The sequence below is a fragment of the Bradyrhizobium sp. PUT101 genome, from assembly GCF_052043945.1.
Taxonomy (GTDB): Bacteria; Pseudomonadota; Alphaproteobacteria; order Rhizobiales; family Xanthobacteraceae; genus Bradyrhizobium.
This window is the reverse complement of the sequence record NZ_CP197207.1, coordinates 725,301-835,141: the sequence shown is the minus strand read 5'-3', so window position 1 is coordinate 835,141 and position 109,841 is coordinate 725,301. Positions and strand designations below refer to the sequence as shown.

The 109,841-nt window shown below is 64.5% G+C and carries 107 protein-coding genes, 2 tRNA genes and 2 pseudogenes (2 of these 111 cut by a window edge); 56 read left to right on the top strand and 55 right to left on the bottom strand.

Features of this window, described 5'->3' with window-relative positions:
- From ACSHT2_RS04065 to ACSHT2_RS04045, 5 genes are all read left to right on the top strand, one after another.
- On the top strand, positions 1-523 hold the 3' portion of the coding sequence (locus tag ACSHT2_RS04065) for an acyl-CoA synthetase (protein WP_440640487.1). Its footprint begins 1,085 nt before the window's first position; 523 of the gene's 1,608 nt are visible here — the last part of the coding sequence; its start codon lies beyond the left edge, outside the window; the stop codon is at positions 521-523.
- Positions 524-532: 9 nt separating this feature from the next.
- The gene (locus tag ACSHT2_RS04060) at positions 533-1,393 is read left to right on the top strand and encodes a PCC domain-containing protein (protein WP_440640486.1); all 861 of its coding nucleotides are present in this window, start codon (positions 533-535) and stop codon (positions 1,391-1,393) included.
- Between the two features lie 87 nt (positions 1,394-1,480).
- Positions 1,481-2,248, top strand: a complete 768-nt coding sequence (locus ACSHT2_RS04055) for an AAA family ATPase (protein ID WP_440640485.1) — start codon at positions 1,481-1,483, stop codon at positions 2,246-2,248.
- A 789-nt stretch (positions 2,249-3,037) separates the two neighbouring features.
- Positions 3,038-3,601, top strand: coding sequence for an SRPBCC family protein (locus tag ACSHT2_RS04050; RefSeq protein WP_440640484.1), 564 nt, complete (start codon positions 3,038-3,040; stop codon positions 3,599-3,601).
- A 2-nt stretch (positions 3,602-3,603) separates the two neighbouring features.
- On the top strand, positions 3,604-4,557 hold the full coding sequence (locus ACSHT2_RS04045; RefSeq protein WP_440640483.1) for a YVTN family beta-propeller repeat protein: 954 nt from the start codon (positions 3,604-3,606) through the stop codon (positions 4,555-4,557).
- Positions 4,558-4,632: 75 nt separating this feature from the next.
- On the opposite strand, the gene ACSHT2_RS04040 is transcribed toward ACSHT2_RS04045, so the two are convergent.
- Together ACSHT2_RS04040 and ACSHT2_RS04035 are read right to left on the bottom strand one after the other, a co-directional pair.
- Entirely contained in the window at positions 4,633-5,478 is an 846-nt protein-coding gene (locus ACSHT2_RS04040; RefSeq protein ID WP_440643040.1) for a DUF3313 domain-containing protein, read from the bottom strand.
- A 29-nt stretch (positions 5,479-5,507) separates the two neighbouring features.
- Positions 5,508-6,629, bottom strand: coding sequence for an alpha/beta hydrolase family protein (locus ACSHT2_RS04035; RefSeq protein WP_440640482.1), 1,122 nt, complete (start codon positions 6,627-6,629; stop codon positions 5,508-5,510).
- A 93-nt stretch (positions 6,630-6,722) separates the two neighbouring features.
- Here ACSHT2_RS04035 and ACSHT2_RS04030 point away from each other — a divergent pair, with 93 nt between their 5' ends.
- Positions 6,723-7,349 (top strand): TetR/AcrR family transcriptional regulator, encoded by a 627-nt coding sequence (locus ACSHT2_RS04030; protein ID WP_440640481.1) that lies wholly within the window; start codon positions 6,723-6,725, stop codon positions 7,347-7,349.
- A gap of 117 nt (positions 7,350-7,466) precedes the next feature.
- On the opposite strand, the gene ACSHT2_RS04025 is transcribed toward ACSHT2_RS04030, so the two are convergent.
- The 5 genes from ACSHT2_RS04025 to ACSHT2_RS04005 form a co-directional block, all read right to left on the bottom strand.
- Positions 7,467-8,099, bottom strand: a complete 633-nt coding sequence (locus ACSHT2_RS04025) for an HAD family hydrolase (protein WP_440640480.1) — start codon at positions 8,097-8,099, stop codon at positions 7,467-7,469.
- A gap of 37 nt (positions 8,100-8,136) precedes the next feature.
- Positions 8,137-8,700: a DinB family protein gene (locus ACSHT2_RS04020; RefSeq protein WP_440643039.1), complete on the bottom strand. Its 564-nt coding sequence runs from the start codon at positions 8,698-8,700 to the stop codon at positions 8,137-8,139.
- Between the two features lie 49 nt (positions 8,701-8,749).
- Entirely contained in the window at positions 8,750-11,734 is a 2,985-nt protein-coding gene (uvrA, locus tag ACSHT2_RS04015; protein WP_440640479.1) for an excinuclease ABC subunit UvrA, read from the bottom strand.
- 285 nt (positions 11,735-12,019) lie between these two features.
- Positions 12,020-12,709 (bottom strand): outer membrane protein, encoded by a 690-nt coding sequence (locus ACSHT2_RS04010; RefSeq protein WP_319334376.1) that lies wholly within the window; start codon positions 12,707-12,709, stop codon positions 12,020-12,022.
- A 239-nt stretch (positions 12,710-12,948) separates the two neighbouring features.
- Positions 12,949-13,716, bottom strand: a complete 768-nt coding sequence (locus ACSHT2_RS04005) for an outer membrane protein (protein ID WP_440640478.1) — start codon at positions 13,714-13,716, stop codon at positions 12,949-12,951.
- A 442-nt stretch (positions 13,717-14,158) separates the two neighbouring features.
- On the opposite strand from ACSHT2_RS04005, the gene ACSHT2_RS04000 reads away from it, so the two are divergent.
- Complete coding sequence (locus ACSHT2_RS04000) at positions 14,159-14,653, top strand: single-stranded DNA-binding protein (RefSeq protein ID WP_061881761.1); 495 nt, start codon at positions 14,159-14,161, stop codon at positions 14,651-14,653.
- 389 nt (positions 14,654-15,042) lie between these two features.
- Complete coding sequence (gene gyrA, locus ACSHT2_RS03995) at positions 15,043-17,772, top strand: DNA gyrase subunit A (protein ID WP_440640477.1); 2,730 nt, start codon at positions 15,043-15,045, stop codon at positions 17,770-17,772.
- A gap of 71 nt (positions 17,773-17,843) precedes the next feature.
- On the opposite strand, the gene ACSHT2_RS03990 is transcribed toward gyrA, so the two are convergent.
- The gene (locus tag ACSHT2_RS03990; protein WP_440640476.1) at positions 17,844-18,101 is read right to left on the bottom strand and encodes a hypothetical protein; all 258 of its coding nucleotides are present in this window, start codon (positions 18,099-18,101) and stop codon (positions 17,844-17,846) included.
- A gap of 267 nt (positions 18,102-18,368) precedes the next feature.
- On the opposite strand from ACSHT2_RS03990, the gene coaD reads away from it, so the two are divergent.
- The 5 genes from coaD (at position 18,369) to queA (ending at position 21,549) form a co-directional block, all read left to right on the top strand.
- Positions 18,369-18,866 carry a pantetheine-phosphate adenylyltransferase gene (coaD, locus tag ACSHT2_RS03985; RefSeq protein ID WP_440640475.1) on the top strand — a complete coding sequence of 166 codons (498 nt, stop codon included), beginning with the start codon at positions 18,369-18,371 and terminating at the stop codon, positions 18,864-18,866.
- A 36-nt stretch (positions 18,867-18,902) separates the two neighbouring features.
- Positions 18,903-19,466: a peptidylprolyl isomerase gene (locus tag ACSHT2_RS03980; RefSeq protein ID WP_440640474.1), complete on the top strand. Its 564-nt coding sequence runs from the start codon at positions 18,903-18,905 to the stop codon at positions 19,464-19,466.
- 8 nt (positions 19,467-19,474) lie between these two features.
- Positions 19,475-19,885, top strand: coding sequence for a hypothetical protein (locus ACSHT2_RS03975; protein ID WP_440640473.1), 411 nt, complete (start codon positions 19,475-19,477; stop codon positions 19,883-19,885).
- The gene (locus ACSHT2_RS03970) at positions 19,882-20,349 is read left to right on the top strand and encodes a peptidylprolyl isomerase (RefSeq protein ID WP_440640472.1); all 468 of its coding nucleotides are present in this window, start codon (positions 19,882-19,884) and stop codon (positions 20,347-20,349) included. The genes ACSHT2_RS03975 and ACSHT2_RS03970 overlap by 4 nt, the downstream gene beginning before the upstream one ends.
- A gap of 132 nt (positions 20,350-20,481) precedes the next feature.
- Positions 20,482-21,549: a tRNA preQ1(34) S-adenosylmethionine ribosyltransferase-isomerase QueA gene (gene queA / locus ACSHT2_RS03965; protein WP_440640471.1), complete on the top strand. Its 1,068-nt coding sequence runs from the start codon at positions 20,482-20,484 to the stop codon at positions 21,547-21,549.
- Positions 21,550-21,708: 159 nt separating this feature from the next.
- Here the strand turns inward: queA and ACSHT2_RS03960 are convergent.
- From ACSHT2_RS03960 to ACSHT2_RS03945, 4 genes and pseudogenes are all read right to left on the bottom strand, one after another.
- A pseudogene (locus tag ACSHT2_RS03960) lies at positions 21,709-22,569 on the bottom strand (aspartate-semialdehyde dehydrogenase); the annotation flags it as partial.
- Positions 22,570-22,808: 239 nt separating this feature from the next.
- Positions 22,809-23,411, bottom strand: coding sequence for a PepSY domain-containing protein (locus ACSHT2_RS03955; RefSeq protein WP_440640470.1), 603 nt, complete (start codon positions 23,409-23,411; stop codon positions 22,809-22,811).
- A 250-nt stretch (positions 23,412-23,661) separates the two neighbouring features.
- The gene (locus ACSHT2_RS03950; RefSeq protein ID WP_440640469.1) at positions 23,662-24,408 is read right to left on the bottom strand and encodes a TetR/AcrR family transcriptional regulator; all 747 of its coding nucleotides are present in this window, start codon (positions 24,406-24,408) and stop codon (positions 23,662-23,664) included.
- Positions 24,409-24,543: 135 nt separating this feature from the next.
- Positions 24,544-25,728, bottom strand: coding sequence for a patatin-like phospholipase family protein (locus tag ACSHT2_RS03945; protein WP_440640468.1), 1,185 nt, complete (start codon positions 25,726-25,728; stop codon positions 24,544-24,546).
- A gap of 217 nt (positions 25,729-25,945) precedes the next feature.
- On the opposite strand from ACSHT2_RS03945, the gene tgt reads away from it, so the two are divergent.
- Positions 25,946-27,091, top strand: coding sequence for a tRNA guanosine(34) transglycosylase Tgt (gene tgt / locus ACSHT2_RS03940; RefSeq protein ID WP_440640467.1), 1,146 nt, complete (start codon positions 25,946-25,948; stop codon positions 27,089-27,091).
- A 1-nt stretch (position 27,092) separates the two neighbouring features.
- Here the strand turns inward: tgt and ACSHT2_RS03935 are convergent, their stop codons facing one another.
- Positions 27,093-27,311: a hypothetical protein gene (locus ACSHT2_RS03935; RefSeq protein WP_440640466.1), complete on the bottom strand. Its 219-nt coding sequence runs from the start codon at positions 27,309-27,311 to the stop codon at positions 27,093-27,095.
- Between the two features lie 222 nt (positions 27,312-27,533).
- Between ACSHT2_RS03935 and cysK the strand changes: the two genes are divergently transcribed.
- On the top strand, positions 27,534-28,511 hold the full coding sequence (cysK, locus tag ACSHT2_RS03930) for a cysteine synthase A (RefSeq protein ID WP_440640465.1): 978 nt from the start codon (positions 27,534-27,536) through the stop codon (positions 28,509-28,511).
- 3 nt (positions 28,512-28,514) lie between these two features.
- Positions 28,515-28,754: a BrnA antitoxin family protein gene (locus tag ACSHT2_RS03925; protein ID WP_440640464.1), complete on the top strand. Its 240-nt coding sequence runs from the start codon at positions 28,515-28,517 to the stop codon at positions 28,752-28,754.
- A gap of 98 nt (positions 28,755-28,852) precedes the next feature.
- Here the strand turns inward: ACSHT2_RS03925 and ACSHT2_RS03920 are convergent, their stop codons facing one another.
- Complete coding sequence (locus ACSHT2_RS03920) at positions 28,853-30,280, bottom strand: caspase family protein (RefSeq protein ID WP_440640463.1); 1,428 nt, start codon at positions 30,278-30,280, stop codon at positions 28,853-28,855.
- A gap of 200 nt (positions 30,281-30,480) precedes the next feature.
- On the bottom strand, positions 30,481-31,356 hold the full coding sequence (locus ACSHT2_RS03915) for a DMT family transporter (protein WP_319334429.1): 876 nt from the start codon (positions 31,354-31,356) through the stop codon (positions 30,481-30,483).
- Between the two features lie 150 nt (positions 31,357-31,506).
- Between ACSHT2_RS03915 and ACSHT2_RS03910 the strand changes: the two genes are divergently transcribed.
- Positions 31,507-31,905: a RidA family protein gene (locus tag ACSHT2_RS03910; protein ID WP_440640462.1), complete on the top strand. Its 399-nt coding sequence runs from the start codon at positions 31,507-31,509 to the stop codon at positions 31,903-31,905.
- A 49-nt stretch (positions 31,906-31,954) separates the two neighbouring features.
- Here the strand turns inward: ACSHT2_RS03910 and ACSHT2_RS03905 are convergent, their stop codons facing one another.
- The 4 genes from ACSHT2_RS03905 to ACSHT2_RS03890 form a co-directional block, all read right to left on the bottom strand.
- Positions 31,955-32,500, bottom strand: a complete 546-nt coding sequence (locus ACSHT2_RS03905) for a hypothetical protein (RefSeq protein ID WP_440640461.1) — start codon at positions 32,498-32,500, stop codon at positions 31,955-31,957.
- Entirely contained in the window at positions 32,445-32,795 is a 351-nt protein-coding gene (locus ACSHT2_RS03900) for a hypothetical protein (protein ID WP_124158238.1), read from the bottom strand. The genes ACSHT2_RS03905 and ACSHT2_RS03900 overlap by 56 nt, the downstream gene beginning before the upstream one ends.
- A 172-nt stretch (positions 32,796-32,967) precedes the next feature.
- Positions 32,968-33,555, bottom strand: coding sequence for a formyltransferase family protein (locus ACSHT2_RS03895; RefSeq protein ID WP_440640460.1), 588 nt, complete (start codon positions 33,553-33,555; stop codon positions 32,968-32,970).
- Between the two features lie 122 nt (positions 33,556-33,677).
- Complete coding sequence (locus ACSHT2_RS03890) at positions 33,678-33,890, bottom strand: hypothetical protein (RefSeq protein WP_440640459.1); 213 nt, start codon at positions 33,888-33,890, stop codon at positions 33,678-33,680.
- 143 nt (positions 33,891-34,033) lie between these two features.
- Here ACSHT2_RS03890 and ACSHT2_RS03885 point away from each other — a divergent pair, with 143 nt between their 5' ends.
- Positions 34,034-34,252, top strand: coding sequence for a hypothetical protein (locus tag ACSHT2_RS03885; protein WP_440640458.1), 219 nt, complete (start codon positions 34,034-34,036; stop codon positions 34,250-34,252).
- Between the two features lie 68 nt (positions 34,253-34,320).
- Here ACSHT2_RS03885 and ACSHT2_RS03880 read toward each other — a convergent pair whose 3' ends face one another.
- On the bottom strand, positions 34,321-34,623 hold the full coding sequence (locus ACSHT2_RS03880; RefSeq protein WP_440640457.1) for a hypothetical protein: 303 nt from the start codon (positions 34,621-34,623) through the stop codon (positions 34,321-34,323).
- Between the two features lie 106 nt (positions 34,624-34,729).
- Complete coding sequence (locus tag ACSHT2_RS03875; protein ID WP_124158240.1) at positions 34,730-34,957, bottom strand: hypothetical protein; 228 nt, start codon at positions 34,955-34,957, stop codon at positions 34,730-34,732.
- A gap of 284 nt (positions 34,958-35,241) precedes the next feature.
- On the opposite strand from ACSHT2_RS03875, the gene ACSHT2_RS03870 reads away from it, so the two are divergent.
- Both ACSHT2_RS03870 and ACSHT2_RS03865 read left to right on the top strand, forming a co-directional pair.
- Positions 35,242-36,321 (top strand): AI-2E family transporter, encoded by a 1,080-nt coding sequence (locus ACSHT2_RS03870; RefSeq protein WP_440640456.1) that lies wholly within the window; start codon positions 35,242-35,244, stop codon positions 36,319-36,321.
- A 126-nt stretch (positions 36,322-36,447) separates the two neighbouring features.
- Entirely contained in the window at positions 36,448-36,840 is a 393-nt protein-coding gene (locus tag ACSHT2_RS03865; protein WP_440640455.1) for an NUDIX hydrolase, read from the top strand.
- Positions 36,841-36,936: 96 nt separating this feature from the next.
- Here the strand turns inward: ACSHT2_RS03865 and ACSHT2_RS03860 are convergent, their stop codons facing one another.
- Positions 36,937-37,176, bottom strand: a complete 240-nt coding sequence (locus tag ACSHT2_RS03860) for a hypothetical protein (RefSeq protein ID WP_440640454.1) — start codon at positions 37,174-37,176, stop codon at positions 36,937-36,939.
- 734 nt (positions 37,177-37,910) lie between these two features.
- Here ACSHT2_RS03860 and ACSHT2_RS03855 point away from each other — a divergent pair.
- Positions 37,911-41,015, top strand: a complete 3,105-nt coding sequence (locus ACSHT2_RS03855) for a DEAD/DEAH box helicase (RefSeq protein WP_440643038.1) — start codon at positions 37,911-37,913, stop codon at positions 41,013-41,015.
- A 590-nt stretch (positions 41,016-41,605) separates the two neighbouring features.
- Positions 41,606-42,262 (top strand): hypothetical protein, encoded by a 657-nt coding sequence (locus ACSHT2_RS03850; RefSeq protein ID WP_440640453.1) that lies wholly within the window; start codon positions 41,606-41,608, stop codon positions 42,260-42,262.
- Between the two features lie 171 nt (positions 42,263-42,433).
- On the opposite strand, the gene ACSHT2_RS03845 is transcribed toward ACSHT2_RS03850, so the two are convergent.
- The 7 genes from ACSHT2_RS03845 to ACSHT2_RS03815 form a co-directional block, all read right to left on the bottom strand.
- Positions 42,434-42,676, bottom strand: a complete 243-nt coding sequence (locus ACSHT2_RS03845) for a hypothetical protein (RefSeq protein WP_440640452.1) — start codon at positions 42,674-42,676, stop codon at positions 42,434-42,436.
- Positions 42,677-43,237: 561 nt separating this feature from the next.
- A complete protein-coding gene (locus tag ACSHT2_RS03840; protein WP_440640451.1) occupies positions 43,238-43,408 on the bottom strand; it encodes a hypothetical protein in 171 nt (56 codons plus the stop codon).
- 938 nt (positions 43,409-44,346) lie between these two features.
- Positions 44,347-45,501 (bottom strand): acyltransferase family protein, encoded by a 1,155-nt coding sequence (locus ACSHT2_RS03835; RefSeq protein WP_440640450.1) that lies wholly within the window; start codon positions 45,499-45,501, stop codon positions 44,347-44,349.
- 777 nt (positions 45,502-46,278) lie between these two features.
- Positions 46,279-46,905 carry a hypothetical protein gene (locus ACSHT2_RS03830; protein WP_440640449.1) on the bottom strand — a complete coding sequence of 209 codons (627 nt, stop codon included), beginning with the start codon at positions 46,903-46,905 and terminating at the stop codon, positions 46,279-46,281.
- A gap of 192 nt (positions 46,906-47,097) precedes the next feature.
- Positions 47,098-47,173: transfer RNA gene (locus tag ACSHT2_RS03825), tRNA-Lys, on the bottom strand.
- Between the two features lie 462 nt (positions 47,174-47,635).
- On the bottom strand, positions 47,636-50,302 hold the full coding sequence (locus ACSHT2_RS03820; RefSeq protein WP_440640448.1) for a glycosyltransferase: 2,667 nt from the start codon (positions 50,300-50,302) through the stop codon (positions 47,636-47,638).
- A 217-nt stretch (positions 50,303-50,519) separates the two neighbouring features.
- Positions 50,520-51,113 (bottom strand): beta-1-3, beta-1-6-glucan biosynthesis protein, encoded by a 594-nt coding sequence (locus tag ACSHT2_RS03815; RefSeq protein WP_440640447.1) that lies wholly within the window; start codon positions 51,111-51,113, stop codon positions 50,520-50,522.
- Between the two features lie 330 nt (positions 51,114-51,443).
- Between ACSHT2_RS03815 and ACSHT2_RS03810 the strand changes: the two genes are divergently transcribed.
- Complete coding sequence (locus ACSHT2_RS03810; protein ID WP_440640446.1) at positions 51,444-53,003, top strand: glycoside hydrolase family 17 protein; 1,560 nt, start codon at positions 51,444-51,446, stop codon at positions 53,001-53,003.
- Here the strand turns inward: ACSHT2_RS03810 and ACSHT2_RS03805 are convergent.
- The 4 genes from ACSHT2_RS03805 to ACSHT2_RS03790 all read right to left on the bottom strand — a co-directional run bounded on the left by ACSHT2_RS03805 (position 52,963) and on the right by ACSHT2_RS03790 (position 55,956).
- Positions 52,963-53,343 (bottom strand): hypothetical protein, encoded by a 381-nt coding sequence (locus ACSHT2_RS03805; RefSeq protein ID WP_124158252.1) that lies wholly within the window; start codon positions 53,341-53,343, stop codon positions 52,963-52,965. The two genes, ACSHT2_RS03810 and ACSHT2_RS03805, sit on opposite strands and share 41 nt — an antisense overlap.
- 96 nt (positions 53,344-53,439) lie before the next feature.
- The gene (locus ACSHT2_RS03800; RefSeq protein WP_028178747.1) at positions 53,440-53,880 is read right to left on the bottom strand and encodes an MgtC/SapB family protein; all 441 of its coding nucleotides are present in this window, start codon (positions 53,878-53,880) and stop codon (positions 53,440-53,442) included.
- Between the two features lie 218 nt (positions 53,881-54,098).
- Positions 54,099-54,374, bottom strand: coding sequence for a hypothetical protein (locus ACSHT2_RS03795; RefSeq protein ID WP_440640445.1), 276 nt, complete (start codon positions 54,372-54,374; stop codon positions 54,099-54,101).
- 190 nt (positions 54,375-54,564) lie between these two features.
- On the bottom strand, positions 54,565-55,956 hold the full coding sequence (locus tag ACSHT2_RS03790) for a hypothetical protein (protein WP_440640444.1): 1,392 nt from the start codon (positions 55,954-55,956) through the stop codon (positions 54,565-54,567).
- Between the two features lie 173 nt (positions 55,957-56,129).
- Here ACSHT2_RS03790 and glmU point away from each other — a divergent pair, with 173 nt between their 5' ends.
- The gene (glmU, locus tag ACSHT2_RS03785) at positions 56,130-57,485 is read left to right on the top strand and encodes a bifunctional UDP-N-acetylglucosamine diphosphorylase/glucosamine-1-phosphate N-acetyltransferase GlmU (protein WP_440640443.1); all 1,356 of its coding nucleotides are present in this window, start codon (positions 56,130-56,132) and stop codon (positions 57,483-57,485) included.
- A gap of 6 nt (positions 57,486-57,491) precedes the next feature.
- On the opposite strand, the gene ACSHT2_RS03780 is transcribed toward glmU, so the two are convergent.
- Entirely contained in the window at positions 57,492-57,710 is a 219-nt protein-coding gene (locus ACSHT2_RS03780; RefSeq protein ID WP_440640442.1) for a hypothetical protein, read from the bottom strand.
- Positions 57,711-57,928: 218 nt separating this feature from the next.
- Here ACSHT2_RS03780 and glmS point away from each other — a divergent pair, with 218 nt between their 5' ends.
- The 4 genes from glmS (at position 57,929) to panE (ending at position 62,581) form a co-directional block, all read left to right on the top strand.
- The gene (gene glmS / locus ACSHT2_RS03775; protein WP_440640441.1) at positions 57,929-59,755 is read left to right on the top strand and encodes a glutamine--fructose-6-phosphate transaminase (isomerizing); all 1,827 of its coding nucleotides are present in this window, start codon (positions 57,929-57,931) and stop codon (positions 59,753-59,755) included.
- Positions 59,756-59,844: 89 nt separating this feature from the next.
- Positions 59,845-60,615, top strand: a complete 771-nt coding sequence (locus tag ACSHT2_RS03770; protein WP_028178752.1) for a DUF502 domain-containing protein — start codon at positions 59,845-59,847, stop codon at positions 60,613-60,615.
- 101 nt (positions 60,616-60,716) lie between these two features.
- Entirely contained in the window at positions 60,717-61,574 is an 858-nt protein-coding gene (locus ACSHT2_RS03765) for a DUF1932 domain-containing protein (RefSeq protein ID WP_440640440.1), read from the top strand.
- Positions 61,575-61,651: 77 nt separating this feature from the next.
- Positions 61,652-62,581, top strand: a complete 930-nt coding sequence (panE, locus tag ACSHT2_RS03760) for a 2-dehydropantoate 2-reductase (protein WP_440640439.1) — start codon at positions 61,652-61,654, stop codon at positions 62,579-62,581.
- Here the strand turns inward: panE and recG are convergent.
- Positions 62,578-64,686 carry an ATP-dependent DNA helicase RecG gene (recG, locus tag ACSHT2_RS03755; protein ID WP_440640438.1) on the bottom strand — a complete coding sequence of 703 codons (2,109 nt, stop codon included), beginning with the start codon at positions 64,684-64,686 and terminating at the stop codon, positions 62,578-62,580. The two genes, panE and recG, sit on opposite strands and share 4 nt — an antisense overlap.
- 199 nt (positions 64,687-64,885) lie before the next feature.
- On the opposite strand from recG, the gene ACSHT2_RS03750 reads away from it, so the two are divergent.
- From ACSHT2_RS03750 to ACSHT2_RS03730, 5 genes are all read left to right on the top strand, one after another.
- Positions 64,886-65,176: a succinate dehydrogenase assembly factor 2 gene (locus ACSHT2_RS03750; protein ID WP_440640437.1), complete on the top strand. Its 291-nt coding sequence runs from the start codon at positions 64,886-64,888 to the stop codon at positions 65,174-65,176.
- The gene (mfd, locus tag ACSHT2_RS03745; protein ID WP_440640436.1) at positions 65,173-68,691 is read left to right on the top strand and encodes a transcription-repair coupling factor; all 3,519 of its coding nucleotides are present in this window, start codon (positions 65,173-65,175) and stop codon (positions 68,689-68,691) included. The genes ACSHT2_RS03750 and mfd overlap by 4 nt, the downstream gene beginning before the upstream one ends.
- Before the next feature lie 251 nt (positions 68,692-68,942).
- Positions 68,943-69,152, top strand: coding sequence for a cold-shock protein (locus tag ACSHT2_RS03740; protein WP_028178759.1), 210 nt, complete (start codon positions 68,943-68,945; stop codon positions 69,150-69,152).
- A gap of 145 nt (positions 69,153-69,297) precedes the next feature.
- On the top strand, positions 69,298-70,470 hold the full coding sequence (locus tag ACSHT2_RS03735) for an acyl-CoA desaturase (protein WP_440640435.1): 1,173 nt from the start codon (positions 69,298-69,300) through the stop codon (positions 70,468-70,470).
- A 228-nt stretch (positions 70,471-70,698) separates the two neighbouring features.
- Positions 70,699-70,941, top strand: a complete 243-nt coding sequence (locus ACSHT2_RS03730) for a hypothetical protein (protein WP_271530663.1) — start codon at positions 70,699-70,701, stop codon at positions 70,939-70,941.
- 46 nt (positions 70,942-70,987) lie between these two features.
- On the opposite strand, the gene ACSHT2_RS03725 is transcribed toward ACSHT2_RS03730, so the two are convergent.
- The 3 genes from ACSHT2_RS03725 to ACSHT2_RS03715 all read right to left on the bottom strand — a co-directional run bounded on the left by ACSHT2_RS03725 (position 70,988) and on the right by ACSHT2_RS03715 (position 75,648).
- Positions 70,988-72,211, bottom strand: a complete 1,224-nt coding sequence (locus tag ACSHT2_RS03725) for a GGDEF domain-containing protein (RefSeq protein ID WP_440640434.1) — start codon at positions 72,209-72,211, stop codon at positions 70,988-70,990.
- Positions 72,212-72,296: 85 nt separating this feature from the next.
- Positions 72,297-73,799, bottom strand: a complete 1,503-nt coding sequence (locus tag ACSHT2_RS03720; RefSeq protein ID WP_440640433.1) for an AMP-binding protein — start codon at positions 73,797-73,799, stop codon at positions 72,297-72,299.
- A 4-nt stretch (positions 73,800-73,803) separates the two neighbouring features.
- A complete protein-coding gene (locus tag ACSHT2_RS03715; protein ID WP_440643037.1) occupies positions 73,804-75,648 on the bottom strand; it encodes an extracellular solute-binding protein in 1,845 nt (614 codons plus the stop codon).
- Between the two features lie 260 nt (positions 75,649-75,908).
- Here ACSHT2_RS03715 and ACSHT2_RS03710 point away from each other — a divergent pair, with 260 nt between their 5' ends.
- The gene (locus tag ACSHT2_RS03710) at positions 75,909-76,727 is read left to right on the top strand and encodes an invasion associated locus B family protein (protein ID WP_440640432.1); all 819 of its coding nucleotides are present in this window, start codon (positions 75,909-75,911) and stop codon (positions 76,725-76,727) included.
- Between the two features lie 77 nt (positions 76,728-76,804).
- Here the strand turns inward: ACSHT2_RS03710 and hspQ are convergent, their stop codons facing one another.
- Positions 76,805-77,137: a heat shock protein HspQ gene (hspQ, locus tag ACSHT2_RS03705; protein WP_440640431.1), complete on the bottom strand. Its 333-nt coding sequence runs from the start codon at positions 77,135-77,137 to the stop codon at positions 76,805-76,807.
- Between the two features lie 106 nt (positions 77,138-77,243).
- On the opposite strand from hspQ, the gene ACSHT2_RS03700 reads away from it, so the two are divergent.
- Positions 77,244-78,197, top strand: a complete 954-nt coding sequence (locus ACSHT2_RS03700; protein WP_440640430.1) for an AEC family transporter — start codon at positions 77,244-77,246, stop codon at positions 78,195-78,197.
- Positions 78,198-78,220: 23 nt separating this feature from the next.
- Here the strand turns inward: ACSHT2_RS03700 and ACSHT2_RS03695 are convergent, their stop codons facing one another.
- On the bottom strand, positions 78,221-79,405 hold the full coding sequence (locus ACSHT2_RS03695; RefSeq protein WP_440640429.1) for a UbiH/UbiF family hydroxylase: 1,185 nt from the start codon (positions 79,403-79,405) through the stop codon (positions 78,221-78,223).
- An 86-nt stretch (positions 79,406-79,491) separates the two neighbouring features.
- On the opposite strand from ACSHT2_RS03695, the gene pcsA reads away from it, so the two are divergent.
- The 8 genes from pcsA to ACSHT2_RS03655 all read left to right on the top strand — a co-directional run bounded on the left by pcsA (position 79,492) and on the right by ACSHT2_RS03655 (position 86,568).
- Entirely contained in the window at positions 79,492-80,259 is a 768-nt protein-coding gene (gene pcsA / locus ACSHT2_RS03690) for a phosphatidylcholine synthase (RefSeq protein ID WP_440640428.1), read from the top strand.
- The gene (locus ACSHT2_RS03685) at positions 80,256-80,990 is read left to right on the top strand and encodes a TerC family protein (protein ID WP_440640427.1); all 735 of its coding nucleotides are present in this window, start codon (positions 80,256-80,258) and stop codon (positions 80,988-80,990) included. Before pcsA ends, ACSHT2_RS03685 begins: the two co-directional genes overlap by 4 nt.
- 75 nt (positions 80,991-81,065) lie before the next feature.
- A complete protein-coding gene (locus tag ACSHT2_RS03680) occupies positions 81,066-82,040 on the top strand; it encodes a quinone oxidoreductase family protein (protein WP_440643036.1) in 975 nt (324 codons plus the stop codon).
- A 386-nt stretch (positions 82,041-82,426) separates the two neighbouring features.
- On the top strand, positions 82,427-82,831 hold the full coding sequence (locus tag ACSHT2_RS03675; RefSeq protein ID WP_440640426.1) for a hypothetical protein: 405 nt from the start codon (positions 82,427-82,429) through the stop codon (positions 82,829-82,831).
- A gap of 2 nt (positions 82,832-82,833) precedes the next feature.
- Complete coding sequence (locus tag ACSHT2_RS03670; RefSeq protein WP_440640425.1) at positions 82,834-83,091, top strand: DUF5985 family protein; 258 nt, start codon at positions 82,834-82,836, stop codon at positions 83,089-83,091.
- Positions 83,088-83,357 carry a DUF5985 family protein gene (locus ACSHT2_RS03665; RefSeq protein WP_440640424.1) on the top strand — a complete coding sequence of 90 codons (270 nt, stop codon included), beginning with the start codon at positions 83,088-83,090 and terminating at the stop codon, positions 83,355-83,357. Before ACSHT2_RS03670 ends, ACSHT2_RS03665 begins: the two co-directional genes overlap by 4 nt.
- 4 nt (positions 83,358-83,361) lie before the next feature.
- Positions 83,362-85,638 (top strand): alpha,alpha-trehalose-phosphate synthase (UDP-forming), encoded by a 2,277-nt coding sequence (locus ACSHT2_RS03660; protein WP_440643035.1) that lies wholly within the window; start codon positions 83,362-83,364, stop codon positions 85,636-85,638.
- A 390-nt stretch (positions 85,639-86,028) separates the two neighbouring features.
- Positions 86,029-86,568, top strand: coding sequence for a Crp/Fnr family transcriptional regulator (locus tag ACSHT2_RS03655; RefSeq protein ID WP_440640423.1), 540 nt, complete (start codon positions 86,029-86,031; stop codon positions 86,566-86,568).
- A 68-nt stretch (positions 86,569-86,636) separates the two neighbouring features.
- Here the strand turns inward: ACSHT2_RS03655 and ACSHT2_RS03650 are convergent.
- The 3 genes from ACSHT2_RS03650 to ACSHT2_RS03640 form a co-directional block, all read right to left on the bottom strand.
- A tRNA-Arg gene (locus ACSHT2_RS03650) sits at positions 86,637-86,708 on the bottom strand.
- Positions 86,709-86,721: 13 nt separating this feature from the next.
- On the bottom strand, positions 86,722-87,912 hold the full coding sequence (locus ACSHT2_RS03645) for an acetylornithine transaminase (RefSeq protein ID WP_440640422.1): 1,191 nt from the start codon (positions 87,910-87,912) through the stop codon (positions 86,722-86,724).
- A gap of 270 nt (positions 87,913-88,182) precedes the next feature.
- A complete protein-coding gene (locus ACSHT2_RS03640) occupies positions 88,183-88,821 on the bottom strand; it encodes a hypothetical protein (RefSeq protein WP_440640421.1) in 639 nt (212 codons plus the stop codon).
- A gap of 336 nt (positions 88,822-89,157) precedes the next feature.
- Between ACSHT2_RS03640 and ACSHT2_RS03635 the strand changes: the two genes are divergently transcribed.
- The 4 genes from ACSHT2_RS03635 (at position 89,158) to ACSHT2_RS03620 (ending at position 91,865) form a co-directional block, all read left to right on the top strand.
- Entirely contained in the window at positions 89,158-90,105 is a 948-nt protein-coding gene (locus ACSHT2_RS03635) for a hypothetical protein (RefSeq protein ID WP_440640420.1), read from the top strand.
- Between the two features lie 158 nt (positions 90,106-90,263).
- A complete protein-coding gene (locus ACSHT2_RS03630) occupies positions 90,264-90,695 on the top strand; it encodes a MerR family transcriptional regulator (protein ID WP_028179753.1) in 432 nt (143 codons plus the stop codon).
- A complete protein-coding gene (locus ACSHT2_RS03625; protein WP_440643034.1) occupies positions 90,628-91,047 on the top strand; it encodes a carboxymuconolactone decarboxylase family protein in 420 nt (139 codons plus the stop codon). The genes ACSHT2_RS03630 and ACSHT2_RS03625 overlap by 68 nt, the downstream gene beginning before the upstream one ends.
- Positions 91,044-91,865 carry a Vgb family protein gene (locus tag ACSHT2_RS03620; RefSeq protein ID WP_440640419.1) on the top strand — a complete coding sequence of 274 codons (822 nt, stop codon included), beginning with the start codon at positions 91,044-91,046 and terminating at the stop codon, positions 91,863-91,865. Before ACSHT2_RS03625 ends, ACSHT2_RS03620 begins: the two co-directional genes overlap by 4 nt.
- A gap of 239 nt (positions 91,866-92,104) precedes the next feature.
- On the opposite strand, the gene rimO is transcribed toward ACSHT2_RS03620, so the two are convergent.
- Entirely contained in the window at positions 92,105-93,430 is a 1,326-nt protein-coding gene (gene rimO / locus ACSHT2_RS03615) for a 30S ribosomal protein S12 methylthiotransferase RimO (protein WP_440640418.1), read from the bottom strand.
- Between the two features lie 110 nt (positions 93,431-93,540).
- Here rimO and ACSHT2_RS03610 point away from each other — a divergent pair, with 110 nt between their 5' ends.
- From ACSHT2_RS03610 to ACSHT2_RS03590, 5 genes are all read left to right on the top strand, one after another.
- Entirely contained in the window at positions 93,541-94,131 is a 591-nt protein-coding gene (locus ACSHT2_RS03610; protein ID WP_124158279.1) for an ANTAR domain-containing response regulator, read from the top strand.
- Positions 94,128-95,291, top strand: a complete 1,164-nt coding sequence (locus tag ACSHT2_RS03605; RefSeq protein WP_440640417.1) for a CmpA/NrtA family ABC transporter substrate-binding protein — start codon at positions 94,128-94,130, stop codon at positions 95,289-95,291. Before ACSHT2_RS03610 ends, ACSHT2_RS03605 begins: the two co-directional genes overlap by 4 nt.
- Positions 95,292-95,626: 335 nt before the next feature.
- Positions 95,627-97,408, top strand: coding sequence for a NirA family protein (locus ACSHT2_RS03600; protein WP_440640416.1), 1,782 nt, complete (start codon positions 95,627-95,629; stop codon positions 97,406-97,408).
- Positions 97,405-99,015, top strand: coding sequence for a sulfite reductase subunit alpha (locus ACSHT2_RS03595; protein WP_440640415.1), 1,611 nt, complete (start codon positions 97,405-97,407; stop codon positions 99,013-99,015). The genes ACSHT2_RS03600 and ACSHT2_RS03595 overlap by 4 nt, the downstream gene beginning before the upstream one ends.
- A gap of 202 nt (positions 99,016-99,217) precedes the next feature.
- Complete coding sequence (locus ACSHT2_RS03590; protein ID WP_035677849.1) at positions 99,218-99,370, top strand: hypothetical protein; 153 nt, start codon at positions 99,218-99,220, stop codon at positions 99,368-99,370.
- 113 nt (positions 99,371-99,483) lie between these two features.
- Here the strand turns inward: ACSHT2_RS03590 and ACSHT2_RS03585 are convergent, their stop codons facing one another.
- From ACSHT2_RS03585 to pxpB, 3 genes are read right to left on the bottom strand one after another with little or no spacing between them, the layout of a single operon-like run.
- Positions 99,484-100,254, bottom strand: a complete 771-nt coding sequence (locus ACSHT2_RS03585) for a LamB/YcsF family protein (RefSeq protein WP_440640414.1) — start codon at positions 100,252-100,254, stop codon at positions 99,484-99,486.
- Positions 100,255-100,285: 31 nt separating this feature from the next.
- Complete coding sequence (locus ACSHT2_RS03580) at positions 100,286-101,323, bottom strand: biotin-dependent carboxyltransferase family protein (RefSeq protein WP_440640413.1); 1,038 nt, start codon at positions 101,321-101,323, stop codon at positions 100,286-100,288.
- A complete protein-coding gene (gene pxpB / locus ACSHT2_RS03575) occupies positions 101,320-102,051 on the bottom strand; it encodes a 5-oxoprolinase subunit PxpB (protein WP_271530684.1) in 732 nt (243 codons plus the stop codon). The genes ACSHT2_RS03580 and pxpB overlap by 4 nt, the downstream gene beginning before the upstream one ends.
- 259 nt (positions 102,052-102,310) lie before the next feature.
- Here pxpB and ACSHT2_RS03570 point away from each other — a divergent pair, with 259 nt between their 5' ends.
- Together ACSHT2_RS03570 and ACSHT2_RS03565 are read left to right on the top strand one after the other, a co-directional pair.
- Positions 102,311-103,009, top strand: coding sequence for a ribonuclease activity regulator RraA (locus tag ACSHT2_RS03570; RefSeq protein WP_024341888.1), 699 nt, complete (start codon positions 102,311-102,313; stop codon positions 103,007-103,009).
- Positions 103,010-103,033: 24 nt separating this feature from the next.
- Complete coding sequence (locus ACSHT2_RS03565; RefSeq protein ID WP_440640412.1) at positions 103,034-103,438, top strand: (R)-mandelonitrile lyase; 405 nt, start codon at positions 103,034-103,036, stop codon at positions 103,436-103,438.
- 177 nt (positions 103,439-103,615) lie between these two features.
- Here the strand turns inward: ACSHT2_RS03565 and ACSHT2_RS03560 are convergent, their stop codons facing one another.
- From ACSHT2_RS03560 to ACSHT2_RS03550, 3 genes and pseudogenes are all read right to left on the bottom strand, one after another.
- On the bottom strand, positions 103,616-103,972 hold the full coding sequence (locus tag ACSHT2_RS03560; protein ID WP_440640411.1) for a hypothetical protein: 357 nt from the start codon (positions 103,970-103,972) through the stop codon (positions 103,616-103,618).
- A gap of 175 nt (positions 103,973-104,147) precedes the next feature.
- Complete coding sequence (locus ACSHT2_RS03555) at positions 104,148-105,020, bottom strand: DUF2147 domain-containing protein (protein ID WP_440640410.1); 873 nt, start codon at positions 105,018-105,020, stop codon at positions 104,148-104,150.
- Positions 105,021-105,198: 178 nt separating this feature from the next.
- Positions 105,199-105,311: pseudogene (locus tag ACSHT2_RS03550) on the bottom strand (transporter substrate-binding domain-containing protein); the annotation flags it as partial.
- Between ACSHT2_RS03550 and ACSHT2_RS03545 the strand changes: the two are divergent.
- Positions 105,261-105,383, top strand: a complete 123-nt coding sequence (locus ACSHT2_RS03545; RefSeq protein ID WP_440643048.1) for a hypothetical protein — start codon at positions 105,261-105,263, stop codon at positions 105,381-105,383. The pseudogene ACSHT2_RS03550 and the gene ACSHT2_RS03545 overlap by 51 nt on opposite strands.
- Positions 105,384-105,506: 123 nt before the next feature.
- Entirely contained in the window at positions 105,507-106,004 is a 498-nt protein-coding gene (locus ACSHT2_RS03540) for a DUF1993 domain-containing protein (RefSeq protein WP_440643033.1), read from the top strand.
- A 3-nt stretch (positions 106,005-106,007) separates the two neighbouring features.
- Here ACSHT2_RS03540 and ACSHT2_RS03535 read toward each other — a convergent pair whose 3' ends face one another.
- From ACSHT2_RS03535 to ACSHT2_RS03515, 5 genes are all read right to left on the bottom strand, one after another.
- On the bottom strand, positions 106,008-106,487 hold the full coding sequence (locus ACSHT2_RS03535) for a hypothetical protein (protein ID WP_440640409.1): 480 nt from the start codon (positions 106,485-106,487) through the stop codon (positions 106,008-106,010).
- A 170-nt stretch (positions 106,488-106,657) separates the two neighbouring features.
- On the bottom strand, positions 106,658-107,647 hold the full coding sequence (locus ACSHT2_RS03530; protein ID WP_440640408.1) for a hydroxyacid dehydrogenase: 990 nt from the start codon (positions 107,645-107,647) through the stop codon (positions 106,658-106,660).
- Positions 107,648-107,681: 34 nt separating this feature from the next.
- On the bottom strand, positions 107,682-108,782 hold the full coding sequence (locus tag ACSHT2_RS03525) for an ABC transporter ATP-binding protein (protein WP_319334641.1): 1,101 nt from the start codon (positions 108,780-108,782) through the stop codon (positions 107,682-107,684).
- 6 nt (positions 108,783-108,788) lie between these two features.
- A complete protein-coding gene (locus tag ACSHT2_RS03520) occupies positions 108,789-109,700 on the bottom strand; it encodes a carbohydrate ABC transporter permease (RefSeq protein WP_319334643.1) in 912 nt (303 codons plus the stop codon).
- Positions 109,700-109,841: the 3' end of a carbohydrate ABC transporter permease gene (locus ACSHT2_RS03515; RefSeq protein WP_319334647.1), read on the bottom strand. 797 nt of this gene lie beyond the right edge of the window; 142 of the gene's 939 nt are visible here — the last part of the coding sequence; its start codon lies beyond the right edge, outside the window — the gene reads right to left on this strand; it ends in the stop codon at positions 109,700-109,702. The genes ACSHT2_RS03520 and ACSHT2_RS03515 overlap by 1 nt, the downstream gene beginning before the upstream one ends.

The window sequence follows — 109,841 nt, the reverse complement described above, 5'->3', positions numbered from 1 at the left end:
CCGGGAGCTTGCCGCCAACCAGAGCGGCGAGATCTGCGTGATCGGGCCTGCCGTGTTCGCCGGCTACTACGACAATCCCGAAGCCAATGCGAAGGCGTTTCGCAACGGCTGGTTCCGCACCGGCGATCTCGGCCACATGGATGAGGAGGGATTCGTCTACATCACGGGACGTGCCTCCGACATGTATATCTCCGGCGGCTCCAACATCTATCCGCGCGAGATCGAGGAGAAGATCCTGACGCATCCCGCGGTCGGCGAAGTCGCTGTGCTCGGCGTGCCCGATGCGACCTGGGGCGAGGTCGGCGTCGCCGTCTGCGTCGCGCGGGAAGGCGCGAAGGCCGTGAGCGAAGCCGAGATGGCCGCGTTCCTCTCGCCAAAAGTGCCGCGCTACAAAATGCCGAAGCGGTTTTTCTTTTGGGAGGCGCTGCCCAAATCCGGCTACGGCAAGGTGCCGAAGCGGATGGTGCGTGACGAGCTCGAGGCGCGCGGGCTGCTCGATCTCGACAAGACCAAGGCGGGCTGAGCCCAGGTGATGCGGAGTATCAAGCAGCCGGGCCCGTCCGCCGCCGAACGCATTCAATGGGTGGAGGCGAGGGGGCGTGCCTTTTCCTTCACGCTTCAGGCAGGTCTGCCGTTGCTGGAAGCTGCACGTCGCGGATTTGCGGCAGAGGGTTTTGCCGGCGGCGTACTGAATTTCGGCCGCGGTGCGCTCGGGCCGTTCGCCTATGTCATGCCGGCGCTGTCGAAGACCGGCGAGAATGCGGCGTTCTACAGCGACACGTATCGGCCCGAAGGCGTGACGCGCACGAAGCTTGGCAGCATGACGCTCGGCATGCGCGATGGCGCGCCGTTCTTTCATTGCCACGGGCTCTGGACCGAAGCCGATGGCAAGGCAAGCGGCGGCCACATGCTGCCGGATGAGACCGTTGTTGCCGAGCCTTTCGAGGTCCAGGCGTTCGGCGTCGATGGCGCGATGTTCACCGCAGAGCCCGATCCGGAGACCAATTTCAAGCTGTTCGGGCCCGTCGCGGTCGCGAGCACCGGCGCCCGCACGACGAGCCGAAGCTTCGCATTGCGGCTGCGGCCCAATCAGGATTTTGCCGGCGGCCTCGAGGACTTCTGCCGTGCACATGGCATCGCGCGTGCGAAAATTCACGGCGGCGTCGGCTCGACAATCGGCGCGCGTTTCACCCATGGCGGCATCACCGAGCCCTTTGCCACCGAGCTGGCGATCACGGCCGGCGCGATCGCGCCCGGCGCTTCCGGCGAACTGCAGGCCGCGCTCGATGTTGCATTGATCGATTACACCGGCGGCATCGCCGAGGGCCGCCTGATCCGCGGCGACAATCCCGTGCTGATGACCATGGAGCTGGTGCTGGAGGCGTTGGCGTAGCTGGTCAGGCCTGGGCGGGCGGGGCAGATATCGCTTTGCAATTCTTATGTTCCTGTTATGTTCTAGCGGAGGTTTCAGGGGTGGGCAATGGCACGAAAAGGCAATCGGACGATCAATCTGCCTGCGCCTTATCTGAAGCGGGTCTGGCTCGATCCGTCGCAAGTTCACGATCGCGAGGCCTATCCGTTTTGCCTGCCCATCTTCCCCGATGACTTCGAGCTCAACTTCGACGCGGCCATCACCATCATCGTGGGAGAGAACGGCACCGGGAAGTCGACGATCCTCGAGGGGATCGCGGCGCTCGCCGGCTACGACGATGCCGGGGGCGGCAAGGGCTATATGCCGGTCGATCACTCCGAGGCGCGGGAGAAGATGGGCGGCCAATTGTCCAAAGCGCTGCGCGCAAGCTGGCTGCCGAAGATCACCAATGGCTGGTTTTTCCGCGCCGAGAGTTTCTTCTCCGTCGCGCGATATCTGGACAAGGCCGCGCGTGATGCCGGCCAGGTCGGCCCCGATTTCCTGTCGCATTCCCATGGCGAGGGGTTCCTGCGCTTCTTCGAAGAGCGCTGCCAGCGTCAGGGCATCTTTATCTTTGATGAGCCGGAATCGGCACTGTCGCCGGCTCGCCAGATCGAATTCCTGAAGCTGCTGCGCCGCATGGAAGAGTCCCGGATCTGCCAGGTGATCATGGCAACGCATTCGCCGATGTTGATGGCCTATCCCAACGCGCGGCTGCTGCGGCTCGGGAAATACGGCCTGGAGCCGACGATGGTCGAACAGACCGATCATTATCGGGTGATGCGGGAGTTCTGCGACGATCCGCGCGGGTTCGTGGAGGCGACGCTGGCGGAGTAGTTGAGACGGGCGACCGACACTTGGTCTCTCTTCGCCGCGCTCGCAATGACGGAGTGTGTGGCATCGGCGTAGCCTCAATCGACATTCGGTTTGGTTGCGGACGCAGTTCCCCGTTCTCGCGGCACATCGTGCCCGAGCTTTGGTTGATCGCCGCCCTCAAAAGTGCCGGGGGCGCAGGGAAGGCCGGGCGCCGGCTGGCACCCGTGGTCCGCTGTGCGCGAATTGCGCTGGAAGTGTTGCACAGCGGCATACAGGGCAGCCTGAACGTCCGGCCTTCCCTGCGCAGTGGTTTTACGGCTTATGTCGTGATCTCCTCGGGGAGCGATGCACTATTGCCCCCGTCGCCTTGCGGATGACTGACGGTGCGAACCCGGTCGGGCCGCAACGTCACCGCAGGACTTGGCGCACAGACCCCGGGCGCCAGGACCACACGATTTTGCCGTACGCAGGCTGCACCCGTCGTGTGCGCGCAAGCCGCCTGCGCGCGATGCCGCCCGCGTCCACCACGTCCCACCCCGCGTGTCATGACGATCGCGATACGCCCCTCGGCCCGGGCTGGGATGGCCAGAACTTGCGCTAATTCCGAATTCTAGTAAAGCGAATTATTTCCGCCCGCAGGCGTTGACCGTGGTCTGGCGTGTTTTGCCCGTCAGGCACCGCAACAGATGGTGTGATGGTGGGGAGCGCGCCGCCACAGCCGCGCCACGAACCGGTCTCCCCACCGTCCAAAAATGCGCTACGATGCTCCCAGCGCGCTTCAAGTCGCGCAGGATCAAGTGAGGAAACGACATGAGGATGACGATGGGACCGGCGCTCGCCGGGGTCGCGGCGCTGGCGGTGGCGGGGATGGCACTGACGACGGCGTTCGAGCCGGTCTGGGCGCACGGGCCGACGCGGCAGAAGGTGAGGGAATCCATCGAGATCAATGCGCCGCAGGACAAGGTCTGGGCTGCGATCCGCAACTTTCAGGACATGAGCTGGCTTCCACCCGTCACCAAGACCACGGGCGAAAAGGGCAACGAGATCGGCGCGACGCGGACGCTGACCCTGACGGGCGGCGCGACGGTGGAGGAGGAGCTCTACAAATACGAGCCCGACTTGCTGAGCTATTCGTACCGGATTACCAAGGTCGACGTGAAGGTGCTGCCGGTGACCAATTATTCCTCGACGCTGACGGTGTCGCCGGCGCCGGACGGCAAGGCGAAGCTGGAATGGGCCGGCGCGTTCTATCGCGGCTATCCCAACAACGATCCGCCGCCGGAGCTGAGCGACGAGGCCGCCAGGACTGCGGTGAGCGGGCTGTACAAGGCCGGGCTCGAGGCGCTCAAGAAGAAAATCGAGAGCGGTAGCTGATCGTGCGGGTGCTGGTCCTGGCGGCGCTCGCCGCCGGCCTTTGCCTTGCCCGTGTCGGCGGCGCGTCAGCTGAAGAGGCGTTCGTCACCAACCAACTCAGCGATGATCTGATGGTCGTGGACCTCGCGACGTCGCGCAGCGTTGCGACGATTCCGATCGGCGGCAAGCCGGCGGGCGTGGCCGTCAGCGCCGACGGGCGTTTTGCCTATGTGACGAGTCCCGACGCCAAGGCGGTGACGGTGGTGGACGCGGCCGCGCGGCAAGTCGCGGGGCGGATCGAGGTCGGCGGCGGGCCGCTCGGCATTGCCGTGGCGCCAGACGGCCGCACCGTCTATGTCGCCGACTGGTATGCGGCCGCGGTGCGGGTGATCGATACGGCCTCGCGCAGCGTCACGGCCAGCATCGCGGTCGGCGCCTCGCCATCGGGCCTCGCGGTGACGCCGGATGGCAAGCTGCTGCTCTCGGCCGACCGTGACGACGACAGCGTCTCGGTGGTGGACACCGCGACGCGCCAGCGCAAGGCGATCATCAAGGTCGGCACGCGCCCGTTCGGCGTCACCATCGACGCCGATGGCAGGCGGGCCTACACCGCCAATGTCGGCTCCGACGATGTCTCGGTCATCGATATCGCGGAGGCCCGCGAAATCGGCCGTGTGCCGGTCGGGATGCGCCCCTATGCGGTGGCGCTGACGCAGGGCCGCGGCTTCGTCACCGATCAGTATGGCGGCACCGTCAGCGTGTTTGACCTGGCGAGCTTGAAGCCGATCAAGCGCATCACTGTCGGCGACTATCCCGAAGGCATTGCGGCAACCGCTGACGGCAGGCGCGTCATTGTCGCCTGCTGGGAAAGCAACACGCTCAGCATCATCGATGCGGCCGAGCTGAAAGTCGTGGGTGAGATCAAGACCGGCGATGGCCCGCGCGCATTCGGGGCGTTTTTGCGCAGGACCGAGTAGTTCGTCAAAACCCGCGGCGTTCCAAACGACGACACTGCATGAAGCTGCTGCCGATCGCTCATTCAGTAACACCAGTCAGCGCTGATCAGTTTGCGGGGGGCCGGCCTGATCGGTAACCGCCGCTTCCGAGACTGCGTTGGCCGGCGCACCCCGGTCGGTCCAATCCGGCGGCAGCCCAATCCTCTCTCCGGCCATTCCAATCAGTCCTGGCGCTCGCCCGAATGTTTCACAGATCGCCTCCTTGGGCGCGCCGCCGAGAGAGGCCTGCAGACTGCCGATGGATGGCGGCGCCGAGACCTTTCCGAACGGGCTCTCGCCGGTAACAAGCATCTTCCCGAAATCGTCTCCGAAAGCGCTGGCGAGATCATAGGCATCCCCGTCGCTCGATGCGCGCGGAGCGCTGGTAAAGGAATTCGCTCCGCGCGCCCAGATCATGGCAGCTTGTTGGTTGCCACTGCGATCACGGGCCTCGGCCTCTACGGACAGGCTCCCAAGTCCGATCGGAAGCCGCGGTACAGGGATGGGCACACCGGGAGCAACGATGGACGGTACAACGCTCGCGACCTTGGAGACGCCGGCTGCCGTCGCATCGGTCGGCGCAATGTGGGTGATGACCGCCCGAACATTCAAGTCTGCGGCTTCCGTCGGTGCTACAATCCGGAACCGCTCGCTCAGCGCAAGACACATCGCTCTGTTCATCGCATTCTTGATCAGGCTGCGCTGCCGGTCGGAGAACGGCTGGCTGGCGGCGGTTACCGCGAACGCAGTTGGCTCGATACGCGCAGTCTTCGCGGCGAGAACATCAGCCTTGTTGATCCGAACCTGCGACTTGGTCAGAAGACCGTCGGACGGCGTCAGATTGTCGTAAGAGGCCAGGGACCCGGACCGCTCCAGCGGTGCGGTCGCGCAACCAGCAGCCATCAAGCTCAAGGTCGCTACGACAGACCATCTCATGGCGAGGGAGCAAGACCGATCGCCGCCCTCTGGGCCAAGCGCCGGGAACGCGCGACCGGAACGGGAGACGGCGCGACGCCGGGCGCGGACGCCAGGATTGGCTGCCAGGTCGCATTCCAGCGCGCCAGCGTCGTCTCGTTGCCGTCGAAGGCCAGATCGAGGAAAGCCAGAGTGAGTTCCGCCGTCGCAGCCTTCACTCTCGGATTGAGAGCCGGACCACCTGTGAACGAGCGATCGGTAAAGATGCTGTGCGACCCGCCTTCAAACACGGCAAGCAGTTTGCGCGGTGTGGCGATGGCGTTGAAGACAGCCAATCGATCGGCAGCGGGCGAGTGGTATCCCGGGATTTCGATGACGTCGTTTGTCGCAGTCACGTGCAGGTTCGGAACTGCGATGTTGCCCAGTACCGAGGCAAGGTCTGACTCGCCGTAAAAGGGCGGCGCAGAGATGACGATTGCCGCCGAAAAGCGCGGGTCGCGGGCCTCGACCCACCGCCCTTCACGCATCACGCGGGCGCCAACCGCAAGAAGGGCCGTGTTTGCGCCATATGAATGTCCGGCCGCTACGATACGCTGGCGGTCGATCTGGGCGCCGTAAGGGCTCGACAGCACAAGGTTCAGAGCCAAGTGCAGATCCCTGGCCCGCGCCAGCGCCTCGCTCTCATGAGCCGCTCGCTGCAAACGGTCCACGACGGTGAGAGGATTGCCTCGCCAGAGCGACGAATCGCTGCCCGCATGCTGAACATGCAAACTCGCAATGCCACGGGCCGCCCAATATCGCCCGAGATAGCTGTACCCCCGGCGGGAGCCACCCAGGCCATGGGAGAACACGATGAGCGGTACGCGCGATCCCGGCGCGACACTCGTCGGCCAATGCAGGCGCGCCGGAACATCCCGCGAACGCGCGGGATCGACCCAGTCGAAGTCGATGAAGGCGGGCGGGGCGGACTGCGCTTGCGCTGGATGTGCGGTGAGCGCGGTTGTGACTGCGATCGCCAGCAGCGCGGCGCCGAAACGCCGTCGCGTCATCTTTTCCGGGGCGATTGTATCGCCGGCGCTGCGCGCGGCGGCCGCTCGAACATGCCAAGAGGAAGTGTCGCCGCCCAACCGGTTCACCATGAATGCACCTTGCGTAAACCCGCACCGAGTGTAATGTTTAGCTGCACTTAGTGTAATTTTGCAAACTGGTCGATTTCATGGCAGAAACAAGCGATGAAAAATTCGCCCCGAAAGGAGGAAGGTCTGCGCGAACGGAAGCGGCGCGAGACGCTGCATCGCATCGCCGAGCAAGGCCTGAAACTGTTTCTGACCCACGGCTACGAGGCAACGACGCTCGACGCGATCGCGGAGGCAGCCGGGATCTCGCGGCGGACGTTCTTCTATTACTTCAAGTCCAAGGAAGAGATTCTGGTGGCGTGGCAGGACGGCGGCTTCACCGAGACCCTGCGAGCCGCCGTGTTGGAGCAATCGACCAAACAGTCACCCCTCAATGCCGTGAAGAACGCCTTGCTGGAGCTGACGGCCCGCTTTCCGGCCGATTACAAGCAAACCAAGGTGATCGAACGCCTGATGTGCGCGAACGAGTCGCTTCGCATACGACAACAGGCGAAATATGTAGAGAAAGAACAAGCGGTACTCGCCGCGCTCTGCCAGATGTGGCCGCAACACAAGCGGCAACCTGCGCTCCGCATGGTCGCCATGATGTCGGTCGGAGCACTACGTCTTGCGATCGATAATTGGAACCGCGACCAGGGGAAGCGACCTCTCGCCATTTGCCTGAGAGAGGCTTTTGCATGCCTGGACCAGGAGATCGGAAGGGGAGTCCTCGCGCAAGACTGACTCGCGCAAGACTGACGGTCGATCCCTGATGTGAGTTGGTGACGTGGCGCGAGCCCGCATGAGCGAGGCGACATGCGGGAATGGCTGAGGACCCGGATATCGCTGTGCGCATCCGGGCTACCGCGCCGGGCACAACGCCCGTACGATCTCGTCCAATTGCTCGAACGTGTGGTCCGGCGCATGCGCTCGCAGCGCTTTGGGCGCGGCATAGCCCCAGCATACGGCGCCGCAGGCGATGCCCACGGCGCGAGCGGCCTCGATATCGCGAACCTCGTCGCCGATCGCGATCACACGCTCAGGGCTTACGCCCGCCCGCCGGATGACGCGACGGAATTTCGCAGGCTTGCCGAATATCGACGCAGAGCAGTCGAAATGCGCGAACAGCGCGGCGGAGTCCCCGAGCTTCTCGCGCGCATTGGCTTCGCTGTCGGACGTCACCAGCGCGAGCTGCACGCCATGCTCGGCCAGCGTCCGCAGCATTGCTTCGACACCCGCGAACAGCGGAATCTCGCTAGCTGCCTCCGCCTTCAGCCGCCGCGCATGCCGCGCGATCGCCGGCAGCTTCCACAAGGGCACTTCGAGCCGGGCGAGGATCTCGCGGCTCGACGCATGCCGCAGCTCTTCGATGTCCTCATCCTTCACGCGGCGAAAATTGAAGTGATCGGCGACATCGTTGATGGTGCGGAGGAACCACGGAAAGCTGTCGGCGAGGGTGCCGTCGAGGTCGAATATGGCGAGGGAGTAGGGCACGTGAAGGCAATATCTGCTCGTTCATCCAATTATTGAACTAGAGTTTCCACACAGTGTCTTCGGTCCAACCCAATTCGGCGAATTCGCCGGCGCGGAGCGATGCTTCTCCCTCTGCAAAGAACTCGTCAAGCTGAGGCGGTGCGACGCTCGTTTCAGACAGCATGGCGTGTGCCTGTCCGCGATGATGAATCTGATGTTGGAAGAGATGCATGAGCAGCCGGTCGCGGCGTTCGGTCTGCACGGCCGTGTCGCGGTTGATCCTCACAATGGTGTTGAGAATCTCGGGCGTCAATGCATCGCAGACAGCGATCAAGCGCTCGTCGACCGCGGCTTGCGCGGGCTTGAGCGCGGCAAGGGAAGGGTAGGGCACCTCGTTCTTCCAGGCCGCCGGGCCCAGCCATCCGCCCTCCAGCGCATCGACATAGAAGAGGTCAATGACATGGATGTGGTTTAGTGTGCGCTGCAGGCTTGGAAAAAAGCCGGTCCGCTCGGCTTCGAAATCAATCTGAGGCAGAGCAGCGCATGCCGTGAGCAGCCGATGGTTTGCCCAGGCATTATTGTGGGCGAACGCGCGATAGGTTTGCACAAGTCCGGCAGGCAAAACTCGTTCTCCGTCAGACATGTGCGTCGGCACATTCCGGGCGCGCAACCTACTCCGCCGCCTCGCTCGCCGCGCGTCTCCGCTTTGGCTTCCTTGCCTTCTCCAGCACCGGCGCCAAGAACTTCCCGGTATAGCTCCGCGGCGCTTTCGCGATGTCTTCGGGCGGGCCCCACGCCACGATCTCGCCGCCGCCGTCGCCGCCTTCGGGGCCGAGATCGATGACCCAGTCGGCGGTCTTGATGACTTCGAGATTGTGCTCGATGACGACGACGGTGTTGCCCTGCGCGACCAGCTCGTGCAGCACTTCCAGCAGCTTCTTGACGTCGTGGAAATGCAGGCCGGTGGTGGGCTCGTCCAGGATGTAGAGCGTGCGGCCGGTGGCGCGCTTGGACAGCTCCTTTGCCAGCTTCACGCGCTGGGCTTCGCCGCCCGAGAGGGTCGTCGCCTGCTGGCCGACATGGATGTAGTCGAGGCCGACGCGGTGCAGGGTCTGGAACGTCTCGCGGACGCGCGGCACCGCCTTGAAGAATTCCGCAGCCTCTTCGACGGTCATGTCGAGCACGTCGGCGATGCTCTTGCCCTTGAACAGCACTTCGAGCGTCTCGCGGTTGTAGCGCTTGCCCTTGCAGACGTCGCACGTGACGTAGACGTCGGGCAAAAAGTGCATCTCGATCTTGATGACGCCGTCGCCCTGGCACGCCTCGCAGCGGCCGCCCTTGACGTTGAAGGAGAAGCGGCCTGGCTCGTAGCCGCGTGCCTTGGATTCGGGCAGGCCCGCAAACCATTCGCGGATCGGCGTGAAGGCGCCGGTGTAGGTCGCCGGATTGGAGCGCGGGGTACGGCCGATCGGCGACTGGTCGATGTCGATGATCTTGTCGATGTGCTCGAGGCCCTCGATGCGGTCGTGGGGCGCGGCGCCCTCGCTGGCATTGTTCAGCTTGCGCGCGATGGCGCGATAGAGCGTGTCGATCAGCAGCGTCGACTTGCCGCCGCCGGAGACGCCGGTGACGCAGGTGAACAGGCCGAGCGGGATCTCCGCCGTGACGTTCTTGAGGTTGTTGCCGCGCGCGTTGACCACCTTGATGGTGCGGCGATGGTTCGGCGGACGCCGCTCCGGCACCTCGACCTCGAGCTCGCCGGTCAGGTACTTGCCGGTCAGCGATTTCGGGTTGCGCATGATCTCGGCGGGCGTGCCTTCGGCGACGATGTGGCCGCCATGCATGCCGGCGCCGGGACCGATGTCGAGGACGTAGTCGGCGAGGCGGATGGCGTCCTCGTCATGTTCGACCACGACCACGGTGTTGCCGAGGTCGCGAAGCCGCTTGAGCGTGTCGAGCAGGCGGGCATTGTCGCGCTGGTGCAGGCCGATCGACGGCTCGTCCAGCACGTAGAGCACGCCCGTCAGCCCCGAGCCGATCTGCGAAGCGAGGCGGATGCGCTGGCTCTCGCCGCCGGACAGCGTGCCGGAGGAGCGGGATAGCGTGAGATAGTTGAGGCCGACGTCGAGCAGGAAGGTCAGGCGCTCGCGGATCTCTTTCAGGATGCGGCCGGCGATCTCGTTCTGCTGCTTGTTCAGCGTATCAGGCACGCTCGCGAACCACTCGCCGGCCTTTCTGACCGACAGCTCCGAGATCTCGCCGATATGCTTGCCGCCGACCTTGACGCAGAGCGCCTCGGGCTTCAGCCGAAAGCCCTTGCAGCCCTCGCAGGGCACGTCGTGGAAATATTTCGCCAGCTCCTCGCGGGCCCACTCGCTCTCGGTCTCGCGATAGCGGCGGTTGATGTTGGTGATGACGCCCTCGAACGGCTTCTTGGTGTCGTAGGAGCGAACACCGTCCTCGTAGGAGAACTTGATCTCATCGTCGCCGGACCCGTAGAGGATCGCGTCTCTCGTCTTCTTCGGAAGATCCTTCCACTTGGTGTCGAGCGTGAACTTGTAGTGCTTGCCGAGCGCGGTGAGCGTCTGCACGTAATAGGGCGATGACGACTTGGCCCAGGGCGCGATCGCGCCCTTGCGTAGCGTCAGATCCTTTTCGGGGATGACGAGATCCTCGTCGACATGCTGCTCGACGCCGAGGCCGCCGCAGGCCGGGCAGGCACCATAGGGATTGTTGAACGAGAACAGCCGCGGCTCGATCTCGGGGATGGTGAAGCCGGAGACCGGACAGGCGAACTTTTCCGAGAACAGGATGCGCTCGGGGCCGCTCTTGTCGTGGATCTTCGCGGTCTTCTTTTTCTCTTTCTCTTCCGCAGGCGCGGCCGCCGGCGCGTCAGCGAACTCGACGACGGCGAGGCCCTCCGCAAGCTTCAGCGCGGTCTCAAAACTCTCGGCAAGGCGCTGGCCGATGTCGGAGCGCACCACGATGCGGTCGACGACGACGTCGATGTCGTGCGGGAATTTCTTGTCCAGCGTCGGCGCTTCCGCGAGCTCATGGAAGGTGCCGTCGATCTTGACGCGCTGAAAGCCCTTCTTGAGCCATTCGGCGAGCTCCTTCCGATACTCGCCCTTGCGGCCGCGCACGACCGGCGCGAGCAGATAGAGGCGGGTGCCTTCGGGGAGCGCCAGCACGCGGTCGACCATCTGCGAGACGGTCTGGCTCTCGATCGGCAGGCCCGTGGCCGGCGAATAGGGTACGCCGACGCGGGCCCAGAGCAGGCGCATATAGTCGTAGATCTCGGTGACGGTGCCGACGGTGGAGCGCGGGTTCTTCGACGTCGTCTTCTGCTCGATCGAGATCGCCGGCGACAGGCCGTCGATCTGGTCGACGTCGGGCTTTTGCATCATCTCAAGGAATTGGCGGGCATAGGCCGACAGCGATTCGACGTAGCGGCGCTGGCCCTCGGCGTAGATGGTGTCGAAGGCGAGCGAGGATTTGCCGGAACCGGAGAGGCCGGTGAACACCACCAGCTTGTCGCGGGGAATCTCGACGTCGATATTCTTGAGGTTGTGCTCGCGCGCGCCACGGATCGTAATTGCGCGCAGGCTGGAGCCCGCGTTCTGTTGTTGGCGCTTCGCCTTGATCACTTCGTCCATCCCGCTGGTCCTTAAGGAATCCAAAGACGCGCGATCGCGCCAATGTTGAAGGCGCGCTTCGCCCGGAACCGGGAACGGCGCCGATGGGTATGGCAGCGAACGTAGGAAGAACGGCGGCGGATTTCCAGTGCGACTTGCGAATCGTCAACGGATTGTTGGCGCGCTGGCGGCACCTGGCAGCAGAAGCGGTGGAACTGTACGGGACGTGCCCGCCAAAACAAAAAAGGCCGGCGCGAAGCCGGCCTTTCGTGACGAGGTGACGTCGGTCGCGATCAGTACTTCAGATCAGTACTTGGCAACAACCGGGGCGCCGAAGTGATAGTTTACGCCGACCTGCACGGTGTGGAAGTTGAGCGTGCCGGTGGGAACGGCGCCCGAGAAATAGGTCTCGCCGCCGAGGCTGCGATAGAGGTACTCGCCCTTGACCGACCACTGCGGAGCGAAGAACGCTTCGACGCCGGCACCGACGGTCCAGCCGGAGTGGAACTTGCTGTCGGAGACCGAGGCGGCGCCCGCGGTGGCAGTGATCTTGTTGTCGATCCAGGCGTAGCCGCCGGTGCCGTAGAGCAGGACGTTGTTGACGGCCCAGCCGATACGGCCGCGCACGGTGCCCATCGCATCCGTCTTCGAGGTCACCGAAACCGGGATGACACCGAGGCCGGGGACGACAACCGTACCAGCCGCCGAGGCGCTGACATCGGCCCAGGCACCATCAGCCTCGATGCCGAACACGACGTTGCCGGTCTGCCAGTTGTAACCGGCGGTGCCGCCGACGAAGCCACCCTGCATCTTTGGGTCGCCCGAACTGGCTTCCCAAGCGCCACCGCCGACGATACCGATGTAGAAGCCGGTCCAGTTGTAGACCGAGGCAACAGCCACAGGAGCCTTGGTGTAGGGGCGGGCTGCGAGATCAGCAGCCGAAGCGGGAGCCGCAAGAGCGAACAAACAGGCCGAAGCCAACAAAACCTTCTTCATCTTTAACTAAATCCCAGTCCCAGTTTCTGTTGTTGCCTTCCGTGACCGGAAGGGCAGCGGACTCAAACGTCCAACTGGGGTTGTGCTTACATCAACAAAGCCGCAAGTTGTGTCTCCGAAAAGACACAATGCCACAAAAGGTAATGGTTATTGACTCATTACCCCTTCGACATTTGCGCCCAAAACAGAAAGGCCGGCGCGAGGCCGGCCTTTTGATCTCCAACAATATCAGCGGGATATCAGTACCTCGCGATCAACGGACCGCCCCAACGATAATTCACCCGGATGAGGGCGAGATCGACGTCCTGGCCGATGCGATCGGAGGCCGTGAAAGCACCGAGCGGAGCCGTGGCAAAATTGCCGGATCCGGTGAAGTCGATCGTGCGGTGACCGAGGAAGATGTGATCGTACTCGAAGCCGACCGACCAGTTTGGCGCGAATCCGAACTCGACGCCCACGCCCACCGTGCCGCCCCAACGCGTCTCGTTGGCCCGGTCGAACTCGAGGCCGGTCGCCACATCGTAGGTCCGATAGCGATCGCCGACGACGGCGGCGCCGCCCTTCACGTAGAGCAACACGTTGTTCCAGGCGTAACCGACCTGCCCGGTGATCAAACCGAAAGAGTCGATCTTGGACTGGTTGCGAAGGCCAGACACCGCGCTGATGTTGTCGCCGGTAAAGTCGGCCCAGTTGCCCTGGCCCTCGAAGCCGAACACCCAGTTCGTCGACTGCCAGCGGTAGCCGACCTGGCCGCCGACGGTGCCGCCGGTCGCATTGTGGCAGCCCTCGCCAGTCAGTACGCCGGTCCCCGCGGTCACGAGATCCCAGCACTTGCGGCTTGTGCCGTAGCCGCCGTTGATGCCGATGTAGAAGCCGCTCCAGTCGTAGATGGCGGCAATCGGCGGTGGAGCCTTGGTGTAGGGACGGGCGGCAAGATCCGCCGCGTTTGCTGGAGCCGCCAGCCCCAACGCTATTGCACTGATTGTACCAAAAAGAATCTTATTCATTGCAGTCTCCCCAGTTTCGCCCGCTTCTCGAAGTGCCCGAAGCGGCTGATCAGGCGCGACGCCCATATGAACTAATTCCAAGGCGATCATAGCCAAAGGAACGGACAAAATCCGTCTCCGAAATGCCACAGTCGCCCACTGATTGAAGTGGCTGCAACTTGATGAATGTTAAGCGGTTTTCGTCCTGCTCGGGAACCCGGAAAAGTTCCATTCGGGTTCCATTGTCAGCCGCGCGAGCGGCCAGCATCTGCTCCGTGCTTTCGGCGCGAAGAACAAATCTGGAACAGCGCCGAGCGGGATGCTATATGTGGGGATAACCTTTTGGGTGGCGGGCTGATCGGTGCCTGCAAGCGTATAGGGTCGCCTCAACAGGGCGCAGAGGAACGCGGGCAGCGGGATTCGCCCTTTTGAAATTCAGTGGCATTCGGAGTGGAGAGCGGCGATGGCGGGAAGCGTCAACAAGGTCATTCTGGTTGGAAATCTCGGCAAGGATCCTGAAATCCGCCGTACCCAGGACGGGCGGCCGATCGCGAATTTGAGCATCGCCACCTCGGAGACATGGCGTGACAAGGCGACCGGCGAGCGCAAGGAAAAGACCGAGTGGCACCGCGTCGTGATCTTCAATGAAGGGCTCTGCAAGGTTGCCGAACAGTATCTGAAGAAGGGCGCGAAGGTTTACATCGAGGGCGCGCTGCAGACCCGCAAATGGACCGACCAGAGCGGCGTCGAGAAGTACTCGACCGAGGTCGTGCTCCAGGGCTTCAACTCGACGCTGACAATGCTCGACGGTCGCGGTGGCGGCGGTGGAGGCGGCAGCTTCGGCGACGAACCGGGCGGCGATTTCGGCTCCTCCGGTCCCGTCAGCAGCGCGCCGCGCCGTCCCGTTGCCGCCGGCGGCGGCCGCAACAGCGACATGGACGACGATATCCCGTTCTGAGGACGCGGATCGCGCTATCGAGACGCGCCGAGCGGACGGAGCTTGGCGTGTCATGTCAGCAATTCTGCCTAGTCGACGGGCCGGGCTCGGGTTTTCCGGGCCCGCTTCATGTTCGGCTTGAATTCAAACTCATCCGGCATTGAGACCATGGCGCACCGCGGCTCTTGACCGCTGCGAACGGGCTGGTGGGCGCGTCGGGCGGCGCGGTTTTCCGAGGTGCTGGACGCGGTTCCGCGAAGCTATTTCCAGGGGTGTCGGAGATGCCTTGCCCAGAGCCGTAAGTATCTGGAAGAATAAGCGGAAAAAGCGCTTCTCGGTCGCCCGCGAGGGTAGTTATCCGACCCTCGATACGCTATATGATTCCCAGATAAACCTCACCGGATTTCCCCTTGGCTGACGACGACAACAAGCCCGGCGACCAGCCGGCGCATCCCACGGACATTCGCCCCGTCTCCATCTTCGAGGAGATGAAGAAGTCCTATCTCGACTATGCCATGAGCGTGATCGTGGCGCGGGCGCTGCCCGATGCGCGCGACGGTCTGAAGCCGGTGCACCGCCGCATCCTGTACTCGATGAACGAGCAGGGGCACACACCCGACAAGAAGTACGTCAAGTCCGCTCGCGTGGTCGGCGACGTCATCGGTAAATATCACCCGCACGGCGACCAATCGATCTACGACGCCATGGTTCGCATGGCGCAGGACTTCTCGATGCGCGTGCCGCTGATCGACGGCCAGGGCAATTTCGGCTCGGTCGACGGCGATCCGGCGGCCGCCTATCGTTACACCGAAGCGCGCCTGACGAAGGCGGCGCTGGCGCTGCTGGCCGACATCGACAAGGACACCGTCGACTTCCAGCCGAACTACGACAACAACGAGACCGAGCCGTCGGTCTTGCCGGCCAAGTTCCCGAACCTTCTCGTCAACGGCGCGGGCGGCATCGCGGTCGGCATGGCGACCAACATCCCGCCGCACAACCTCGGCGAGGTCATCGACGCCTGCGTCGCTCTGATCGACAACCCTGCGCTCACCATCGACGAACTCATCAACATCGTGCCGGGACCTGACTTCCCGACCGGCGGCGTCATTCTCGGCCGCGCGGGCATCCGCGCCGCCTATCACCTCGGTCGCGGCTCGGTCGTCATGCGCGGCAAGGTCGCGATCGAGACCATCCGCAAGGAGCGCGAGGCGCTCATCATCACCGAAATTCCGTACCAGGTGAACAAGGCGACGATGGTCGAGCGCATCGCCGAGCTGGTGAAGGAAAAGAAGATCGAGGGCATCGGCGACCTGCGCGATGAATCCGACCGCGAAGGCTACCGCGTCGTCGTCGAGTTGAAGCGCGACGCCGTGCCGGATGTGGTGCTGAACCAGCTCTACAAATTCACGCCGCTGCAGACGAGCTTCGGCGTCAACATGGTGGCGCTCGACAGCGGCCGTCCGCGGATCATGCATCTGAAGGACCTGCTGACGATCTTCGTAGACTTCCGTGAGCGAGTCGTCACGCGGCGCACCAAGTACCTGCTCGCCAAGGCGCGCGATCGGGCGCATATCCTGGTCGGTCTCGCGATCGCGGTCGCCAATATCGACGAGATGATCCGCGTCATCCGGAGCTCGCCCGACCCGACCACCGCCCGCGACACTCTGATGTCGCGCGACTGGCCGGCCCGCGACGTCGAGGACATGCTGACGCTGATCGACGATCCGCGTCACCGCATGAGCGAGGATGGCACGATCCGGCTGTCGATGGAACAAGCGAGGGCTATTCTCGATCTGCGCCTTCAGCGCCTGACCGCACTCGGCCGTGACGAAATCCGCGACGAGCTCGACAAGCTCGCCGGCGAGATCGCCGATTATCTCGACATCCTGCGCTCGCGCGAGCGCGTGCTGGGCATCATCAAGACCGAGCTTGCCGAGGTGAAGGCGGAGTTCGCCACGCCGCGCCGCACAGTGATCATGGAGCAGGAGGGCGAGGTCGAGGACGAGGACCTGATCCAGCGCGAGGACATGGTCGTCACCGTTTCGCACGCCGGCTACGTCAAGCGCGTGCCGCTGTCGGCCTACCGGGCGCAGCGCCGCGGCGGCAAGGGCCGCTCCGGCATGCAGACCCGCGACGAGGATTTTGTGTCCCGCCTGTTCGTGGCCTCCACGCACACGCCGGTGCTGTTCTTCTCCTCGCGCGGTCAGGTCTACAAGGAAAAGGTCTGGCGTCTGCCGATGGCCGCGCCGAACGCGCGCGGCAAGGCGCTGATCAACATCCTCCCTCTCGAGCAGGGCGAGCGCATCACCACCATCATGCCGCTGCCGGAGGACGAATCCACCTGGGGGCAGCTCGACGTGATGTTCGCCACCACGGGCGGCAACGTCCGGCGCAACAAGCTGTCCGACTTCGTCGACGTCCGCCGCTCCGGCATCATCGCGATGAAGCTCGATGACACCGAAGCAATCGTCGACGTGCAAATCTGCACCGAGCGCGACGATGTGCTGCTGACGGCTGCCGGCGGCCAGTGCATCCGCTTCCCCGTCACCGACGTGCGCGTGTTCACCGGACGCACCTCGATGGGCGTGCGTGGCATCGCGCTTGCCGAGGGCGACAAGGTGATCTCGCTGGCGATCCTGCGCCATGTCGAGACCGCGTCCGACGAGCGCTCGGCGTACCTGAAGATGCGCCGAGCAGTGGCCGGCGAAGCCGCGGCGGAAGAGGCTCCGGCCGATGCCGAGGCCGATGAGACCTCCGGGAGCTTCCAGCTGTCGCAGGAGCGTTATGCCGAGATGTCGGCGCAGGAGCAGGTCGTGCTGACCGTCTCCGTCAACGGCTACGGCAAGCGGACCTCGTCCTACGAGTACCGCACCACGGGCCGCGGCGGCAAAGGCATCGTCGCCATGAGCGTCAACAACCGCAACGGCAACCTCGTTGCCTCCTTCCCGGTGGAAGACGCCGACCAGATCATGCTGGTCACAGACAAGGGCCAGCTCATCCGCTGCCCGGTCGAAGGCATCCGCATCGCCGGCCGCTCGACGCAAGGGGTGATCGTGTTCGACACCGCCGAGGACGAGCATGTCGTCTCGGTGGAGCACATCACGGAAGAGGCGGAGAGCAACGGCGCGAACGGCGAGTAACGTTCAGCCTCTTAGCCCGAATCGCGCTGCACTACGAACCGCTTAGCCGGCACGACATCGCCGGACCTCGGCTACGGGGTGCGGTCGGCGGTCACGAGGCGCGCCTCACGCACATTCGCCTTGGTGCCGGCGCGGCGCAGGCACGATGCCTCGAAGTTCGGCCAGGCCTGCTGCGAGCAGTCCTTCCCGATGTTCCGGATGTCGAGCCGGTCGCTCTTGGCCAGCGGCTGCGGCACGCTGGCCTCGACGGTGGGGGCGAAGCCGGGCAGGAGGGTGAGGGCCGCGGCAACACATGCAGAGAGTGCGATCGCTGAAAGGGTCTTGATCATTGACGGTCCCCTGTGATGCGGCCGCTCACGCCCAGCGTGCGGCCCGTCATTCGTTGACCGGATTGGTAACCATGGCCAGTTTCCGGACGTCTTCGCCGATGCGGGAAATGGTTTCGTTCGCGCTCCGTTTTGTTTCGTGGCCGCCCGAGGACGAAACAAAAGGCGTCGCCCGACCCATCCGCGAGACATTTTCCGGGTGACGGGCCGCAAACGGACAAGGAACCCGCCCGGCTTGCCGGGCCGGTCCGGGCGCGGTAGGAGGGAGCCATGCCGCGCATTGCCTTCTATCCCGGTTCCTTCGACCCCATCACCAACGGCCACCTGGACGTGGTCCGGCACAGCGTTTCACTGTGCGACAGGCTCGTGGTCGCGATCGGGGTGCACCCGGGCAAGAAGCCGCTGTTCTCGACCGAGGAGCGGCTGAAGATGCTCCGTGACGTCTGTGGGCCGGTGGCATCCCAGGCCGGCTGCGTGCTCGACGCCGTGACCTTCGACGATCTATCGGTCACCTCGGCGCGCAAGTACGGCGCGACGATCATGATCCGGGGCCTGCGCGACGGCTCCGACCTCGACTACGAGATGCAGCTCGCCGGTATGAACGAGGCGATGGCGCCCGAGGTGCATACGGTCTTCCTGCCGGCCTCCCCCATGGTCCGCCCGATCACCGCCACTTTGGTGCGCCAGATCGCCGGCATGGGCGGGGATGTCTCGGCCTTTGTCCCGCCGCAGGTCGCGGCACAGCTCAAGGCAAAATTCGCCGGATAACGGCCCGCTTCCTTTCTCATCCTGACCGGAGTTGTCATGATCCGAATTCTCGCAGTTCTTGCCGCGCTTCTGTTCGCGGTGCCGGCGGTGGCGCAGCAATTGCCGGCAAACCTCGACAAGGCCAACGCCATCGTCATCGACAGCACCAAGGGCCGCATCGTCATCAAGCTCAGGACCGACATCGCGCCGCAGCACGCCGAGCGTATCAAGCAGCTCGCGCGCGAGGGCTTCTACAACAACGTGCCGTTCCACCGCGTCATGGACGGCTTCATGGCGCAGACAGGTGATGGTCAAAACGGCAACGGCACCGGCGGCTCGAAATATCCGAACCTGAAGCAGGAATTCTCCAAGGTGCATTTCGCCCGCGGCATCGTCGGCATGGCCCGTCGCGGCGACAGTGTCGACAGCGCCAACTCCCAGTTCTTCATCATGTTCGCCGATGGCGGCAGCCTCGATGGCCAGTACACGGTGATCGGCGAGGTCGTGCAGGGCATGGACGTCGTCGACAAGCTGAAGAAGGCGCCCCCGGGCTCGTCAGGCGGCTCGGTGACCGATCCCGACAAGATGGTGAAGGTTCAAGTCGCCTCCGACATCAAATAGGAGCGGCCATGGCGCGCCGCGGTGGCAAGCTCCTGCTGGTTGCCGCGATGCTGCTGCTCGGCGTCTCAAATACGGCCGCCGAGGACGCGCAGGTCAACACCATCCAGGACATCTTCCGGCACCTGCGCACCTGCTGGAGACCGCCGTCGCCGGCCAAGGCGCGCCCACTCGACATCACTGTCGTGGTGAGCTTTAACCGGGCCGGAAACATTCTGGGCCATCCGAGGATTACCTATGAATCCGCGGAGGCCTCCGACAATGACCGGCTGCAATACCGGATCGCGGTGATGGAGGCGTTGCAACGCTGCACGCCGATGCCATTTACCGATGCAATGGCCGGCGCCGCCGCGGGACGTCCATTCGCGATCCAGTTCCGCAACCGGAAGACTTCACCCCCAACACAAGAGAGACGAGCATGAGCGTCACCGAAAACACCCTGATCCTCGAGACCACGCAGGGCCCCGTCACCATCGAGATGCGGCCCGATCTCGCGCCCGGCCACGTCGCGCGCATCAAGGAGCTCGTGCGCGAGGGCTTCTATGACGGCATCGTGTTCCACCGCGTGATCGAGGGCTTCATGGCGCAGACCGGCTGCCCGCACGGCACCGGCACCGGCGGCACCGGCAAGAAGCTGAAGGCCGAGTTCAACAAGGAGCCGCATGTGCGCGGCACCGCCTCGATGGCCCGCGCCGCCAACCCCGATTCCGGCGACAGCCAGTTCTTCATCTGCTTCGACGACGCCCGCTTCCTCGACAACCAGTACACGGTCTGGGGCAAGGTCACCGAAGGCATGGAGAACGTCGACAAGATCAAGCGCGGCGAGCCCGTGATGAATCCCGACAAGATCGTCAAGGCGCGGATGGCGGCTGATAAGGAACAGTGACTCATTCCGGGGCGCGCCTTGGCGCGAGCTATGGTGCGCAATTGAGCACCTGAGAAATCTCGCGCCGCAATCCCGGGATTCCGGATCGCCGCGATCGATGCGCGGCGTCCGGAATGACGGCGACAGTGAGACATGCGTACCGATCTCTTCGATTTCGACCTGCCGCCCGAGCGCATCGCGTTGCGTCCGGCGAGCCCGCGCGACTCCGCGAAAATGCTGGTCGTCGAGAACGGCGCGCTGCGGGATCAGGTCATTTCCGACCTGCCGCAGTGGCTGAAGCCTGGCGACCAGCTCGTCGTCAACGACACCAAGGTGATCGCAGCGCAATTGAAGGGCCGCCGCATCGGTCGCGAGACCGAGCCGAAGATCGAGGCGACCCTGATCAAGCGCCTCGACGGCTCGCGCTGGCAGGCCCTGGTGAAGCCGGCGAAAAAGCTCACGGCCGGCGACCGCATCCGCTTCGGCAATGAAGGCAAGGTCTGCCTGCTCGGCCATCTCGATGCCGAAGTCGAGGCCAAGGGCAGCGAAGGCGAGGTGACGCTGTCGTTCTCGTTTCATGGCCCGGCGCTCGACCAGGCGATCGCCGATCTCGGCAGCCCGCCGCTGCCGCCATACATCGCCTCGAAGCGCACGCCCGATGATCAGGATTTTGCGGACTACCAGACAATGTTCGCGGCGAACGAGGGCGCGGTGGCGGCTCCGACCGCGGGGCTGCATTTCACGCCGGCACTGGAGCTGGCGTTGCGCGCGCGCGGCGTCGGCCTCAACCGGGTGACGCTGCATGTCGGGGCAGGGACGTTCCTGCCGGTCAAGGTGGACGACACCGAGGGCCACAAGATGCACGCCGAGTGGGGCACGATTTCGGCCGAAACGGCGGAGCAGCTCAACGCCGCGCGAAAGAACGGCGGCCGCATCGTTGCGGTCGGCACGACGTCATTGCGGCTGCTGGAGAGCGCCGCGACCGAGGACGGCACGATCCGGCCCTTCGCGGCGGAGACCTCGATCTTCATCACGCCCGGCTATCGCTTCCGCGCGGTCGATGTCCTGATGACCAATTTTCATCTGCCGAAGTCGACGCTGTTCATGCTGGTCTCGGCCTTCTCGGGGCTCGAGACGATGCAGCAGGCCTATGCGCACGCCATCGCGAACGGCTACCGGTTCTATTCGTACGGCGATGCGTGTTTGCTGTTTCGAGCGTAGAGCAAATCTATCACCGTCACCCTGAGGTGCTCGCCTCTTCGGCGAGCCTCGAAGGGCGACGGCCCCGCTGCGACACCTCGGCCGTGCATCCTTCGAGGCTCCCCGTGCAGCGCCTTGCGCTGCACGGCTCGCACCTCAGGATGACGGATAGAGAATGTGCTACGCCATCACCCGCTGCGGCAACAGCTCCGCGATCTGCACTGCGTTCAGTGCCGCGCCCTTCAACAGCTGGTCCGCCGCCACGAACATCGAGATCGAATGCCCGGAGGGGTCGCTGAGGTCCTTGCGGATGCGGCCGACCAGGACATCGTCCTGGCCCGAGGCGTCGATCGGCATCGGGAAGTAGTTCCTGGCGCGATCGTCGACGACCTTCACACCCGGCGCTTGCGCCATGATGGCACGGACCTGCTCCTCGGTAATCGGCTTCTCGCATTCGAAGGTGATAGCCTCGCAATGGGCGCGCAGCACCGGCACGCGGACGCAGGTGACGCCGACTGCGATGGACTCGTCCTCGAAGATCTTGCGGGTTTCCTTGATGACCTTGGTCTCTTCGTCGTTGTAGCCGGTATCGGGATCGACCGCGGTGTTGTGGCTGAAGAGATTGAAGGCGTAGGGATGCGGCATCACCTTGGGCGCATAGGCCTGCCCGTTGAGGTTGGCGCGGGTGGATTCGACGAGCTCGTCCATTGCGGCGGCACCTGCGCCGGAGGCCGCCTGGTAGGTCGAGATGATGAGGCGCTTGATGCGGTTCTGCTGGTGGATCGGCCACAGCGGCACCAGCGCGGTGATCGCGGCGCAGTTGGGGTTGGCGATGATGCCCTTGTGGTCGCGGATGCGGCTGGCGTTGATCTCGGGGATCACCAGCGGCACGTCCGGATCCATGCGGAAGGCGGAGGAGTTGTCGACCACCACCGCGCCGGCCTTGACCGCGATCGGCGCGAACTTCCTGGAGATGCTGCCGCCGGCGGAGAACAGGGCAATGTCGACGCCCTCGAAGGCGCGCTCGGCCAGCTCCTCGATGTCCTCCATTGCTTTTGAAATCCAGACAACAAAAAAGCCCCGGACCATCGAGGGCGGGGCTTCGGTAGAGCTGATGCGTTTTCGTCGACGACTACGCGCGCACGCCTCCCCGGGCCCCTGAGGCCGTGGTGGTTTTGGTCGTGCGTTTGGTGGTCGTGAACATGGCGGCGACTTATGCTGGAGAGTCTTGCGGCCGTCAATGGCTTTTCGCCCCGGTTGGTGCCGGGGACAACCTGTCCCTATCTGGCCCGGGCGCGGGGTGGCTCCAGGATGACCTCCTTGAGGTCGTCGCCGCTGATCACGACGATCGCAAAATTGAGCCGGCCGCGTTCGCGCACGAGGCCACCGCTGATGGCCTTGCCCGAGGCTGCGCGCTCGGCGACGCGCACGGCATCGGCAAGGCGGTGCCTGATCGCACCGAGCGCTGCGAGGTTGCTGCGATCCTCGTGGTCGAGCTCGCTGAGGGGCAGGGCGGCCTCGCCACCGACGAGCTCGCCGGTCGCGGCATTGATGGTGTGGCGCCAGATCCGGTCGTTGTGCAGGGTCTTCACCCGGTAGACCGGCACGTCCGAAGCGCCGTCGAAACTCACATCGGCGGTGGTAGCACCGGCATGGCGGGCTTCCGCAATCGCCATGGCCTGACTGATCGTGATCGACGAGCTGCGGAAGCGTTCGATCTCGCGGCCGACTGCCTGGCGGTCTGCTTCAGCATCACCATCTGTGTCGTTGTGGAGCGCGGTCGGCGTGCTCGCGGTCACGAGCGCCTGCGCCGGTGCGGCGAGGAGCAGCGCGGGCAAGGCGATCGCAAGCAGTTGCGAGGTCCGTCGTCTGGCTGTCGTCATGCTCGAAACCCTCGGCCTGCGAGTGTGCCGGATGATCGTAAAGAATTCGCGGCCGGCCTTGGGCAAAGGCCGGCCGCGGAGCGCCGCGGCGGGCTGTACCTGCCGTGACGATCGAAGCGGTCCGGACCTCTTTGGGGCTGGTGAAAAAGCGGCCGTACCAACTTACAACTAAACCATACCGTATCGTTTTATTTTGGTCAATGACCCTGCGCCGGCCCTCTTGGGGAAAGATCGCAACCTCACGGAATTGTCAGCGGGAGGAGCGGCGCCGCGGCGTGACTTTAGGGACGTTCTGGACGCGGTCGGCAGGCCCGAGCGCGCCCGCCAGGAACAGCTTGATCGCCGCGCGCATGCGCTTTTCCGCGGCCTTCAGCTCCAGCGCCGTTCCGAACGTCGCCATGCGGTGGGTGTGACCGACGACGACGTCGAGGAACACCTCGGCGGCGATGGTGGTGTCTTCGACATCGAGCGCACCTTGCGCCACTAGAAGATCGAAGAAGCGCGCCGTGGTGGCGACGGCCTTGAGCCAGCCTTCCTCCTTGCCGAGCTTGGCGACGTCGGGGAAGTTGATGGCCTGCGCCGTCATCATGCGGCTGAAGGCGACGGCATCGGGGCCGCAGGTGAAGGTCAGCATCTCGCGTCCGATCTCGACCAGCCGCTGCTCGACCGGGATGTCCGCGGCGCTGCTCAGCTGGGTCTCTGCCGCGGCCGACAGCGGCGCGAGCCAGCGCGCGATCTCGCGCCTCAGCACGGCTGCGAACAGCCCGCGCTTGTCGCCATAGCGCGAATAGACCGTGGGCTTGCTCACCCGCGCCGCTTCCGCGACCGCATCGAGCGAGGTCGCCTCGAAGCCGCGATCCAGGAAAAGCCGGGTGGCGACCTCGATCAGCCGCTGGTCGCGCTCGATCGCAGCGGTTTTCGTCGGCCGGCCGCCGCGGGATTTCGGCATTTCGCGCCGTGGCGCTGCCGGTCTTGTCTTGGTCGCAGTCAATCCCATGCCCAATGATTCCTGCGCGTTTCTGACAGTCGTCTTTAGCTCTATAACGCGCAGCAACCGGGGCGTCATCGCGAATCTGGCCGAAATGGCCGTATCGTCAACGGTCTCGATGCGGCCTCGTTCCATCGCGCGGGCTCACGGAGGCGTCGAGGTCCAGGCCTGGCCGGATGCGGCCTTCTCGTATCCGTACTGATACAGCGCCCGCATATAGGTGGTATCGAACCCTTCCGAGGGCGGGGCGGGGTAATCGCGCGCGATGTAGGAGAGATGGAAGCCCAGTCGGTTGCGCTTGGCGAAATCGTAAGTCGAGAGGATGATCGAGCGCGTCTGCGACTGGGTGATCGCCGACAGGCTGCGTGAGGCAACGTCGATGGTGCCGTTGGAGACGATCTCGAAGTTGCGCTCGATCTTCTTGTTGACGAGGATGTAGATGTCCATCCTCCCACTGCCAGGCAGGCGTCCGCTCTGGAACAGCAGGGCCTCCGGCAATGTCAGCACCGGGGCCGTTACGCCGCCGTCGACATGCATCTCCTGAAACTTGCGGCCCTCGCCTTCGGCGTCGATCATGATCGGCGGAAACACCAGGGGAATGCTGGCCGAGGCCGCCATCACGTCGCGAAACAGCTTCAGGGCTTCGGGCGTTCCGACCGCGGCGATCTTGCCCATGTTCCAGATTACGGTGCGCTGGGTATCGAGGTCGGTCGTCACAACCAGCAACTGCCGGCCCTTGGCATGCTCGCGCGCGACCTGGGCCATGATCTCGGGTCCGACATAGCGCGCGACCAGCTCGCGCAGGCGCGTGTTGCCGAACAGGCCGGATCCGAACAGCACGCGCACGATGCTGGGATCGTTCAAGAGGCTCTCGGCGATGCCGCTGGTGTAAACCTCCTTCAGCGTTTCGTCATATTGCGAGCCGAGGAAGGCGAAGGGCGCGATCAGGCCACCGGTGCTCACGCCCGAGACGACCGAGAAGGTGGGGCGGTTTCTGGCCGCGGTCCAGCCGTTGAGCACGCCGACGCCATAGGCGCCGTCAGCACCGCCGCCGGATAGCGCCAGATAGGTTTTGGTCGCGGTGCTGCTGTACTTTTCGAAGCCGAATTTCGTGACGGGATCGTCCGCGTAGCGCCGGAGGCCGTCGATATCGAGCACGCGCGATGTGCCGGCTTCAGCGGCCGTATAGGGCGTGCGCGGCAGGGAGGTGCAGGCGCCGAGCGCCAGGCCGCACATCAGGACCAGCGATCCGATCAGGCGGACGACTGTCTGCCTGATCGGTTCATGCGAGAGGACGGATGCGTCGGTCGAACATGGAGGGGTGGGCATTGTCGGTGGCTGGCGATCACGCATTTACCGCCGCCGGCAAATTCGCCACGGCATCTCGTCCAGCCCCCGCGATGAAACTACACTGTGTCGTTTTGTTTAGCAAGGGTGAATGGTACCGATCCTTGCGCTGGTTGGTGTCCCAGTCTGGAGCACAAGTCGGCCGGGAGCCCGGTCTGGCGGGTTGATCGGCCTGCTCCGACACGCAATAAGCACCGCCATGAATCCCGACAATGATCTCCCCAATCACTTTGAATTGCTCGCCGCCGATGGGGCCGCGCGCACCGGGCGGCTGAACACGCCGCATGGCGTGGTGCGGACGCCGGCCTTCATGCCGGTCGGCACCGCCGGTGCCATGAAGGGAATGCACTGGCGCGAGGTACGCGATGCCGGCGCCGACATCGTGCTCGGCAACACCTACCACCTGATGCTGCGCCCGAGCGCCGAGCGGATCGCCGCGCTCGGCGGCTTGCAGCGGTTCACCGGCTGGAACGGACCGATGCTGACGGATTCCGGCGGCTTCCAGGTGATGTCGCTGGCGGATTTGCGCAAGGTCAGCGAGAACGCCGTCACCTTCCGCTCGCATATCGATGGTGCCAAGGTTGAGCTGTCGCCGGAGCGCTCGATCGAGGTGCAGCGTTTGCTCGGCTCCGACATTGCCATGCAGATGGACGAATGCGTGCGGCTTCCGGCAGAGCGCGCCGACATCGAGCGCGCGATGCAATTGTCGCTGCGCTGGGCCGAGAGAAGCAAGCGCGCCTTCGAGAGCGCCCCCGACGGCTACATGCTGTTCGGTATCGTGCAGGGCGGCGACATACCCCAACTGCGTCATGCGAGCGCCGAAGGTCTCGTTGCGATCGGCTTCCATGGCTATGCGATCGGCGGTCTTGCGGTTGGCGAGCCGCAGGCGGTGATGCTGGCGATGATCGACGAGACCGCACCATTGCTGCCGAGAGAGCGCCCGCGCTACCTGATGGGCGTCGGCACGCCCGACGACATCCTCGAAGCCGTGAAGCGCGGCATCGACATGTTTGATTGCGTGATGCCGACGCGCAATGGCCGGCACGGCGTCGCCTTCACGCGCTTCGGCCAGGTGAATTTGCGCAATGCGCGCCATGCCGACGATCCGCGTCCGCTCGACGAAGGGAGCTCATGGCCTGCGGCGCGCAACTACGCGCGTGCCTATCTGCACCATCTCGTCAAGGCGGGCGAGACGCTGGGCGCGATGCTGCTGTCCGAGATCAATGTCGCTTACTACCAGTTCCTGATGCAGGGCATCAGAGATGCGATTGCGCAGGGAAGATTCGATGAGTTCTATCAGCGCACGCGCGAGGACTGGGCGAGGGGCGACATCGCCCCGCGCTAGATCAGTTGCAGGTGAAGCGCTGCTTCAGGGCGTGCTTGGTTACGAAGCCATAGCCGCAATTGTCGCAGGTCCAGAGATAGCTGATCATGCGATCCGAAATGTAGGCGGATGCTTCGGCGGCGACCATGGAGTCGGCGCAGACGGGACAGGTCGGCAGCTCGCTGCAACGAGGATCGCGGTTCGGCGCGACGGTCGACAACACTTCAGCAATTGCTGACATCGTGGTGACCTCTCTGCTTGAGATTTAAGTCTAACATAACCAGAAGCGGTTGACGAGGTCGCAACACAAATGCGTAGGTTTTCTGTTTTTTGCCGCTCACGCGATTTTGCGATGCAGCGTATTTAACATGTGTCGGATTGTCGCTTGCGTGTCGCCGCTAGCTGTCTGTAACTGCGCAATGATCGCGACAGAAGTGCAGATCGTCGCCGCAGGGAGTTCATCATGGACACATCGTCCACCACGGGTGCAGCGCACCAAGCCGGCCGGGGCCGGATCTATAACTCGATCGTCGACGCCTTCGGCAACACGCCCATCGTGCGCTTGCGCCGTCTGCCCGGCATGCACGGCGCAAACGCGACCATTTTGGCAAAACTTGAATATTTCAATCCTGCAGCGAGCGTGAAGGACCGCATCGGCGCGGCCATGATCATCGCGATGGAGAAGGCGGGCATCGTTAAGCCCGACACCGTGCTGATCGAGCCGACCTCCGGCAATACCGGTATTGCGCTCGCCTTCGTGGCAGCTTCCCGCGGCTACCGGCTCAAGCTGGTGATGCCGGAGTCGATGTCGATCGAACGACGCAAGATGCTGGCTTTTCTCGGCGCCGAACTGGTGCTGACGCCAGCGGCGCAAGGCATGAAGGGCGCGATCGCCGCCGCCGAGGAACTGGTGAAGACGACGCCGAACTCGGTGATGCCACAGCAGTTCAAAAACCTCGCCAATCCCGAGGTGCACCGCCGCACCACCGCAGAGGAGATCTGGAACGACACCGGCGGCAACATTGATTTCTTCGTGGCCGGTGTCGGCACCGGCGGTACGATCACCGGCGTCGGCCAGGTGCTCAAACCACGCAAGGCCTCGCTGCGTGTGGTTGCGGTCGAACCGGAAGAGAGCCCGGTGCTGTCGGGGGGACAGCATACCCCGCACAAGATCCAGGGCATCGGCGCCGGCTTCATCCCTGACATCCTCGACCGCGCCGTGATCGACGAGATCGTGAAGGTCAACTCGACGACGGCGATTGAGACCTCGCGCGCGCTGGCCCGCCATGAAGGCATTCCGGGCGGCATCTCCTCGGGCGCGGCGATCGCGGCCGCGCTGCAGATCGGCAAGCGGCCGGAAGCTGCGGGAAAAACCATCCTGGCGATCGTGCCGTCGTTCTCCGAGCGGTATCTCTCGACGGCTCTGTTTGAAGGAATCTAGGACATGGCGGATCAACCGAGGCGGCCGCGTACGATTGGCGATGCCAGGACGGAAGCCGAGGCGGCGTTCAAGAAGGTGACGACGAAAGTCGCAGCGGCGCCGCCCAAACAAAGTGCCGTTCCCGGCATCAAGGAGCAGGTCACGCTGCGCATCGACCAGGACGTGCTGGAGTTTTTCCAGGAGGGCGGTCCAGGCTGGCAGGACCGCATCAACGACGCACTGCGGAAGGCGGCGGGGAAGTAGGCACCTGCTCCACACCAGATTGCGAGGACAACCAAAGAAAAAGCCCGGCGCGAGCCGGGCATTTTGCTTGAAAGTCATCTTGAGCGTCAGGTCTTGCCTCAGCGGCGGAACATGCCGCCCATCATGCCGCCGACAACGCCACCCACGAAGGCCGCGCCGGCTGCATCGCCGGGATTGCTGCGCTGAGGAGCCGGCGCCGGTGCGCTGCTGGCTGCCGGAGCGCTGGCCCGCCGGGCCGCCTTCTGGCTGTTGTCGCTCGCCGTCGGCGGGGCAGCCACGATCTCCGAGAGCATGGCCTTGTGCTGAAGTTTGTTGAGGTAGCCTGACGAAGGATAACCGCGCGCGGCCTGCCAGCGCTTGAGCACCGAGCGGGTCTCCTCGCCGAACACGCCGGTCTGCTTGGTGTCGAAGCCGAGGCCGGTGAGGCGGCGCTGCACGTCGCGGCGCTGGGTCTTGCTGAGGCCGATCTGGTCCTCAGTGAGCTGAGTGGCCTCGTCGGTAAAGGTCGCGGGATCGATACCGGCGTTGAGCGTGCGGGTTGCGGTCGAGGGGCCGCTCTTGATCGCGGCAAGCCGCGCCAGCGCCAGTGCCTTGAACTGACCGTTGGGATAGGCGGTGAGGTAGGCGTTGAGCTCTTCCGGCTTGTTCGACTCCTTCACGGAGCGCCAGTATTCGAGCTCGACGCCATCCGAATTGGCGGCAGACGCCGGCACGCTGCCGGCCGCGGTCGGCGCCACATTGGCGACCTGGGTCGTCGGAGCCTGGTTGAGATAGACGGCGCCGATCAGGTTGGTATGGCCCCAGGGCAGCTGGCCCTTGTGGGTCTCTTCATTCACCTGGGCGCGCACGGACGTCATCGCCTGCTGGATCTCGACGCCGGGCCTGGTGATGTTGTCGATCAGCGCACGGGTGAATGGGCTGTTGTTGCCCTCCTGGCCATCAAGCGCGGTCTGGCCGGGACCGGTGGCGAAGGCGATCAGCGTGCCTTCACCGGACTTCATCTCTGCAAGTCCGCTCTGCACGTTGACGCTGCGGGTCGCCGAGTTCGACTTGATCTTGGCGGCGAACGGATTGTCGCGGCAGGCATCGAGGAAGACGAGCTTGACCTTGGCATCACCCATGGTCTGTTCGAGCGTCAGGTCGATGTTGATGGCGGCACCCAGCTTGACGTCCATCTCCGTTTTGATGTCGGCATCGACAGGCAGCAGGTAGTTGGTGCCGCCGACGGCGATGCCGTGGCCCGCATAATAGAACAGCGCGATGTCGGAGCCCTGCGCCTTGCGGCCGAAGTCGAGCAGCTTCTCCGTCATCTGGTCGCGGCTGAGATTGGCGCCTTCGATCACCTCGAAGCCGACATTTCGCAGCGTGGCCGCCATCGACTTGGCGTCAATCGGCGGGTTCGGCAATTGCGCGACGTTCTTGTAGGAGCCGTTGCCCACGACGAAGGCGACGCGGCGGTCGGCCTTGGCGGCACTGATCGACAGTGCCATGCACACCAGCGAAGTGAGGAGGGTGAGATAGCGCATTCTGAAATCCCCAGAATCGAATTGCAGGCAGCAACAAATTGGCAACGAACCTACACGAAGTGCCCGACGTCGCGCCACCAAAACGGCAGTCCGTTGCGTCCAACCCGCTGCTGTGTGGCCGAATATGCACGATGGAGAGCCCCTCCAACGTGATCCAGATCACACGTCCACTTCGTTTGTCGCGCGAGGCGCCGCGAGGTTCACTGCGCGCGAGCGGCAACGGGCGAGGCGGGCTTCAAATTCAGGAGATTACCGCCAAGGATCAGCGCCGCGCCGAGCACGGTCCAGGCGTCGAGCCGCTCGGAATACAGTAGCCAGCCGGCGGTCGCGGTCAGCGGAACCCGCAGAAAGTCCATCGGGACCACGATCGTCGCGTCGGCGTAGCGCATTGCGCTGGCGAGGCAATAATGTGAAAATGTGCCGCAGACTGCGATCACGCCGACCCAGGCCCAGACATAGACCGATGGCCAGGTCCAGACGAACAGCGTCGGAATGAAGCCTGCGGCGGATTGCACCACCAGCATCCAGAACAGGATCGAGAGCGCGCTTTCAGTGCGGGTCAGCGATTTGACCAGCGCCATCGAGACGCCGAATCCCATGGCGGCCCCGAGCGCGATGAGCTGGCCCGGATTGATCTCCCCGGTCGCCGGTCGGACGATGACGATCACCCCGACGAGTCCGAGCACGATGGCGGCGATCTTCCATGGCGTCATCCGCTCGGACAGGAAGCTTGCCGCCAGGATTGCCGTCCAGATTGGCATTGTGAACTCGATCGCCACCACCTGGCCGATCGGAATCAGCGTCAGCGCGAAGAACCAGCCGAGCTGGGCGACATAGTGCACCAGGTTGCGGCCGACATGCTGCGGCAGGCGCGATGTCTTGAGCACCTTCAGGCCGCCGGCGCGGTAGATGATCGGCGAGAGCAATAAGAAGCCGACCAGCGACCTCACTTCCATGATCTGAAAGACGTTCAGCTCGCGCGTGGTCTCGCGCCCGGCAACCGCCATGACCAGCATCAGCGACAGCCAGCCGGCCATCCACAGTGCAGCCATCGTTTTGGACGGTGTCGTGCTCATCGGGGCAGGATGCTGGGGATGGAAACCGGAAGGGACGGTCGGTATCGGCGACATCGCCGGCGTTTGCAACGGCCAAATCTGCGGATGCAGCGATGCCGGGTGTCGTGCTAGGCATCGCTAGACAAAGAGAAGATCGGGAGAGCGTCGCTCATGCATATCTTGCAGCCGGCCGAGTGGAAAAAACCGCGCGGCTTTTCCCATGGCGTCGTGGTCGACGGTCCCGGGCGCTGGGTGGTTCTGGCCGGCCAGACCGGCGGCGATGAGGCCGGCAATTACGGGCCCGACATGGCAGCGCAGGTCGCGACTGCGCTGAAGCGGATCGTCAAGCTCCTTCGCGAGGCCGGCGCCGGCCCCGAGCACATCGTCCGCCTGACCTGGTACCTGACCAGCCGCAGCGAGTATGAAGCGGCCGGTGCCGGGATTGGTGCGGCCTGGAAGGAAACGCTCGGCCGAAATTTCCCGCCCTCGACGCTGCTCTATATCGGCGGCCTCGTGGACGACCGGGCCAAGGTCGAGATCGAGGTCACGGCGTTCGTGCCGGGCGCATAAAAAAGACCCGGCGAGACCGCCGGGCCGATTGTCATAATTGTGGTCCGCCTTAGCGCGACATCGAGATGTTGGCGCCGCGGAACTGGCTGTCCGCGCGCATCGTGACGGTCTGCCTGTTGCCGTGCGTCCTCAGCGCGATCTTGGCGTTGAAGCCTGCGGCGGAGGCGACCACCTCGAAGTTTCCGCTGCCGCCGCGGCCCTGGAGCGAGCCAGAGATGTTGCGGCTGGCCTCGCTCCAGCTTCCCGAAATGGCACCACCCGCCGACTGAACGTTGGCGGAGAGGATGAACTTGTAGGCGTCGCTGGCGCAGGTCAGCGTCATTTCCATTGTGGGGCCGATGGGAGCGTATTTGGCCCGGCAGCGGATGCGTTCCGTCGATCCGTCCTCGAGGCTGACGGTGCCGCCGCCGCTCCAGCTTCCCGCCATCGGAGCGAACGGACCGGACTGCGCATTGCTTTCGGAATTGGCGACTGCGGCCGCAAACAATACGGCGGCCGCGATCAGCAGCCGCCGGTTCCGGGCACGAACCTGCATTGGTTTAGAGGCGCGATGCTTCCCAGCGCCCGCTGCACGGTATGCCTGCTGATGCTCCATTCCACTTCCCCGATCCGGCGTTGCCGTTGAGTTGACCGTTGGCATATGCACCATTGATCGAAACTTTCACAAGTCCCTCGCGGCCGATGGTGCCGGAAACGTTAGCGCCGGGCGCGGTGATCTTGCCGTCGGCAACCGTCAGCATGGAACTCGCGGTCGGCTCGCACGAGCCGCTCTTGGTCACGATTGTGACCTGCCAATTGCCGTCATAGGGGCTCTGGGCAAAGGCGGGGGCGGCGAGGGTACCGGCGAAAACTGAAGCGGCACAGAACACCGCAATGCGACCAAAACGCATGAATTCCGTCCTTGAATTTGTCTGATATGCTGACGCATATTCGGGCGAAATGTGACGGAAATTTGTTGCGAAGCCAAATCGAAAATTGTTCCTGTTGGCACAATGGTTTATTTGGGATTCTGACTCCGGTTTTCGAAGCAGAATCAACGCGGGTTCACATTAAGGGTAAACGTCAGGAGAGACTCGGCGCGGAGGTCGCGAACTGCTCGTCCTGCGCTTTGGCGGGCAGCGCCTTGTGAACCTTGGCGTAGTCGATCACATCGGCCAGCAGCTTGAGCCCGAGCGGCGCCAGCGCGCGCTCCCAAAGCTCCCGTGCGGTCTCGCCCTTCTTCACGAAGCACCAGTCCTGGGCGGCGATGGCGCCGGCGTCCATGCGATCGGCGAGATGATAGATCGTGCCGCCGGCAATCGGATCGCCTTCCTTGATGGTCCATTCCACGGCGGCCTTGCCGCGATGGCGCGGTAGCAGCGAGGGGTGATAACCGATCCCGCCGAGCTTGGCGGCGGCGAGCGCGTCCTTGCCGATCCGGGCGTGGCTGTGCGCCGTGATGATCAGATCGGTGTCGGGGGCAATCTCGGACGCCACCACCAGCTTCGGATTGGCCTGGACCACGACCTCGATGCCGGCGGCCTTGGCGGTCGCGGCGAGGCGATCCTCGGCATCGGCGACCACGACCCGGACGACCGAGACGCCGTGCGCCCGGAGCATGTTCAGGGTGGTCACGCCGAAATGGCGGGAGCCGACGAGGGTAATGCGCATGGGGGTCCGATCCGTTTCGCAACTGCGTCATCCCCCGATAACACGTCCGCACGCCCTGTCACCACCCGCGCCGCGTTTGCGTGGGTTATCAACAATGCGCCGGGCGCGAGCCGCCGGTGCACCTATTTCTGCGCCACGGACCAGCGTTGCCGCGCCGCCACGGTCGGACGATAAGTGGCCGATAAGCGGTTCCTGTGTTTCGATTTAACAAAGATATCCTCGATCGGCTGATAAGGTGCGCCGACCGGGGCTGGCCACATTTCAACCCGCATCCATTTTTGAACCCGGTTTTGGCCGTCGGCGGTGATCGCCGGCGGCCTTTTCACGCCACGCATCACGAAATCGTCCGGCGGTAACACGATCTCAACCAGCTTGGCGTATCGACGAATCCGTCGCGGATTTGTATTGCGTACCGCGACACTGAAAACGTCCGCCGGCGTGGGCGCGCAGCCGGGCCTTTTTCGACGGGACAGATTTCATGCCGAGCGCAATCGAGCAGATTGTCGACGCCTATGTGCGTCTGAAAAATCGCCGCGGACTCGACGAGCTGATGATGCACAGGCAGCGGCTTGCGATCGATCTGAAGAGCAGGTCCGGCTATGATTTCAGCTTGCCGATCGGTCAGATCGACGAGGAGATCGCGATCATCGAGGCGGGGCTCAGCCGGCTCAAGGCCGAGAATTCCAGGGCGATCTAGAGGTCTGCGTCGTGCGCGCCCGGCATGGATGGGCGCTGAACGATCGCCGGGGGTAGCGCGTCTGTCGCTCAGTCGCGACGGCCGCCGTCGATGACCGTGAACAGCGGCCGCGCCGAAGTCGGCTCGACCAGCAGCTCCTCCACCAGTGCGGTTGCCGCATCGACATATTTGCGCGTCGGCTTGTCGAGAGGGCGCTTGGCCTCGTCGTCGAGCGCGACCTTGGCGGCCTCGACCAGCTTGCGCATGCGTGCCGCATGGTCGTCGCCGGCCGTCAGCGTCGCGCGCGCCAGCGAGCGCAGCACGAACAGCTCGCCCTCGAGGCGGAGCAGACGGTCGTTGAGCCTGGTCAGGACGGCGTTGAGGTCGGCCATGATTGGGGTTCGGCGCGGAGGATCCAACCTGATCTAGCGGCGACCGGTGAACGGAGTGCAAACGGCGCCGGTGCAATTCGGCCGATCCTGCGACGCCGCGGACGGCCTACCACTCGACGCCCGACCAGCGCTTCCCGAACACCGGCGGCCTCGTCTTCACGGCTTGCCAGCCGAAGAAATGATGCTTGCCTGACCAGGCGTGCACGACGCCGCTACAGATGCCGCATTTGAAGCTGCCGGTGTGTGCCTCGCTGTGCTCCTCTCTGGTTGCGGTGTAGTTCATGCCGCAACCCGCACAGGTGAACTCTTCGATCGTCCAGATGCTGTTGGCCATTGCACAGAATGTGTTTCGGTGACCTCGAGCCACGATAGTCACCAGCCTTTGCGGCGGCGTAAACCGGCGCGGGGGAATCCGGTTAACGGGCGTTAGCCAAGCCGGGCTGGGGTGAAGGCCAGGAGGGGGCGGTCATCGTCTCGGAACGAGGAATGGCCCGATGGTTCCTGATCGTGGGGCGTGGTCAGTTCCAGTCGTCTTGACGCCGGATGCGTGGCTGGCAATAACGGCCGGGCCGTGCAAGCGCCGGAAGTTGCGTTCATGCCGCAAGGAAAGCTGTGCCCGTGAAAAGCCTCCGTCAGTTCCTGACGGGAGAGGACGTCATCCAGCTCGTGATCCGGCTTGGCCTGCTCGCCCTGCTGATCATCTGGACTTTCCTGATCATCCGCCCGTTCGTGCCGATCCTGGCCTGGAGCGGCGTGCTCGCGGTCGCATTCTATCCGGCGTTCAGCTGGGTCGCCAAGATCCTCGGCGGCCGGCGCAAGACGGCAGCAGTGATTCTGACCTTGATCACGCTCGGCATCGTCATTGGTCCGGCGACCTGGCTCGGCATCAGCGCGGTGGACGGCGTGCGCGAGCTGGCGCACCAGCTCGGCACCGGAGACCTCGTGCTCCAGTCGGCGCCGGAGCAGCTCAAATCGTGGCCGCTCGTCGGCCCCTGGCTCTACGAGCTCTGGGACCAGGCATACAACAACATCCGGGCGGTGGTGCGCGAGGTGGCGCCGTATCTCCAGCCGCTGGCGGGCCCGCTGCTCTCGCTCGCCGGAGACGCCGGTGTCGGCACGCTCCAGTTTCTCGTCTCCGTGTTCGTGGCCGGCTTCCTGTTTCCACATGGGCCGAGGCTGGTTGCGGCCGGCCGCGGCTTCCTGTTTCGCATCGTGCCGGAGCAGAGCGAGCATTTCCTGGGTCTTGCGGGTGCGACCATTCGCGCCGTGGCGCAGGGCGTGATCGGCGTCGCGATCGTGCAGGCGCTGCTCGCCGGCATCGGCTTCAAGCTCGCCTCGGTGCCGAGCGCGGGCCTTCTCGCCTTCATCGTGCTGCTGCTCTCGATCGTGCAGATCGGTGCCTTCCTCGTGCTGCTGCCGGTGATCATCTGGATCTGGACCGCCAAGGACGTCACCACGGCGTTGCTGCTCACCGTGTTTCTCGTCCTCGTCGGCTTCATCGACACCATGTTGAAGCCGCTCGTCATGGGGCGGGGCCTGACCACCCCGACCATCGTGATCTTCGTCGGCGTGATCGGCGGCACGCTGGCCCACGGCATCGTCGGTCTGTTCATCGGGCCGATCATCCTGTCGGTAGCCTGGGAAATGATGGTGGCCTGGATCAGGACCGAGGACCGCGCGGAGGCGGGCAAGGGCTGATCTCTGCCGGCCGTGCCGCGGCAGGACTCGATGGCTCGCGGCCTGTGATCAAAACGTGCGGCGAACTTGTCTGTTCGACTAGACAAGTTACGATCGGACCGATTCTGTTTTTCGATTACGGCAGCAATGGCGAAGTCTTCCAAGCTGGTTGCCGCCAGGCGCGGCAAGGTATTATTGGTCAGACGCCGGTCAGATGGCCTCTGGATGTTCCCGGGTGGCCGCAGGCGCGCGCGCGAGTCGGAGAAGGACTGCCTGCGGCGGGAGATCAAGGAGGAGCTGCCCAAGCTGAAGCTCGGCAGGATCAGCCTCTGGAAGGAAGTGAAGACGAGGAACAAACGCTCCGGCCGCAAGATGAGCGATGCGATCTTCATTGCCAAGTCCGCCAAGGGCAGGCTGGCGATCGGCGACAAGAAGGAGATCGACCGCGCTGCCTGGCAGAAGCCCCGCGGCATCCGCCTGACGCCGACCTCGCGCTACATCCGCGACCGCCTGTTTCCGAGGAAGCGGCAGCGCAGCTGAGCCAGTCCTCTCATCCCGCTGATCGCGCGTGCGCCCGGCGAATGAACGCGGACCTTGCGCGCATCGCGCCAAGACGCCGGCTGGAATAGTCGGCCGTTATTGCTTGGCCGCCATCGTCTCCAGGCAATGGTTGAGAAAGGCGGTGCGATCCCTGGGCAGCACCTTCTCGAGATCGGCCTTCAGGGCGCATTCACGCTGGCGCAACTGCTCGGCTCGACGCTTCTCTGCGGCCTCGCGGTATTCGGGAGCAACCTTGTTGGGATCGACCAGCGTCTGTGCGTGGGCGGCGGCCGTCGCAAGCAGTGCGATGGCGCCGATGAAAATGAATGATTTCAAATGAGCCTCCGTCAAAGCGGCATCCTAACGCGCGGCGCGTGCGCGCTCAAACCGGGAGATGAGGTACCCCGTTCCGGCCTGGTTGGAGCGCCCCCGTACATTGGTCCTCCGATCGGGCGGCTTTGGAACGACTCTGCACGGCGCGCGTCGAATCCTGGCTCACGGCCCATCCCCAAGCCCCAAAGCCCCCGGGCCGCGAGAAAACCTTACCCACAAAGGTTGGCGACCTCAGGGCCTCTCGCGCTGAGGTCGTTTGCTCGGGGCAAAGTGTGTGAACCAGTTCACAAGCACGCGGCGAAACTACTGCTATGAAGGCGTCATTGCTTAACTTATTCATGTTGAACGAAACGCCCCAGTGTGGCTCCAAGCGCTGGGGCTTTTTCGTGGCTCCATGCGCGCACGACGTCTACGATTGTCGCAATGCTTGCATCGAGCGATGCTGATCCCGGGCCGGATGAGTTCCGCCCTGCAGCCCGACCAAAACAGCCAGATTGTCCGGATCGCGGCGCCGCCCTGAACGTTGCCACGAGGGGTGCGTTCGCGGTGCAAATCCCATATGCATGGCGGCGAGTTGCCGATTCGAGATGAGGGCGGCTCGCATTCTGTTGGCTACAGTGTAAGACGAGAAACGGGTTCAAGTGAGGCTTTCCAAAAAGACGAGGGTGGCCAAGAAGGCGCCGAAGAAGAGCAAAGGATCGCAGCGCGCCACGATCTCGTCGTCGTCGCCCCTCGGCATGATGGCTCTTCATCTGCTTGCACAATGGAAGCAGTCCGGGCGCAGCGGGATCGTCTTTCTCGCCGAGAGCGAGAACAGGGCGGAGCGGCTGGGCAGCGTCATTCACGCGTTCGACCCGTCCTGCGAGGTGCTGGTGTTTCCGCGATTGAACACCTTGCCGTTCGATCAGCTCGAGCCGTCGCACGAGCTCGCAGGGCGCAGGGCCTCGGTGCTGAGGCGCCTTGCAAAATCCAAGAAGCCGCTGTTTCTCGTCTCGACCGCGGAAGCGGTGATGGAGCGCCTGCCGCCGCCGGCGAGCCTGTCCCGCCTGAGCCTGAGCTTGAAAGTGGGCGGCACGTTCTCCGAGCGGGACCTCGAGACCCGCCTTCAAGCCCTGGGATACGATCTCGACGACGAGCCGGACTATCCGGGCGGCGCGCTATTCCACGGGCAGACCTTCGAGATATTTCCCGCGGGCGCGCTGGGGCCGTTCCGGATCGAGCATTCGGACCATGCGATCAAACGGATCGTGGCGTTCGATCCGAACGAGCACAGGATCATCTTCGAGACCAAGGAGCTTCTCGTCGATCCCATGTCGGAGCGGCTCGGCCTTGCCGGCAAACGCGGCAAGCGCGCGAGCCTGTTCGACTATTGCGGGGGCGCCAAATGGATCGCGGACGCCGGGGTCCCGTTGCACGCCGACGCCTGGCTGGGCACGATCGAGGAGGCCGCAGGCCGGGCGGAGCGGGAGCGCGAATATCTCGGACGGCGCGACTGGAAGCAGCTCTCCAAGAGCATGAAGGTGCTGCCGCGGACGGCGCCCTTCCAGCACATCCCGGAGTTTTCGAAGCTGACGTCCTCCAGGAGGGCGCTGCGTGCCTTTGTCGAGGAGACACGCCGGGCCGGATCGCGACTGATCCTCGTCGCCGCGCACGAGGACGATCTGCGCGTGATGGAGCGGATGAGCGGCGTCAAGGCGGAGCGCTGCGACGACTGGGATGAGGCGGTGCGCGGGCGAGGCGGCGAGGCGACGCTGCTGGCCGATCTCGATGCCGGCTTCGTCGTGCCGGGGAAGAAGCCTCTGGTCGTGGTGACGGCATCCGACGTGCTCGGCAGCCGCGCGCATCATCCGCAACCGATGGCGCGCGCCTGGAGCGCGGCCTTCGAGCATGCCGATGTGCCCGAGCAGGGCACGGTGGTCGTCCACCTCCAGCGCGGCCTTGCCGTGCTCGACGGCTTGCAGACCGTCAACACCGGCGGCGGCGCCATGCGCGAGATGATCCGCCTCAAGTTCGCGGGCGACAATGCGGTTCTGGTGCCGCCGCCCGATCTCGCCTTGATGTGGCCCTACGCAGCCGAACTCGGCAAACTCGCGCTCGACAAGGCGGACGGCAGCACATGGTGGGCCCGCCGCGGCGAGGCCGAGCGCGAGATACAGGTTGCCGGCAAGGTGCTCGCCAAGCACATCAGCCAGCGCCGGCGGCGGCGCGCCGAAAAGCTGGTGCCGCCGGGATCGACCTACGAGAAATTCGTCGCGCGTTTCCCTTACTTCACGACGATCGGCCAGGCCCAGGCGATCAGCGACGTGCTGGATGATCTTGCATCCGGTCATCCGATGGATCGGGTGATTTGCGGCGACGTCGGCTTCGGCAAGACCGAGGTCGCGCTGCGGGCAGCCGCGGCGGTGGTGCTGTCAGGCAAGCAGGTGGCGATCGCGGTGCCGACGACGGTGCTGGCCCGGCAGCACGTCGCAACGTTCCAGAAGCGCTTTGCGCCGTTCGGCATCGAGGTGGGAAACCTGTCGCGGGCCACGGCGGGCGCGGAGCTGCGGGAGACCAGGGAGGGCCTGCGCAGCGGCCGGACCAAGGTCGTGATCGGCACGCAGGCGCTCACGGGCAAGGACGTCAAGTTCGACGATCTCGGCCTCGTCATCATCGACGAGGAGCAGCATTTTGGCGCGGCCGAGAAGGCCAAGCTCGCAGGCCTCGCCAGGAACGTCCACGTGCTGATGATGAGCGCGACGCCGATCCCGCGGACGCTGGCCGCCGGCCTTGCCGGCTTCCGCGACCTCAGCGTGATCGCCTCGCCGCCGGTGCACCGGCTTCCGGTCGCAACCAGGATTGCGCCGCTGTCGGACGCGGCCATCGCCTCCGCGCTGCTGCGCGAGCAGCGCCGCCACGGGCAGAGCTTCCTGATCTGTCCGCGCATCCACGATCTCGATCCGATGCTGGCGCGGGTGCAGGCGGTGGCGCCGGACCTGCGCATCGTCTGTCTGCACGGCAAGCTGCCTGCCGACGAGATCGACGACCGCATGATGAGCTTCGTCGAGGGTGGGGCCGACGTCCTGCTCGCAACCAACATCGTCGAGAGCGGTCTCGACATTCCCCGCGCCAACACCATCGTGGTGTGCTGGCCGGAAAAGTTCGGCCTCGCCCAGCTGCACCAGCTGCGCGGACGCGTCGGCCGCAGCGGCATCCGCGCCTTCGCCCATCTGTTGACCGAGACGGAATCCGGGCAGTCCGCCAAGCGGCTGGCCGCGCTCGAGGAGTTCAGCCGGCCGGGCGCAGGCTTTGCCATCAGCGAGCGCGACCTCGATCTCAGGGGCGCGGGCGACCTGTTCTCGGAGCAGCAGTCCGGCCACGTCCAGGTGTTCGGGCCGGTGCTCTACAGCCATCTCCTGAAGATGGCCTCGGAGAAGGCCGACGAGCGCGCTGCGGTGTGGGTGCCCGACCTCAACCTCCCGGTCGGAGACATGCTCCCCGAGACCTATGTGCAGTCCGAGCCGGTGCGGCTCGAGCTCTATGCGCGCGCCGCACGATGCAGCAACGAGGACGATCTCGACGACCTCGAGGAGGAGACCTCCCGCCGCTTCGGACCCCTGCCGAAGGTGGCGCGCGATTTCTTCGCCGCAGCGAAGCTCAGGATCGAGTGCAAGCGCAGAGGCATCATCCGCCTCGACGTCGGTCTCGAGGCGGTGGCAGCGACGTTCCTGCCGGGCCGCCTGCGGAAATCCAGAGGCAAGTCGCTGCAACGCGACGGCGATCGGGTGGTCCATCACAGTGCGATGCGCGACGCGCCGTTCGAGCGGGTGGAGGAGCTGTTCGAGGTGCTGGATGAGGGGTGAGCTGCAAGAGACACGAAAACAACCCCATGCACAGTAGCTAAGTGCTTCTGCCGCAATGTCTTCTGCATATCAGGCGCAGAAAGCCCGTTTGACCTGTCGGGCAAAACAGTGGCATCATGCCAACTTCGGAAAATCAGCTGCGCAAAGGCTGTGGCTGGAGATCGGGTCGGGGGCACCTTCGTGAGCACGGAGACGTCCTGCGGCAGGGCCGTCGCACTTGAGAGCGTTCCTTCGGCCATCCTTCGAGACGCCCGCTGTAGGCGGGCTCCTCAGGATGAGGACGGAATGCGTGGCGGCAGTCTCAAAGGGCACAGTGCTGCTTAGCCTCATCCAGAGTCGCCAGCGCCGAAAGCGGACGCTGCACATGGAACAATGAACCACCTGCCAGACCTCGTCCGACAGGTGGTTCATGGAGAGGAGACCGGAGAGCGGTCGTCTCGAAGGACGAGGCGCGCGTCAGGCCGCTAACGTGGAATTAATCCGAAAAGCCCACAATTTTAGGCAATTGGAGATGGGTGCTGCGTACAGGAGCCGTCATGAGGACGTTCCGGCGGCGGCTTCCTGTTGCTCGCTCATTGGGGTCAACGCAGATGACCACGTCCTTGGAAACGCCAAGCTTCGCCGAAGAACTCGACGCGGTAGCGCTTGCAGCCGCCGCAGCAGCGCACGACCCCGCAGCCCCGGAAGCCCCGGTGCCGATCAAGCGGACCAGCCGGAAAACGGTCCTGCTGCTGGCGGTCTGTGCCCTGGCCATCAACGGCGCGGCGGCCGTCTATACGTCGCCGTCCGGTTTGCCGTCGCTGAATGTCGGCAGCCTGGCTGAGCTGCTCCCGCGCCGGGAAGCGCCCGCGCCAAAACCCGATCCGGTCGTCGCCGCCTTGAAGGACATTCAATCCGCCCAGCAGCAACACTCGGCTTCGCTGCAGGCGAACAACCACGCCTTGCAGCAGAATGCAGCCCTGCTGCAGCAGGACTCACTGGTGCTGCTGTCGCTGCGGCAGAGCATCACGGACGAGCGGGTCGACGTGAAGAAGATATCTTCGCAGCTGTCCACGCTGATCGCGAAGGTCGACTCGCTGCAAAATGTGATGATGTCGGACGTCACGTCCTCCATCCGACGAGCGAATGCTCGCTATGGACTATCCGCCGCGATGCGCAAACGGCTGGCGCGGCCGCCGAAACCCCTAGGGCCTGTTTCGGTGGGAGGAGCGCCGCTGAGTGTGCCGGCTGCAGCCCCGGAGAGCTGAAGAGAGGCCAAGCTGATCACTTGGGACGATGTCCGGACCGGTTTGGCGCGGGTTCGCGTTCACGGGCCTCTCTATCCCGCCGTCCCGACCTGGAATCAGGGAATGACGGTGCCTTGGCAGGGAAGGTCGCCCTTAGCCATGCCCAGTTTGGGGCACTGTCATTGTCGTCCGTCACTTCAAGGCGTGATCGATCTTGTGCGCCAAGTGCCCGGTGTCGTGATCGCGACGCAACTGGCTCAGCGACGTCTCGTTCAGCTGGGCCAGGACCTCGCTGAGCTGCGTCGCATCGGGATAGCCGGCCGCAAAACCCTTTCCGTAGATCTTGCGCAATGTGCCGACCAGCGCGTTGCCGTGCTTCTTGCTGATCTGGCCGTCCTTGTCGCGGTGGCGACCATCCAGGCCCGGTTCCTTCATGTGTCTCTCCCGTGCGGCGTCTGAAGCGCCTGGAGGGAGCCTGCGCCCAAACGAGTCGACTGGCAATGGCATCGCGCGCGCGTTGAGGATTGGCCGGCGCCGCCGCAAGAGCCCGCGCTTCTCTCGCCTGCTTGTGAAGCCGCGATCGATTGTGGCGCACCGGTCGGCGCATCAGATAACAGGAACGATTGCTCGATTGGAGCTGATGCGATGCGCTCTCCCTTTGCCATGGGTCTCATGGGTCTGTTGCTCGTCCTGTGTACCGCTGCAGACGCAGCAACAGTGCATCGCCCCCGCGCACGCCACCTTGCGGTGGACCGGCCACGCACGAATGCGACCCCGCCGGCGCGCTTCGCGGTTCCCGGCTGGAGCGACGAAGCAACGCGGCGCTGGCTTGACAATGCCTCGTCGAACGTCGGCCGAGGCGGATAGCGGCGACAGGCGCAGATGATCGCTTGGACTAAAGCATGATCCGGAAAAGTGCGCAGCGGTTTTCCGAAAAGATCATGCTTAAACAACAACCTAAAGCGCGATGACGATTCATCCTAATCGCATCGCGCTTTAGGCGGCCTGCTCGTCAAACGAAGTATAGACGCGGCCGCTGGGATCAACGACCCGAACGTCCCGGCAGCCGTCCTGAACAAGCTCCTTGGCCTTCTTGAGGGCGGCGGCGAGTGACAGCCGCTTGAGGCTGACGGTGCCCGCCGTGTCGAAACCATTGATTTCAAACATGCTGTCCCTCCGGTTTTCCTGAATGCTACACGTTTCCGGCGGGTTGTCTTCTGGCTTTTGGGGCAGGGCCGTTGGAACGGCCGCAGATGCAAGGCAATGGCGGCAAGCATGGTTGAGTGCAGCAAATGGGCGATGGCCGCTGCAACAGGCATGAGGATCGTCAATAACGGCTGGGTGAATACGCCGCGCTCGATGACGGTTCTCATCGCGAGGCGGTCAGGCCAACATAGCGGCGCGAAGCTCAGCCGGTGGGGCGAGCGCCGGCGCGTTCACCAATGATGGCATCAGCCAAAGCGCTGAGAGCCAGAATCGAATTCCGATGACACGCGAACCGCGCTTCTGCCGGATGGTCAGCGCGGCTTCAGCTGATAGCGCCTTGTGCATCGCTGGCGTTGCGCGAAAGTAGGCTCGCGGCCTGGCACGCACGCGACTTGAGCGGCGACAACGGACCCGTTGATTTGCAGGGTCGGCAGATTTCTCTTTTTTGGGAGAGGGGACTCTAGACCGCCATCTCATCTCGCCCGGCCCGGCACTCCCGGCGCTCTAATCCGCAATTGAATCGGCAGCCGGGAGCATTTGGGGGCTGGAACCTGAGCCGTGCCATATTCGTATCCGGGCGGCAATGCGTAGAACATCGCATTCCGGTTGTTTTACGGAATCCATTTTCGGAACGGGGTGTTCTACAGAAAGAACACCGGCGCGATTTAAGTACCAGATTCTATTTTTGTCGGGAATGGCCGCAGTGGGGCTGGAACCACGCTGCGGCTTTTCCCATTGCTCTGTTGATTCATGTGGTTGGTCGCTGCGAGGGACTTCGGCGGCTTACCGTTCCAATCCGGCCAAACATCAGCGCCGCGCCGACCGCACGCTTTTGGCGATCGTCCAGGCCTCGGCCATTCCGGTTCAACGGAGCTCGTGAGTACTGTCCCCACGCGACGTCAGGCTTGCGCCGATTTCCCGTCCGCATCATCGCCCTGATAGTTGATGGCGCAAATCATCAACATGGCTACTACGCTGCTGTTCGCCATAGCCCGGTAGATTGTTCGATAAATCGGATAATGCCCTTCCTCTGGCTCAGAACCTTCGAACTCGACGAAAACCCAGGACATCCAAGCCAGCAAGCACACCACCGGCAGCGTCATCATGAAGTTGAACAGGGGTAAACGAAGCTCGGGAAGAAAGAAGCTGACCGTCTGTTGGATTGGATATCCGTACAGGAAAATTCCGTACGAATAGTCCGCCCCCTTCACGAGCAACACGCGCGGAGGATTGAGCAGCCCGACATAAACGGTGACGTAGGCCGCTGGGATGACCGAGAGAAAGAGCGTCTGTGGAAAGAAGCAGAGGCCAATATACGCGATGAGCGATGCCAAGAACGCGGCCCAGCTGAAAGGCACAACTTCCCGCATTCTGTAGAGAGCAACGCCGACGAGAAATGCGACCACAAGTCCGCGGCCGGGGATTGCTCCTTCCATGGTGGGCGGCGATCTGAATACACCATTCACCGTCAAGACAAACGCTGCGGCAACTGCGACCAATAGCAGGACCGACGGTCGCCGCGTGACTCCCAACGCCGCAAGAATCGTGATCGCGACGTAGCATTCCAGCTCAAACGGAACCGTCCAGAGTTGCAGATTGACCCACGGCGCGGGCTGATCGGTAAACACTCCAGGGAGAAAATATTGGATGTAGCCGAACAGGTTGAGAAAATAGCGCTGAAAAAGATGGTCATGGAAATACGCCGACAGATCCAACCTCGTGACGAGAGGTCCGATGATCAACGCTGAAACCAGCACCTCGACAGCGAGCGCCGGCGCGATCCGGATGACACGAAGGGCGACAAATGCGCCGATGGAATTGCGTTCAAGGCTCCCGGCAACCAGGAAGCCGCTCAGCGCAAAGAAGGCTGGGATGATGAAGAAGGGCAGCGGCCGAAACCACTGTGTCCAAAGTGGCGCTTCGGCTTGCGGGCCGTAGCAGATCGTTATGGTGTGCCAGGCAACAATTGATACTGCGAGGCTCAGTCGGAGATAATCGAATCCAGAGGGCCGGTCTTCGGCTCTTTTTAGCGCGGAACCTAACGTCTTGGTCATCAAATGGCCTGCTGCGAAAGAGAGCAGTTTACATTGCGAGCGGACGTTAAGGAAACAGCCATTGCGGCGACAAGGTTACCGGCGTGGTCAGGACAAGAGCGCAGTCAGCGCGTAGGATGCGTTGAGCTCTTGCGAAACCCATCGCCGGCGAATTCGGTCGGCCACTCCGCGGTCCTTCGATGATTGCTCCGATAATCGATTGCGGATCGCAGCGGCGCTGATCGCAACGAGCGATGGGTTTCGCAAGAGCTCAACCCATCCTACGGGCTTGATAGAACTTGACGGATCGCAAATCGCAGGTGAACAAGCCACTTACCTTATTGGTAGTCGATCTCCGGCCCAGCCCAGGCTCGGGATCGGCGAGGCCCGGTGGCGCACACGCCACGACACCAATACCCCAGCCACCGGGTCGCCCATAACCCTCGCAGTGACAATCAGCACGTAGGATTGGTTGGGCTCTTGCGTACCCATCGCCGGCAACGACATTACGAACGGTGACAGTGCACTTAATTGACGTCGATATCGCTCTGCATCAAGTGCACTGTCAGTGCGTAGGATGGGTTGAGCCCTTGCGAAACCCATCGCCGGCAATTCGGTCGGCGACTCCGCGGTCCTTCGAGGATTGCTCCGATAATCGATCGCGGATCGCAGCGGCGCTGATCGCAACGGGTGATGGATTTGGCAAGAGCTCAACCCATCCTACGGGCTGATCCGCCGGCGCTTTGTACGCGCAGACGAACTTGCCATCGAAGTAAAGTGTCTTTGTGGCCATCGCTATTAGACCACCCAACCAGTAGACTCTCGCTTCAGCATGGCCTCCAACTTGGACTTTACAGCTTCGACGTCATCAACACTTACGCCCATAGCGTCCTCAATTTGCTTCTTGAGCGGCACCATGATCTCATCCCTTAAGGCGTAGATCTCGAGCGCCACGCGGACCATGTGGCCGATTGACAGAGAGTAATATCCTTCTGGAACAACCAGCTTGTATTGGCTGAGAAGGCGCATCGCATTGATTTCCCCGAAACTTGGAAATCGTCCTCCCGGCTCCGTCATACCGACATACAAAATTAGCTGCGCAGGGGTCGTCAGGAACCTCATGTTGTGTTGGAGCACCTGAGCATGAGCGTGCCGCTGTCTCCTTCGTCCTGCCCATGTGAATATCCGCACGGCCGTCCGAGCTACGGCAAAGATTATTCCGATAATGAAGAAGCCAGCGCCCAAGGCGATGGCCAATCGAGCTCCGTCTTCCGCGTAACCATTGAATGCTTCAGGTCGAACGAAGCCCATCCAGATCGCGCCGTAGACGGCCGCGCCCAGGCCTGCACACGACAGGCCCATCCGCCAAGCTAGCGTTGGAAAGCGCTCTACGAAGTCGAGAAACGTCTTGAGTAAGTCACCCATGAAATCGGTCCGCGGCGAATCGATGATTGCAGCGTGACATGCTGGGAAATCTCCTACGGGAGATTGCGTCCTTTCCACCCACTATTCACAAGCGGTCGGAGCTGCGAGTTTTCGGACACGATGCGGACACCGAAATAACAAAGCCAATTAATCGTCCGCTATGCCTACAAGTCACTGAATTATATTAGGACTTGGTGAGCGCGCTGGGGCTCGAACCCAGGACCCCGTGATTAAAAGTCACGTGCTCTACCGGCTGAGCTACGCGCTCCCATGGCCGCTGATGGCTTCGACAGAGATCGCCATCGTGCTCGGACATTCGAGAAGCATGTCTTGCCGCTGCGCTTCTTAAGCTTGCGTCGCGGGGAAAAACCGGCTGTTTCCGGATCATGCTCTCGGCCCGCGCTGTGTAGGGGCAGTGGCTGCGGAGGTCAATAGTGCGGGTGGCTGCCGAAGATCGCGGCAGGAGCGGGGATTCGCTCACTGCTTCCGCTGGTTAGGCCGGGAATTTCAACCTGATTGGCGGCTCGTCGTCCACGCCGAAGAGCGATGAGCTCCTGCGCGAGGGAGGAGGCTGCCGCAAGAGCCGGGCCTTCCATGGTTCGAGACGCCCGCTTTGGCGGGCGCCTCACCATGAGGGTCTGACAGTCTCGCCGCACAATACGGCCTCACCCTGAGGGCCCGCCGCGGGCGGGCGTCTCGAAGGATGGCTGCCGGGCGAGTTTTTCGGCCGTCAGTTCGTCTCCCGTCGCACCTCGCTCGGCACGGTTTGTGGCGCGCCGACGGGGGGCAGGGCGACCGGGCGCAGGCCAATCAACTCGGCGGTGCGGATCGCGCTGTCGCGCCAGAACTGGAACGAGTTGATGCGGCTGAGCTCGAGGATGGCGATGGCGACCGCGGCCAGGAACGGCAGGCTCTGCAGCACCAGCACGCCGGCGAAGATGTAGATCTCGGTGATCTGCCGGAAGCTGTTGGAGGCGACCAGCACGCCGGCGCCGAGCACGAGCAGGGTGCCGATCACGGCCTCCCAGAACGCCTGGAACTCGATCGACATCCGGCTGAGGCCGCCCTTTGAGGTGCGCGCGAACGCGATGTGCTCGGTGATCAGGCCCTGCGCCACCGCGCGCGACACCGTCCACTGCACGCTCATCGCGGCGATCATCGCGCCCAGCATCTGGCCCGGCTTGATCGCGACGCGGGCGCGGTACATCGACAGGAAGTGCGCCAGCGAGACGACGAAAGCGCCGATGATCGGCAGCGTCAGGATCTTGTCGGGAATGGCGATGTCGGCGAAGGCGACGATCGGCACCCAGACGAGGTTGAGCAGCGCCACGACCACGCCGAGGCTTTCGGCACCCAGCCAGTTCAGCCAGCCGAGGCCGTATTCGCGCTTCTGGTCGGAGGTGAGCCGGCTCGCGCCCGGCAGGAAGCGGCGCCAGTGCTTCTTGACGATCTGGAGGCCGCCATAGGCCCAGCGGTGCCGCTGCTTCTTGAAAGCCTCGTAGGTGTCGGGCAACAGGCCTGCGCCATAGCGGGTGTTGGTGTAATGCGTGACCCAGCCAAGCTCCTGGATCGCAAGGCCGAGATCGCTGTCCTCGCAGATCGTGTCGCTCGACCAGCCGCCGGCCATGTCCATCGCGGCGCGGCGGATCAGGCACATCGTGCCGTGTACGATGATGGCGTTGGCCTCGTTGCGCTGGACCATGCCGATGTCGAAGAAGCCGGCATATTCGCCGTTCATGATGTAGTGCATGATCGACAGGTCGCCGTCGCGATGCTCCTGCGGCGCCTGCACGAGGCCGACGCGCGGGTCGGCGAAGGCCGGCACGAGGTCCTTCAGCCAGTCGGGCTCGACGACATAGTCGGCATCGAGGATGCCGATGATCTCGGCATCGGCGGCGGTGCGGTCCATTGCGATGCGCAGCGCGCCGGCCTTGAAGCCCTGCACCTTCTCGGCGTTGATGAACTTGAAGCGTTCACCGAGCGCGCGGCAATGGTCCTGGATCGGCTGCCAGAAGGCGGGATCCGGCGTGTTGTTGATGATGACCACGCATTCGTAGTTCGGATAGTTCAGCCGCGACAGCGCATCCAGCGTCTGCTTGAGCATGTCGACTGGCTCGAAATAAGCGGGGATGTGGATCGAGACCTTCGGATAGTAGTTCTCGGGCACGTTCGCGACCGGCCTGCCCTTGCTGAGCAGGCGCTGCGGCGGCCGGCCGAACGCGACCGCGGCGATCTCGTCGATGCGCGCCATCGCAATGAGAACGAGCGGAACGAGGAGGATCATGCCGAGCGTCAGCGCGAAGGCCGAGCCGAAGATGAAATAATGGCTGTTCCAGAACGCGAACACGGTCGCGGCCCAGGCGCCGACGCCGTTGGCGGTCGCCGACAGCAGGAAGGCCTGTTTCGCGGTCGCTTTCTGAATCCGCAGAATCGGCAGCGACAGCAGGACGCCGACCAGCAGCGCGATGCCCATCAGCTTCCAATAGTCGGGATTCTCCACCGGGCCGGTCCAGGCGAATTTCGGCTCGCGGCTGGCGTTGAGGATGCCCCAATAGGGGCCGACGCCGCCTTCAAAGAATTTCCAGGGCTGATCGATCGCTTCGACGATGTTGTATTCCATGCCGATGGCTTCGGCACGGGTGACGAAGTCGCGGAGGATCAGCGCCTGCTGGAACGGGCCCGGATCGGCATTGCGCAAATTGTAGCCCTGGCTCGGCCAGCCGAACTCGGCGATCACGATGCGCTTGCCGGGGAACAGGTTGCGCAGCAGGTTGTAGCGGTCGACGGCCTGGTCGACCGCCTGGTCCGAGCGGAAGTTTTCCCAGTAGGGCAGCACGTGGGCGGCGATGAAATCGACGTTGGAGGCAAGGTCGGGATTGTCGCGCCAGATGTTCCAGATCTCGCCGGTGGTCACGGGCACGCGGACCGCGCCCTTCACCTTCTTGATCATGTCGATGAGGTCTTCGACCTTCTGCTCGCCGCGGTAGATGACCTCGTTGCCGACGACGACGCCGACGACGTTGCTGTTCTTGCGGGCGAGCTCGATGGCGGCCTTGATCTCGCGCTCGTTGCGATCCTTGTCCTTGTCGATCCAGGCGCCGACGGTGACCTTGAGGCCGAATTCGGCCGCGATCGGCGGCACCAGTTCCACACCGCCCGTGGACGAATAGAGGCGGATCGCGCGCGTCATGGTCGACAGCGTCTTCAGGTCGGCGCGGATTTTCTCGACCGTCGGGATGTTATCGATGTCGGGGTGGGCCGAGCCTTCGAACGGCGCGTAGGAGACGCTCGGCAAAAGGCCCTTGAAATCAGGCGCGGGTTCCTTGTCCCGCAAGACCCCCCACAGCCCCGCGTGGAGCGCGGATACGAGCAACAGAACGGCGGCGACAACGCGCATCGCGGCTAAACCAAAAGGGGCTGAGGTGGCAAGGAAGCGGATCCGACCCCGAGATCCGACCGTGTCCGCGGCAAAGGAAGCATATCTCTGCCACGCAGTTTCACAACTGTCATGGCCTCATGTCCTTATGAGGGCATGGCCTTTTTCGAAAGACGCGTGGCAGTGCCAACCGCGTCTATGGCCGATCGTTCCTGAACGGTAGCTGAAACGATCGCGGCTATTTCGGGGGAGCCGGAGACGGACTTGCCGCAGGCGAGGGGCTCGCGGCCGGCTGCGGTGCCGGCGAATTGCCTGCTGCCGGTGCGGCCGGCTGGGCCGCCGTGGCCGCCGCCTGCTGTGGCTGGGCGGCCGGGTTGATCCAGCACGCCTGCACGCGGCTGTCCAGGGTCTCGGCGACCTTGGGATCGATCTGGCCGCCGAACCGGGTGAGGCAGCGGAAGGCGGCCTGGATGTGGCCACCGGGACAGCCGAAGCGGTCGTAGAGGTCGAGATGGCGGAACGCGGTATCGAGGTCGTCCCGCCACATCAGCCGGACCACGCGCCGGCCGAGCCAGACGCATTCGGGGTTGCCGGCCGGGCCGTTGATGACCTTGGCCGCTTCGGCGAATTCGTCGGTACGGCGCTGGTTCTGGGCGGCTTCCTTGGCGGCGTCGGCCGGCTGGGCGGTGGCCTTGCCCTGGTCGGGGGCCGGTGTGCCGCTCTGGGCGGAGGCGCCGACGACACTGATCAGAACGAGCAAGGAGGAGACGGCCAAGGTGGCGGCGAACTGCCGCAGGACCGCATTTCGTAACTCGAACACCCGTTGCCGCATGAATTCCCCAATATATCCGCTGACCGTCCGCGCCGAGACCTCGCGGACGCGCTAGCTGATGGCGTCCAAATGGGTCTCCAATGCGGCGGAAAATTCCCGTCGAATCCCATGACCTGTATTTCGAATTTTGTCCAGCAAAGTCACGATCCTAGCCCACGGCCGAACGGCCGCAGCGAAATTCCGCAGGGTGAGGAGCGGGTCGGTCGCCTGTTACCCCTTGGCAGAAGGCGTGCGAGCAGGTAATCGACGGACCCTTCGCGGAGGACGGAACCGATTTCTCTTCGTACGCCACTGGCGCTTCTGCTCGTTTCACTGGGTGCGATCGCTGCCGTGTGGTGGTGGCTTGCCACACCGATCACGCTCGCGCGCGCCCCGATCGACCCCGCCGACAAGGTTCAGTGCGTCTCCTACGCGCCGTTCCGCGGCGAGCAGTCGCCGCTTGAGGCATGGACCCATATCGAGGCCGACCAGATCGAGCAGGACCTGCGCCAGCTCAAGCAAATCACCGACTGCGTTCGCACCTATTCGATGGAGAACGGGCTCGACCAGGTGCCGGCGGTCGCTGCCAAGGTCGGCGGGCTGAAAGTGCTCCAGGGCATCTGGCTCTCCAGCAACCGCACCAAGAACTTAGCGCAGGCCGCGCTCGCGGTTCGCCTCACCAAGGAGTTCCCCGACATCATCTCCACGGTGATCGTCGGCAACGAGGTGCTGCTCCGCGGCGAGATGACGACGGCGGACCTCATCTCGATCATCCGCTCGGTGAAGGCGCAGGTCAGCGTGCCCGTCACCTATGCCGATGTCTGGGAGTACTGGCTGAAGAACCGCGAGGTCTATGACGCCGTCGACTTCGTCACGATCCACATCCTGCCCTATTGGGAGGATTTCCCCGTGAAGGCGAAATTCGCCTCCGCCCATGTCGAGTCGATCCGCGAGCGCATGGCGGTGGCGTTTCCCGGCAAGGAGATCCTGATCGGCGAAACCGGCTGGCCGAGCGAGGGCCGTATGCGGGACGGCGCGCTGCCGTCGCGCACCAACCAGGCGCGCGTCGTCTCGGAAATCCTGAGCCTTGCGAAGACGCAGAAGTTTCGCGTCAATCTGATCGAGTCCTACGACCAGCCCTGGAAGCGCAAGCTGGAAGGCACCGTCGGCGGCTATTGGGGCCTGTATGACTCGGTGCGCCGGAGCCTGAAATATCCGCCGGGCGAGCCGATCAGCAATTTCCCTTACTGGAAATGGTACATGGGCGCGGGCATGGGCCTCAGCGTGCTGGTGTTCGCGGTCGCGCTGATCACGCTGCGCCGGCGGCCGTGGACGCCGCGCTTCCCGGCCTGGCTCGGCGTCGGCATCTCGGCGACGACGGCGGGCAGCCTGCTCGGAATCGGCATCGACAAGATGTACTACGAGAGCTACGGCATCGGCGGCTGGCTGCTGTGGGGTGCGCTGCTGCTCGCCGGCATCCTGTCGCCGATCTTCTGCGCGCAGGCGATGGTGATCGGCCGCAGCCTTCCGACCTTCCTCGATCTGCTCGGCCCGCGCGAGGGCCGGAAATGGTCGAAGCTCACCGCCGTGCTCGGCCTGACGCTGGCAGTGACGGCCGTGATCGCGGCGCAGACCGCGCTCGGCTTCGTGTTCGACCCGCGCTACAAGGATTTTCCCTACGCCGCGCTGACGATGGCGGTGGTGCCGTTTGCGCTGCTGACGCTGAACCGGCCGCAGATCGGCCAGCGTCCGATCGCGGAAGCAGTGTTCGCGGGCGCGCTCACGCTTTCGGCCGCCTACGTGCTGGTCAACGAAGGCCGCGACAACTGGCAGTCGCTGTGGACCTGCGCGATCTACCTCTTGCTCGCTCTCACGCTGTGGCGGGCGCGGGCCGAGCAAATCCGAGAATGAACAGGCCGATCGCAAGGCCCGACAGCACGACATTGTAGAGCACGATGCCGAGGCCGGCGGCGACGATGCCGACGGTGAGCAGCACGATCGACGGCCGCATCAGATTCAGCGTTGCCACCACCAGCGCGACGATGCCGAACACCGAATTCTTGAACAGGACGGTCGCGACCGAACGCGCCTTGCAGATCGCAGTCTGCAGGCCGGCGTCGCAGGCAAGCGCGACCGTCGAGAGCTCGATGCCGAGATAGCGCAGGTAACTGGCATAGCCGACGGAGAGGAAGCCGACGACGATCAGGAACTGCACCTGGTAGGGCGTGAGGCGGAAAGGCTTTTTTGTCATGGGCGCAATATGGTCGGGATGGGGCGGACAGGCAACAGGGCAGGCGATGTTTCCGACGATCCGATATGGGGCGGACGTCTCCTGCCGACGCCAGGATTATTTCAACCCCAGCCGGCGCTCGACCCAGCCCAGAACGAACAGCACGAGCAACGTCACCGCGATGGCTGCTCCGACGAGCAGCCAGGCACCCAACGCGCAGGCAATGCCGAGGCCGGCCGCAATCCAGACGGTCGCGGCCGTGGTGAGGCCGTGAACCGTCTTCGCCTTGGCGTCGTGCAGGATGACGCCGGCCCCGATGAAGCCGACGCCGGTCAACACGCCGGCGACGACGCCCTGAATGACCCTGGAGATCGCATCCGGGTGGTCGCGCAGGTTCTGGAACTCGATCACGGAGATCGAAACCAGCGCGGAGCCGAGAGCCACCAGCGCCAGGGTTCGCATTCCCACCGGCTTGTCGTTCATGTCGCGATCGATGCCGATCAGCAGCCCCGTTCCGGCCGCGACGAGAAGCCTCAGAACATCATCCAGTTCGTTCATCGAAATCCACGAGTTCGGAGACGGGGCGACATTTGGATTGCGCCGGCAATGACGGCGAACTTGCTGCGAAAGAGCGGCTCACGTCCAAGCGGCCGTTGGTCGCATGCAAGGTCGAGCGATCATCGGGATCGTGCGGTGCGGGCCGTCTCTGCAGCGCGACGGCGCCGGCCGGGCTGGTCGGCGCCGTCTGCCAGAGTTGACGGTTTGGGCTTACGCCGTCACTTCCTTGTGGTGCTCGAACCCGTGGTGTTCTGCATCTTCTGACCGGGCGCACTTTCCGAGCGGCCCGGTCCAGCGGTGGTGTTGGTCTGATGACCCGGCGCGTATTCGGAGGCGCCGGGACCTGTCGAAGGCTTCGTGGTGTTCTGCATCTGTTGACCGGCGCGTTGCTCGCAGCGCCCGGCGATTTTGTCGTCTGCGCAAGTGCCGAGGACGCCGCGAGAACGGCGGCCGTTGCGATGATGAATGTCTTCACGCGTGTCTCCCTTGGTCATGGAGGCGGGCACGAGCGATTTTGCCTGTCGACCGCTCCGGTTCACGACCGGGATAACTTGGCACTCGGCGGCTGGTTTCCATGACGGGCTGAAAATTGAGTCCGTCGGCGCGCGCGATGGATCTCCGCGCAAACGCGTTCCGCGTTTGTCGCGAGGGAAAACCGCTGCGCACTTTTCCGGATTATGCTCTCTAGCGTCTGAAGAACGACGACAGCGTCGATCCCGCAGACGTAGATGCTGCCTCCGGTTTCGCCGGCGCCGGCGCAGGCTGCGCCGGGGGAGCGGGTGCAGGCTCCTCGCGCTTCGATCGTTTCGATGAGGAATTGCGGCGGCGCTGCGGCTTCTCGGGCTTTGCGCTCGGCGCAGTTTCCGCTTGCGGCACCGCGTCCTGATTCTTCTCCGAGCTCTTCTCTTGAACTCTGTCTTGAGTTTTCTCTTGCGCCTTTTCCTGGCCTTTTTCTTGGCCCTTCTCCTGCCCCTTTTCCTGGCCGCCACGCATCGACAGGCGCTGACCATCGAACACGGTGGTCTCGCAGTGACGGTCGTTCTCGGCGAGGCCCGCGCAGAATTTTGCGGCGACGGCGGCGTTCACCAGCGGGCCGGCCCCTAAGCGAAGCTGCATGCCGAGGCCGGTGGTGCCTTCCTTGATCATGATGATCGGCCGCAACGCCGCGATCTCCGGATGGGACTTGGTCAGGCCGCGCCAGAGCGCGCGCAGGCCGTCGATCGAGTTGGCGCCGCCGAGATCGATCGCAAAACGCGTCTGCTGAACCGCGATCGCAGGGGATTCGTTCTCGGCTGCTTCGGGGGGCTTCGTTGCTGCCGCGACGACTTCGGCCGCGGCGGGCGCCGGCTCGGCCTTCTTCTCGGCAGCCTTCTCAGCGGCCTCCGGTTGAACCAGCTTCGTTGCGGACAAATCCGGCGGCGCCATGAGCGACTTCGACGGCACCAGCGGAATGGCCGGCAGCGCCGAATTCATCGCCGGCGTCTGTTGCACGAGCGAGGCGGCGGCTGCGGTCTGCGGCGGTGGGCTCGGTGCCTCCTTCAGCGATTCCTTCGAAGTATCCTTTGAATCCTTGGCGGCCTCGGTGCGCGGCTTCTCGCTTGCCGGAGTTGGACTGGAGGCGACCGGCGCGACGCTGGGAGCTGCGGGTGCCGGGTCCTGCGGCTTCGCGCCCTGCTGCGGCGTGGCGGTCTGCTTTGCAATGGCGCCGGTGACGGAATCGAGCCCTTGCTCCAGCACGGTGACGCGCGAATAGAGCCGGTCGCGATCCGTGTTCAGCGTCTCGATGGCGGCGGCGAGCCGGCGGGCCTCGTTCTGGCTCTCCTTGGTCAGCATCTGGAGCCGGTCGGCCTGGCGCGCGAGATCGGCGGCAGCAGCCTGGTCGCGCCGCCAGCCGAGCTGGGCCTGGTTGGCCATCACCGCAATGACGACCGCGCCCACGGCCGCTACGCCCCACGAGCCCAGCCGCCACATCATGCGACGATCGAACGGGCTTTCCTCCGCCAAAAGTCCGGAGAACAGCCCGCCGGTCTCCTTGGTGCCGAAGGCATCCGCGAGTGGGTCGGAATCCTTTGCCATGTACGTTAAGTGCCCAGCCCTGTCCGGGCTTCCCCGAATCAATCAGGGAACATTAACAGGAAAAGCGCCTCGCACTTGAATTCCGGGCGTTTGCGGGGGTAGCAAGGCGGTAGCTTCCGAGGGGCTCGCTGCCCGTCACGCCAATTGATTCGGCAATGTCCGACAGGATTTCGATGACCGCCCGTTCCAGCCTCACGATCGTGCTCGCCGCCGGCGAAGGCACGCGCATGCGATCGAGCCTGCCGAAAGTGCTGCATCAAGTGGCGTCCCAGACGCTGCTCGCCCATGTGCTCGCCGCCGCACCCAAGGGAGCCGGCACCTCGCTCGCCGTCGTGATCGGCCCCGACCACCAGGCTGTCGCGGACGAGGCGAAGCGCATCCGCCCTGACGCGCTCACCTTCGTGCAGAGCGAACGCCTTGGCACCGCGCACGCAGTGTTGGCGGCGCGCGAGGCGATCGCGCGCGGCGTGGATGATCTCCTCATCGCCTTCGGCGACACGCCTCTGATCTCGGCCGAGACCTTTGCGCGGCTGCGCGCGCCGCTCGCCAGAGGCGCAGCGATTGCCGCGCTCGGCTTTCGCGCCGCCGATCCGACCGGCTACGGCCGCTTCATCGTCGAGGGCGACCGCCTGGTCGCGATCCGCGAACAAGCCGACGCCAGTGCGGACGAGCGCAGGATCGATCTGTGCAACGCCGGCGTGATGGCGATCGACGGCCGCCGCGCGCTCGAAATCCTCGGGCAAATCGGCAATGCGAATTCCAAGGGCGAATATTATCTGACGGACGCAGTCGAAATCGTCCGCGAAAAGGGATGGGAGTCCGTGGTGATCGAGACCAGCGAGGACGAGGTGCGCGGCATCAACACCAAGGCGCAGCTCGCCGAAGCGGAAGGCGTGATACAGGCGCGCTTGCGCAAAGCGGCGATGGAGGCCGGCGTCACACTGATCGCGCCGGAGACCGTTTATCTCTCCGCAGACACCGTGTTCGGCAAGGACGTGACCATCGAGCCGTTCGTGGTGATCGGCCCCGGCGTGTCGATCGCGGATGGCACCGTGATCCATTCATTCTCGCATATCGTCGAGACCACGCTCGGCAAGAACGTCTCGATCGGTCCCTATGCGCGGCTTCGCCCCGGCACCTCGCTCGGCGACGGCGCGCGCATCGGCAATTTCGTGGAGACCAAGGCGGCGACGCTGGAGGCCGGCGTCAAGGTCAACCATCTCTCCTATATCGGCGATGCCACCATTGGCGCCAACTCCAACATCGGCGCTGGCACCATCACCTGCAACTACGACGGCTTCAAGAAGCACAGGACGGTGATCGGGCAGGGCGCGTTCGTCGGCACCAACTCTTCGCTGGTCGCGCCGGTGACGATCGGCAAGGGCGCCTATATCGGCTCCGGCTCGGTGATCACGAAGGATGTTCCCGACGACGCGATGGCATTGGAGCGCAGCCAGCAGGTCATCAGGGAAGGCGGCGCGGCGCGCTATCGCGAGATGAAGACGGGCGGCAAGAAGCCGGAGAAGTAAGCGGCGCTACTCGTCGTCGGAGAATTCGGAGAAGATGGCGCGGGTCAGGCGCCAGCCGCGCGGCTTGGCGCGCTTCACCGGCTCGCCTTGCGCATGCTTGACGAAGACAGGCTTGCTTTCCTTGCCGCGCTGGGGAGGCGGCCAATGCGCAAGGTGCGTGCCCGTGGTCTCGCTGGCGCGGACGGACATCGATGACAGGCCTTTGCGGTCGGACGAGCCCTTCATGACCTTGTATCTCCTGGGTCAATCGTTGGTCAAATCTGTTGACAACAAGTTAAGGCGCGCGGTTTAAGGCCGGCCAATTCGACGCAGGCGAAGCGCAGATCGCCCGGTGCTGTCTCAATCGGCAATAATTATTGAGTATCTGGTTCCCGGGGAATTTCGCTAAAAACTGAGCGCGTCGTTTAGGCGATTTTTCGACGATTTGGGGGATAGTGATCCGCATGTGCGGGATTGTCGGCATTCTCGGGCGCGAGCCGGTTGCAGAGCAACTGGTGGATTCGCTCAAACGTCTTGAATATCGCGGCTATGATTCCGCGGGCGTCGCAACGCTCGAAGGTGCGCACCTCGAGCGCCGCCGGGCCGAGGGCAAGCTGAAGAATTTGGAGAAGCGGCTGGAAGCCGAGCCTCTGAAGGGCACGACCGGGATCGGTCACACGCGCTGGGCCACTCACGGCAAGCCGACCGTCAACAATGCCCATCCGCACGCGACCGAGCGCGTCGCTGTCGTTCACAACGGCATCATCGAGAATTTCCGCGAGCTGCGCGAGGAGCTCGAGAAGACCGGCACGGTGTTTCACACCGAGACCGACACCGAGATCGTGCTGCATCTCGTCGACGATTTGCTCGCGCGCGGCAACAAGCCGGTCGAAGCCGTCAAGCAGACGCTGGCGCGGCTGCGCGGCGCCTTCGCGCTCGGTTTCATTTTCGCCGGCGACAACGATCTCATGATCGGCGCCCGCAACGGCCCGCCGCTGGCGATCGGTTACGGCGACGGCGAGATGTATCTCGGCTCGGACGCCATCGCGCTCGGCCCGTTCACCGACACGATCAGCTATCTCGAAGACGGCGACTGGGTCGTGCTGACCCGCAAAAGTGCGACGATCTTCGACAAGGACGGCTACACCGTCCAGCGCGACAGGATCAGGCACGCCGCCTCGACCTCGCTGGTCGACAAGGCCAATTACCGCCACTTCATGGCGAAGGAGATCCACGAGCAGCCGGAGGTGGTCGGCCACACGCTGGCGCGCTACGTCGACATGGCGACCGAGCGCGTCGCGCTGCCGGTCAAGCTTCCGTTCGACTTCAAGTCCATCCAGCGCATCAACATCACGGCGTGCGGCACCGCGAGCTATGCCGGCTTCGTCGCGAAGTACTGGTTCGAGCGCTTTGCGCGCGTGCCGGTCGAGGTCGATGTCGCCTCCGAATTCCGCTACCGCGAGGCTCCCTTGCGCAAGGGCGATCTCGCCATCTTCATCTCCCAGTCCGGCGAGACCGCCGACACCCTGGCCGCGCTGCGCTATGCCAAGGCACAAGGCGTGCACACGGTCGCCGTCGTCAACGTGCCGACCTCCACGATCGCGCGCGAGAGCGAGACCGTGCTGCAAACGCTCGCAGGACCGGAGATCGGCGTCGCTTCGACCAAGGCTTTCACCTGCCAGCTCATGGTGCTGGCAAACCTTGCGATTGCGGCCGGCAAGGCGAGAGGCGAATTGTCCGACGAGGACGAGACCAAGCTGGTCCATGGCCTCGTCGAGGTCCCGCGCCTGATGGCAGACGCGCTCACCACCGAGCCCCAGATCGAAAAGCTCGCGCACCGGATCGCCAAGTCGCGCGACGTGCTCTATCTCGGTCGCGGCACCAGCTTCCCGCTGGCGCTCGAAGGCGCGCTGAAGCTGAAGGAGATCTCCTACATCCACGCCGAAGGCTATGCCGCGGGCGAGCTCAAGCACGGGCCGATCGCGCTGATCGACGAGACCATGCCGGTCGTCGTCATCGCGCCCCATGACCGGGTGTTCGAAAAGACCGTCTCCAACATGCAGGAGGTCGCCGCGCGCGGCGGCAACATCATCCTGATGACGGATGCTAAGGGCGCCGCGGAGGCGACTGTCGAGTCCCTCGTCACAATCGTCATGCCCGACATGGCGGCGGCCTTCACGCCGATGGTCTATGCCGTCCCCGTGCAACTGCTCGCCTATCACACGGCTGTCGTCATGGGCACCGACGTCGACCAGCCTCGCAACCTCGCCAAATCGGTGACCGTGGAATAGGCAAAACGGACATCGGTCGGTCGCTTCGTGGTCTTCCAAAACCTGCTAGAAGACCCTAGCTTGTTGCTAGCGACCGACCTGGAACCCGAATGACCCCCCGCGACGACGCGCCTGCGCCTCTTGATCCCGTCCCGGAACCGCATACCGGCCTGATGGGCCGCTTCCGTAATTATTTCCTGACCGGCCTCGTCGTGACGGGACCGATTGCGATCACGCTGTATCTGGTCTGGTGGTTCGTCACCTGGGTCGACGGCGTGGTCCGGCCCTTCGTGCCGCTGGCCTACCGGCCCGAAACCTATCTGCCCTACGTCATTCCCGGCTGGGGACTGGTCGTCGCATTCTTCACGCTGACGCTGGTCGGCTTCCTGGCGGCCAATCTGATCGGCCGGACGCTGGTCGACGTCGGCGAGACGTTTCTGGGCCGGATCCCGGCGGTGCGTGCCATCTATCGCGGCCTGAAGCAGGTGTTCGAGACGCTGTTCTCGGGCAAGGGCTCGAGCTTCCGCAAGGTCGGCCTCGTCGAGTTTCCCTCGCCGGGCATGTGGTCGATCGTGCTGATCTCGCAATCGCCGAACGAGGACATCGCGCGCAGCCTGCCGGGCCAGGAGGAGCACGTCTCGGTGTTCCTGCCGTGCTCGCCGAACCCGACAACCGGCTTCTTCTTCTATGTCCCGAAGAGCAGGATCATCGAGGTCGATCTCAGCACCGAAGACGCCGCGACGCTGATCATGTCGGCCGGCGTGGTGCAGCCGGGCTCGGCACCCGATCCGAAGAAGGCGGCGGCGCTTGCCGGTGTGGCGAATGCCGCGCGCATCGCCAATGCCTCCAAGCTCCAGCCCGAGCCTGCGAAGGCGGAGTAGGGCCATTCCGCGGCGGGATGGCCGCGTTCACGCAGGCGTTTTCGTCATCTGCTAGTCTCCGATTGACCGGGCGCCTCGCTCGGAGCGATTTGGAGTGCACGATGTCCAAGACCATTGCGATCCTCGCGCCCGGTGCCATGGGCAGCGCCGTGGCCCGTCGACTCAACGAACATGGCGCGCGCGTGCTGACCTCCTTGAAGGGACGCAGCGAGGCGACGCTCAAACGCGCGGCAGACGCCGGCATGGTCGGCGCCGAGGACGAGGCGATCGCTGAGGCCGACATCATCCTCTCGATCGTGCCGCCGGGCGAAGCCGTCGCGCTGGCCGAACGCCTGGCGTCGCTGATCGTCCGGCGCGCAAAGAAGCCTGTCGTCGTCGACTGCAACGCCGTCAATGTCGATACGGTGCAAAGGATCGAGGAGATCATCGGCTCGGCGCAGGCACCGTTCGTCGATGCCGGCATCATCGGATTTCCGCCGCAGCCCGGCGGCAAGAGCCCGGCCTTCTACATGTCCGGCGAGCACGCCAAGGAGGTCGCCGTGCTGAAGGACCTTGGCCTCGACGTGCGGATCGTCGAAGGCCCGGTCGGCGCGGCGTCGGCCCTGAAAATGTCGTACGCCGGCATCGTCAAGGGCCTCGCCGGAATCGGCTCGGCCATGGTGATCGCGGCAACGAAGGCGGGTGCCGCTGATGCGCTGCGCGACGAGCTTGCGCTCAGCCAGCCGGCGATCCTGGCGCGGCTCGAAGTGGCGCTGCCCGACATGATCCCGAAAGCCTATCGCTGGGTCGCGGAGATGCGCGAGATTTCCGGCTTCCTAGGCCCGGATCATCCCGCCAGCCAGATCTACGAGGGCTTTGCGCGCTGGTTCGAGCATCTCGCCGAGGATGCGAAAGGCGAGGCGGTGGATGCGGAACTGATGAAGGCATTCGCAGAAAAGAGCGCGAAGAAGCAAGTCTAGCTGTCGGCCTCTCGCAATCGGCTTGCCGTTCCGGCAGGGCAATGGCTGAATGGTCGACGCATGCAATGGGAGTTCGAATGAGAGTGCTGGTGATCGGCGCAGGGGCGCTCGGAGGCTACTACGGCGCTTGCCTCGTCCGAGCAGGCCGCGACGTGACCTTCCTGGTGCGCGAGAAGCGGGCCGAGCAATTGCGGCGGAACGGGCTGCAGGTCGTGAGCCCGCACGGCGACTTCGCGGTGCAGCCGAAGCTTTTTGCGGCTGGCGATCTCAAGGAGGCGTTCGACATCGTGCTCGTCGGCGTGAAGGCTTACTCGCTCGACGATGCGATGAACCAGTTTGCGCCCGCCGTCGGCCCCCACACGGTGATTTTGCCGATCCTGAACGGGTTGAAACATATCGCCGCTCTCACCGCCAGGTTCGGCGCGAGCTGCGTCTTCGGCGGACTCGCGAATGTCAGTGCCGGGCTCGATGCGGAGGGCCGGGTCGTTCAGTTCATGGCCAATCAGACGATCGTTTTCGGCGAGATCGAGGGGACGCTGAGCAAACGTGCACTCGCAGTGGAGACACTGCTCCAGGTCCCCGGCATCGACGTGCGTGCCAGCGAAGCCATCATGCAGGACATGTGGGAGAAGTTCGTGCAGCTCTCGACGCTCGCCGGCATCACCTGCCTGATGCGCGCGAGCATCGGAGACATCCTGGCCGTGCCCAACGGCGAGCAGTCCATTTTCCGTCTGTTTGCGGAATGCTGCGCTGTTGCGACGGCATCAGGATTTGAACCACGCGCGCCGTTCATCGAGTTTGACCGAAAATTGTTCACCACCCTGGATTCGCCGCTGAAGGCCTCGATGCTGCGCGACATCGAGCGCGGTTCGATGACCGAGGCAGAGCACATCCTGGGCGATATGGCCAATCGCGCCCGTGCGCTCGGCATCGACACGCCGCTGCTGGATCTGGCCCGCGCGCATGTGGCGGCCTACGAGATTGGGCGCCGAAAAGCGGCAGGCTAACCCGCCCCGATCAGCGGGATCGCCTCGTCCCGCTCGTACAGATACAGCAGGCACCGCAGCGCCTCGCCGCGCTCGCCCTTGAGCTTGGGATCGTCCTTCAGGATGCGCAGCGCCTCGTCGCGCGCCTGCGTGATGAGCTGGCCATGGACCTCCGAGCGCGCGATGCGGTAGCCGGGCAGGCCGCTCTGGCGCACCCCTAACACGTCGCCTTCGCCGCGCAGCTTCAGGTCTTCCTCGGCGATGCGGAAGCCGTCGGTGGTCTCGCGGATCACCTTCAGTCGCGCTTTCGACATCTCGCCGAGGGGCTCACCATAGAGCAATATGCAGGTCGAGGCTTCCGAGCCGCGGCCGATGCGACCGCGCAGCTGGTGCAGCTGGGCAAGCCCGAAGCGCTCGGCGTTCTCGATCACCATGATGGTTGCGGCGGGCACGTCGACGCCGACCTCGACCACGGTGGTCGCGACAAGGAGTCCGATCTCGTGGGCGGCGAACTGGCCCATGACGCGATCCTTCTCGGTGCCCTTCATCTGGCCGTGAACGAGGCCGACACGCTCGCCGAAACGTTTTTCCAGGCTCTCGAAACGTTTGGTCGTATTGGTCAGGTGCTCGGTGCCTTCGGCCTCGGATTCTTCGACCAGCGGGCAGATCCAGTAGACCAGCTTGCCGGTTTCGAGCGCGCGGCCGACACCGTCCATTACCTCACCAAGCCGGCTCATGGCGACGGCGCGGGTGTCGATCGGCTGGCGGCCGGCGGGCTTTTCGCGCAGCTCGGAGATGTCCATGTCGCCGAAATAGGTCAGCACCAGCGTGCGCGGAATCGGCGTCGCGCTCAGCACCAGCACGTCGACGGCCTCGCCCTTGGACGTCAGCGCAAGCCTTTCGCGCACGCCGAAGCGATGCTGCTCGTCGACGATGGCGAGCGCGAGATCATGGAAGATCACATCGTCCTGGATCAGCGCATGGGTGCCGACGAGGAGATCGATCTCCCCCTCGGCGAGCCGGGCGATGATCTCGCGCCGCTCCTTGCCCTTTTCCCGTCCGGTGAGGATGGCGACGCGCATGCCGGCGCGCTCGGCGAGCGCGGCGATGGTCTTGATGTGCTGACGCGCCAGAATTTCCGTCGGCGCCATCAGCGCGGCCTGCTTGCCGACCTCGGCGACCGCGGCGGCCGCGAGCAGCGCCACCACGGTCTTGCCGGAGCCGACGTCGCCCTGGAGCAGGCGCAGCATGCGCACCGGCTGCTTCAGGTCCTCGGCGATGGCGGCGGCGGCGCTGCGCTGGGACGGCGTGAGCGCGTAAGGAAGGGCGTCGATGATCTTGTTGCGCAGGTGCCCGTCGCCGGCATTGCGGACGCCGGCCGGGCGACGCAGCTGCGCACGGACCAGTGCGAGCGCGAGCTGGCCGGCCAGAAGCTCGTCGAAGGCGAGGCGCGACCAGAACGGCTGGTCCGGCAAGATATCCGTGAGCTCGACCGGTTGGTGCACGCGGGTGAGCGCTTCCGCGACCGGCGGGAAGTGGCAGCGGCGTAGCACCTCGGGGCTGATCCACTCCGGCAAGGCAGGAAGCTTCTGCAGCGCCTGCGCGATCGCGCGGCGGAGCGAGCCGAGCGCGAGGCCTTCGGTCAGCGGATAGACCGGATCGATACCGGAGAGCTTCGAGATCGCCTCCTCGTCAAGCACGCGGTCCGGATGCACGATCTGCGGGATTCCGTCATACATCTGGAGCGTGCCGGAGACGTAGCGCTTCTCGCCGACCGGCAGCAGTTTTTCGACATAGCCGGGCTTGGCGCGGAAGAACGTGAGCACGACATCGCCGGTGTCGTCGCTGGCGTAGACGAGATACGGCGCGCGCGCGTTGCGCGGCGGGGGCGGGCGGTGGCGATCGACGGTAACTTCCAGCGTCACCATGGTTCCAACGGCCGCGTCGCGGATCTTCGGCCGGGCCCGGCGGTCGATGACCTGGCTCGGCAGATGCAGCAGCAGGTCGACCAACCGCGGCGTCTCGCTGCGGCTGAGCAGGTACTGCAACAGCTTGTCCTGCTTCGGACCGACGCCGGGCAGGCTGGTCACGGGAGCAAACAGAGGATTGAGCAGGCTGGGGCGCATTCGGGGAATCTAAGATCGTTCCTCGCCGTCATGCCCGGCTTTATGCCGGGCATCCACGTCTTTTTTCAGCCCGATGTGGATGGCCGGGACGAGCGGATTGAGTGTCTGTCGCAACAAAGGGCTGACACGGCCGCCTCGAGTGGCTATATCACCCCGGCCCGGCACGTCCGGGCTTTCTGCGTTTGACTGGATTTGAGACATGACGGGCACGACACGATCGAGCGACGGGCTGGACGACCGCCGCAAGCGGCTTCTGTTCCGCTGCTGGCACCGCGGCACGCGCGAGATGGACCTGATCCTCGGCCGTTTCGCGGATGCCGAGATCGGCAATCTGTCCGACGTCGAGCTCGGCGAGCTCGAGCGCCTGCTCGAGGTCAACGATCCCGATCTCTATGCCGCCATCAGCGGCGACAAGGTGCTGCCGGCCGATGTCACCGGCGCGCTGTTCGCCCGCATCAAGGCGTTTCCGATCGCGGACGGCAATCCATGAAGCTGGGGATGAAGTCGCCGGCCGAGCTGCTCACGCCCGGCCGCGCGCTGACGCTTGCCAATGTCGCCGAGGGGGCCGAAGGCCTCGTCGTCTCCGATCTCGCCCGCGCCATCGCGGCACGGCCGAAGAAGCCGGCCGTCAGCCTCGCCGTGGTCTGCCGCGACGGCCCGCGCATGCAGCAGCTCGAACGCGCGCTGAGATTCTTCGCGCCGGATCTGCCGGTGCTGACCTTTCCGGCCTGGGACTGCCAGCCCTATGACCGCGTCTCGCCGCATGGCGGCATCCTGGCGCAGCGCCTGACCACGCTGGCCCGGCTGGCTCCTCTCACCGGCAGCGACAAGCCGCTGATCGTGCTCACGACCGTGAACGCCGTCGTGCAGCGTGTGCCCGCGCGTGAGCTCGTTGCGGCGCAGGCGCTCTCGGTCGCACCCGGCAATGTCGTGCCGATGGACACCGTCGTCGCCTGGCTCGAGCACAACGGCTACAACCGCTCCTCGACCGTGCGCGAGCCCGGCGAATACGCCGTGCGCGGCGGCATCCTCGATCTGTTTCCGGCCGGCCTCGAGCAGCCCGTGCGGTTCGACTTCTTCGGCGACAGCCTGGAATCGATCCGCAGCTTCGACGCCGAGACCCAGCGCACGCTGCTCGACATGCGTTCGCTCGACCTCGTGCCGGTCTCGGAATTCCAGCTCGTCACCGATACCATTCGCCGCTTCCGCATGGGCTATGTCGCCGAGTTCGGCGCTCCCGAGCGTGACGATGCGCTGTACGAAGCCGTCAGCGAAGGCCGCCGCCATCCCGGCATGGAGCACTGGCTGCCGCTGTTTCAGGACCGGATGGACACGCTGTTCGATTATCTGCAGGGCGCGGCTATCGCGATCGAGCCGCAGGCCGAGGACGCCGTCCGCGAGCGCTTCAAGCAGATCCTCGACTACTACCAGGCCCGCCGCGAGGCGATGGAGCATCCCGGTGGTGGCGCGATCTACAAGCCGCTGCCCCCCGACCGGCTCTATCTGACCGACGAGGAATGGTCCAAGCGTCTCGGCGAGATCCCGCTGGCGCGGCTGACACCGTTCTCTGTGCCGACCGACGGTACTTCGGTGGTCGGTGCCGGCGCGCGCAAGGGTCGCGACTTCGCGCCGGAGCGCAACGACACCACCGTCAACGTGTTCGAATCCGTCGTCGCGCACGTGATGGCGCTGCAGGCCCAGCGCAAGAAGGTCGTGATCGCGCTCTGGACCGAAGGCTCGCGCGACCGCATGACGTCGATGTTGCGCGATCACAAGCTCGCCCACACCACCAGCGTCAACACCTGGCGGACGGTGCAGGCGACGCCGCGCAACGAGACCATGCTCGCCGTGCTCGGCCTCGAAAGCGGGTTCGAGACTGACGAGATCGCCCTCATCAGCGAGCAGGACATCCTCGGCGACCGACTGGTGCGGCCGCGCAAGGCCAGCCGCAAGCTCGACAATTTCATCTCGGAGGTAACGAGCCTTGCTGCCGGCGACATCGTCGTCCACGTCGAGCACGGTATCGGCCGCTTCATCGGCCTGCAAACTCTGGATGTCGCCGGCGCGCCGCATGACTGCCTCGAGCTGCATTATGCCGCCGAGACCAAGCTGTTTCTCCCGGTCGAGAACATCGAGCTGCTGTCCCGCTACGGCTCCGACCAGACCAATGTCGAGCTCGACCGCCTCGGTGGCTCGGGCTGGCAGACGCGCAAGGCGAAGCTGAAAAACCGCATCCGCGAGATCGCGGGCGAGCTGATCAAGATCGCCGCCGAGCGTATGCTGCACGAGGCGCCCAAACTGCCTGTGCAGCAGGGCCTCTATGACGAGTTCTGCGCGCGATTCCCCTATGACGAGACCGAGGACCAGCTCGGCGCCATCGAGTCCACGCTGAAGGATCTCGAAAAGGGCCGGCCCATGGACCGGCTGATCTGCGGCGACGTCGGATTCGGCAAGACGGAAGTCGCGCTGCGCGCCGCCTTTGCGGTCGCGCTCGAGGGCAAGCAGGTCGCGGTGGTGGTGCCGACCACGCTGCTTGCCCGCCAGCACCACAGGACCTTCACCGAGCGATTCAAGGGCTTTCCGGTGAACGTGGCGCAGGCCTCGCGGCTGATCCCGACCAAGGAGCTGAACCAGGTCAAAAAGGGCCTCACCGACGGCTCCGTCGACATCGTCGTCGGCACCCATGCGCTGCTCGGCAAGGCGATCAAATTCCGTGACCTTGGCCTCCTCATCGTCGACGAGGAACAGCATTTCGGCGTCAGCCACAAGGAGCGGCTGAAGGCGCTCCGCGCCGAGGTGCACGTGCTGACGCTGTCGGCGACGCCGATCCCGCGTACGCTGCAGCTGGCGCTCACCGGCGTGCGCGAGCTCTCGATCATCGCCTCGCCCCCGGTCGATCGCTTGGCGGTGCGCACCTTCGTCGCCCCGCACGATCCGCTGATGATTCGCGAGGCGCTGCTCCGCGAGCGCTATCGCGGCGGCCAGGCCTTCTATGTTGTGCCGCGCATCGACGATCTCGCCGAGGTCAAGGACTTCCTCGACAAGAACGTGCCGGAGATGAAGGTCGCGGTCGCGCACGGCCAGATGCCGCCCGCCGTGATCGAGGACATCATGACCGCGTTCTACGACGGCAAGTTCGACATTCTGCTGTCGACCACGATCGTCGAGTCCGGCCTCGACATCCCCAACGCCAACACGCTGATCGTGCACCGCGCCGACATGTTTGGCCTGGCCCAGCTCTACCAGCTCCGCGGCCGCGTCGGCCGCTCCAAGCTGCGGGCCTATGCGCTGTTCACGCTGCCGGCGCAGCAGAAGATCACGGCACAGGCGGAGCGCCGGCTCACCGTGCTGCAATCGCTGGAGACGCTGGGCGCAGGCTTCCAGCTCGCGTCCCACGACCTCGACATCCGCGGCGCAGGCAATCTCCTGGGCGAGGAGCAGTCCGGCCACATCAAGGAAGTCGGCTTCGAGCTCTATCAATCGATGCTGGAGGAGGCGATCGTCAACCTCAAAGCCGGCGTCTCCGAGCCTGCAGCCGACCGCTGGTCGCCACAGATCACCATCGGCATGCCCGTGCTGATTCCCGAGGACTATGTCAGCGATCTCTCGGTGCGGCTGTCGCTGTACCGGCGCCTTGCCGATCTCGCTTCCGAGGAGGAGATCGAGAATTTCGGCGCCGAGATGCGCGACCGGTTCGGCGTGCTGCCGGACGAGGTGCGTTATCTCTTTAAGGTCGCCGCGATCAAGGCGTTCTGCCGCAGGGCCAATGTCGAGAAGATCGACGCCGGTCCGAAGGGGGCCGTCATCGCCTTCCGCGACAATTCCTTCGCCTATCCCGACCGCCTCGTGACCTTCATCCGCAGCCAGGGTCAGGCCGCCAAGGTGCGGCCCGACATGAAGGTTGTGTTCCTGCAGGACTGGGAGACCCCGGAAGAGCGTCTCGCCGGCACGACGGAGATCATGCGGGAACTGGCGCAACTCGCCGAAAGCAAGAAGGCGGCGTAAGGGGGCTACCTACGGCCGAAGGCGGCGCAGCGCAAACGGTGCGCCGCACTCGGGTTCCGAAGGGGCGACATATGGCCACTTGCGGAATGACTAAAGAATAGCCATGTTCGGTCATTCGAGTTTCGGCCGAACGACTTGGCCTCGCCGCTGTTAGCGCGCCTGACTGACGACCCTCCCTCCAGATCTCGAATTCGCTGACTGCACGCGTGCGTGCGGTTCTGAAGACTTATCTATCTCAAAGGACGCTCCCCATGACGACGGGAACTGTGAAGTGGTTCAACAGCCAAAAGGGCTTCGGTTTCATTCAGCCGGACCAAGGAGGCCAGGACGTTTTCGTGCATATCAGCGCGGTTGAACGTGCCGGCATGAGCTCCCTCAACGAGGGTCAGAAGGTTTCCTTCGACGTCGTTGCAGACCGCCGGACCGGCAAGTCTGCTGCGGACAATCTGCGCGCCGCATAAGCTGCCGCAGCCGGCGCTTGTCGCTTTGACCATGGATGTATTGGCAGAGCGTCAGGTTCTTGCGACCCGCGACTGGTTTACCGGCCGCGGGTTTTTTGCACCGCATGCGCGGTGGTCTGCCCATCGAAACAGCTGAGGTTCGAGCGTGTCCGTGAATACCGAGTCTGGCCAGGAACATGACGACGTCATGTATCCGCAGGTGCTGCCATTTCTGTTGATCCATGCAGGATGCGCTGCGGCGGTCTGGTCCGGCATCTCGTGGCAAGCCGTCGCAATCTGCATCGTTCTGTATTGGCTGCGCATGTTTGCGATCACGGCCGGATATCACCGGTACTTTTCGCATCGGGCCTACGCGACGAGCCGGGTGTTTCAATTCGTCCTTGCCTTCCTTGCCCAGAGCAGCGCTCAGAAAAGCGTTCTGTGGTGGGCTGCCAAGCATCGCCATCATCACCTGCACTCGGATACGGCGCAGGACGTGCATTCACCCCGGCACAAGGGCTTCCTGTACAGCCATGTCGGTTGGATATTCTATCGGCAGCACGACGGGACCGACCTGGTGAAAGTGTCGGATCTGGCGTCGTATCCCGAGTTGATGTGGCTGCACAGACTGGAGCTTTTGCCGGCGGTCGTGCTCGCGGGGCTCTGCTTCCTCATCGGCGGGTGGTCGGGACTCGTGGTCGGATTCCTCTGGAGCACCGTGGTTCTGTATCACGCCACGTTCTGCATCAACTCGCTCGCACATGTTCATGGACGCAAACGGTATGTGACGGGCGATGACTCTCGAAACAACTGGCTGCTCGCATTCCTGACGATGGGCGAGGGGTGGCACAACAATCACCACGCCTATCAGGCCAGCGCTCGGCAGGGCTTCTACTGGTATGAAATCGATCTGACCTATTATGTTCTGGTGGCGATGTCCTGGCTCGGAATTGTCTGGGATCTGAAGACGCCACCCATGCAGGTTCTGCGCAACGAGCATCGGCTGGGATCGCGCGCGATAAGGCAAGCGGCCGAGCAGCTTGCCGCTCGCTTCAATCCCGAACATATCGCGTCGGCGATCAAGACATCGATTCATGAAACCGAATTGTCGCTGCGGGACGCGCTCCTTCTGTTGCAGCAGCGTGCCGATTTGCGTCTGCCCAGCGTACCGACTCGCGACCAGTTGCTGGCCGAAGCGCAGCGCATGTTCGCGAAGACGATCTCTCTGGAGGACATTGTCGACCGCGCCCACGAACTCCTGAGCGACTCCGTCAGCTTTCTCCTGGTCACTCCCGCCCAGCCGGTCCACGCAAAATCGACGGCGAATGGTGGCGTTTAGGGCAGGTGATACCCATATAGGGGTATGACACATTGGCAGAAATCCAGTCCGCGACAAGCACCCAGGTCCAAGGCCGAACTCCGGGAGATGCTGACCGAAGCGGTCCGCAACACGCGCCCCGTCCCTAACCGAAACCCGGCGAAGGCGCCGACGATCGCCGAAGACCCGTCTGTTTCCAATCAGGCGTTCAAAGTCCTCCCGGCCGTTCGCTGACCGGAGCAGAGCTGTATGCGCAAGTTTCCCGATCCCACCGAACAAGAGCTGAGCGAGGGCGCGCAAGCCGTTGCCTTCCAAATCGCGAATGGGAATATGCGGCAGAACTGCATCCTGCAGACGAACTTGCCGACCAAGGTGCAGGCGCAGCGATATCTTCTCGCGAACTGGCCGGCCGTCGAGAAGATGGCCCGCGACGCCCTCGCGCTGGGGAAGGTCGAGAACGGCGAGATCAGGCTCGTGATGCCGTCGACGTAGCGGCGGACGTCAACGAACCCGTTAGCTCAAGAGATACTTCAAACGGCTAGGATGCCGCCCGCGACGCGTCGGCGGACAGCCGTGCCAGCAGCGACCGCGCTGTATCCGACGGGGACAGCGAATCCACGCTGACCACGGGATCGCTGCGCATCTCGTGCTTGCCATTGGACGTGTGCCGCATCACCGCGGACAGACGGCGGGCGATCATGTGCGCCGTGCGGAAGTCGGTCTCCGCGAACACGACGATCACTGAACCGTCCTTCTGCGCCGCGCCGAAATCCATCTGCCGCATCAGGCGGCTGAGGATGCGCGCGGCATCGAGCTGGGCACGGGAATTGCCGGGATCGAAAGCGAAGCGCGCGACCGAGAGGCCGCCGCCGCGGGCGAGCGCCTGCTCGACCGCCCTGGCGAAATCGCGGGCAAAGGCCTCGACCGTGAGCAGGCCGCTGCGCGGATCGAGCCAGCCGCCCGCATCGATCGAGCGCAGCGTGCGGCTCAGCTGCGCTTCCATCGCGTGCTGGCGGATCAAGGGCAGCGCATTGGCGGCGACCTTCGCAGGCTCGCCCGCAATCAGCTCGAGATTGGGTAGATCATAAGTCTGCGTCAGCTGATGCGCGGTGAGGACCACCGGCAGGCTGCGGAAGCGGGTGTCCTCCGCGAGCACGGTGAGGAAGGCATCGGTCACGCGCGGGGTAAAGCCTTCGGCGAGCACGACGCCGTCGAGGTCGCGGGTGTTGAGGTGTTTGGCGGCGGCCTCGATCGAGAGCGCGCCGACCACGCCGACGCGCTCACCGAGCGCGACGGAGAGCGCGGGGTAGGCTGCGCCGCGACCGATCAGGAGCACGGTGGCATCGCGTGCGGGATCGCCGTCCGGCAGCGCGACCTTTGCTTCCGGCAGCCGGCGCAGAACCGTTGCATGCAGTGTGCGCACGCGTAGCGCGGCACGGAGCCGCGCGATCAGGCGCTCGGGATTGCCGCCGCGCGAGGAGAAGGGCAGGGCGTTGTGCGGCACCGTGCCCGCCGCATCCAGGGCCACAAAGGGAACGTAAGGCGATTGGTCGGCGATCTTCTTTGCGAGCGCCGCCACATGCGGCTCGTGTCCGGCATGCAGCGCAGCGAGAACCGCGGCCGGCTGCACCTCATCGACCGCGCGCGCCGCACTCGTCCAATCGGTGTCGACGACGGGAAAGAGCCGGGCTTCGTCCAGCGCTGCCGCGAAGGCGGGGCGCTCGGCATCGGACACAAACAGGATCGGGCCCGCCTGGGACATCCACAAACTCTGATCAAGCAACAGATGTCGCGCAATCTAGTTTGGCCGCCTTAATGCAGCGTCAACGGCACGCGCAAAACTATGCCTAGACCGGCCCGGAGCGGTCGCGAAAGGCCTCGACCATCAGGGGGTTAAGTCCGAGCTCGTTGAGCGCCTCGCGGGCGCGGGCATTGTCCTGGGCGCGTCCGGCCAGCCGGTGACCCGAGAGGCGGTCGGGCAGCGCCGTGAGCAGGGCGCCCTGGCCGAGCCGGCGCGCCCATTCCTGGAGATCGTTGGAGAGGAAGCGGTAGCCGCCGACGGCCATGATGCCGGAGGGCGGCGCAGTGATGCAGATCGCGCCGCTCGGATGGTCGAGCCGCGCAGCGTAGCCGGTGTCGACATAGTCGCGCGGCGGCTGCGCGGTCAGCGTCTCGCCGATTGGCTGCGGCGGGGCGTAGGCCGCGATCGGCACCATCGCGCCGCGCAGGCCGAGCGTGCCCTTGGGCGTCAGCAGGATTTCGCCGGCAATGGAGGAGCCCGACTGCTCGCGCGGGGCGCCGTGCGGCCCTGGCATGACCGGTACCGACATGCCGTCCTCGCCGCGGCGGGCGCCGAACAGTCCGGCCTCGCCGAACAGATAGACGTCGGTCAGCGGCGCATGCGGCGCGATCCAGACATCGCTCGCCGCGACCTGCTCGGGCGCGCGCCACAGGCCGATGACGTTGCGCAACGAGGGCATCCGTGCCGCGAGGTCGGCAGCACCGAGCCGCAACGCGAGTTGCCCCGGCGCGATCAGCACCTCGCATTCGTGCTCGTTGATCTGCTGCTCCAGCACCTCGTTCTCGAACGGGTGATGCAGCGCCAGCGTGCCGCCCGAGAGCAGCCATACCGCGAGCGAGGAGGCGAGGCCCGCGAACGACATCGGGGCGAATGCCGCCATCACGGTCGCACCCTGCCTGATGTCGGCTTCCAGCGACATGGCGAGCCCCCCGGCGATCAGGCTGAAATGCGGGCGCGGCACCGGACGGAAGCCTTCGGCGGTGACGTCGAAGGAGATCATCGCCGCCTTGCGTCCGTCTTGGATCACGGCGCGCGTGAGGCCGGGCGGGCGGGCGAGGACGTCGTCGAGCGACGCCATGCCTTCCGGGAGGTCGGCGCCGAAGCCGCAAACGTGACGGATGGAGAAGGCTTCGGCTGCGGCATGCATCGCCAGGTCGGCATAGCTGACGCCGTCGACCGTGCTCATGGTGACGATGGCACGCGCCGCGGTGCGGTTCAGCGCAGCGGTCAGTTCCGCATGCCGCCAGAGCAGCGGCAGCACGGCGACGACGAGGCCGGCGCGATGGGCGGCGAGCACGGTGAGCACGAACTCGACCGTATTCGGCAGCTGGATCGCGATCACGGAATTGGCCGGAAGGCCCGATTCGACGAAATGCGCCGACAGCGCCTCGATGGCCGTATCGGCCTCGGCATAGGTCATCCGCCGCGGCTCGTGGCCGGTCACGCGCGCCTTGTTGAGGGGATCGAGCAGAGCAAGCGCGTGCGGCTGCCGCATCAGCGTGCGCTGAAACAGCGTGTCGAGCGTCGGCGATATTGCTGGCTGGTTCACGGCGTCACTTTGCTTGATGAGCTTGCGGCTGCCCCTTCGCCCACCAGGTCTCCGGCAAATAGCCCGAGAGCGAGGTGGCCTTGGGCCGTTCTATCCGATTCCAGCGCGCGATCCATTGCTCGGATACGTTAAACAGCGGGATTGTATAGAACCCCGCGATCAGAGCGCGGTCGAGTGCCCGCACCGCCGGGACGAAATCCGTATGCTCACGGGCCTCCAGCAGGGCGGCGATCATGGCATCCACCGCAGGATCCCTGGCGCCCATGTAGTTGCGGGTGCCCGGATTGTCCGCGGCAGCACTGCCCCAGTAGAAATATTGCTCGTTGCCGGGCGAGAGCGACTGGTCCCAGCGGTTCTGGATCATGTCGAACTCGTAAGCGAGCCGGCGCTGGTCGAACTGCACGGGATCGACCGAGCGAACGGTCGGCTCGATGCCGGCGCGCTTGAGGTCGCGCTGGAAGGCGAGTGCGATGCGCTCCTGGTCGCGGGTCGTGACCATGATCTCGAAGGTGAAGGGCGCCTTGGTCGCGCGATTGCGCAGCACGGTGCCGTCGAGATCGTATCCGGCCTCCGACAACAGCTTCAGCGCCGCGCGCAGCGTGGTGCGGTCGCGGCCCGAACCGTCGGTGACCGGCAGGCGATAGCTGCCATCCATGATATCGGGCGGAATCCGTGCGGCGAACGGCTTGAGCAACTCGCGTTCGCGTGCATCCGCCGGCCTGCCATAGGCCGACAAGTCCGAGCCGGCGAAATAGCCGGCAACGCGCGAGTAGAGCCCGAAGAAGTAATTGCGGTTGACCAGCTCGAAATCGAACAGCAGCGTCAGGGCCTGGCGCACGCGGATGTCGGCGAAGATCGGACGTCGGGTGTTGAACACCAGGAATTCCGAAGGTTGCGGCACGCCGGGCTTGACGGTGTCGCGGATCACTTCGCCGCTTCGTGCGGCTGGAAAATCGTAGCCGTCGTGCCAGCGCAGCGGCTCGTGCTCGATGCGGAAATCGTAGAGGCCGCGCTTGAAGGCTTCGAACTGGCCGTTGGCCTCGCGAAAATAATCGAGCCGGATCTCGTCAAAATTGTAGAGCCCCCGGTTGATGGCGAGGTCGCGGCCCCAATAGTCGAGATTGCGGGTGAGCGTCACGCTGGCTCCGGGCTTCACGGCCGTGACCCGATAGGGGCCCGAGCCGACCGGCGCCGTCAGCGTGGTCTCATCGAAGGTCGCGACGTCGATTGCGTGCTTCGGCAGGATCGGCATCAGGCCGAGAATCAACGGCAACTCGCGGTCGTTGGCACCTGCGAGATCGAAGCGGACGGTGAGGGAATCGGGCGCCGCGGCCTTGGCAACTTTGGCGTAGTACTGCCGGAGGTTGGGGCGGCCGTGGTCGCGCAGCAGCTGCCAGGAGAACAGCACGTCCTCGGCCGCTACCTGCTTGCCGTCGGAGAAGCGGGCGCGCGGATCGAGGCGGAAGGTGACGAAGCTCCGCTCGTCGTCGGTTTCGACGCTCCTGGCGAGCAGGCCATAGAGCGTGAACGGCTCGTCATTACCGCGTGCGAGCAGGCTCTCGACCACGTAGCCCCGCATCTGCTGCACGGCCAATCCTCTCACGATGAAGGGATTGAGGCTGTCGAAGGTTCCGAGAACACCCCAGGTCAAGCGACCGCCCTTGGGGGCATCGGGGTTGGCGTAGGGCAGGTGGGTGAAATCGGCCGGCATTGCCGGCTTGCCGTGCATGGCGATGGCATGGGCCTCCTCGGCCCGGGCGACGCCTGCCGAAAGTCCGGTAGCCACAGCAAGGGCGAGGACGCAGAGGCGGACGCCGAAGCCTTCTAGCAGGCGCAGGAACATGAACATCGGCACACGGTGATTCGACGACCGGCGGGCCTGAATCCTATCACAGGGAATTTGGTGGGGTGTTGGCGCCAAGCCGGCCAAAGACGGTTGTCGGCATTGATCTTTTCGTCGGCCACGTTAAGAAGGCGGGCAATCGCGCAAGAGCGTCGAGCCCGTCACTTATCCGCCTCAATTGACGGGAAGAGAGCCGCGCCCAAGGCGGCCAGGTTCGGCGCTTCGGAGCGGTTCGGGCACTTCCCGTTCAGAAAGGGTTTTCCGCAATGAATTTCCGTTACTTGGCCGCGTCCGTCCGGCCGCGAGGGCGACTTCTCGCCCTGTTGACGGCGACGGCGTTGGCCGTTCCGTTTGCCGCCGAGGCCCAGACCCCTGCGCCGGCCCCGGGCGCACCCAAGGCGGCTCCGGCCCCGAAAGCAGCTCCCAAGGCTGCCCCCAAGGCTCCGGCACCCGCAGCATCTCCGCAGGCCCAGCAGGCTCCCGCCCAGGGTGCTCCAGGGCAGCAGGGCGCGGCCCAGCCCGCCGACCAGCAGATCCAGCTGATCTACGCCCCCTGGACCAAGTTCTGTCTCAAGGGCCAGGACGCCAACGCCAAGCAGGTCTGCTTCACCGGCAAGGACGGCCGCATCGAGTCGGGCCAGCCGGTCATCGCGGCCGTCATCATCGAGCCGGAAGGTGAGCCGAAGAAGATCCTGCGCGTGACGCTGCCGCTCGGCATGCAGCTCGTGCACGGCACCCGCATCATCGTGGACAGCAATCCGCCGCTGCAGAGCCCGTATGTGATCTGCTTCCAGAACGGCTGCATGTCGGATTACGAGGCCACGCCCGAGCTCATCAACAACATGAAGAAGGGTCAGAATCTCGTTGTCCAGGCGATCAATGCCAACGGCGCGCCGCTGACCCTGCCGCTGCCGCTCGCCGGCGAATTCCAGAAGGCCTATGACGGTCCGCCGACCGACCCGAAGGTGTTCGAGGAAACCCAGAAGAAGCTCCAGGAAGAGCTTCAGAAGAAGGCCGACGAGCAGCGCAAGAAGCTCGAGCAGCAGGGTGGCGCGCCCGGCGCACCGCCGACTGCGCAGAAGTAATCGATACCAATCCCGGACATGAAAAAGGCGCTCACCTCGAGCGCCTTTTTTATTGGCCCGCTTGCTGGCGGCTTAACTCAGTTCAGCGACGGATTGCGGGGGCGATAACCGCCGGCCTTGTCCTTGATGAAGATCTCGGCGACCTGGGAATGCCGGACCGGCTCGCCGGAATCGTCGGGCAATAGGTTCTGCTCGGAGACGTAGGCGACATATTCCGATTCCGAGTTCTCCGCGAGCAGGTGATAGAACGGCTGGTCCTTGTTGGGCCGCACCTCCTCGGGGATCGACAGCCACCACTCCTCGGTGTTGTTGAATTCCGGATCGATGTCGAAGATCACCCCCCGGAACGAGAAGATCCGGTGGCGAACGACCTGTCCGATCTGGAATTTCGCGGTCCGCGCTTTAATCATTCCCCGTCGATAGACCAGGATTGTGGCCGATGCTAGTGCCCTCGTCTGGAATTAACCTTCGTTTCCGGGGCGGATAGCCCCCAAGCCTTCAGAAAACACTTCATCAATGGTCGATATCCTCAATCTGGCGCTGCCTTATTTTGGCTTGATCTTCGTCGGCTTCGCCTGCGGCAAGGTCAAATCCCTCCCGGAATCGGGCCTCGCCTGGATGAACTTCTTCCTGCTCTACGTGTCGCTGCCGGCGCTGCTGTTCGCGATCATGTCGAAGACGCCGTTTTCGGAATTGAACAACCCGCCATTCCTGGTGGCGACGACGCTGTCGACGGTTGCCGCGTTCACGCTGGCGCTGGTGGCCGGCAAGCTGCTCGGCCGGCTGACGCTGCGCGAAGCGACGCTGGCGGGTCTGTCCGGTGGCTACGGCAATATCGGTTACATGGGGCCGGGCCTGGCGCTCGCGGTGCTGGGGCCGAAGGCGTCGGCGCCGACCGCGCTGATCTTCTGCTGTGACAGCATCTTCCTGTTCACGATCGTGCCGCTCTTGATCGAGCTCTCCGACCGCGACCATCCCTCGCTCGTGCACGCCTTCGGCGTCGTGCTGAAGCAGATCGTGCTCAACCCGCTGATCATGTCCGCCTGCTTCGGCGCCGCGGTCGCCGCCCTGCATATCGAGCTGCCGGTCGCGCTCGACCGCACCATCACCTTCCTCCAGAACGCAGCCGCTCCGACCGCGCTGTTCGTGCTCGGCGTGACCGTGGCGCTGCGCCCGTTCGATCGGGTGCCGTGGGAAGTGCCGGGCGTGATCGCGGTCAAGCTCCTGATTCATCCGCTCGCGGCGTTCGGCCTGATGCTGGCGTTCGGTCCGTTCGCGCAGCCCTGGGCGGCCACCGCCGTGCTGATGGCCTCGCTGCCGCCGGCGCTGAACGTGTTCGTGATCGCCCGGCAGAACGATGCCTGGATCGAATCAGCCTCCGTGGCTGTGCTGCTCGGCACCTTCGCCTCGGTGATCACGCTGACCAGCGTGATGTGGCTGCTCCAGACCGGACGGCTGGCGTTCCCGTAAGGACGGGCCGGCCCAGCTTGCCGTTACCGCCGCCAGGTCGGCGTCAACCCTTCGCGCATCGCAAAGCGCCGGAGCGGGCCGATGGCGCCGAGCAGGTGCATGCCGACGGCGCGGACCGGCTGGAGCGGCAGGAAATCGTTGAGCAAGGAGCGGTTGGCGATATCGATCGCAAAGGTGCGACTCAAAATGTCCGGCCGCCGCGCACGGTCGTAGCGCCTGAGGATCTCGTCCGCGCCGGGATCCTGCCCCGAGGCGATGGCATCGTTCGCGAGCCGCGCAATGTCGGCGGCATCGCGCAGGCCGAGATTGAGGCCCTGGGCGCCGATCGGCGGAACGACGTGGGCGGCTTCGCCGACCAGCGCGATGCGGTCGCGGCCGAACGATTTTGGACGTTCGATCGCGAGCGGGAACAGGTTGCGCCCGGGCTCCACCGTCATGCGTCCCAGGATCGAATGCGACTGCTTCTCGATCGCGGCAGACAGCTCCTCGTCGCTCAAGCCGCGAAGCCGCTCCGCTTCCGCAGGCGCCGAGACCCAGACGACGCTGGAACGCTCGCCGGGCAGGGGCACGAACACGCAAGGCCCGTGCGGCGTGTGGAACTCGGTCGAGACATTGCGATGCGGCCGTGCGTGGCCGACGTTGAAGGTCAGCGCGGTCTGGTTCAGCTCGCGCCGCGTCACCTCGATGCCGGCGGCCTCGCGGCACAGCGAGTGCCGGCCGTCGGCACCGACCACAAGGCGGGCCGAGAGAAACTGACCGGAGGCTGTGCGCACCGCGACGTCGTCGGCTTCGATCACGACGCTTTCGGCCTCGTCGTCGAAGCGCACGAGGTTGGCCAGCTCAGCCGCGCGCTGTTCCAGCGCCAGCATCAGCGAACGGTTGTCGATGTTGTAGCCGAACGCATCGAGGCCGATTTCGTGACAGGAGAACCGAACCTCCGGCGCGCGGAACAGCCGGCCGGTGTCGTCGACGAGGCGCATGATCTCCAGCGCAGCCGCCTTGTCCTTGCAGCGCGGCCAGACGTCGAGGCCTACCAGGAGATCGACGGAGGCACCGAGCAGCGCAGTGGTGCGATTGTCGGCATAGGGCACGCGCCGCGCCACCAGCGCGGTCCGTGCCCCCGCCTGCGCCAATGCGATCGCCGCTGCAAGTCCCGCTGGTCCGCCGCCGATCACGGCTGCGTCATGGAGTGTCGATGCGTCTGTCATGGAACGACATTTGACACGACCGGCGGCAAATTCAAGCCTGCGATTTTTGCCTGATTTTATGACGAATTGTGCGACTGAGCGCCGCAATGGCGGATGTGCAAACGGGCCGCATTCTGATAGCAGAAGCCATGGATACCCAGCAGGATTCCCTGAAGCCGAGACCGGCGATCCGCGCCGCCGCCTTCTCGGTGCACATCTTCACCGCGTTCGGCGCGGCGATCGCGCTGTTGGCGATGCTGGAGGCCGTGCGCGAGCACTGGGCGGCGATGTTTCAGTGGCTGGGTGTGGCCCTGGTCATTGACGCGATCGACGGGCCGATCGCGCGCCGGCTCGACGTCAAGAACGTGCAGCCGAACTGGTCGGGTGACGTGCTCGATCTCGTGGTCGACTTCGTCACCTATGTCTTCGTGCCGGCCTATGCGATCGTGGCGAGCGGGCTGTTGCTGCCGGTCGCGGCTCCGTTGCTCGGCGTCGCCATCATCGTGACCAGCGCATTATATTTCGCCGATCTGCGCATGAAGGCCGACGACAACCATTTCCGCGGCTTCCCGGCGCTGTGGAATGCGGCGGCGTTCTATCTGTTCCTGCTGCACTGGCCGCCGCTCTGGTCGACGCTGCTGGTGACCGCACTCGTGGTGCTGACCTTCGTGCCGTTCCACGTGCTGCATCCGGTCCGCGTCGTGCGGCTGCGCTGGCTGACGATGTCGCTGATCGCGATCTGGGCGGTGCTGGGCATCTACACGCTCGCGATGGATTTCCGCGTCGGCACCGGCGTGACCGTCGTGCTCTGCGCCATCGCGCTCTGGATCAGCTTCAGCGACGCCTTGATCCGCCTGGCGAGATCCTTGGCGTGATGCACCTGTTGACCAGCCCGGAAGCCTGGGCCGCGCTGCTCACCTTGACGGCGCTTGAGATCGTGCTCGGCATCGACAACGTCATCTTCATTTCGGTGATCGTCTCGCGCATCCCGGAGCAGCAGGCGTATCGCGCCCGCCAGATCGGGCTCGCGCTGGCGCTGGTGTTCCGCATCATCCTGCTCAGCGTGCTGGTCTGGCTGATCGGCCTGACCGCGCCGGTGTTCTCGTTTGCAAGTTACGACTTCTCCTGGCGCGACCTCATCCTGATCGGCGGCGGCCTGTTCCTGATCGCCAAGGCGACGCACGAGATTCACGCCGAGGTCGAGGCCGATGACGGCGAGGGCGACCACAAGTCCGGCGGGAGCGCCTTCTTCTGGGTGATCGTCCAGATCATCGTCATCGATATCGTGTTCTCGCTGGACTCGATCATCACCGCGATCGGCATGGCGCAGGACATCGAGATCATGGTCGCGGCCGTCGTGATCGCATGCCTGATCATGTACATTTCATCCGGCCCGGTGTCGCGATTCGTTGCGGAGCATCCGACCACGAAGATGCTGGCGCTGGCCTTCCTGGTGCTGATCGGCGTCGCGCTGGTCGCGGACGGATTGGCGTTTCATATTCCACGCGGCTACATCTATTTCGCGATTGCGTTCTCGGCGGCGGTGGAATTCTTCAACGTGCTGGCCAAGCGCAACCGCAGGAAGGCCGGCAAGTCGTCTGCTTGATCGTTGCGGCCGGCCCCGAGTTGACAAGGCTGGCGCGATGGCTTTCGCTCAGTCGCGAGAAGAGGAGGTCAAATGATGACCAAAGCCATCCGCGTGCACAAGGTCGGAGGTCCCGAAGCCCTGGTCTATGAGAGCGTCGACGTGCCGGAGCCCGGGCCGGGCGAGGTGCGCATCCGCCAGCATGCGGTCGGCCTCAACTTCATCGACGTCTATTACCGCACCGGCCTCTACAAGGCGCCGGGGCTGCCCTTCATCGCGGGCAACGAGGCTGCGGGCGAAGTTGTCGCGGTCGGGCCTGGCGTCACGAATTTTCATTCCGGCGATCGCGTCGCCTATTACCACAATCTCGGTGCCTATACCGGCGAGCGCAACATCCCCTGGGAGAAGCTGGTCAAGCTGCCCGACCACATCACCTACGAGCAGGGTGCCGTGCTGATGCTGAAGGGCCTGACCGTCTGGTACCTCCTGCACAAGACGTTCAAGGTCGAGCCGCATCACCGCGTGCTGATTCATGCCGCCGCCGGCGGCGTCGGCTTGCTTGCCTGCCAATGGGCGAGGGCGCTCGGCGCGCACGTCATCGGCACGGTCGGCTCGCGCGAGAAGGCCGAGCTTGCGGAGGCCAATGGCTGCGATCACGTCATCCTCTACACCGAGGAGGATTTCGTCGCCCGCGTGAAGCAGATCAGCCGCAACGAGGGCTGCGACGTCGTCTATGACGGTGTCGGCAAGGCGACCTTCCCGGGCTCGCTGTCCTGCCTGAAGCCGCGCGGCATGTTCGTCTCGTTCGGCAACGCCTCTGGTCCCGTGCCGCCGTTCTCGATCGCCGAGCTCAACAATCACGGCTCGCTGTTCGCGACCAGGCCGAAGCTCAACGACTATGTCGGCACACGCAAAGAGTTGCTGGAGGGCGCCGACACGCTGTTCGCCGCGGTCATCAACGGCAAGCTGCACGTGCCGATCAACCACGCTTACGCGCTGAAGGACGCCGCCAAGGCACATATCGATCTCGAAAGCCGCAAGACCACGGGGGCTTCGATCCTGAAGCCCTGAGACGCTGGCGCGCGCACCGGCTATCTGGCGATTTGTCGGTACGGTATCGGACCGTTAGCGTCCTATGCCCGATTGCGTCCACTTTTGCGGCACATCAAGTTCTCGGGGCTGCCACGATTCGATCCCGGTTGTGGCGGGTGGAAGTCGACGATCTGTTGCGGGGGCAAGATGTCAAACACTGCAAAATCCGAATTCAAGCATCCTGAGGCGCAATGCGTGGTCTGCGCAGCGCGGACGCCGCATCTGCACGAACGGCGTGCGGTCGCGGGGCGCGTTGTAGTGCGATCAGTTTGTCTTGCGTGCAACTCCGAAAGGCCCTCGGACCTGGTCAAGAACTAGGCCTACGCCCGCGCCCGTCGATAGGCGTGCGCCGTACGCCTTCGGTCATGAAACGCAATACTCGCACGCTCGCAATGGCAGATCAGTACGTTTCCGAGGAGTTGCGCGGCTTCATTTTGGAGCGGATCGATTCCGTGGCACAGATCGAGGCGCTTCTTCTCATTCGATCCGATCCTCGATCGCAGTGGAGCGCCACGCGGCTCGCGGAGCGGCTGTACATCAGCAAGTCGGAGGCAGCAGAGGCCTTGAGCCGCCTTTGCACCTCCGAGTTGTTGTCCTGCGCCGATGATATCTACCGCCTTGAAGGCGTCCCCGATCACAACCGGATGTTGATCGAGCAACTGGTGGAGGTGTACTCGCACCATCTTATTGCAGTCACGAACCTCGTTCACTCGAAACCTCGCAGGATCGGCTCATTCGCCGACGCGTTCAAATTCCGGAAGGGGGCGTGACCGTGTCATCCTTCATCTATGGACTGTATGCGGCGACATCGGCGCTCTGCGCGGGGATGCCCCTCGGCGCGTACCGCCAGAACAGATATCGGCTGCTGCTTTGGAGCGGCCTGTGTTTTGTCGGGCTCGCGGCGAACAACAGCGTCCTCGTGCTCGACAAGATGGTATTGCCCGATGTGGACTTGTCGTCTCCGCGCCTGCTCGTTGCGCTGATCGCCATGACGATGCTCCTCTACGGATTGATCTGGGATACGGAATGATGACGAACAATCTGTCTACGGTTCCCGCCGGCGCCGTGGCGATGGGTTCATTCGCGACGACACTCCTTTTTGTGAGATTCTGGCGCCGGACCTCCGACGTGTTCTTCCTGCTGTTCGCCTTCGCGTTCACAATCGACACCGTCTCGCGTACTGCGCTAGGGCTCACTCACGTTTCCAATGAGGTTGAGCCGGTATTCTATCTGCTGAGGCTTGCAGTGTTTGCGCTGATCATTGCCGCAATCACGGTCAAAAACCGGTCGCGTTGAAGTCATGCCGATCCGGTTCAGGGATTTCCTCCGCTTCGGCGTGTTCGGCGTTGCCGTCGCCCTGATCGTGGCGTTCGGTATTTCTCCGTTCACGGGCGGAATCGTTCAGCAATGGTCGCGCAGCGATGTGGAGGCGCGGTCGCGGCTTGTCTTCAATGCGATTCAGCCCTTCCTCGACCGAGACGTCGAGGATCAGTCCTGGGACCGCTTGAGCGATCTGTTTGGGCGCGTTGCGCAGGACAAGAAGATTCTCGCGGTCGGCTTTTGCAGCCACTCGGGCGCGCTGGTCGCGCCGACGCCCGAAATGCCGCCGAGTTTCGGCTGCGACAAGATCGCGAGATCGGAAAACGAGAGCTTTGCGGACATCGCTGTCGGCGGGCGCCGAATTCTCGTCGCGGCGTTTCCCGTCAACGGTTCTAAGGGCCGATCCTACCTCGTGATCCTGACCGATTTGAGCTTTGCCAGCGCGCGATCGAGCCAGGTCGTGGCCTATTTGCTGGCCTCCCTGGCCGGTGTCGTGCTGGTTTTGACCGTCGGCTCGATCATCTTTGCCGTGTTCATGCTCAGGAGCTGGATGAGTTCACTCAGGCGCGCGGTCGACGAAGTTCGTCTAGGGACGGCGGGGAAGCATCCTCCGGCAACCGGGTCGGCCCTTGATCGCGAGATTCACAAGCTGCTGCGGCGGACCGAAGATTTCAGCGTAGCGCATCAGATCGACTGGACCCCGAAAGCAGTGCAGGAACTACTCCAAGGCGTGTTGCCGGGCGCCGAGGTTCTGGTCCTCTCGAATCGCGAGCCCTACATTCATAACCGGACGGATCACGGAATTGTCGTCCAGCGTCCGGCAAGTGGGCTGGTCTCCGCGCTGGAGCCCATCATGCGCGCCTGCGGCGGCACATGGGTCGCGCACGGCAGTGGCAGCGCGGACCGGGAAACTGTGGACGCAAACGACAGGATCAGGGTTCCGGAAGGTGCACCGAGCTACGCTCTGCGGCGTGTGTGGATATCCGAAGCCGAGCAGGACGGCTATTACTATGGCTTCGCCAATGAAGGGTTGTGGCCGCTCTGTCACATCGTCTTCGTGCGACCGGCCTTTCGGGGCGGCGACTGGCATATGTATCGAGAGATCAACCAACGCTTCGCAGATGCCGTCGTCGCCGAGGCGCGGACCGAAGATCCCGTCGTCCTCGTCCAGGACTATCATTTCGCCCTGGTCCCCAAGATGATCCGTCAGCGTCTGCCGAAGGCGACGATCATCTCCTTCTGGCACATCCCCTGGCCGAACGCCGAGACGTTCAGCATCTGCCCGTGGCGGCGGGAGATCATCGAGGGAATGTTGGGGAGCACGATTCTGGGATTTCACACCCAGTTCCACTGCAACAATTTCATTGAGTGCGTCGATCGCTTTGTAGAGAGCCGGATCGACCGCGAGGTGCAGGCAGTCAGCCTTGGCGGGCACGAAACCAGGATTCGCGCTTATCCGATCTCGATCGAGTGGCCTCCCAGCGCGCTTGCGAGTGTGCCGGCGCGAGAGACGTGTCGGGCGGAAGTCTTTAGAGAGTTCGATCTGGCCGAGGGAACAAAGCTGATTGTCGGCGTCGAACGCCTCGACTACACCAAGGGCATTCCCGATCGCATGAGGGCGATCGACGCGCTTTTGACGCGTGATCCTTCCTGGGAAGGGCGGCTCGCTTTCGTTCAAGTTGCGGCCCCGACGCGGAGTAAGCTCGACACGTATTCCAGGCTACAGGCTGAGGCTGAGAGCCTTGCCGATGCGATCAATGCTCGGCATCTGGACCGGCAGGCTCCCATTCGTCTGGTCGTGCGGCATTATGAATCGTCCGACGTATTCAAGCTGTTTCGCGCCGCTGATGTCTGTGTCGTCAGCAGCCTGCACGACGGCATGAATCTGGTCGCCAAGGAATTCGTCAGCTCCCGTGACGACAACGCCGGCGTCCTCGTTCTCTCCAGCTTTACGGGGGCTTCGCGGGAGATGTCGGAAGCACTGATCGTGAACCCTTATGACACGGAGGAACTCGCGGCCGCCATCAAGCGTGCGATGAGCATGCCGCTGGACGAGCAAGCCGAACGGATGAAGCTGATGCGGCAGCAGGTCAAGGAGAACAATGTCTATCGCTGGGCCGGCACCATGCTGGTCGATTCCGCGCGAAGTCGCACGCGAGAACGAATTCTTGCTTTGACGCCATCCGGCGAGAGCGCGATGCCGGCGCGAGGCGTGCGCGGGCACACTGGTCGCAGCCGCGAGAGTGAAGCGGGTTAGCGGTTGATGCGGGCTCTCGATCCCGGTGCAGTTCCGTGTGTCGCGCCTGCGCTACTATGTCACAATGCAGCCCGGCGATCGACGGCTAGTTTGCGGCGAAGTCGATGGTCGCTTCGTCTCGGAGACGACCATCTGCCGATTGCGATACCGGGGCCCGTGTACAGCATGTTCGATCCCGTTTCAGCGAAACTTGTCGGCGGGGCGCACACGACGCCTTGCATGGTGCAGAATGCGATCCTCGCGACCTTGCCCGAGCCGCAATTCGAATTGCTTCGACCGCATCTCAAGGTCGTCTCGCTGAAGCGGAACGAGATTCTCCAGGATGCTTTGCGTCATCCGGACGCTGCATACTTCATCGAGTCCGGCGTGGTCTCGCGTATGGTACGAACGGTGAAGGACGGTCTGGTCGAAGTAGCTGTCGTCGGGAAGTATGGCTTTGTCGGCGTATCGCTGGTGCTTGGTGCGGCGCAGACGGTCCAGAGGAGCATTGTCCGCGTTCCCGGCAGTGCGCTACGCATCGAAGCCGGAGCGTTCCGCGATGTCCTGCATCAAAGCCCCGAGACGCGCGAACACATGCTGGGATATGTCCAGCTGTTGATTGCGCTGAACGCGCAGATTGCCTTGTGCAATGCGAGGCACGACATCCCCGAGCGCGTTGCGCGTTGGATGTTGCTCGCCCAGGATCGCATTGGGGGCGACCGCGTTCCCGTGACACACGGGGTCATGGCGGCCGCGCTCGGCGTGAGGCGCCCGAGCGTGTCGAAGGCCCTTTCCGATTTCGAGGCGAAAGGCATCATCGAGGGGAGGCGCGGCGCCATTCGCATCCGGGATATCGATGCCCTGCGCGGGGAGGCCTGCGAATGCGAGCGGATACTGAGGGACAGGTTTCGCCTTTTCCGCGACATGCCCCATCATCGTCGCGTCATGTGACGGGACGCAGCGCTCGAGCCGTTGTGCGCCAGGTGCGACGGCGCGTCGGTTTGACTCAGTCGTGATCGTGGTCCCGCGAGGACTCGAACCTCGGACCTCCGCGCCCGCAACGCGGTGCTCTATCCCTGAGCTACGGAACCTTGCACATTCGATCTACGCCACCCGCCGGGCCGCGCCGGCCTTGGTCAGAATCCCGTCGAGACAATCGATCATCTCGGCGATCTCTCCCTTCGTGACGTTCAGTGCCGGCATGAAGCGCAGCGTGTCGACCTGCGGCGCGTTGAGGAGCACGCCGGCTTCGAACGCCTGTGCGACGATTCCCGGCGCGATCGGCAGCTTGAGATCGAGCGCGAGCAACAGCCCACGTCCGCGTACGCCGCCGAGCCCGTGCCGGGCCGAGACTTTCTGCAACTCGCTTTCGAGCAAGAGGCCTGTCTCGCTGACCGCCTTCAGGAAGTCCGGCTTGCCGACCTCCTCGAGCACCGCAAGCCCCGCCGCGCACATTATCGGGTTGCCGTTGAACGTGCCGCCCTGGTCGCCGTGCTCGAAGCAGGAGGCGCGTTCGGTCGCCAGCAGCGCGGCGAGGGGCACGCCGCCGCCGATGCCCTTGCCGAGCGTCATGATGTCGGGCGCGATGCCGGTGTGCTCATAGTGGAAGAGCTTGCCGGTCCGACCCATGCCGGTCTGGATCTCGTCGAAAATGAGCAGCAGGCCGTGCGCCTCGGTGAGCGCGCGCAATTGCTGCAGGAACTGGTCGGTCGCTGGCCACACGCCGGATTCACCCTGGATCGGCTCGAGCATGACGGCGACGGTGTTGTCGTTGATCAGCTTTTCGACCGAGGCGATGTCGTTGAGCTTTGCCTTCTTGAAGCCTGCGACCTTCGGCTCGAACAGCGGCTCGAATGCCTTCTTGCCCGAGGCCGACATCGTCGCGAGCGTCCGGCCGTGGAAACCGCCTTCGAAGCTGATGATCTCGAACGCGCCGCCTTTGTGCATGCTGCCAAATTTGCGCGCGAGCTTGATCGCGCCTTCATTGGCCTCAGCGCCGGAGTTGGCGAAGAACACCTGATCGAAAGCACTGTTGTCGACGAGTGCCTGCGCCAGCTTGAGGCTCGGTTCGTTGTAGAAAGCCGGGCTCGGCGTCAGCAGCCGCCTGGCTTGCGCGCCAAGCGCGTCAGCGACCGCGGGCGGGGAGTGGCCGAGGCAGTTCACGGCCCAGCCCTGCACGAAATCGAGATAGCGCTTGCGGCTGTCGTCCCAGAGGTAGGAGCCGGCGCCGCGGACGAACACGGCCTTGGGCCGTGCGGTGATGTCCATCAGCGCGTCATACGGATGCGTGGTCATGTCGAACTCCTCTGGAGGCGGGTGGAAAACGGGCGCAAAAAGCAGAAAGGCCGCACCTTGCGGGTGCGGCCTTTCTCGAAAACCTGGCTGAATTCTAGTGGTTCAGCGGCGTCGTCGGACATGGCGCACCCTCTCATCGTCGCGGGAGCGACGACGGAGCATTTCGGTGCGCAGATGGGTCCGAGAGTTGATCATGGGGCGCGTCCCTACAGCCGACGGCAGGGCTTGTCAAGCGGACGTTTAGCCGAACACCCGCCCGGCGTGCATCGGTCAGGTCAGGTGAGCGGCTTCCTCGGCGTCTTCGTCGCCCCAATCCGCGTCCGCAATCGCGGTGTCGATCAGTTCGCCGCGCATCAGCTTGAGCGGCGAATTCCAGTACAGCGCAATGTTGTGGAACGGGTCGGTCAGCACCTTGAACGCCCATACCAGGCCGGTCGTGAGGTCGCGCGTGACGAAGAGCTGGAGCATGCGGGCAAGTCCGCCGCCGATGCCGATCGTGAGCCAGAGCGTGCCGACGTGCCGGATGAAGTCGAGACGCCCGGCCGGCGCATCGAAAAGTCCGAACAGCGTCGGATAGAAGTACAGCGCGATCGGCGCGCTACCCCAGACGAAGAGCAAAACGATCTTGCGGGTCTGGTTGTAGCCGACCTTGACCGCTTCCTTGTATTCGTTGCTGACGTCGTTGACGGCGTCATACCCGTTCGGCTCGAAGAAGAAATGCCCGGTCTGCCGCGTCAGCATCGCAAGCCAACCGACGATGCCGGCGAGGGCCGGGTCTACGAACAGCAGCGCGTAGCAGAAGAGGAAGATCACCGCGCTGAAGAGGTGCAGCGTCTGGTTGACGGTGCTCTGGTGGTAGAAGCGGTAATCGTCGAAGCGCTGCGTGCGCAGCATACCCGAGAGGCTCATCCTTGTTCCTCGCTCGCGTTGAAAGGCGCGGGCAGAGTTAGGCCGAGTCCGTGACCCCTGCGTGAATGCACTATAGTGTCACAATGCGTTCCGCAGGCAGTCTCGCGCATAACGCCGCAACAGTCGAGACGACGAAGCGTGCCAGCACGGCCGATGCGGTCACCGGGACGCGCGTCGCCCGCTCCAGATACCGGTGGTCTCTCGCCATTTCATTGTCCGCCCCCGCAGAAACCATCGCATCGCTGGCGCGTTTGTGATTGAGATACGCGACTTGGTTCGAACCGGACGCACGGCGGCTCAGACCAAGAGGGCGGGACCAACAGACAGTTTGCAGCCTTGTCCGACACGCCTTATCCGATCGACCTCGACAGCATTCGCGGCGCATTTCCACCGGGCGTCGACGCGCCGCAACTGCTGGTCGACTTTGCCGGCTGGCTCGATGGACGTCCCTGGGGCAGCGTCGGCTGCTTCGCTCTGCAAGGCCAGTTCGCAGATCATGCGCCCATCGTCGACGGCAGTCCGTTGCGCGACAGGTTCTCGCTGTTCATGCGATTGTCGGACGGCTCGGCCGTCGGCGGCTGGTATGGCGCCGGTCTCGACCGCGACAATCCGCCGATCGTGGGACTGGGGTCGGAGGGCGATTACGAATTGCTGGCGCCAAGCCTTGATGCTTTGCTCGCCAGGCTGACGTCGCGGCAGTTCGACAGCGCCTGGAGCGATATGCGGCCGCATGAGGATGTCGCGTGTCAGACGGTCGAACTTGCGCAATGGCTCGCCGCGCAGTCGGCTGGCGACAGGACGACCTGTGACGATGGTGCACCGGATCTGCCCGACTTCCGCGGCTTCGTTGAAAAATGGAGCCGCGATCGCGAGGATTATTGGGCCAATCACCGCTTGATGGCCGAGCTCGGCTGGCGCCTGGCCGCGCATCTGCCCAAGAGCAAGAACCCCTGGGACAGGACGCATTTCGAGGTCGCGATCGTCGGCAAGCAGTACGAGGCGCGCGTCCTGTCGCGCGGGCCGCAGCCGTTCGAGCAAGCCGCCTCGATCGAGTCTCTGCTGCGCGATCTGCGCGAGGAGATGCGCCGCGCGCAGCCCGAGCTCGGGTTGTGGTATTCAATGAAATTCGGCCTCTATGCCGACGGCCGCGTCATGCCGAACTTCGAGTACGATGTGCGCCCGACCATCGATGGCGAACCTGCGTTGCTATCCGAAGCGCAAGCCGATCTCGCCCGCGCTCCGCGCCCGGAACGCTGGGTGCCGAAATGGTTGGCGGAAGCCTGAAGCTCGGAATCCCGCGATCCTGCCGCCCAGCCGGCGTGCCCCAAATCTTCTGCTGTCGCTCCATCCTGACCTCGCGGGAACGGCACCTTCGATCCCCCTTGACTTAGAGCGCGCTCGAAGGGGTATCTGTACGTGCGTCAGTACGAGAACGGGCACACATGAAGATCGGCGACCTCGCAAAACGAACCGGCTTGTCGACTCACACGCTGCGTTACTATGAGCGCATCGGGCTGCTGCCATACGCTGACCGGGATCGCTCCGGCCAGCGTGACTTTGACGCATCGATCCTCACATGGATCGCATTCCTCGGTCGACTCAAGACCACGGGAATGCCGATCCGGGACATGTTGCGTTATGCGGCGCTTCGTGATGAAGGCGAAGCCACCGGGCCCGCCCGGCAGCAGATGCTGGAAATCCACCGGGAACAGGTTCGCACGCAGATTGCCGAACTCCAGGAATGCCTGCTCGTCCTTGATACCAAGATCGCCGGCTATGCCGGCGGCGAACAGAGGACGAAGGAAAATGACGCACGCCCAAACACAAGCCGAAAGCCGCTTCGATCGCGGCCAGCGGGCCCTGTCACGCATTGACGGCAGTGCCGGCGAAAAGGTCGTCGCTTCACTCGCCGACATCGCTCCGGATTTCGCGCGATACGTGATCGAGTTTCCGTTCGGCGACATTTACTGCCGCCCGGACCTCGGCCTGCGCGATCGAGAGATCGCGACGATCGCCGCGCTGACGGCGCTCGGAAATGTCGCGCCTCAGCTCAAAGTGCATATCGAGGCGGGGCTGAACGTCGGGCTGTCTCGCGACGAGATCGTGGAGATCATGATGCAGATGGCCGTCTATGCGGGCTTCCCGGCAGCGCTGAACGGGCTGTTCGCAGCCAAGGAGGTGTTCGCCGCGCATGACGGACAGCAGGCGTCGGGAGAAGCGACATGACCAACCTGCTCCAAACTCTCTTTCTGCTCGGCAGCCTGGGCATTGCAGCTTCCCTCACGTGCCTTGCCCCGGCGCCGGTCCGCGCCGAGCACTCGTCGCCGAAGAAATTATGGGACGGTTTCAAGTCGCCGACCGGCATTGCCGTCGGCGCCGACGGAACGGTCTATGTGTCCAACTGGAGCGGCGACACTGTCGAGCGGATGACACCGGATGGCGGTCGATCCGTGTTCGCCACTGCAATTTCGTCACCGGCGGGCCTTGCCATTGGTGCGGACGGCAGCGTCTACATCTCGTCCTACTCTGGCGACTATATCGAGCGCGTCGCACCAGACGGCACCCGCACGCGCGTTGCCAAGGATCTTGCCACGCCGGCCGGTATCGCCCTCAGCCGAAATGGCAGGCTGCTCGTCGCGAACCGGTCTTCAGGCGAGATTCTCAGCATCGATGCCGTCAGCGGCGACCGCAGGGTCGTCGCGCGTTCGCTGTCCTTGCCGGTGGGCGTGGTGGAGATGGCGGACGGCAGTCTGGTCGCCACACAATATGGCGGACGGCTGACGCGCGTTCTTCCGGATGGCAAGACCCAAGAACTTGGCGAGAGCTTCGATCGGCCTGGCGTAGGCATCGTGGCAGACGGCCCCGATGCAGTCCTTGCGATCGACAACGGGGCTGGCGTGGTACGCCGCGTGTCGTTTGGCGGCCTGTCGCGAGTGGTCGTGAACGGCCTCGATGGCAGCGCCGTCGCGCTCGGCCGGATGGCGAATGGTGATCTGCTCGTTGGAACCTGGGGCGTCGGCGCCGTGTATCGCGCAACCCCGTAGTACGGCGCGCGCAGCCTGAACGCGGGCCGGTGGAATGCCGAGACGCGTGGGTCTTGCCCGCGTGCCGCGGCCGGAACGCTGGGGACGAAATGGCTGGTTTGATTGAGCTGTGGCTTCAGCGACGCTAGCGGCTGCGCTTGCGTGCGCCTATTCTCGAGAGGCCGTCATGCCGAGTGTCAACGCGTGGCCGGGACAAGCCCGGCCATGACGTTGTGGCAGCATTGGTGTAGCGAGCGCCGTCAAAACCCCGCGACGCTGCCGTGCAGATCGTACGCGTCCGCGCGCTCGATCTTCGCGGTGACGATCTCGCCGACGCGCAAGGGGCGGCGGCTGGAGAGATAGACTGCACCGTCGATCTCCGGCGCGTCGGCCTTGGAGCGACCCTTGGCGACGGTCGGGCCGACTTCGTCGATGATGATCTGCTGTCGCGTCCCGACCTTGCGCTTCAGCCGGCGTGCCGAGATCTTCTGCTGGCGCGCCATCAGCGCGTTGTAGCGCTCCTGCTTGACCTCTTCCGGCACCGGGTTCTCGATCGCATTCGACGTCGCGCCCGCGACCGGCTCGTATTTGAAGCAGCCGAGCCGGTCGATCTCCGCTTCATCGAGCCAGTCGAGCAGATAGGCGAAGTCGGCATCGGTCTCGCCGGGGAAGCCGACGATGAAGGTCGAGCGCAGGGCGAGATCGGGACATTCCTCGCGCCAGCGCTTGATCCGCGCCAGCGTCTTGTCCTGCGCGGCGGGGCGCTTCATCGCCTTTAGCACTTCGGGGCTCGCATGCTGGAACGGGATGTCGAGATAGGGCAGCACCTTGCCCTCGTTCATCAGCGCAATGACCTCGTCGACATGCGGGTAGGGGTAGACATATTGCAGCCGGACCCAGGCCCCGAGCTCGCCGAGCTCGCGCGCGAGGTCGAGGAATTTGGCGCGAACCTGGCGGTCCTTCCAGGGGCTCTCGGCGTATTTCAGATCGACGCCATAGGCCGAGGTGTCCTGCGAGATCACCAGCAGTTCCTTGACGCCGGCGCCGACCAGGCGCTCGGCCTCGCGCAGCACGTCACTGGCCGGGCGCGAGACCAGATCGCCGCGCAGCTTCGGGATGATGCAGAAGGTGCAGCGGTTGTTGCAGCCTTCGGAGATCTTCAAATAGGCGTAGTGGCGCGGCGTCAGCTTGATCCCCTGCGGCGGCACCAGATCGACATGCGGATTGTGCGCCGGCGGCAGCGCGCGATGCACGGCGTCGAGCACGCTCTCATATTGCTGCGGGCCGGTGATGGAGAGCACGCCGGGATAGGCCTGCTCGATCGCTTCCGGTTCCGCGCCCATGCAGCCTGTCACGATCACCTTGCCGTTCTCGGCCATGGCCTCGCCGATCGCCGAGAGCGATTCCTGCTTGGCGCTGTCAAGAAAGCCGCAGGTGTTGACGATGACGATGTCGGCCCCGTCATGCTTGCGGGCGAGCTCATAGCCCTCCGCGCGCAGGCGCGTGATGATGCGCTCGGAATCCACCAATGCCTTGGGACACCCGAGCGACACGAAGCTGACCTTGGGCGCAGCCGTCTGATCCATATCTGAACTGCCTGATTGACCGGCCTGAGCTAGTCCCAATTGCCCATAATTACAACCCTTTGCAGGGCGTACCGGCATGCTATGGATGAATCACCCGCCGCGAGTGAGCCATGAGCGCCGAACAGTCGCCCAAAATCGTGATCGTCGACGAAAGCCCGATCCGGGCTGCGATCCTGGAGGAGGGATTGCGGGAGGCCGGATTCACGCAGGTCGTCCATATCAGCGAGATGCAGAGCCTGCTCGCCCGTATTTATGCGGTCGACCCCGACATCATCCTGATCGACCTGGAGAACCCCAGCCGCGACGTGCTGGAGGCGATGTTCCAGGTCAGCCGCGCCGTGAAACGTCCGATCGCCATGTTCGTGGACCAGAGCGATTCAGCCTCGATCCAGGCCTCGGTCGAGGCAGGGGTCTCCGCCTATATCGTCGACGGGCTGAAGAAGGAGCGGATCAAGCCGATCCTCGACCTCTGCGTGTCCCGCTTCAACGCCTTCGCCAAGCTCCAGGAGGAGCTGGAGCGGACCAAGTCGCAACTCGAGGACCGCAAGATCATCGAGCGCGCCAAGGGCATTCTGATGAAGGTGAAGGGCCTGACCGAAGACGAGGCCTATGTGCTGCTGCGCTCCACGGCGATGCGCGAGAAGAAGAAAATCGGCGAGATCGCGCAGTCGATCATCACCGCGTCGGAGATGCTGAAATGACCGTTCCCCTCCGCATCGGGTTCATTCCGCTGGTCGATGCCGCGGCGCTGATCGTCGCCGTCGACAAGGGGTTCACCGCAGCCGAAGGGCTCGACGTCGAGCTGGTGCGCGAGGTCTCCTGGTCCAACGTCCGCGACAAGCTCAATATCGGCCTGTTCGACGCCGCGCATCTTCTGGCGCCCGTGGCGATTGCCTCTTCGCTCGGGCTCGGTCACGTCAAGGTGCCGATTGCCGCGCCCTTCAATCTCGGCATCAACGGCAATGCCATCACCGTGTCGCCGGCGCTCCATGCCGCGCTGATGGAGGAGATCGACGGCGATCGGTTTGATCCGATGGCGACCGCGAAGGCGCTGGCGAAGGTCGTTGCCATCAGGCGCAAGGCAGGGGCCGAGCCGCTGACCTTCGGCATGACCTTCCCGTTCTCCACCCACAATTATCAATTGCGGTTCTGGATGGCCGCGGCCGGTGTCGATCCCGACGAGGACGTGCGCCTCGTGGTGCTGCCGCCGCCCTTCATGGTCGACAGCCTCAAGAACGGCCATGTCGATGCGTTCTGCGTCGGCGCGCCATGGAATTCGGTCGCGGTCGATCTCGGCATCGGGCATATCCTGCATTTCGTCTCCGACATCCTGGTCCGTGCGGCGGAGAAGGTGCTGGCAGTCCGCCAGGCCTGGGCCGACAAGAATCCGGATGTGGTCGCAGCATTGGTGCGTGCGGCCGTGAAAGCCGCCGAGTTCATCGAGCATCCCGAGAACCGCACGGAAGCGGCGCAGATCCTGGCCCAGCCGGAGCGGATCGGCGTCGATGCCGAGGTCATCCAGCGCACCCTCACCGGACGCCTCAAGATCTCGCCCGACGGTACCTTCCGTGAAAGCGGTCGCTACCTCCTCGTTGGGCGCGAAGGGGCAGGGCGCCCCGATCCGGTCCAGGCCGCCTGGCTCTATGCCCAGATGGTGCGCTGGGGGCAGACGGCTCTGACCCCGGACGGCGTCAAGACGGCAATGGCGGTGTTCAGGCCCGACCTTTACGACGCAGCCCTGGGCAACAGGGCGCCCATTGAAGCTCCAGCGGCGTTCGGCGCCTTCGCGGGACCCGCCTTCGATCCCGACAACATCCGGGGGCATCTCGAGGCCTTCGAGGTCGGGCGCTGGAAGGTCTGATTCGGGTCTGCTTCGTTTTCGAGCACGTAAGTTGGCTGGCTAATGTTTGGGCTGACTGCTCGAATTTCGGGAGTGTTCTCAGACCGGTATTCCCCGGAGGCGCTTCCTAATCACCTGATATTAAGAGGCTTTTTATTTCGACCGAGCTGGCACGCAACTTGAATGTTGCGGTGCGGCCAGCTTGTCATAGATGCCTGCTGAGCCAAGTCCCACAGCAACGAAGCTGAATGGACCGTCGGGTTGCGAAGCGGGCTCTTGAGCCGGCCGAGTTTCCCGCGGGTCGCACAATTTCCGTCGAAGCCACTTTGGTGGCCGCAGGAGCTTCGTTACCGACCATGAAAATCGAAACGCTCTCAGTCGATTTTACCGACGAGCAGAAACGCTATCTCGAAGGCTTCACGACCGGCTTGCAGATCAGCCGGGTCGGCCGCGGTCTCGGCGCGGGTGCCGGCAAGGCGAATGCCGAGCCGACCGGTCCCGATGCCGTGCACATCAAGGCGCAGGACAAGGTCATCGCGTCGGGCAAGAAGCTCGCCGACCAGGAGAAGTTCAAGCGCGACGAGCATCCCTTCGACGCGTATCCGCGGTTGCGTCAGCAGGCGCTCGACAACGTGCCGCCGAGCCCGGCTGACAATTTCCGCTGGCGCTATTACGGCATCTTCTACGTCGCGCCGACGCAGGACTCCTACATGTGCCGCCTGCGCATTCCGAACGGCATCATGAAGCACTGGCAACTGTCGGGCCTTGCCGATCTCGCCGACGAACTCTGCGGCCCGTACAGCCACGTCACGACGCGCGCCAACCTCCAGCTTCGCGAGATTCCGCCGAAGAATGCCGTGAAGCTGATCGAGGGTATCCAGGACCTCGGCCTGTGCTCGCGCGGCTCCGGCGCCGACAACATCCGCAACGTGACGGGAACGCCGACGGCCGGAATCGATCCGCAGGAAATCATCGACACGCGGCCCTATGCGCGCGAGTGGCACTACCACATCCTCAACGAGCGCTCGCTCTACGGCCTGCCGCGCAAGTTCAACGTCGCCTTCGACGGCGCTGGCAGGATCGCGGTGCTCGAGGAGACCAACGACATCGCCTTCACGGCGTACGAGGTGAAGGACGGGTTCGGCGTCGAGCCCGGCGTCTGGTTCCGCCTCGGTCTCGGCGGCATCACCGGCCACAAGGACTTTGCAAAATATTCCGGCATCATCGTCAAGCCGGAGCAGGCGAGCGCCGTCGCCGACGCCATCGTGCGCGTGTTCATCGACCATGGCGACCGTACCAACCGCAACAAGGCGCGGCTGAAATATGTGCTCGACGCCATGGGCCATGACGGCTTCCTCAAGCTGGTTGAAGAGCGGCTGAAGACGCCGTTCACGCGCGTGCCGGAAGAGGCGTTCGCGCCGCGGCCCGCCGCGGATCGCATGGCGCATGTCGGCGTGCACAAGCAGAAGCAGGAGGGCCTCAACTGGATCGGCGTGTCGCTGACGCTCGGCAAGCTCAGCTCCGATCAGATGCGCGGCCTCGCCAAGGTCGCCCGGGATCTCGGTGACGGCGAGATCCGCCTCACGGTCTGGCAGAACCTGCTGATATCGGGCGTGCGCGACGAAAACGTCGATCTCGCCGTTGCCGCGATCAATAAGATCGGGCTTGCGGTCGAGGCCTCCCACATTCGCGCCGGTCTGATCGCGTGCACCGGCAATGCCGGTTGCCGCTTCGCCGCGGCGAACACCAAGCGCCATGCTGCCGAGATCGGCGACTGGTGCGAGCCGCGCGTCGCGATGGACAAGCCGGTCAATATCCACGTCACCGGCTGTCATCATTCCTGCGCGCAGCACTACATCAGCGACATCGGCTTGATCGGTGCGCGTGTGCCGGTCGGCGAGGAAGACACGGTCGAAGGCTATCACCTCTTCACCGGCGGCGGGTTCGGTCCTGACGCCGATGTCGGCCAGGAAGTCTATCACGATCTCAAGGCCGAGGACGCGCCGAAGACGGTCGAAGCACTGCTCAAGGCCTACATCGCCCATCGCTCATCTCCCGAAGAAACGTTCCTGTCTTTTGCGCGCCGCCATGACGGCGAAACGCTGCGCAAGCTTGCCGATGCACAGGTGTCCGCATGAACCAGATCACCCCTCCGCCCAAGCTCGACATCATTCCGCCCAGCGCACCGTTCTCCGATGCACAGCGCTCCTGGCTGAACGGCTTCTTCGCCGGGCTGCTGTCGCCCGACGTCGCCGCGCCGCTATCGGCGGAGCAGGGCGCTGCCGTCATGCAAGGCGCAGCCGGTGACGGCGACGATGGCGAAGCGCCGTGGCACGATCAGACCATGCCGATTGCCGAGCGGATGAAGCTCGCCGAGGGACGCCCCCTGCGCCGCAAGATGATGGCGGCGATGGCGCAGCAGGACTGCGGCCAGTGCGGCTACAACTGCCACGATTATTCGGAGGCGATCGCAGGCCGCAGCGAGGCACGGCTCAACCTCTGCGTTCCCGGCGGCAAGGAAACCGCGCGGATGCTGAAGTCGCTGTACGAAGAGCTCGACAAGGCCCCAGTGGCCAAATCGGCCGACAAGCCGGACGCGGCGGCGCCGGCCGTGACCGTGACGATCGCAGAGCCGGGCCGCTCGCGCGACAACCCTGTGACCGCAACCTTCCTGTCGCGCCGTCTTCTCAACAAGGGAAAGTCGGAGAAGGAGACCTATCACGTCGAGTTCGATCTCGCCGACAGCAAGCTCGACTACGTCGTCGGCGATTCCTTCGGTGTGTTCGCACGCAACGATGTCGGCCTCGTCGACCAGATCATCGCGCTGCTCGGCGCTTCCCACACGACCAGGGTCAACGGCAAGACGTTGCGCGAGGTGCTGATCGACGACGTGTCGCTGTCGCCGGCACCCGACACGCTGTTCGAGCTGATCTCGTTCATCACCGGCGGCGCGGCACGCGAGAAGGCGCGGGCGCTGGCGCAGGGCGAGGACCCCGACGGCGATGCCGCCACCCTCGACGTGATGGCGGGGCTGCAGAAGTTTTCCGGCACACGGCCGCATCCCGAGGCCTTCGTCGAGGCGCTGGAGCCGCTCCAGCCCCGGCTCTATTCGATCTCGTCCTCGCACAATGCCACGCCCGGAAGGCTGTCGCTGACGGTCGATTCCGTCCGTTACGTCATCGGCAAGCGCAAGCGGCTCGGCGTCGCCTCGACCTTCCTCGGCGAGCGCATCAATGAGGGCGACAAGCTCAAGGTCTATGTGCAGAAGGCGCACGGGTTCGGCCTGCCGCAGGACCCGAAGACGCCTGTTATCATGATCGGTCCCGGCACCGGCATCGCGCCGTTCCGCGCCTTCCTGCTCGACCGCAAGGCGACCGGTGCGCCCGGCAAGAACTGGCTGTTCTTTGGCCATCAGCGCAGCGATTGCGACTTCTTCTACCAGGACGAGCTCAACGCGATGAAGACATCGGGCGTACTCACGCGCCTGTCGCTGGCCTGGTCGCGCGACGGCGAGAGGAAGTTCTACGTGCAGGACCGCATGCGCGAGGTCGGCCGCGAATTGTGGACCTGGCTTGCCGATGGCGCGCATTTCTACATCTGCGGCGACGCCAAGCGCATGGCCAAGGACGTCGAGCGTGCGCTGGTCGACATCGTCGCCCAGTTCGGCGCGCGTTCGACCGACGAAGCCGTCAGTTTTGTCGCCGAGCTGAAGAAGAGCGGCCGCTTCCAGGCGGATGTGTACTGACCGCTGCCGCTCACCGTTATCCGAGCCGGTTCCAACTGGCTCGGATTTGAACGAATAAGATTCTCGGAACCTGGGTCCTAAGAGAATTTACGTCTGCGAGACGGCCGCCTCGGAGGAGGCGCATCGCTATTTTTGCCACCATCTTGCCTCCCGCCGTGGTTGATCCCTCATACTCCCACAAATGGGGCGTTGGAGATCGACCATGCGCGAACTATCGGCGGAAGCCAGGCTGCACTTCTACGCGCGCTCGCTCTCGCGGCAGACCCGGGCGAACGCCCATCATCTGGCGCTCTACAGCGCGTTTGCGGTCATCGCGGCGATCGTGTTCGGCACGCTCTCAGTGCATCCGTTCTGATTTGCCTGTCATTCCGGGGCGGCGAAGCCGAACCCGGAATCTCGAGATTTCTCAGGTGCGCAATTGCGCGCCCTAGTCTGATGCTTCGCATCATCCCGGAATGACGACAGGTCTCATGTCACGCGCTTGAACGGCGCGACCTCGATCCCCGCATCCTTCAGCGCCTGACGCACACCACGCGCGATGTCGACTGCGCCCGGCGTGTCGCCGTGGATGCACACGGTATCCGTGCGCATCTTGATCACCTTGCCGGTCACTGACACCACCGCGCCGTCCTGCACCATGCGCACCACACGGTCGGCGATCGCCTTGGCATCGTGCAGCACCGCGCCGGGCTTCTTGCGCGAGACGAGGTTGCCGTCGTCCTCATAGGCGCGGTCGGCGAAGACCTCGTGCACCATCGGCAGATTGGCCGCTTCGCCGGCCTTCACCAGCTTCGAATTGGCGAGCACGACGAAGATCAGGCTGGGATCGACCGCCTTGATGCCGGCGGCGATCGCCTTCGCGGTCATGTCGTCCTCGCAGGCGACATTGGAGAGCGCACCATGCGCCTTCACATGCGTCACCTTGTGGCCGGCGGCGGTCGCGATCGCCTGCAGCGCGCCGATCTGGTAGGCGACGAGATTCTCGATCTCGGAGGCCTTCAGGCCCGCGATCGGGTGCCGGCCGAAGCCGCGCAGGTCGCGGTAGCCGGGATGCGCGCCGACCGAGACGCCGCGGGCCTTCGCCAGCTCGACCGTCCGCCGCATGATATCAGGATCGCCGGCATGGAAGCCGCAGGCGACGTTGACCGAGCTTGCGAGCTCGATCATCGCGGCGTCGTTGCCCATCTCCCACGCGCCAAAACCCTCGCCGAGGTCGCAATTGAGATCGACTGTCTTCATGGGTGCTCTCCGCCTCTGGTCTTGTTGTCGCTTACGGCTCGGCCGTGACCTGCCAGGTCCCGGCATCGACCGCGCTGACCGCATAGCCCGCCACGTTAGCATCGCTGAGCGCCTCGATGTTGAGCGCGACGGTGTCGGAGGAGCGCAGGCGATCGGGCAGACTGCGGATCAATTGTGCAAACTTGCGCGCCTCGTCCTGCGCTTCGGCCATGCTGACGGCCTTGAAGCGGAATGCGGTTCCCGCCGAGGTCTGGGCGAGGCGGCCGACATCGGCCGTAATCACGGTTGCGATCTTCGGATAACCGCCGGAGGTGCCACGATCCATCATCAGCGCGATCGGCGCACCATTGCCGGGCACCTGGATGCTGCCGTTGACGGTGCCGTCGGAGACGATGTTGTGGCCGTGCAGATGCTTGATGGCGGGACCTTCGAGCCGGTAGCCCATGCGGTCGGAGGTTGCCGAGATCTTCCACTCGCTATCCAGGAACAGCGCCTTGTTGGCGTCGTCGAATTCGTCGTCCTGCGGACCCAGCAGGACCCGGATCGGACCTGTCGCTGGCTTCGGCAATTCGATGCGTAGCTCCGGCGCATCGCTCGCGGCATCGACGGTGAATTCGTCGCCGGCCTGAAGCGGGCGCGGGTAGGGGCTGCCGAGGCCGGCGCGGGCATTCACCGCGAGACTCCCGAACACCTGTTCGCCCTTGATGCCGCCCTCGATCGCAAGATAGGTGAAGGCGCCGCCGCGGGCAAAACCGAGCGTCAGCGTCTCGCCGTCCTTCAGCGTCACCGATGTGTCCATCGCGACCGGGGTTCCGGCGACGTCCGCATTGCGCGGCGCGCCTGATATCGCGACGCGGACGGCGCCGTCGCGGGCAGTGAAGGAGGCGCCGAATGGGCCGATCTCCACGGCCGCCGCGAACGGCTCGTTGCCGACCAGCGTGTTCGCTGCCGCAAGCGACAAGCGGTCCATCGCTCCGCTGACCGTCAAGCCATAGCGCTGCGCGCCGAGACGGCCGCCATCCTGGACGGAGCTCGCAGGCCCGATGCTGGCGACGACGAGCCGGCTCATGCGGCCACCTGCTCGGCGATGATCTCGCCGGCTTCCGCTGCGCGGTCCAGTTCCGCGAACGTCTTGTGGTCGATGGCGAAGAACGTCACGCGATCGCCGGGCTCGGTGAGGAAGGTCGGATTGCGGTGGAGCTGATAGGTTCGCACCGGCGTGCGGCCGAGCAGGTGCCAGCCGCTCGGCGCGGCGAGGCACTGGATCCCGGCCTGGATGCCGCCGATCGAGATCGTGCCGGCCGGCGTCAGCAGCCGCGGATTCTGCCGCCGCGACATGTGCAGGGACTTGTCGAGGCCGCTGAGATAGGACCAGCCCGGCGTGAAGCCGATCATGGCGACCTTGTAGTCGCCGCCCGCATGCCGGGCGATGATGTCGTCGGGCGTGGTGTTGAGCGCCTTCGCGACATCCTCGAGGTCGATGCCATGCTCGCCGCCATAGGCGACGGGAATGCGCCAGCGGCGCGCCTTGGTGACCGGCGGCAGCGGCCGGGTGGCGATCGGGAGGATCTTCTCGCCGAGCGCGTCGAAACCGATCTTTTCGGGGTCGTAGTGCACCAGCAGCGAGCGATAGGTCGGCACGGTCTCGGTGATGCCGTCGATGGGGCTTGCTGCGAGCGCCTTGTCGAGCGCCAGCACGCGCTGGTTGGCGTCCTCGTCGATGGTGCGGCTGAACTCGACCGTGACGGCGCTGTCGCCACTGGGCAGAAGGCGGGGCGGGGGAAGCGTCGCGGCCATTGAGCTGTCGAAGAGCTGTCGAAATCGGACTTTTGGAAGTGCGCGGGCTCGACGTTGAGTTCCGCGTCACCCTGCTTCGCGTAATTGCGCCCGCAAGTCCAATAAATTAATGCAAGGGGAGCCGATAAAGCCTTGTTATCGCGTCGCATAACAGCTCAGCGGCCCTGCGTAATTGGGACCCTCTTGGCCCTTGACGCAAGGGCTGCGGCTCGCAAGATGCGCGCGTTCCTTCCCGCCTATCCGGAGCTCGTTTTCGTCCATGTCGCTGTCCCCCGAAGCCCGCAAGACCCTCGCCGGCATCACCACCGCCACGATCACCACGGTCCTGCTGAAAAAGGGGCTGCGCAATGTGTGGATGCGCGGAGCCCGTCCGCTCCGCCCGGGCCTGCCGCGCCTGGTGGGACCGGCCTTCACGCTGCGCTTCGTGCCGGCGCGCGAGGATCTGGCGACGCCCGAATCCTGGTCGTCGCCGATCTCGACCCGCACCGCGATCGAGGCGATGCCGGAAGGATGCATCGCCGTGGTCGATGCCATGGGCATCACCGATGCCGGCATCTTCGGCGACATCCTGTGTGCGCGCATGGTCAAGCGCGGCGTCACCGCGCTGGTCACCGATGGCGTGGTGCGTGACGTCGAGGGCGTGCTCGGCACCAACCTGCCGGTGTGGTGCGACGGCTATGCCGCGCCGCCTTCCGTTGCGGGCCTCACCTTCGTCGGCTGGGGCGAGCCGATCGGCTGCGGCGGCGTTGCCGTTTTCCCGAACGACATCGTCGTCGCCGACCAGGACGGCTGCGTGCTGATCCCGCAGGCGATGCTCGATCACGTCCTCGCCGAGGGCGTCGAGCAGGAGCGGATGGAGGCCTGGATCGTCAACGAGGTGAACAATGGCGCGGCGCTGCCGGGCCTCTACCCCATGAATGCCGAAACCAAGGCGCGCTACGCCGCGAGCAAGAAGTAACCGGGAAGAAGAGAGGTCATTTCGATGGAGATCACTGTTGCAGGCACGCGGCCGACCCGCCACGCGCCCAAGGAACACTTCACCGGCACTGTCTTGCAGGACCCCGTGATCATGGCGCCAGCGCCGGCACGGCTGAACTGCTCGCGCGTGTCGTTCGAGCCGGGCGCGCGCACCAACTGGCATCACCATCCGCTCGGGCAGACGCTCTACGTCATTTCCGGCGTCGGCCGCATCCAGTCCAAGGGCGGGCCGATCCGCGAGATCCGTCCCGGCGACACCGTCTGGATTCCGCCGGGTGAACTGCACTGGCACGGGGGATCGCCGACCAACGGCATGTGCCACATCGCCATGCAGGAGGCGCTCGACGGCGTCTACTCGACCTGGCTGGAGCCGGTTACCGACGCGGAGTACGGCGCCGCGATAGGCTAACGCTCCCGTGTCCCGGACCAGACGCATCGCCCTGAGGCGATGCGTCGCCGATCCGGGACCCGGAATCTTCCGAGCGATCGAACTGCTGGGTCCCGGCCCTGGGCGACAACGCCGTTAGCGCGTTGACGCGCGTCTTCGACGCGCCATGACGCCGCTGCTTGTCCGGGACACCGCAACTTACATCCGCTCTGCCGTCCATGTTCCCGTGCACATCGCACCGCGCCAGGTGCCGGAGCCCGAGCTGCCGCTGAGCCGGCCGAAGCCGACGGCGCGCTTGATGCCGGTGCTCAAGGTGACGTTGATGCTGCCGGCATCGGCAACGCGCCCGGACGCGTTCACCGCGGCGCTGCTCGAGGCGATCTGACCGTTGTTGATGCCGATCGCGACGGTTGCGCCGTTGCCGCAGGTTTCGCTCGACGACGAGATGCGGACATTCCATGTGCCGTCGAAAGTGCTTGTCGCAGCATCAGCCTGCGCGAGCGGGAAGGCGATGGCGACGAGGGAAGCGAAGAGACCTTTGCGAAAGCCGTTCATGACACGCCCCTGTGGGTGACCATGCGGGGACCGTGGCACGGGCGTGGAACCGGCGATGTGAGGGCTGTCACGTGCCCAAGGGGCTCTGTGAGCCGACGCACGTCGCGATGATGTCTCGGAACAAAAGCAAAGAGGCCCGGATCACGGGCCCCTTGTCTCCGTCAGGATGTCGAGTTCAGTTCACGCGTGTCCAGGTCTGGCCGCCGCAGAACATGCCGCCGAAGGCGCAGCCCTGCACGCGCAGCCGGTCGGTGCCTTTCATCGCGATCGTGGAATCGTAGGTCGAGCCGGAGTTCGGATCGAGGATGCGGCCGGACCATTTCTGGTCCTTGCCGGGCTTCATGTTGATCAGAACCTGCTCGCCGTTCTGGTTCGACTTGCTGTCGACCGAATAGCCGCAGAGATTGCTGCCGCATTGCTCGATGCGGACCTTGCCTTCCTTCTCCTCGGTGAGCCAGATGCCGAGCGGCGAACTGAGATCGCGCGTGGGCGCCGCTGCAGGAGCAGGCGGCGCGACGGCAGCCGCCTGAACTGGCGCGGTTGCCGGGGGCGGAGCGGGCGGCGCCGGAGGGGCCGCAGTCACGGCCGGGACCGGCGGCGGTGTCACGGCGGGAGCTGCCTGCTGTGTGGCCGGTGCAGGCGCGGGAGGCGGCGCGGGCGGCGGCAGCACGGCGGTCTCGGCCGGCGCATTGCTGGCGGTTGCCGCCGGAGGCGGAGCAGGCGGTGCTGCTGCGGCGGCGGGTGCAGCAGGCACAGGTGCCAGCGCAGCCGCGGGCGGTGGGGCGACGGGAGCGGGGGCGGGAGCTGGCGCGGCCGGCGTTTGCGGCTCGACCGTGGCCTGCTGCGGCGCTTGCTGGCCCGGGGCCGTCTCGTTCTTCTTGGCCTTCTTGGGCTTGCCCTGGCCGGTGTTGTCATAGACGCCGGGGATCTGCACCGTGCCGCGGTCGGGATCGATGCGGATGGTGCGCCCGCCATATTCGAAAGTGTACTGCGCCTGTGCGGCGGTGCTCGCCAAAAGGAATGCGGCCGTGGCCAACAGCATCCTCATTTCCGTCTCCTGAACAGATGGTCCCCGGACCAACGCTTACGCGCCGGTTCGCTCGCAAAAAGTGATCTAGATCACTGTCGTTGGTATGAGTCGTCTTCCGGTGGTTCCGGGTTCAATAGGCCCGGAGCCGGTCCAAACTTTGGCCAAGGCAAGCGACAGGAGGACGCGGCAAGAACGCCTAGTCGAACCAGGCGGCGTAGATAATTTGTAGCTGCCGTCTTCTATGGAAATGTGCTGCCATTGGTCGACGAAGGCTTTCAGTGCCATGTCGCGCTGGAGCCAATCAATCTTGACGCCGAGCGTCTTGCCGAGGGACTGCGCCATGTCACCAGCAACGCCTCGGCCAAAGCCGTCCATAACTGAACGATCATCTCTTTTCCACCCATGCCCGAGCTGTCATTGTGCAGCCCTTGAGCGGTGGATTTGGACCAGATGCCACCCGGTGGTGCGGCAGAATTGAAGGGAATCCTTGAGGTGACGATCTCGATGTACGAGGCCTCAGTCGGCCTCTTCGTGCCCTATTTGCGCAACCTGTCCGCGCTGCTCGACAAGGGCGTCGCCTATGCGGAGGCCCGCAAGTTCAACCCGACGGTTCTGCTCGGCATGCGCCTTGCGCCGAACATGTACGATCTGGCGCAGCAGGTCGGCGAAGCCTGCCGTCACGCGGTGGTCGCGCCGGCCTTGCTGGCGCAGTGCGAGCCGGTGGCGCTGCCGGCACTGGAGCACGACATGGCCGGTCTTCAGGCGCGCATCGCAACGTCCATCGAGTTCATCGAAAGCCTGTCGCGCGCGGAGATCGATGCGGCTGCGGAACGGAATGTCTTCTTCAGGTTGAAGAACGGGACCGAGCTGCCCTTCACCGGACGGACGCTGCTGCTGACGTTCAGCGTCCCGCAGTTTTTCTTTCACGTCACCACGGCCTACGACCTGTTGCGGCACGCCGGCGTCGAGCTGGTGAAGAAGGATTATCTCGGGCGGCGGTAGAGCTTACGCTTCGCCCTTGCGCTCGTAGTCGGCGAGCGAGCTTCGGCCGGCGATCTCGCTGCGCAGCTCTTCGAAGCGACGCTGTGACTCGTCCTCCCGCTCGTCAACGAAGCGCACGGCGGCCTCGCTCGTCATCGGACCGCTGACCACGGGGGCGGATTGCTCGCCGATGGTCTCATGGACGTAGAACTGGCCGTCATCGCCGCGATGGACCGTCCATTTGAGGCGGATCGCGACCATCGGGCCGGGGCCAACCTTGCTGTAGCCGTCCGCATCGGTGTGCTCCGGCACCAGCGGCTGCTCATCGACCATTGGATGCTCGTCGACCGCATGATGTTCTTCGGCGGACGGCTCCTCACCGACGACGACCATCTCGGTCTCCCGGATGGTCTCGGTCTCGCGAATGACGAGGACGGGCTCGGGGTGCTCCAAGATGCTGGCGATGGTCGCCAGCGCGTGGTCAGTCGGGTCGATCTCTGACAAGGGTTCATCCTCCAGCTCGATGCGGCCGGCCAGTCTGTCCCGCGGCCGCCGCAGCCGGCCTTATTACGCGCGGTTGATTAAGGCTGAGTTGGGGCTCGATCTGCACCAAAATGGGACGCTTTCTGGCGTCCCGGAGGCGGGCGCATCCGTCGCCCGCCGGGAAGTTCGGCTCAGCCCAGCACGTCCTGATTGATGACGTTCTGCCGGATGGGATCGCCATCCAGCACACTCAGGATGTTGCGCGCGGTCTGCTCGCTCATGCGTTGGACGGCTTCGACCGTAACGCCGGCGACATGCGGGGCGACGATGACGTTGGGGAGCGCGAACAGCGCGTTGCTGACCGGCGGCGGCTCCACCTCGAACACGTCGATGCCGGCGCCGGCGAGCTTGCCGGAGACTAGGGCGTCGTAGAGCGCCGCTTCCTTTACGATGCCGCCGCGCGCGGTGTTGATGAGGTAGGATCTCGGCCTCATCCGCCCGATCCGCGCCGCGTCGAACAGGCCGACCGTCTCCGGCGTCTTCGGGCAGTGGATCGTGACGAAATCGGCGTTGGGCAGCGCGGCGTCGAGGTCGGTGACGGGTTCGCAGCCGGCGGCCTTGATCTCGGCAGCTCCCTTGAAGGGATCGTAGACCTGCACCTTCATTTCCATCGCCAGGCAGCGCTTGGCGGTGCGACTGCCGATGCGGCCGAAGCCGATGATCAGCACGGTCTTGCCGTAGAGATCGAAAGGCAGCATGCCGAGCCGGTCGGCCCATTTGCCGTCCCTGACACAGGCGTGCATCTCCTGCGCGCGCTTGGCCAGCGTCAGCATCATGAACAGCGCCGCTTCCGCGACCGAGGGCGAGTTCGCGCTGCCGGCGACCATGAGCGGCACCTTGCGGCGGGAGAGGGCGGGCACGTCGACGGCGTCGTAGCCGACGCCGATCCGGGTCACCACCTTCATGTCCCTGGCTGCTTCGAGCTCGGTCTCGCCGAAGGCGGTGGCGCCGAGCGCCACGCCGTGGACGGGGGCGTGGCTCTTCAACAAGGCCTCGAAATCCTTCGCCGAGATCAGGTTCGGAAACTCGACGAGCTCGATATCGTCCCGCTGGGTGAGGAGGGCGCGTGCCCCTTGCGACAAAGTTTGTGTAACGAAAATCTTCTTCTTGTTGGTCGCCATCGTCCCCTGCCTGCGCGAGTTTCTTGTCCGGCCGTCACAACACGACGCCGGTTGCCTCGTTTAGCAGGTGCATATTGTTGAGGTCCATCGCCAAACGCATGGGTGCCCCGTCCTTGGCGCCGGCATTGGGATTGACGCGGCCGCAGATCGGCGTGCCTTCGAGCCCGAAATAGACCAGCGTCTCCATCCCCATCGGTTCGGTGACGTCGAGCACGGTGTCGAAGGTCTCGACGCCGGGCTCCAGATGCGCGTGCGACTCGGTGAGATGCTCAGGCCGGATGCCGAGCAGCAGCTTGTCCGTGCGCGACAGCGCGTTGTAACGCGCCGCGCGGGCCGGCGGCAGCGGGAAAGCGATGCGGTCGGTGAGGCGGATCTGAAGCGTGCCGCCGACATCCTCGAGCCGGCACGGGATGAAGTTCATCGCCGGCGAGCCGATGAAGCCCGCGACGAAGCGCGTCGCGGGCTTGTGGTAGAGCTCGTTCGGCGTGCCGATCTGCTCGATCCGGCCCTTGTTCATGACCACGACACGGTCGGCCAGCGTCATCGCCTCGACCTGATCGTGGGTGACGTAGACGGTGGTGGTACGCACCTTCTGGTGCACCTTCTTGATCTCTATCCGCATCTGCACGCGAAGCTTGGCGTCGAGGTTGGACAGCGGCTCGTCGAACAGGAAGACCTTTGGATTGCGCACGATGGCCCGGCCCATCGCGACGCGCTGGCGCTGGCCGCCGGAGAGCTGCTTCGGCTTGCGGTCGATCAGGTCGGTGATGTCGAGGAGGCGGGCGGCCTCCGTCACCCGCGCCTTGATCTCGGCCTTGGGGTAGTGCTTCAGGCGCAGCCCGAACGACATGTTCTCGGCGACCGTCATGTGTGGATAGAGCGCGTAGTTCTGGAACACCATCGCGATGTCGCGGTCCTTTGGCGGCACGTCGTTGACGACGTCGCCGCCGATCATGATGTCGCCGTCGCTGATATCCTCGAGGCCTGCGATCATGCGCAGCGTGGTCGACTTGCCGCAGCCGGAGGGACCGACCAGCACGATGAACTCATGGTCGGCGATGTCGAGGTCGATGCCGCGCACGGCTTCGACATCGTCGTAACGCTTAACTACCTTCCGCAAAGCAACCTCAGCCATGAGACATCAACCCTTTGTCGCGCCGGCGGTCAGGCCGGCAATGTAGTAGTCCATCAGGAAGGCGTAGATGATCAGCGGCGGCGCAGCGCCGAGCAGCGCGCCGGTCATGATCTGCCCCCAGTTGAAGACATCGCCCTTGATCAGCGTGGTGGTGATGCCGACCGGCAGCACGAGTTGGTCCACCGACGTCGTGAACACCAGGGGATAGAGGAACTGCGCCCAGGACACCGTGAAGGCGAAGATGGTCGCGGCGATCAGCCCCGGCAGCGCGACGGGAATGAAGATCCGCGTCAGGGTCTGCAGCCAGGAGGCGCCGTCGATGAGGGCGGCCTCGTCCAGCTCCTTCGGGATGGAGGCGAAATAGCCGATCATGATCCAGGTGCAGAACGGCACGGTCAGGGTCGGATAGATGAACAGCAGCACATACCATCGGTTGAGCAGCGTGATCCCGGTCAGGTCCTGGACCACCGCGAGCATCTTGAACAGCGGAATGAACAGCAGGCTGTCGGGGACCAGATAGGTGAGAAACACCCCGGTCGCGAGCGTCGTCGAGCCCCAGAACTTCATCCTCGCCAGCGCAAACGCCGCGGGAATGCTGATCAGCATGGTGACCATCACGACCACGATGGAAACGATGGCGGAATTCCAGAAGAAGCGCAGAAACTGGTTCGAGGTCAGAAGCTCGACGTAGTTCGACAGGGTGGGATGAAACACCCACCAGGGATTGGTCGCCGCCGAGATCTCCGCGCTGCTCTTGAGCGAGGTGATCAGCATGTAGATCGGCGGAGTGAGCGAGAATATCGCGAACAGCACCAGGAAGAAGTAGGACCAGCGCAGCGCCCAGGTGCGATCCCGGCTCATGCTCCGGTATTTGACCTTGCGCGTGGGACCGCCTTTGTCGATTGCGAGCGTGCTCATCAGGCTTCGTTCCCACGTTTGCTGACATCGCGCAGAATGAAGATCGCCGCGACTGCGAGGATCGGCACCATGAACAGCGAGACGCAGGCGCCGAGCGGAATGTCGCTGCTCTGGATTCCGACCTGGAATGCCCAGGTGGCG

What these genes read in the sequence shown, in the direction of transcription:
- ACSHT2_RS04060 (WP_440640486.1), top strand. Translation starts at nt 533, where the DNA reads ATGCGGAGTATCAAGCAGCCGGGCCCGTCCGCCGCCGAACGCATTCAA.
- ACSHT2_RS04055 (WP_440640485.1), top strand. Translation starts at nt 1,481, where the DNA reads ATGGCACGAAAAGGCAATCGGACGATCAATCTGCCTGCGCCTTATCTG.
- ACSHT2_RS04050 (WP_440640484.1), top strand. Translation starts at nt 3,038, where the DNA reads ATGAGGATGACGATGGGACCGGCGCTCGCCGGGGTCGCGGCGCTGGCG.
- ACSHT2_RS04040 (WP_440643040.1), bottom strand. Translation starts at nt 5,478, where the DNA reads ATGGCTGCTGGTTGCGCGACCGCACCGCTGGAGCGGTCCGGGTCCCTG.
- ACSHT2_RS04035 (WP_440640482.1), bottom strand. Translation starts at nt 6,629, where the DNA reads ATGGTGAACCGGTTGGGCGGCGACACTTCCTCTTGGCATGTTCGAGCG.
- ACSHT2_RS04030 (WP_440640481.1), top strand. Translation starts at nt 6,723, where the DNA reads ATGAAAAATTCGCCCCGAAAGGAGGAAGGTCTGCGCGAACGGAAGCGG.
- uvrA (WP_440640479.1), bottom strand. Translation starts at nt 11,734, where the DNA reads ATGGACGAAGTGATCAAGGCGAAGCGCCAACAACAGAACGCGGGCTCC.
- ACSHT2_RS04010 (WP_319334376.1), bottom strand. Translation starts at nt 12,709, where the DNA reads ATGAAGAAGGTTTTGTTGGCTTCGGCCTGTTTGTTCGCTCTTGCGGCT.
- ACSHT2_RS04005 (WP_440640478.1), bottom strand. Translation starts at nt 13,716, where the DNA reads ATGAATAAGATTCTTTTTGGTACAATCAGTGCAATAGCGTTGGGGCTG.
- ACSHT2_RS04000 (WP_061881761.1), top strand. Translation starts at nt 14,159, where the DNA reads ATGGCGGGAAGCGTCAACAAGGTCATTCTGGTTGGAAATCTCGGCAAG.
- ACSHT2_RS03990 (WP_440640476.1), bottom strand. Translation starts at nt 18,101, where the DNA reads ATGATCAAGACCCTTTCAGCGATCGCACTCTCTGCATGTGTTGCCGCG.
- coaD (WP_440640475.1), top strand. Translation starts at nt 18,369, where the DNA reads ATGCCGCGCATTGCCTTCTATCCCGGTTCCTTCGACCCCATCACCAAC.
- ACSHT2_RS03980 (WP_440640474.1), top strand. Translation starts at nt 18,903, where the DNA reads ATGATCCGAATTCTCGCAGTTCTTGCCGCGCTTCTGTTCGCGGTGCCG.
- ACSHT2_RS03975 (WP_440640473.1), top strand. Translation starts at nt 19,475, where the DNA reads ATGGCGCGCCGCGGTGGCAAGCTCCTGCTGGTTGCCGCGATGCTGCTG.
- ACSHT2_RS03970 (WP_440640472.1), top strand. Translation starts at nt 19,882, where the DNA reads ATGAGCGTCACCGAAAACACCCTGATCCTCGAGACCACGCAGGGCCCC.
- queA (WP_440640471.1), top strand. Translation starts at nt 20,482, where the DNA reads ATGCGTACCGATCTCTTCGATTTCGACCTGCCGCCCGAGCGCATCGCG.
- ACSHT2_RS03955 (WP_440640470.1), bottom strand. Translation starts at nt 23,411, where the DNA reads ATGACGACAGCCAGACGACGGACCTCGCAACTGCTTGCGATCGCCTTG.
- ACSHT2_RS03950 (WP_440640469.1), bottom strand. Translation starts at nt 24,408, where the DNA reads ATGGGATTGACTGCGACCAAGACAAGACCGGCAGCGCCACGGCGCGAA.
- ACSHT2_RS03945 (WP_440640468.1), bottom strand. Translation starts at nt 25,728, where the DNA reads ATGCCCACCCCTCCATGTTCGACCGACGCATCCGTCCTCTCGCATGAA.
- tgt (WP_440640467.1), top strand. Translation starts at nt 25,946, where the DNA reads ATGAATCCCGACAATGATCTCCCCAATCACTTTGAATTGCTCGCCGCC.
- ACSHT2_RS03935 (WP_440640466.1), bottom strand. Translation starts at nt 27,311, where the DNA reads ATGTCAGCAATTGCTGAAGTGTTGTCGACCGTCGCGCCGAACCGCGAT.
- cysK (WP_440640465.1), top strand. Translation starts at nt 27,534, where the DNA reads ATGGACACATCGTCCACCACGGGTGCAGCGCACCAAGCCGGCCGGGGC.
- ACSHT2_RS03925 (WP_440640464.1), top strand. Translation starts at nt 28,515, where the DNA reads ATGGCGGATCAACCGAGGCGGCCGCGTACGATTGGCGATGCCAGGACG.
- ACSHT2_RS03920 (WP_440640463.1), bottom strand. Translation starts at nt 30,280, where the DNA reads ATGCGCTATCTCACCCTCCTCACTTCGCTGGTGTGCATGGCACTGTCG.
- ACSHT2_RS03915 (WP_319334429.1), bottom strand. Translation starts at nt 31,356, where the DNA reads ATGAGCACGACACCGTCCAAAACGATGGCTGCACTGTGGATGGCCGGC.
- ACSHT2_RS03910 (WP_440640462.1), top strand. Translation starts at nt 31,507, where the DNA reads ATGCATATCTTGCAGCCGGCCGAGTGGAAAAAACCGCGCGGCTTTTCC.
- ACSHT2_RS03905 (WP_440640461.1), bottom strand. Translation starts at nt 32,500, where the DNA reads ATGGAGCATCAGCAGGCATACCGTGCAGCGGGCGCTGGGAAGCATCGC.
- ACSHT2_RS03900 (WP_124158238.1), bottom strand. Translation starts at nt 32,795, where the DNA reads ATGCGTTTTGGTCGCATTGCGGTGTTCTGTGCCGCTTCAGTTTTCGCC.
- ACSHT2_RS03895 (WP_440640460.1), bottom strand. Translation starts at nt 33,555, where the DNA reads ATGCGCATTACCCTCGTCGGCTCCCGCCATTTCGGCGTGACCACCCTG.
- ACSHT2_RS03890 (WP_440640459.1), bottom strand. Translation starts at nt 33,890, where the DNA reads ATGCGTGGCGTGAAAAGGCCGCCGGCGATCACCGCCGACGGCCAAAAC.
- ACSHT2_RS03885 (WP_440640458.1), top strand. Translation starts at nt 34,034, where the DNA reads ATGCCGAGCGCAATCGAGCAGATTGTCGACGCCTATGTGCGTCTGAAA.
- ACSHT2_RS03880 (WP_440640457.1), bottom strand. Translation starts at nt 34,623, where the DNA reads ATGGCCGACCTCAACGCCGTCCTGACCAGGCTCAACGACCGTCTGCTC.
- ACSHT2_RS03875 (WP_124158240.1), bottom strand. Translation starts at nt 34,957, where the DNA reads ATGGCCAACAGCATCTGGACGATCGAAGAGTTCACCTGTGCGGGTTGC.
- ACSHT2_RS03865 (WP_440640455.1), top strand. Translation starts at nt 36,448, where the DNA reads ATGGCGAAGTCTTCCAAGCTGGTTGCCGCCAGGCGCGGCAAGGTATTA.
- ACSHT2_RS03855 (WP_440643038.1), top strand. Translation starts at nt 37,911, where the DNA reads ATGATGGCTCTTCATCTGCTTGCACAATGGAAGCAGTCCGGGCGCAGC.
- ACSHT2_RS03850 (WP_440640453.1), top strand. Translation starts at nt 41,606, where the DNA reads ATGACCACGTCCTTGGAAACGCCAAGCTTCGCCGAAGAACTCGACGCG.
- ACSHT2_RS03845 (WP_440640452.1), bottom strand. Translation starts at nt 42,676, where the DNA reads ATGAAGGAACCGGGCCTGGATGGTCGCCACCGCGACAAGGACGGCCAG.
- ACSHT2_RS03840 (WP_440640451.1), bottom strand. Translation starts at nt 43,408, where the DNA reads ATGTTTGAAATCAATGGTTTCGACACGGCGGGCACCGTCAGCCTCAAG.
- ACSHT2_RS03835 (WP_440640450.1), bottom strand. Translation starts at nt 45,501, where the DNA reads ATGACCAAGACGTTAGGTTCCGCGCTAAAAAGAGCCGAAGACCGGCCC.
- ACSHT2_RS03830 (WP_440640449.1), bottom strand. Translation starts at nt 46,905, where the DNA reads ATGGGTGACTTACTCAAGACGTTTCTCGACTTCGTAGAGCGCTTTCCA.
- ACSHT2_RS03820 (WP_440640448.1), bottom strand. Translation starts at nt 50,302, where the DNA reads ATGCGCGTTGTCGCCGCCGTTCTGTTGCTCGTATCCGCGCTCCACGCG.
- ACSHT2_RS03815 (WP_440640447.1), bottom strand. Translation starts at nt 51,113, where the DNA reads ATGCGGCAACGGGTGTTCGAGTTACGAAATGCGGTCCTGCGGCAGTTC.
- ACSHT2_RS03805 (WP_124158252.1), bottom strand. Translation starts at nt 53,343, where the DNA reads ATGACAAAAAAGCCTTTCCGCCTCACGCCCTACCAGGTGCAGTTCCTG.
- ACSHT2_RS03800 (WP_028178747.1), bottom strand. Translation starts at nt 53,880, where the DNA reads ATGAACGAACTGGATGATGTTCTGAGGCTTCTCGTCGCGGCCGGAACG.
- ACSHT2_RS03795 (WP_440640445.1), bottom strand. Translation starts at nt 54,374, where the DNA reads ATGACCAAGGGAGACACGCGTGAAGACATTCATCATCGCAACGGCCGC.
- ACSHT2_RS03790 (WP_440640444.1), bottom strand. Translation starts at nt 55,956, where the DNA reads ATGGCAAAGGATTCCGACCCACTCGCGGATGCCTTCGGCACCAAGGAG.
- glmU (WP_440640443.1), top strand. Translation starts at nt 56,130, where the DNA reads ATGACCGCCCGTTCCAGCCTCACGATCGTGCTCGCCGCCGGCGAAGGC.
- ACSHT2_RS03780 (WP_440640442.1), bottom strand. Translation starts at nt 57,710, where the DNA reads ATGAAGGGCTCGTCCGACCGCAAAGGCCTGTCATCGATGTCCGTCCGC.
- glmS (WP_440640441.1), top strand. Translation starts at nt 57,929, where the DNA reads ATGTGCGGGATTGTCGGCATTCTCGGGCGCGAGCCGGTTGCAGAGCAA.
- ACSHT2_RS03770 (WP_028178752.1), top strand. Translation starts at nt 59,845, where the DNA reads ATGACCCCCCGCGACGACGCGCCTGCGCCTCTTGATCCCGTCCCGGAA.
- ACSHT2_RS03765 (WP_440640440.1), top strand. Translation starts at nt 60,717, where the DNA reads ATGTCCAAGACCATTGCGATCCTCGCGCCCGGTGCCATGGGCAGCGCC.
- panE (WP_440640439.1), top strand. Translation starts at nt 61,652, where the DNA reads ATGAGAGTGCTGGTGATCGGCGCAGGGGCGCTCGGAGGCTACTACGGC.
- recG (WP_440640438.1), bottom strand. Translation starts at nt 64,686, where the DNA reads ATGCGCCCCAGCCTGCTCAATCCTCTGTTTGCTCCCGTGACCAGCCTG.
- ACSHT2_RS03750 (WP_440640437.1), top strand. Translation starts at nt 64,886, where the DNA reads ATGACGGGCACGACACGATCGAGCGACGGGCTGGACGACCGCCGCAAG.
- mfd (WP_440640436.1), top strand. Translation starts at nt 65,173, where the DNA reads ATGAAGCTGGGGATGAAGTCGCCGGCCGAGCTGCTCACGCCCGGCCGC.
- ACSHT2_RS03740 (WP_028178759.1), top strand. Translation starts at nt 68,943, where the DNA reads ATGACGACGGGAACTGTGAAGTGGTTCAACAGCCAAAAGGGCTTCGGT.
- ACSHT2_RS03730 (WP_271530663.1), top strand. Translation starts at nt 70,699, where the DNA reads ATGCGCAAGTTTCCCGATCCCACCGAACAAGAGCTGAGCGAGGGCGCG.
- ACSHT2_RS03725 (WP_440640434.1), bottom strand. Translation starts at nt 72,211, where the DNA reads ATGTCCCAGGCGGGCCCGATCCTGTTTGTGTCCGATGCCGAGCGCCCC.
- ACSHT2_RS03715 (WP_440643037.1), bottom strand. Translation starts at nt 75,648, where the DNA reads ATGTTCATGTTCCTGCGCCTGCTAGAAGGCTTCGGCGTCCGCCTCTGC.
- ACSHT2_RS03710 (WP_440640432.1), top strand. Translation starts at nt 75,909, where the DNA reads ATGAATTTCCGTTACTTGGCCGCGTCCGTCCGGCCGCGAGGGCGACTT.
- hspQ (WP_440640431.1), bottom strand. Translation starts at nt 77,137, where the DNA reads ATGATTAAAGCGCGGACCGCGAAATTCCAGATCGGACAGGTCGTTCGC.
- ACSHT2_RS03700 (WP_440640430.1), top strand. Translation starts at nt 77,244, where the DNA reads ATGGTCGATATCCTCAATCTGGCGCTGCCTTATTTTGGCTTGATCTTC.
- ACSHT2_RS03695 (WP_440640429.1), bottom strand. Translation starts at nt 79,405, where the DNA reads ATGACAGACGCATCGACACTCCATGACGCAGCCGTGATCGGCGGCGGA.
- pcsA (WP_440640428.1), top strand. Translation starts at nt 79,492, where the DNA reads ATGGCGGATGTGCAAACGGGCCGCATTCTGATAGCAGAAGCCATGGAT.
- ACSHT2_RS03680 (WP_440643036.1), top strand. Translation starts at nt 81,066, where the DNA reads ATGACCAAAGCCATCCGCGTGCACAAGGTCGGAGGTCCCGAAGCCCTG.
- ACSHT2_RS03675 (WP_440640426.1), top strand. Translation starts at nt 82,427, where the DNA reads ATGAAACGCAATACTCGCACGCTCGCAATGGCAGATCAGTACGTTTCC.
- ACSHT2_RS03665 (WP_440640424.1), top strand. Translation starts at nt 83,088, where the DNA reads ATGATGACGAACAATCTGTCTACGGTTCCCGCCGGCGCCGTGGCGATG.
- ACSHT2_RS03660 (WP_440643035.1), top strand. Translation starts at nt 83,362, where the DNA reads ATGCCGATCCGGTTCAGGGATTTCCTCCGCTTCGGCGTGTTCGGCGTT.
- ACSHT2_RS03645 (WP_440640422.1), bottom strand. Translation starts at nt 87,912, where the DNA reads ATGACCACGCATCCGTATGACGCGCTGATGGACATCACCGCACGGCCC.
- ACSHT2_RS03640 (WP_440640421.1), bottom strand. Translation starts at nt 88,821, where the DNA reads ATGAGCCTCTCGGGTATGCTGCGCACGCAGCGCTTCGACGATTACCGC.
- ACSHT2_RS03630 (WP_028179753.1), top strand. Translation starts at nt 90,264, where the DNA reads ATGAAGATCGGCGACCTCGCAAAACGAACCGGCTTGTCGACTCACACG.
- ACSHT2_RS03625 (WP_440643034.1), top strand. Translation starts at nt 90,628, where the DNA reads ATGACGCACGCCCAAACACAAGCCGAAAGCCGCTTCGATCGCGGCCAG.
- ACSHT2_RS03620 (WP_440640419.1), top strand. Translation starts at nt 91,044, where the DNA reads ATGACCAACCTGCTCCAAACTCTCTTTCTGCTCGGCAGCCTGGGCATT.
- rimO (WP_440640418.1), bottom strand. Translation starts at nt 93,430, where the DNA reads ATGGATCAGACGGCTGCGCCCAAGGTCAGCTTCGTGTCGCTCGGGTGT.
- ACSHT2_RS03610 (WP_124158279.1), top strand. Translation starts at nt 93,541, where the DNA reads ATGAGCGCCGAACAGTCGCCCAAAATCGTGATCGTCGACGAAAGCCCG.
- ACSHT2_RS03605 (WP_440640417.1), top strand. Translation starts at nt 94,128, where the DNA reads ATGACCGTTCCCCTCCGCATCGGGTTCATTCCGCTGGTCGATGCCGCG.
- ACSHT2_RS03600 (WP_440640416.1), top strand. Translation starts at nt 95,627, where the DNA reads ATGAAAATCGAAACGCTCTCAGTCGATTTTACCGACGAGCAGAAACGC.
- ACSHT2_RS03595 (WP_440640415.1), top strand. Translation starts at nt 97,405, where the DNA reads ATGAACCAGATCACCCCTCCGCCCAAGCTCGACATCATTCCGCCCAGC.
- ACSHT2_RS03590 (WP_035677849.1), top strand. Translation starts at nt 99,218, where the DNA reads ATGCGCGAACTATCGGCGGAAGCCAGGCTGCACTTCTACGCGCGCTCG.
- ACSHT2_RS03585 (WP_440640414.1), bottom strand. Translation starts at nt 100,254, where the DNA reads ATGAAGACAGTCGATCTCAATTGCGACCTCGGCGAGGGTTTTGGCGCG.
- ACSHT2_RS03580 (WP_440640413.1), bottom strand. Translation starts at nt 101,323, where the DNA reads ATGAGCCGGCTCGTCGTCGCCAGCATCGGGCCTGCGAGCTCCGTCCAG.
- pxpB (WP_271530684.1), bottom strand. Translation starts at nt 102,051, where the DNA reads ATGGCCGCGACGCTTCCCCCGCCCCGCCTTCTGCCCAGTGGCGACAGC.
- ACSHT2_RS03570 (WP_024341888.1), top strand. Translation starts at nt 102,311, where the DNA reads ATGTCGCTGTCCCCCGAAGCCCGCAAGACCCTCGCCGGCATCACCACC.
- ACSHT2_RS03565 (WP_440640412.1), top strand. Translation starts at nt 103,034, where the DNA reads ATGGAGATCACTGTTGCAGGCACGCGGCCGACCCGCCACGCGCCCAAG.
- ACSHT2_RS03560 (WP_440640411.1), bottom strand. Translation starts at nt 103,972, where the DNA reads ATGAACGGCTTTCGCAAAGGTCTCTTCGCTTCCCTCGTCGCCATCGCC.
- ACSHT2_RS03555 (WP_440640410.1), bottom strand. Translation starts at nt 105,020, where the DNA reads ATGAGGATGCTGTTGGCCACGGCCGCATTCCTTTTGGCGAGCACCGCC.
- ACSHT2_RS03540 (WP_440643033.1), top strand. Translation starts at nt 105,507, where the DNA reads ATGTACGAGGCCTCAGTCGGCCTCTTCGTGCCCTATTTGCGCAACCTG.
- ACSHT2_RS03530 (WP_440640408.1), bottom strand. Translation starts at nt 107,647, where the DNA reads ATGGCGACCAACAAGAAGAAGATTTTCGTTACACAAACTTTGTCGCAA.
- ACSHT2_RS03525 (WP_319334641.1), bottom strand. Translation starts at nt 108,782, where the DNA reads ATGGCTGAGGTTGCTTTGCGGAAGGTAGTTAAGCGTTACGACGATGTC.
- ACSHT2_RS03520 (WP_319334643.1), bottom strand. Translation starts at nt 109,700, where the DNA reads ATGAGCACGCTCGCAATCGACAAAGGCGGTCCCACGCGCAAGGTCAAA.